We start from the raw sequence: 115,343 nt of genomic DNA, 5'->3' as shown, positions 1-115,343 counted from the left end.
ATGGCCTATTGCAGCCTCACTTCCTAGCAAAAAATGGATTTTGCTTGATGATACCGTATCGGTTGATAATCCTCCAATCACGGACAAACATATCGTATGGAAACAGACCGAACAGAATTTTATGGAAAAGCAATGGGAAGAATGGGTAAAACAGCAGCAGGTTTTAGGCAAATCGATCGAATGGGTGACCATCGGTTCAAAGCCGATTCCTTCGCTTTGGGCACCATCTGAGGAAGCCGAAACGATTTCATTGTCGGATGCAGAAGGCTGGTTCCCTCAATTTCAAAATCAAGTGAGAAGACATGGGCCAAGCTGGATAGCCGTTTATTCGCCTTTGGATGCCAATTCCTTACAGCGTGTGAAAAACCTGAAGGTGCCTGTTGTTGATATGACAGCTGTTTCCATAGAGCTGCAATGGGGTAACATTCTAACCTCAATTTTGCAAACGATAGAAAGCAAGGCTTGGGTGAATGGAAGTTTGGCTTACACTTCACAAGAGATTCAAATTGTTAAGCCATAGGGATGAATAATAAAGATTTCTTTATTTAATAGGAAGGATTTTCTCGAAAATTGTAGAATATTTTTGTAACATGCTCCAAAAATTTGAGTTGATGCATGATTGCCATCGATATGAGGTGCCTACAATGGAAACGAAGCAGTGGTATATGGAATACAGAATACATAAAAATCGTCCTGGCTTATTAGGTGACGTAGCTTCTCTTATGGGGATGCTGGATATTAATATTGTGACGATTAACGGAGTGGAAGATCGAACACGCGGCATGCTGCTGCAAACTAATGATAATGAAAAAATTGACTTAATGGGTAAAATGTTGCGTAAAGTGGATAATATAACTATAACAGCGCTTAGAGAGCCTAAATTGGTTGATATATTAGCTGTCCGTCACGGCAGATACATCGAAAGGGATTCGGATGATCGTAAAACATTCCGATTTACCCGTGATGAGTTAGGTCTTTTGGTGGATTTTCTCGGTGAAATTTTCAAACGTGATGGTAATCAGGTCGTTGGGCTCAGAGGCATGCCGCGTGTTGGAAAAACGGAATCGATTATTGCCGGTAGCGTGTGCTCCAATAAACGTTGGAACTTTGTATCCTCTACGCTATTGCGTCAAACGGTTCGCAGTCAATTATCTGAGGAAGAAATGAATCCAAACAATATTTTTATTATTGATGGTATCGTATCAACCATTCGTTCCAACGAGAAGCATCACTCGCTTTTGCAGCAAATTATGAGTATGCCTTCCACGAAGGTCATTGAGCATCCGGATATTTTTGTGCGGGATTCAGAGTACACGTATGAGCACTTTAATTACATTGTAGAGCTGCGCAATACACCTGACGAAGAAATCAATTACGATGCTATCACGAACAGTATCAATGATTATTAATAGTCAATCTCTATGAACATCACGAAAGGGGTGAGAACATGTCTGATCTTGGTCAATTGTTGCGAAAAGCACGGATCGAAAAAAAAATATCCTTGGAAGATTTGCAGGAAAGCACAAAAATTCGCAAGCGTTATTTGGAAGCGATCGAAGATGGAAACTATAAAATTTTACCAGGAAATTTTTATGTTAGAGCATTTATTAAGAGCTATGCTGAAGCGGTGGGGCTGGAGCCTAATGAAGTGCTGAGCTTATATCAAAATGTGATTCCCGCGGCAGAGCCGGATCATATTGAACCTACTCGCTCCAAAAGAACGACACGGAATACCGAAAGAATCGGCAAATACGTTTCCAGTGTAATGATGATTGCCTTTTTCGTTCTCATCCTGGGGATTATCTATTATTATCTGAATAAGAATTATATTAGTAAGCCTCATGAAGTCAATCCTGTGAGTGAACCAAATCGGGTTACAGATAAAGTGGATCCAAATGCCAACAGCGGCAGTGTAACTTCACCTGTATACGACACAAAAGCGCCAATGACGCCAACTCCCCCGCCTGTTGTTGTACCTAAAACAGAGGTAAAGCTGGTAAAAAGCCAGGGGGGTACCGATTACTATACGGTTTCCAATACGGATAAGCTGATGATTAAAATGAAAATTGTAGGCGATGCTTGCTGGATTCAAATTGATTCATTAGGACAAACAACCGAAACGCTTGAGCAAGGCACCTACACCAAGGGTAAGGAGCAAAGCTGGGAGCTTGCAAACTCGGCTTTTATGATATTTGGTCGATCCAATGCGGTTGAACTGAATGTGAATGGAACCCTTATTGTATTAGGTGACACTCCTAATGCCAAGCGGGTTCAAATCGATATACAAAAAGTGTAAGTTATAAATGATAAAGGAAGTGCGACCATGGCTGACGAAAGTTTTTTTGATATTGCCTCCAAAATGGATATGCAGGAATTGAGCAATGCAATTAATCAAGCGGAGAAAGAAATTATGACCCGATTTGATTTTAAGAATAGTAAAAGCAGTATTGCTGTTGAAAAAGATGAGTTAGTTATCGTGTCCGATGATGAGTTCAAGCTGCAAAATGTGATGGACATTTTGCATTCCAAGATGGCAAAACGGGGAATATCGTTGAAAAATCTTGAATACGACAAAATTCAACCAGCATCATCCCAGACAGTCCGGCAAAAAGTGAAGCTCAAGTCGGGTATTGATCAGGATAATGCCAAAAAAATCAATATCATGATTCGGGACTCCAAGCTTAAGGTGAAAAGCCAAATTCAGGGGGATCAAATCCGGGTTTCAGGAAAAAGTAAAGACGATTTACAGCAGGTTATCCAGCTTCTTCGCAAAGCGGATTTGCCTCTGGATTTACAATTTTTAAATTTTCGTTAATATGCATTTTTGACACTATTCATTCTGTTCGTTTATACTTGACCCACAGGCTGGATTCACTATTGGAGGATATAGATATGACAGAGAAAGTAAAAGTAGTTACGCTGGGCTGCGAGAAAAACCTCGTTGACTCGGAAATCATGTCAGGATTGGTTTTTGGACGTGGCTACGAATTGGTATCGGATAAGGAAGAAGCAACTGTAATTATAGTTAATACGTGTGGCTTTATTGATGCAGCCAAGGAAGAGTCCGTAAATACGATATTGGATATGGCTGACTTGAAGCAGACTGCTAATTTGAAGGCACTCATTGTTTCCGGATGCTTGACACAACGCTACAAAAAAGAGCTCATGGAAGAAATGCCTGAAATTGATGGCATCGTTGGCACAGGAGATTTTGATAAAATTAATGAGATTATTGAAGAAGCTCTTGCTGGGAAGAAGCCGGTCTTAGTCGGAAACCCGGTTTTTAACTACGATAAGCCGCTCCCACGACGTGTGACTACTCCGCGTTACACTGCTTATGTGAAAATTGCCGAGGGCTGTGATAATGCCTGTACATTCTGCAGTATTCCGATTATGCGCGGTAAGTTCCGCAGTAGAAGCATGGAATCGATCATTGCTGAAATTGAGCAATTAGCTTCGCAAGGCGTTCGGGAAATCAGTCTGATTGCACAGGATTCCACTAATTATGGAACTGATTTGTATGATGGCTTTAAGCTGCCTGCTTTGTTAAATAAGGTTACGGAAGTGGCCGGTATTGAATGGGTCAGACTGCATTATGCATATCCAGGATTCTTTACCGACGAGTTGATCGATACAATCGCTACAAACCCGAAAGTGTGCAAATATGTCGATATGCCATTGCAGCACAGTGAGGATATTATTTTGAAGCGAATGAGAAGACCGGGCAGACAGCAGGATGCCAGAGCGTTAATTGAAAAAATTCGTACACGCATTCCTAATGTTTCGCTTCGTACATCGCTTATTGTAGGATTCCCGGGCGAGACTGAACAGGATTTTGAAAATTTAAAGAATTTTGTTACGGAAGTTGAGTTTGACCGTTTGGGTGTGTTTGCTTATTCACAAGAACAGGATACACCAGCGGCCCGTCTGCCGGATCAGGTAAATGATGATGTGAAGGAATATCGGGCTAACACCATTATGGAAATACAGCGTGGCATTTCTAATATCCGAAATGGTAACCGGGTGGGCCAAACTGTTGATGTGTTGATTGAAAAGTATGATGGCAGAAATGATGTTTACATTGGCCGTTCCCAGTATGATGCTCCTGAGATTGATGGTGAAGTGTTTGTAAAAGGGACACAGCTTAAGATTGGAGAGTTAGCCAAGGTTCACATTACTCACTCTTTTGAGTTTGATTTGTCCGGGGAGGTTGTGGCATGAACCTGGCCAATCGGATCACTTTGGCGAGGATCTTTTTAGTACCTATCATTATGTTTTTTTTGCTTGTAAATTTAAAGTTTCCCCAAATTGAAATTGATCAGTTCAGCATCACTTACAACCAAATTATTGCTGCGCTTATTTTTATCATTGCGGCTTGGACAGATGGTCTGGACGGATATATTGCCAGAAAGCGTAAGCTGGTCACGAATCTGGGGAAATTGCTTGACCCCTTGGCTGATAAGCTGCTTGTATCTGCTGTGCTCGTATCTCTGGTAGAGATGAATAAGGTCGGCGCATGGATCGTGATTGTGATTATTAGTCGGGAGTTTGCTGTTACAGGATTACGACAGATCGCCTTGCTTGAGGGTCATGTCATTGCGGCTAGTAAATGGGGTAAATGGAAAACAGCAGCCCAAATTACTGCAATTATTGCACTGCTGATTAATAATTTTCCATTTGCTTTTATTGATCTGCGCTTTGATTTATTTGCAAGCTGGGTCGCAGCTATCATAACCTTGTATTCGGGTTTGGATTATTTCATCAAAAATAAACATGTTATTAACTTTAACGAATAAACAGTAGGAGCTTCCTATTGTTTTTTTGTTCCATTCTGGGAGGTAGTTTGGATGAAAGCGGAGATTATAGCTGTCGGCACCGAGTTATTATTAGGGCAAATTGTGAACACCAATGCTCAGTTTTTGGCCCAAGGCTGTGCTGATTTAGGTGTAAGTGTATATTATCAAACCGTTGTCGGTGATAATGAAAGCCGTTTGGCGGACGCTCTGCAAATTGCCAAAAGCCGTGCCGATTTAATCATATGTACAGGTGGACTTGGACCGACTCAGGATGACCTGACCAAAGATGCGCTTGCCGCCTTTCTTGGACAGAAACTTGTCCTTCACCAGCCTTCGATGGATTACATCGAACGTGTGTTTGGGGCGAGAGGTATTCATATGGTCGAAAGCAATCGAAGGCAGGCGCTTATGCTGGAGCACAGTGATCCTTTAACTAATGATGCAGGAATGGCCGTAGGCATCGCTTTAACCCAGGATGGCACTCATTACATACTGTTACCCGGTCCCCCGAAAGAAATGAAGCCGATGTTTACTCATTACGCTGCGCCTTGGATTGCGTCAAGGATGAACGGGGTTAATCCCTTGTTCTCAAGAATGCTGAAATTTGCGGGAATTGGCGAATCTTCGCTTGAGCATGAACTATTGGATCTCATTCATGCGCAAACAGATCCTACGATAGCTCCTTATGCTAAGGAGTCTGAAGTCACGATACGAATTACAACACGTGCCTCCTCACAGGAGGAAGCGGATATGAAGCTGCAGCCGCTTGAACTGGAAATCAGACGCAGACTTGGAGACTACATATATGCCTCTATAGACGTTCCTATCGAACAGGAGGTCATTCGTATCATGAACGAGCGCAAATTGCTCCTAACGGCTGCTGAGAGCTGCACAGGAGGGCTCTTGAGCAATCTACTGACATCAATCCCTGGCAGTTCAGCCGTTTTTCGGGGAGGCATTGTATGTTATTCGAATATGTTAAAAAATAAGCTTCTGGATGTGCCTATGAGCATACTGGAAGGAGCGGGAGCTCCAGGTGCTGTAAGCGCGGAAACAGCCGGCATATTGGCAGAACAGATGCGGCTTCAGGCTGACGCTGACTATGCAGTTGCCATTACGGGTGTCGCAGGACCGGATGAATCCGAAGGAAAGCCGGTTGGTCTTGTGTACCTGGCTATTGCTTGCAAAGAAGGGCAGCCGGTTGTGGAGCGGCTGCAGTTGTCAGGAAATCGGGATCACATCAAGCTGCGTGCTGCCAAGGCGGCATTGTACCAATTGTGGAAACGGCTGCGGGTTTGATAGAGTGAAATTGATATATTTAGAGCTTGAAAGCGTTCCGCCAATGTAATATAATAGACGGAGCGGAAGAACCGTAACAATGGATCACATTTTGTTACGGTTTTTCTTTGGACCATAAACAGAATGTATGTTCGTAAAAATGCTTGGCAACATCAACAAAATAGGTTATTATAAACTTATCCAATATGGAAAAGGAAGTGAGTGTTTTGTCAGATCGGCGCGCAGCATTGGACAATGCCCTTCGTCAAATTGAAAAACAATTTGGTAAAGGATCGGTTATGAAATTGGGTGAATCGACCCATATGAAGATTGATGTTATTCCCAGCGGATCTTTGGCCCTTGATATTGCCCTCGGCATTGGGGGATTTCCACGTGGTAGAATTATAGAGGTTTTTGGCCCGGAATCATCGGGTAAAACAACAGTAGCGCTTCATGCGATTGCTGAGGTGCAGCGAGTAGGTGGAACAGCTGCTTTTATAGATGCTGAGCATGCACTCGATCCTTCCTATGCAAGTAAACTCGGAATCAATATAGACGAGCTGCTGCTTTCCCAACCGGACACGGGTGAGCAGGCATTGGAAATTGCTGAAGCGTTGGTACGAAGCGGAGCTGTAGATATTATCGTTATTGACTCGGTAGCTGCATTGGTTCCTAAAGCGGAAATTGAAGGCGACATGGGAGATTCTCACGTAGGTTTGCAAGCTCGTTTGATGTCACAGGCCTTGCGTAAGTTATCTGGTGCCATCAACAAATCGAACACGATTGCTATTTTCATTAATCAGCTTCGTGAGAAAATCGGTGTTATGTTCGGTAATCCAGAGACAACTCCGGGCGGAAGAGCATTGAAGTTTTATTCCTCTGTACGTCTGGATGTACGCCGCGTAGAGAGCATCAAGCAGGGCAATGACATGGTAGGTAACCGTACAAGAATTAAAGTAGTCAAAAATAAAGTAGCGCCTCCATTCAAGCAGGCAGATATTGATATTATGTACGGCGAAGGCATTTCCAAAGAAGGAAGTATTATCGATATCGGTGCTGAAATGGATATTATTCAGAAGAGTGGCGCTTGGTACTCCTTCAACGGTGACCGATTGGGTCAAGGTCGTGAGAACTCCAAACAATTCTTAAAGGATAATCCGCAAATAGCTGATATTCTTGAGAAAAAGATTCGTGAAAACTGCAACTTAACTGCTACTGTTGATGCAGACTTGCTCAGTAACGACGAGGAAGATGAAGAGTTCGAAGAAGTTGAATAAAGCAGGTTGAAGGGCACCTTATGAAGGTGCCCTTCCCTTGCATTCGGAGTGATGAATCATGGATGAAGAACGGAATGAGAATGATTTGATGAAAGAACTGCCTCTAGAAGAAGGAATAATAACCAAAATAGAGCGGCAAAAAAGAGCTAAGGATCGGTACAATTTATATATCGAAGAGCAGTATGTGTTTTCTGTGCATGAGGATGTGCTGATTAAATACAGTTTGACCAAAGGTACCGCAATTAATAAAGATGAAATGAAAAAGATTGTAGAAGCTCAAGACAAACAGCAGGCTTATCTGGATGCGATTCGTTTATTATCGTTTAGGCTGCGCTCTGAATATGAACTCAAAGCTCGTTTGCTGCAAAAAGGCTATGAGCTTCCCACAATTGAAAACACGCTTGATCGTCTTCGACGGGAGCAATATATAGATGATTCCTTGTTTGCTGAACAGCTGACACAACAGCGCATTCAATCTGCCAAAAAGGGTCGTAATTGGATTAAACAGGAGCTTCAGCAGAAGGGTCTCAAATCTGAACACATTACAAGTGCGATCGAGCAGATTGACGAACAAATAGAGTATCGAAATGCTTATGATCTGATTAATAAAAAATATGGTTCCAGTTTAAAGCCGGACTCGGATGTGCAAAATATTAAAAGAAAAGCTTATGCACTGCTGCAAAGAAGAGGCTACAATTCAAGAGTAACCACTCGTGTCGTACGTGAATTAACGGATGCTGCGAATCGTGGAATAGATAGTGAGGATTGGGAAATTCATTTTGAAGAATGAAAATCAATTTGCGATACGAATAATTAATCATGTAAATTAAATTCATTGAAAAACGGTTGTGAGTTGTGTTTAATAACAAAATTTTAGCAGGAATTTAATAATTTCTACAAAGTGAAGTAATTCATAAGTCATACACCTTGACAAGCTTCTTCGACAAAAGATAAAATGAGCATGTATAATTTTGTACAATCAACCTCTCTGTTATGCCTAAACAGAAGGTTGGCAAAGTAAAATCGCCAATTTTTACTTTTCTTACTGCTTGTTAAACGGATTAAAAACCATACGACCCCCAAGCTTACCCCTTGGAGAAACAACGAGGAGGTGAACTGGATGAACATACATCCAGCCATCTGGATCTTAATCATTCTCGTTGTTGGTGCTATTTGCTTAGGGATTGGTTATTTTATCCGCAAGTCCATTGCAGAAGCGAAAATTTCAAGTGCTGAGCAAGCCGCTGAGCTAATCAAGGATGGCGCTAAAAAAGAGGCGGAGGCACTAAGGAAAGAAGCGGTTGTGGAGGCCAAGGATGAGATTCACAAGCTCCGAACCGAAGCTGAAAAAGACATTCGTGATCGTCGAAATGAATCACAACGACAAGAGAGACGATTGTTGCAAAAAGAGGAATCGCTGGATAAAAAATTAGAATCTCTTGAGAAAAAAGAAGAGCAAGTCGCCAACAAAGAGAAACGGATTGAAGAAACCCAAACACACATTGACGAGATTTATAAGAACCAGGTTAACGAGTTGGAACGTATATCCGCTTTGACCACGGAAGATGCCAAGCAAATTATTTTGACGAATGTGGAACAGGAAGTACGTCATGAAACAGCTCAATTGATTAAAGAGATTGAACAGCAAGCCAAAGAAGAAGGCGACAAGAAAGCCCGCGAAATCATCACGCTAGCCATCCAAAGATGTGCTGCTGATCATGTAGCGGAAACGACAGTATCGGTAGTAACATTGCCGAATGAGGAAATGAAAGGACGAATTATCGGACGCGAGGGTAGAAATATTCGTGCGCTTGAGACACTGACAGGGATTGACCTTATTATTGATGATACCCCTGAAGCTGTTATTTTGTCCGGTTTTGATCCGATTCGTCGTGAAATTGCCCGAACTGCCCTAGAAAAACTGGTTGCGGATGGACGTATCCATCCTGCCCGTATTGAAGAAATGGTTGAGAAGTCCCGCAAGGAAGTGGACGAACGGATTCGTGAATACGGAGAACAGGCAACTTTTGAAACCGGCGTTCATGGATTGCATCCGGATCTGATCAAGATATTGGGTAGATTGAGATTTAGAACCAGCTATGGACAAAATGTATTGAAGCATTCCATGGAAGTTGCTTATTTAACAGGATTGATGGCTGGAGAACTCGGGGTAGACGTGACATTGGCGAAACGTGCCGGTCTCCTGCATGATATCGGTAAAGCCTTGGATCATGAAGTTGAAGGATCTCACGTTGAAATTGGCGTAGAGATCGGTAAGAAATATAAAGAGCATCCGGTCGTCATCAACAGTATAGCTTCCCATCATGGTGACTGTGAAGCCACTTCGGTAATAGCTATGCTGGTAGGTGCAGCAGACGCTTTGTCCGCCGCTCGTCCGGGAGCGCGCCGCGAAACACTGGAAACGTACATCCGGCGTCTTGAAAAGCTGGAGGAAATTTCAGAGTCTTTCGAAGGTGTTGAGAAATCGTACGCGATTCAAGCGGGGCGTGAAGTTCGTGTGATGGTACAACCTGAGAAGGTAGACGATACAGAAGCTTTCCGTTTGGCTCGTGACATTACAAAGAAAATCGAGAGTGAACTGGATTATCCAGGACACATCAAGGTTACAGTTATTCGCGAAACGCGTGCTGTTGAATATGCTAAATAATGAATTTCATACTTGATCAGAAAAGTGGCTGAATAAGCCACTTTTCTTTTGACTTGCAGAGCATTTACAAGAGCTAGTGAAGAAGAGGAGCTTTATCAAATGAGAATTTTATTTATCGGGGATATTGTTGGGTCTGTGGGTCGTAAAGCTTTGAAAGCTTGCCTGCCAGGCCTCAAAACAAAGCTGAATCCGACATTCATTATCGCCAATGGTGAAAATGCTGCTGCGGGCAGAGGCATCACTTTACCGATTACGAAGGAATTGTTTGAAATGGGGGTCCATGGTATTACTATGGGAAACCATACCTGGGATCAAAAAGAAATTTTTGATTTTATAGATAATGAGGAACGTATGGTCCGGCCTGCTAATTTTCCCAAGGGCACACCGGGGAGAGGCTTTACAACGATCAAAGCGAAAGGTCAGGAACTGGTGATCGTCAATTTGCAGGGACGTACATTTTTGCCGCCTTTGGATTGTCCTTTTGAAAAGGCTGATGAAATTATCGAAGCCGTGAAAAAACGGAATAAACATATTCTCGTTGACTTCCATGCGGAGGCTACCTCGGAGAAGCTGGCAATGGGCTGGCATTTGGATGGCAAGGTCTCAGCCGTTGTTGGAACGCATACCCATGTACAAACACATGACGAGCGATTGTTGCCGTTGGGGACAGCCTACGTGACGGATGTAGGCATGACAGGTCCGAGAGACGGGATATTGGGAATGGAGAAGGTAGCGGTACTGCAAAAGTTCAAAACACAGCTGCCAGTTAGATTTGTAGTGGATGAGGGTAAATGGCATTTTCATGCCGTTTGCATCGATTTGGACCCAACGACAGGGCTGGCAAAAAAAATACAGCTAATTCGTAAGGACGAAGATCAAATTCTGTTTGAATAGTCTAAGAGGTTTGTACTTGGAAGTGACTCATGCTGTAAAGGGATCATCTTTGAGAAGATGGAATTAACGTGAAATGGCGCGAATAGGATAAATGGAAGCCATTCATCATTCTCGAGGAGGTACTTTCCATGGATGTATTAAAAGTTTCAGCAAAATCCAATCCAAATTCCGTAGCAGGCGCATTAGCAGGGGTGCTGCGTGAGCGCGGCGCTGCCGAACTGCAAGCTATAGGTGCCGGTGCTTTAAATCAAGCAGTCAAAGCCGTGGCGATTGCTCGTGGATTTGTCGCTCCCAGCGGGGTTGACCTGATTTGCATTCCCGCCTTTACCGATATTGTCATTGATGGAGAGGACCGTACGGCCATCAAATTAATTGTCGAGCCCAGATAGCTAACTTATTCATGATAAAACGAGGAAGTGACCTGTTTACGTCTGTAAACAGGTTTTTTAAAGAGATAAGTGTTTTCAGCGTAGCTGAACCATTCTTATCTCACAAAAAACTACCTCTTAGGCAAGGATGTATCTTCATCGAGTAGGCTCCGATCAGGAGCTTTTTTTATGCCAAAAAATGAATGGATTTGGGGGAGAAGCAATTGAAGATTATTGATGGACATTGCGATGTGTTGTGGAAGATGTACGAGAATCCGCGGATCGATTTTTATCATCCAGATGCAGCTGAGCTTGACGTTACGTATCCCAAAATGGTGAAATCCAATATTAAAATCCAATTTTTCGCGATTTATTTGGCAGAATCAATCAGACAGCCAGTTTTTGAACATTATCTCAAATACATAAATATTTTTTATCAGAAGGTGTTAAAGCATGGCTTGTTAACAATTATTAAAAATCAAGCTGATTTGACTCGAGTCATGAGCGGGAATGTGAGAGGTGCTATTCTGACCTTAGAAGGCGCGGATGCTATCCAAGATAACCCTTTATATACCCAAACACTGTACCACCTTGGGGTTCGGATGATCGGAATTACGTGGAATTATGCGAATTGGGCAGCAGATGGAATTTTAGAGCCCAGAAAGGGCGGATTTTCAAAAAAAGGAAAATTATTTGTTAAAGAATGCAATGATTTGGGCATCCTATTAGATGTATCCCATCTATCTGTGCGCTCTTTCTGGGATCTTGCCGAAGTTTCCACTAAACCTTTCGTAGCTTCACATTCCAACGCCAAAGCGGTCTGTGATCACCCAAGAAATCTGGACGACGATCAATTGCTGGCCATAATCCGTCAATCGGGACGTATCGGTATGACCTTTGTTCCCTGGTTTGTGGGAGACAAGCGAAATGCCACTATTGGGGGGCTGATGAAGCATATTGAGCATATTTGCGAGCTGGGTGGGGAAGCGCATATTACGCTTGGTTCAGATTTTGACGGCATAGATCAATGGATACCAGGACTTGAGCATGCAGGACAATTCGATCAGTTGGCACAGCATTTGAGCAAGTACTATAAAGATACAACGATTGAAGGCTTTCTTAACGGAAATTGGCATCGATACCTGCAGCAAAACCTTCCGATTTATTAACCGTTTACATCTTTATTAGATATAGTTAGTCATTAAATTAATCTCAAATTGATATGTGTTTCATCTAAAATAGCTATCTTTATATTTTCTTTTTATACTTGCTTTTTAGCTCTTATCAGCATAGAATTTGAGTGATGACTGAAAGAAATTTTTTATCTGTTTGTGAATATTGTTTGAAGCAAATGAGCTATTAGGAACAACGTTTAGTGACATTTAAAGGAGTGGGCAGCGGTGATTAGCCAATTATCTTGGAAAATCGGAGGACAACAAGGGGAAGGTGTGGAAAGTACCGACAAAATTTTCTCGACGGCATTAAATCGTCTTGGATATTATTTGTACGGGTACCGTCATTTCTCCTCAAGAATTAAGGGAGGACATACCAATAACAAGATCAGAATCAGTACAAAGCCTATTCGTGCTATTTCTGATGACTTGGATATCCTTGTTGCATTTGACCAAGAAACAATCGATCTAAATGCTTTTGAGCTTCGTGATAATGGAGTTATTGTTGCGGATGCCAAATTTAATCCTGTTGTACCTGAAGGTGTAAAAGCGCGTTTGTTCCCAGTACCGATTACGGCTATTGCAGAGGATCTCGGAACATCTCTATTTAAGAACATGGCTGCTTCCGGAGCATCCTGGGCGCTGCTTGGTTTGCCTTTGGAAGTGTTTAATAAAGCGGTAGAAGAAGAATTTGGACGTAAAGGCGCGGCTGTCGTTGAGAAAAACATCGAAGCGGTTCGTAAAGCGGCTGAATTTATTTTGGAACAAAATGGCGGTCCGATGCTTGAATTCCAATTGGAACCGGCTGACGGCAAGCAAAAGCTGTTCATGATTGGTAATGATGCCATTGGTTTGGGTGCGCTTACGGGCGGCTGTCGTTTCATGCCTGCTTACCCAATTACGCCAGCATCAGAAATAATGGAATACTTAATTAAAACGCTTCCAAAATTCGGCGGTACGGTTATCCAAACGGAGGACGAAATCGCAGCTGTAACCATGGCAATCGGCGGCAATTATGCGGGCGTGCGTACGATGACAGCTTCAGCGGGGCCAGGACTATCCTTGATGATGGAAGCGATCGGACTTGCCGGTATGACGGAAACTCCGGTTGTTATCGTAGATACACAGCGTGGTGGTCCAAGTACGGGTCTCCCTACCAAGCAGGAGCAATCCGATTTATATGCAATGATTTATGGAACACATGGTGAAATTCCGAAGATTGTTCTTTCACCATCGTCTATTGAAGAGTGCTTCTACGACACGATCGAAGCTTTCAATCTTGCTGAAATTTATCAGTGTCCCGTTATTTTACTAACGGATCTTCAGCTTTCATTAGGTAAACAATCCTGTGAGCTGTTGGACTTCAATCGAGTGAAGATTGATCGCGGAAGATTAATGGCAGGTGAGCTGCCTCCAACGGAAGATAATAAGCTGTTCAAACGTTACGAGTATGCTGAAAACGGAATTTCGCCTCGTGTTGTGCCAGGTCAGAAATACGGAATTCACCATGTAACTGGCGTAGAGCATGACCAAGAAGGACGTCCGTCCGAGAGCACAGAGAACCGTAAAAATATGATGGACAAACGTATGGACAAACTCAAGTATGTGAAGGTTACCAACCCGATCCTTGTGGATGCTCCACATGAAGAACCAGAAGTATTGATTATTGGTATGGGCTCTACCGGAGGTACTATTGATGAGGCCAGAGCACGCTTGACTGAGAAAGGTATTGCTACAAATCATGTAACGGTTCGTTTGATGCATCCGTTCCCTGCTGAAGAGCTAAGACCTTACATGGAAAAAGCCAAAACAGTCGTTGTTCTTGAAAATAACGCTACTGGACAATTGGCTTCTTTGATCAAGTTAAACGTAGGCTATGCCGACAAAATCAAAAACTTGCTAAAATACAACGGTAATCCATTCTTACCGGCAGAAATCACAACATTTTGTCAGGAGTTGAACCTAGTATGGCAACGTTAAAAGACTTTCGTAACAATATCAAACCGAACTGGTGTCCAGGTTGTGGAGATTTCTCCATTCAAGCCGCGATTCAAAGAGCCGCTGCCAATGTAGGTTTGGAGCCGGAAGATCTGGCTGTCGTTTCGGGTATCGGCTGTTCCGGTCGGATTTCCGGTTATATTAACGCATATGGTTTCCATGGTGTACACGGACGCTCGCTTCCTATCGCACAAGGTGTAAAGATGGCCAACCGAGAATTGACGGTATTGGCAGCAGGCGGAGATGGCGACGGTTTTGCAATCGGTATGGGACATACTGTCCATGCCATTCGTCGTAACATCGATATCACTTATATCGTTATGGATAACCAAATTTATGGATTGACCAAGGGTCAAACCTCGCCGCGAAGCGCAGAAGGCTTCAAAACAAAGAGTACGCCAGCAGGCTCCATTGAATCCGCTCTTTCACCGTTGGAAGTAGCATTAGCAGCAGGTGCCACGTTTATTGCTCAATCCTTCTCAAGCAACCTGAAGCAGCTGACTTCTTTGATTGAGCAAGGTATGCAGCATAAAGGATTTTCCTTTATCAACGTCTTCAGTCCTTGTGTGACCTTCAACAAGGTGAATACGTATGACTGGTTCAAAGAAAATATCGTGAACCTGGAGGAAACTCCGGACTACGATCCAACCAATCGGGTAATGGCTATGACTAAAATTATGGAAACAGGCAGCATGCTGACAGGCTTGATTTATCAAAACACAGCCAAAACTAGCTATGAAAGTCATGTTCCAGGTTTTAAAGAGCAAGGATTGGCTAATCAAAATATTCAAATCACCGAAGAAGAATTTAACAAATTGGTGTCAGAATTCAAATAATCCGTTAAAGACTTTACAAGCATATGGCGATGCCGTATGCTTTTTTTGTCAATATAAAAAATTGAGGTGGTTTTCACATGAAACAAGTACCGATTGGTGTATCAGCCAGACATATTCATTTATCTGAAAATCATATCGAACGTTTGTTTGGTTCCGGGTATCAATTACAGGTATTAAAGGATCTGTCACAGCCTGGACAGTTCGCAGCTGTTGAGACTGTGGCGGTCGTAGGGCCCAAAGGACGTTTTGACAAAGTGAGAATCTTGGGGCCTGCCCGTAGTAAAACACAGCTGGAGATCTCACGTACAGATGCTTTTACAGTAGGCGTGAATCCTCCAGTTCGGGAATCAGGTCATACAGAGGGAACGCCGGGAATCACTTTGATCGGTCCAGCAGGTGAAGTGACGATTGAAGAGGGTGTCATTGTGGCCGCCAGACATATCCATTTTCATACCGATGATGCAGCCCAATGGGGAATTGTAGACAAGCAGCTGCTGACCGTCAAGATCGATGGAGAGCGCTCACTCATTTTGGAAGGCGTAATAGCCCGTGTTTCGGATCAGTATGCATTGGATATGCACATTGATACGGATGAAGCTAATGCTGCCGGAACCAAGACTGGACATATCGCCTTGATTTTGTCATGAAATAAATTGAGTTCAAGCTTACACTCATGATATAATATGTTGTCAAGGGTTCAATATCTCTTTATTGTCAGGATAGAAGGAAGGTGCTCCATTGCCTAAAGATACAAAATACTATGAAAAGTTTTTTCAACCGCCCTCCCTTACTGACGCCAAGAAGCGGGGAAAAGAAGATATCAAGGTTCATTATGACTTTGCTATCCCCGATGAAATGCAGCAGTTTGGGAAGGACAAGTATTATCTGATTCAAACCTACGGCTGTCAAATGAATGAGCACGATACAGAAACGATCATGGGATTGCTGGAGCAAATGGGCTATACCGCTACTGAAGATCGCCGGCAGGCTGATGTCATCCTGCTGAATACGTGCGCAGTTCGCGAGAACGCCGAGGATAAGGTGTTTGGTGAGCTGGGGCATTTGAAGCATTTGAAGGCTGAGAAGCCATCCCTTGTGCTCGGTGTATCCGGCTGTATGTCGCAGGAGGAAGCCGTTGTCAACCGGATTTTGCAAAAGCATCCGTTTGTTGATTTGATTTTTGGAACGCATAATATTCATCGGCTGCCGGTCCTGCTGAAGGAAGCTTTTTTCAGTAAAGAGATGGTGATCGAGGTATGGTCTAAGGAAGGGGATATTGTAGAGAACCTTCCCAAGAAGCGTGAAGGCATTAAAGCCTCCGTCAATATTATGTATGGGTGTGATAAGTTCTGTACGTACTGTATCGTCCCTTACACACGTGGTAAGGAGCGCAGCCGTCTTCCCCAGGATGTAATTGCAGAGGTGCGGGATTTAGCGCGGCAGGGTTTCCAGGAAATTATGCTGCTGGGTCAAAATGTGAATGCCTACGGCAAGGATTTTGAGGATAGTGACTATCGGTTTGCTGATTTGATGGACGATATTTCCAAGATCGATATTCCACGTGTACGGTTTACGACCTCGCATCCGCGTGATTTTGATGACCATTTGATAGAGGTCCTTGCGAAAAAAGGCAATTTAGTTGAGCAAATTCATCTGCCTGTGCAGTCGGGAAGTAATGAAATTCTAAAACGGATGAGCCGTAAATATACACGTGAGCATTATCAGAATCTGGTAGCCAAGATCAAACAGGCCATTCCTGATGTGGGACTCACCTCTGATTTTATCGTGGGATTCCCAGGCGAGACGGAGGAACAGTTTGAAGAAACGCTTTCTCTGGTTCGTGAGGTTCGTTTTGACGGTGCATACACCTTTATATATTCTCCCCGTGAAGGTACGCCTGCTGCTGGTATGGTTGACGATGTGCCGATGGAAGTTAAGAAAAACCGGTTATATCGATTGAACGATCAGCTTGCCCAATATAGTAAAGATAGCAACGAGTGCTCTGTTGGCGAAGTGCTGGATGTATTGGTTGAGGGTGAGAGCAAAAACAATCCTGACGTTTTGGCAGGACGTACACGCAAAAATAAACTGGTGCATCTAGAAGGCCCCAAAGAACTGATTGGAAAAATTGTACCAGTTAAAATCACAGGCTCCCAAACCTGGTACATGAAAGGCGAGTGGCAGCCAGCTGCTGCAGTTGCGCAATAACCACTTGAAGTATATGGAGCTTAGCTGCGAAGCAGTAGATATGAAATTAAAAATAGATAAATCAACCCCTGTTTTTATAAAAAGAAAGGAGCGTGACCGGCAATGTCTGGACATGACAACCACGACCATGATCAAGAACATCTACATTGTGATGAAATGGCCCATTATACGAATACCGAGCTAATTGTGCGCGAGGATATTCTGGCCAAAGCAAAAGAATTGGCGGAGTTGATTTCCACCTCTAATGAGGTGCAGTTTTTCCAAAAGGCAGAGGTGCAAATTTCCTCCAATGATAACATTCAAGTGCTGATCAGTGCTATCAAGAAGAAACAAAAAGAGATCGTTGCATTTGAATCCTTCAATAATGCCAAGATGGTTGAAAAGATAGAGAAAGAGATCGTCGATCTACAGGATCAATTGGATTCCATTCCTATTGTTAATGAATTCCGCCAATCTCAGGAGGATATTAACTATTTGCTGCAGCTGGTTATGTCGATCATTCGCGATACCGTATCAGATAAGGTTGCAGTAGAAAGTAAATGATAAATTAATGGACCACTTTGCTGACTTCGGTTGGCAGAGTGGTTCTTTTTTAATAGGGTATGAAAAAAAGGAGATAACGAATACTATGCAAATTAAGAATTGAGGAATGATGGAATTAGGAAGGGGCTAGACTCCTTTTCATTATTCACGAATGGTAACCTCTGTGCCTATCGATACCATGGAGGCAAGAGTGAGTACATCCTGATTATGCATGCGCACACATCCATGTGAAACCAGATGGCCGATTGATGCGGGATTGTCGGTACCATGAATGCCATAGTGCGGACGGGAAAGACCCATCCAAAACGCACCAAAGGGTCCACCTGGATTAGGTACCTTGTTTATGATCGTATACACGCCAATCGGAGTTTGAGTTAATACTTTGCCGATGCCTATGGGAAAGCCACGTGTTACTTTATTATTATCAAGCAGGTAAAGCATCCGATCTGATAAATCGATGATGATTCGAACCATACGAGCTCACTCCTATCACATACGTATTGTAATTACAAGTATCTGACATAAACGTCATATGCAGTTTGATCTACTTTGCGTTTACGCATTTTAATTTGCAAAATTCCGTTTTTATACGAAGCTTTGCTTGAACGTGGGACGACAAGGCAAGGTAGCTTAACGCTTTGTTTTTTCAAGAGAGGCTTATCTTCGATGGTGACGCGATCAGCTCTTGCTTTGACAATGGGGTTCGAAGGCTGTGGCAGCTTGAATTTGATGATGACATAATGATGCGTTTCAAATATTTCGGTATTGGTTTTGATTCCGTGAATGGTTTTTATCCCGCGGAGCATACCACTTTTTGGCATCGCTTTTTTCAACATTTGCTGAACGTAGTCGTCTACCCATGAAGTATCTGTTAAAGGAGACATATCAGATGTTTCCGGAAGTGAAGGCAGCTTTGTTCCGAGCAATGCTTCTACTTGTTTCCAACGGGATTGTGGACTTGAATTGCCGCCAAGAGACATTTTCGTCACGCTCCTTTTCTGCCATGATTGCTAGTAGGATATGAAGTAGGCTGGGCGGATGACACAAATAAATGCAGAAAGCTAAATAAAAGGGTGATGTGCCATGTGGGCGGCTACCTGCATACACTAAAGTTAGCATGATGAGTAAAGGAGCTTGCCGATGCCAGCGATCGTTGGAAACTTTAAAGTAGTTAACGTCGGACCTAGTTCGATTGTTCAGATTGGAGATGCCATACAGCTCTCTCCCAGCAGTATCTCCAAAACTTTTGCAGGCTCGGGGTCCTTTAACACAGGGGATTTTGCCAATACCCAAAATGCGGTAAGCAGTACCAATACAAACGATCAGGATGTAAATGATTCCAACAATAAAGAAGTGGGCAATCAGGGGGTCGTATAAAATGAATCTCGTCGTCAATCAGCATATTGTCATTCATCAGCTCCGTGTAGATGCCGTAACCAATTCTTCTGTTCTGCAAATCGGAAGTGCCGGATTGATTAAGTCCTTATCCAATATATATAATACAGGCGGCTTTACGGGGCCTGCTGAGCAATTAGCTACTGCTGGGAATGAAATATCCTTGGTCCCGTTGCCCAGTCCAACTTAATTGAAGTTGAAGCCCCTGATGATCACATATATATGTATCCAGTTATTTAAGATTTCTTGTTGTGGGTCCATAGGCTAACACCCAGACGCTTCTTTTGGCATAGGATATATAAGGAGGTGTTAAGGATGTTAGTTGGGTCCCAATGGCAATTCCAGCAGTGGGCTGCGTATGCCAGACAGCTGCAAGCGCAGATGCAGGTACAGATGGAAAAAATGGAGCGGCTTGAAAAAACCGTAGAAGCTTTGCAAGTGGAGCTTAAAGCCTGCAAAGAACAGAAACGTATTCATATCGATAAAATCGAATATAAATTCGATCAACTCAAAGTGGAGAAGCTCGATGGAACGATGAATATCGGACTTACACCCGGAGCGCTCGAAAACCTTGCTGTCAATGGAGAAAATACGGACAAAAGCGCCACGTTATCTGATACAGGGAATGTAAATGGATTCCAAACCATAAATGGAGATCAGCCGTTCATGCCCCCGCTTGGGATTCGTGAGGAAATTAGTAAGGAGCTGCATCGCTTTATGGAGGAGCAGGTGCCAAAGCAGATTGATCAGCTTCAGCAGCAAAGCGGCAAGCAGTTGGACGAATGGCATAGAAAGATGGTTCAGCAGGATTTAACCAAACAGCTTGAGGGGCGGATGGATTATTATCTGCGGCAGATGAGCCAGGGTGTGACTGTGGATCAGTTGTCCTCGATCAAGGATTCTGTGATGTTCCGCACCCAGCAGGATATCCGGTCTGCACTTCAGCAATATTTTCAAAAAATGCCGAGTAAAGGTGGAGTAGCCAAATGAATTTTCACGTTACGAACAAAGCCTTGTGTGTAGGAGACATTCGCATAATCGGGGTGTCCAGTTCCTCTGTTTTTTTGATTGGGGATACCCAGAATATCATCTGCTCTTCCATTTTTGATACACCACCCGAATCGGTCTCGAGCGGTCCTTTAACTCCATTGCCTCCTGAAGAGGAGAAAAGTGAATGAGTCGCTGGTCAATTGTTCGGGAAATGAAAATAAACAGCATATCACTGGCGTCTATTTTACAGATCGGGGATAATGAGTCTATAAAGTCAAAAGCGAAAGCGATAGCTGTGCAGCGACAAGTAGCGACATTTCTGGAAAACGAGGGGAATTTGGATAACTATCAGCTATTCAGCCGCGTAATTCCAATCCCTGAGGTGTATGAACAGGTGGACATGGAGGTAGAAAATTTATGCGATCACATTCAAGTCAACTGTATTCGCGTGCTGGCGATTTCCTCTTCCTCGGTTATGCAGGTTGGAACGAATTATCAAATAGAAAATGAAAGTAGAGTTAAGCATTTCCGACAATTTGTCACAAAGGAGTGATCGATTGAATACGCTGTTGGCCACGCAATCACACCGTCCTTGGCCATTGCCGAAAGGACCTTGGGTCATGAAGCAAACCTGGCTTGATCTACTGTTTGCCCATTGGCCAATTCCTTATGAACAGCTGCGGCCAATGGTCCCTCAGGAGCTTGAGCTGGAAGTATACGAGGGTTATGCGTGGATTGGTGTAGTTCCTTTTTCAATGAAAGGAATCAGGATGAGGGCAATGCCTGAAATTCCATACACCAATCAATTTGCCGAGCTTAATGTAAGGACATATGTAAAGGTTGGAGACAAGCCAGGTGTCTATTTTTTCAGTTTGGATGCAGCGAGCAAGATAGCCGTCGAAGCGGCAAGGCTATTGTTTTATCTGCCTTATTTCCATGCGGACATGCATGCCGAAAAGAACGGTGAGCAAATTAATTACAAAAGTGATCGTAAGGACAAGCGAGGTGCTCAGGTTGCTTTTGAAGGCAGCTATATGCCTGTATCGGCAGTTTTTAAAAGCACGAAGCAATCATTTGAGTACTGGCTCACAGAGAGGTACTGTTTGTACAGCATGAGTGCAAATCGTACGGTTTATCGCGGGGATATTCATCATCTGCCCTGGGAGCTGCAGCTTGCTGAAGCGGATATTAGGGCCAACACGATGACTATCGGTCAAGGGATTCAATGTGATGTAAGAAAACCCATGCTTCATTATGCCCAAAAATTGGACGTGCTTATATGGCCGCTAACAAAGGTCATATGAAAAAAAATAGGCAAGTTTATTTGCAAAAATATTTATATTAATTTACAATATAAGAATAGCTTATATATGAATTGAGTTATGTTTTCGTTTGAAGGTTGAGTGGGGGCCTGATCACAATTCATTTAGCAAACATGACAGGAGGAAACCAATTATGATTGATCATTCTTCTAAGCAAGGGATCCAACAGCATACCCAATTATCCAAAACAAAGCTGCTCATGAAAATACTTTTTATGACGCTCGGGTCTGCTTTGGTGGCTGTGGGACTGGAAATTTTTCTAGTTCCGAACAAAATCATTGATGGTGGCATTGTCGGTGTTTCAATTATTGCTTCGGCCTTATCAAGCTTGCCGCTCGGGGTTTATCTGGTTTTATTCAATTTACCTTTTCTGTATCTGGGCTATAAGCAAATCGGTAAAACATTCGCATTTTCAACTCTTTTTTCTGTAATTGTCATGTCTATCGGTACTTCACTACTTCATCCGGTGTCACCATTGACGATTGACCCGCTGCTTGCATCGGTATTTGGCGGGATTATCATAGGGGTCGGAGTCGGATTGGTTATTCGTTCAGGAGGGTCCCTGGATGGAACTGAAATTGTTGCTATTCTGGTTAGTAAAAAAAGCCCGTTCTCGGTTGGCGAAATTGTCATGTTCTTTAACTTATTTATACTGGCTAGTGCGGGCTTTGTATTCGGATGGGATCATGCCATGTATTCTTTGATGGCGTATTTTATCGCTTTTAAAATGATGGATATTATTATTGAGGGCTTTGACGAGTCCAAATCGGTGTGGATTATAAGCGAGAGTTATCAAGCTATCGGCGATATCATAACGGCGCGGCTCGGACGTGGTGTCACGTATCTAAATGGCGAGGGCGGCTTCACAGGTGATTCCAAGAGAATTATCTTTTGCGTAATCAACCGTTTGGAGGAAGCGAAGCTGAAATCGATTGTTGAAGAAGTTGATCAGCAAGCGTTTCTGGCGATTGGTAATATTCATGATGTTAAGGGTGGCAGATTCAATAAAAAAGATATTCATTAAAGAAGATTCCCATGGGCTTATGCCTGTGGGTTTTTTTTGTTAAAATAAGCTTAGTATTGTGCAAATAAAGGTGATGATTGTGAATTTATCTATGTGTGATGCAGTTCTATAATAGGTGGCAGAAGGTGAATCACGATAATTATGGATCTAATCATTTGTGGGAGGTTCAACCATGGAAAGTTTACAATTATTAACGGATGCACAGATGCGGCAGTTTGTTACGGAAGGTTATGTATTTTTGAAAGCGGATTTTGCAGATGAATTTCATTTGAAGCTGAGCGAGACATTGGATCAGGTTTACAAAGAGGAAGGGAATCCTGGAAATAATATATTGCCTCGTATTCCGGATTTGGCCAAAGTATTTGATCATCCGGTGATCCGGGGGGCGCTCAGCAGTGTGCTTGGTGAGGATTATATGATGCATCCCCACCGTCATGGACATTTTAACCGCAGTGCAGAAGCGGGTGGTTGGCACAAGGACAGTTACTGGGGACATTATAAAATGCGCAATCACCACCCTTGGTGGGCAATGATCTTCTATTATCCTCAAGAAGTAACGCTGGATATGGGGCCTACCGGAATTATGCCAGGTACACAATGCTATCAAACCCGTACATTTGTAGAGAATGAAACACAAGAAGAACGAAAAGCAACAGGCAGCGCTGGAACCTTTGCCCTGGTGCATTATGATATTTGGCATCGAGCTAATGCTAATATAGCCGGTAAGGACCGTTATATGCTTAAGTTCCAATTTATGCGGAGGCTTGCACCAACCAAAGCCAGTTGGGATCATAATGAAGAGGCTGAAGCTTGGGTGAATCCATCATCCTACACAGCTCCTATTTATGAGCATGAAGTCGTTTGGCGAAATACCTGGAATTGGTTGCTTGGAAAAGAGAACGATGCTGCAAACAATGAAGCTTCACAAGAGCAGCTTGCAGGCTGGATTAGCGAGTTAGAACATGAAGACAAGGCGATTCGTGTACGGGCAGCCGATCAATTAGGCTTGTCGGCTAACGGATCGAATGAGGTAATTACGGGCTTAACTCAAGCTCTGTATGATGACTTCGAGCCAGTGGCTTTGAACGCGGCATATGGATTGGCTCGTCATGGAGAAGCTGGAATCATTCAGTTACTTAAGGCGCTGCAAGATGAATCCATTCACGTATCGCGAGCTGCAGCTTATGGTGTATCGACTGCTGGCAAAGCCGCTGTAAATGGGCTTATAGATATTTTGGATAGTGAGGACATCAAAGCAGTTGGCGGCGCGGCATTTGCGCTTGGCGAGATAGGGGATGCAGCGGCTGTAGCGATACCGAGGCTAATGGATCTGATGCGTTCCGAGAATGAAATCATCCGTCGGAATACGGTTGAGGCCATTGGTCTCATCGGCAGTTCATCAGAGGAATCTGTCAAGGGACTAGAGCTTGGCATTCAGGATGCTGATGATCAAGTGCGATTTATGGCAGGGATGGCTCTGACCAAAATGGGATCAAAGGCACAAAATGCGATACCGGTTATTGCCCATGCTTTGAATGATGAGAACCGATATGTACGCGCGACAGCCGTTGATGCCTTATATAGTATGAATACGGATACCGCAAAGGATATTTTATTGAAATTTCTACGTGACTCCCGCTGGTGTGCGAGCACAACGCCGAATAGTACATTCTAGGACTAAGCACAGAACAGCGGATATTACGGATAGCCCCACTTGCTTCATGGCAGGTAGGGCTATTTTGTGTGAAAAGGTTTGCCATCATCAACTATAATGCATTCACTTGCTATTGTGTCAGTAAGTATGATATATTCTAATACGGTCAAAGGAATATGTAAGCGCAGCGCTTGTCATTAAGCTTGGACTGATGGAACAGTTGCTCCTCGTAATTATTGTGAATAAGCGGTCGTGGTGGAACGGCAGACACGCTATCTTGAGGGGGTAGTGTCCCATGGACGTGCGGGTTCAAATCCCGCCGACCGCATTACTGTAAGGCTTCTTCTATGAAAGACCATTTTCTTTTCGGAACATTAAAATTCTGATAAGGAAGTGGTTTTTTGTTTTTATTATTTAACTTTTATAATGGCTAACCTTGTGCTCTTATCGACGTCATAGTATATTATAATTAGAGTTCTAACTGTGAGGAGTTAATATGAAATGTTGGATAAACTTTCTATAATGTCTCGTATAGGTGTCAATTTCCTAACCTGGCAGCGATATTTACAAAAGCAGCTTGTACCTTATCAAATTACATTAAAGCAGCAGTACGTACTTCGAAACCTAGAAAATAAAACATTTCTAAATCCTTCTCAAATTGCCGAGATACTTTACTGTGACCGTCCTACAGCAACCGTCATTATTAATAATATGGAGCGGCAGCGCTGGATTAGAAAGGGGAAGGACCCCCATAATGGGAAAATGGTCCATATCGGAATTACTGAGGAGGGTCGAAATAAGCTGGCATCCTTGAAGCTAGCTTTACAATCGGAGGATGAGTTTGATCCTCTATCATGTTTTACAGAGGAAGAAAAACAACAGCTGGGCATGCTGCTAAACAAGATGTCCGATCATTTGCAACACATAAAGCATAAATCTGAGTAGTTTTTTTGTATTATAATTAGAATTCTAATTTATTGTAGTAGAGAAAATAGTTCATGGGCAACCGGCAATCGTAACCGAGTTCATGAATATAAAAGGAGAACATATATAATCATCAATACAGAGCCTTAGACTATCCGAACATCTTCTTTCTAAGCTTGCGTCCTCTAGCTAATAAAAAGATCCTATCCGGGTTCGGATAGGATCGATTCTTTGCTGCATGATGACATTAGCGTTCATTTATTATTGAGCAGCAACGATCGGCTCTCTAACGATTTTTACTTCATAGAATGAAATTTTGTTGGAAACGATATATTCCGGAATTTCTCTGCCGTGTGCATGCGACTCCTTGAAGGCGTCACTTTTAGTCCAGGCGTGGAAATCGTCTTTTTTCTCCCAACGTGTAACAACCGTAACCTCGTCGTGTTCTTTCGTATTTTCAGTAAGAAGCACTTCAAGCCCCAAAAATCCGCTCATGTACTCTACTTTTCCTACCTTGTCAAAACGTTCGATTAGCTTGTGGGCGTTACCTTTAGTAATTTGCGATGTGTTAGTAATAATAATCATATTATAGCCTCCTAGGATTGGATAAAGTTTTTAAAGGGATAATGACGGGATAATCGTCTTCGAATCTAACTTTTGCATGCACATTATAAATTTTCTCCAAAAAATGCGACGAGATAATGTCGGTCGGTTTTCCCGTTTCCACGACAACTCCATTTTTCATAGCAATGATGTAGTCGCAATAGTGGGCAGCTTGCTGGAGATCATGAAGCACCATAACGATGGTTATATTGTATTCCCTGTTGATCGTTTGAAGCATTTCCATTACATCCAGCTGGTGGGCAATGTCCAGAAATGTGGTGGGCTCATCCAGTAAAATAATCGTTGTTTTTTGCGCCAATGCCATGGCAATACGTGCTTTTTGCTGCTCACCTCCAGATAAAGTATGGAACATTCGGTCCTCATGCTTTTTGGTGCCGGTCGTTTGCATGGCCCAGTCTACAATCCCGTGATCCTCATCGGTCATGCGGTCAAATAATCGTTTGTACGGGGCTCTGCCGTAAGCGACAAGCTCTTTGACTGTCATTTCGGGAAGTCCGTTTTTCGACTGGGTAAGCATGGCTAGGGTTTGAGCCATTTCGGCAGATTTGTATGTATGTGCAGGTTTGCCGTTTACTGTGACAGTTCCCGAATCCGCATCAAGCAGCCGGGTCATGATTTTCAACAGTGTCGATTTGCCAGATCCGTTTGGTCCAACGATGGCTGTAACGTTTCCTTTCGGAATCGACACACTAATATGCTGCAGCCGAAAGGCGCCAACATTAAGCTGGATTTGTTCTGTTTGGATTGCCGACATTATACGATTCTCCGTTTCTTAAGCAAATATAAAAAGAACGGGGCACCCAAGCAGGCAAGTAAAATACCGACAGGCAGCTCAAGCGGATCAAACCACGAACGGGCAATCGTATCTGATAGCACGACAAGTGCAGCTCCTCCCAGCATGGACAATGGCAGCAAATAACGATAATCCTCTCCAGTAAGCAGGCGGATAGCATGAGGGACCACGAGACCTACAAAGCCGATAAGACCTGCAACACTAACGGCGATACCAGCTAAAAAAGCAGCCAGCAGGATCAGAAGGACTCTATGCAGCTCAATTTTCATACCGAGCAGCTTTGCTGAATCGTCCCCCAACAGCAGCAGGTTTGCTGATTTGATAGTCAGCAGCGACAACAAGAGTCCGATGATCGCATAAGGGGCCATAAATTCAAGATGGTGCCAGCTTCGTCCGCTGAGTCCTCCTGCCAGCCAAGGCAGAACAGCCTGAACGCGATCACTGTAAAAAACCATAATCCCGTTCATCACAGCCCCAATTAGTGCATTAATTGCTACACCCGCCAAAATAATTTTTAGGGGTGAGGCACCTTTATCCCAAGCCAGACCGTAAATGAGCAATGCTGCCACAAACGATCCAAGGAAGGCAAAAGGAGGCAGCAAATAACTGAACTGCGGCAGTACGATCATGGTGATGACAGCTGCCAAGCCACCGCCAGCAGAGACGCCAATTATTCCTGGATCAGCCAATGGATTTCTCATCACGCCCTGCAGTAAAGCACCGGATACGGCCAGACAAGCGCCAGTCAAAATACCGATTATTACACGGGGCAGTCTAAGATTCATAATGATTTTTTCATGAAGCGGTTGCCCGCTGTTTGTAAATACCGCCCAGATGTCCCGAAACGAGATGGGTACTGAGCCATAGGTCAAGCCGTAGAAGGACACGATGACTAGCAATGCGGGAATCAAGATCATGACCAGCTTTCTTCTGGAGCTTCGCTGCTGTTGATTCATCGTTGTCACTTCACGGCCTGCAGCCGTTTGCTCATCAAGTCAAGCGCATCGACGACTTTTGTGCCTGGATTAGTACCAAACAGGTCTACAGGGAGTATTTCGATATGGTTGTTCTTAACGGCTTCAAGACTGCTCCAAGCTGCATTTTGCTGCATTTCTTTCATAAATCCATCCTTTACTTTCTCCGGGCTTCCATGGGTCATGATCACGATCAACTGCGGATTTGATTTCAAAATTTTCTCAGTATTCAACTGTGCATACTGGGGAAAATTGTCGAGCTTGGGATAGTCGGCAGCAATATTCTCGCCACCAGCAGATACAAGGATGTCACCACTCAAAGAATTGTTAAGGGCAGCCATATAGGTTCCGGGTGCTCCATACACCATGAGTACCCTTGGCTTCACCGAACTTTGAGTGCTTTGGAGCTCCTGCAATTTTTGATCAATGGCTTTAGTTAGCTCACTAGCCTTGTCTTCCTTCTGCAACAGCTGACCAAACAGGACAATTTGCTTTTTGATGTCTTCAATTGAATTTGCGCTGGTCAATACCATTTTGGAGCCAAGGCCCTCAACGGCAGGTATATCCTTGGTATTCAACGGATGATTACCCAGAACGACTTCTGGGCTGAGGAAAGCGATCTTTTCCAGATCAATCCCGTGTGTTGAGCCAACCTGTTCTACACCTTTGGCAGCTTCTAGTGTTACAGGAGCTGTTGCGGTTGGGCGTCCTACCAGCTTTCCACCTAGTGCATAGACGATATCCATTTCTCCGTTTGCCAGAGCAACGATATTTTGAGGCACACTGGAGAAGGTTATGCTGCGATCGGCAAAATCCCGAATGGAGATGGAACCCGCATATGCGCCTGCTGCAGATCCAGAACCGGGGTAGGGAGTTGGTGCACAGGCTGTTAGCCCGTTAAGAGCAGCAGCGAGTACAAGCAGCAGCAACGGTTTTCTCATAAAAAAAGCGTCCTCCTATTCAAGATTTATAGCACAGTTTTGTAACATAGGATAACGAGTAGTGTTGCCCGTTTTCTAAGAGAATGATAATCAATCTCATTGATAATGTCAATCAATTTATGTAAATGAGTTCCAAATAAAATTTCTCAATTGTCGATTGACAACGGAGAGCGTATTAAGCTATCATCGAGATTGTATTATTTTGCCTCAGTTATCATATCGTGAATATATGAGTAATCTAGGAGGCTGATGCCATCAATTCAAACCTGATAAACCGAATATTTCGGTTATTTTTTTGAGATTAAATTGATAATGATTATCGGTATCAGTCGTTTGAATCTGCAGCTTAAGGTTTAAATATTTACATTTTTGTTATCGAGAAGGAGAGTAGATTGTGAAAACAAGTTGGCGATTGCAAATCGTATGCTTTACAGTTCTTAGTTTGTTGATGTTGTTTAGTCTGCCTAAAGCTGAGGCTGCACTGGCGGATGGTACATACACATTGAATTACACCGTAACCAAAGCAGAGAATGATTCCGCATCCATGGCAAATGATTACTTCGAGAAGCCAGCAACCGTATACGTGAAAAATGGGCAGGCCGAGATGCAGCTTGTCATCAATCACAGCAAATGGGTGACACAGTTTAAGGTACAGAACAATACAAGCTTTACGGATGCGAAAATCATCAGTAGTGACAGTGTCGAAGACAAGAGAGTAGCTCGTTTTCAAGTAGCTGACTTGTCCAAGCCCATCATTTCGAAAATCCATGTCACCGTCGAATCAATCGATTATGATCATGACTATACAATTCGGTTTTTGGTTGATGAGAAGAGTATCAGAAGTACAACAGAGCAACCTTCTTTCGCCAATGTTGATACTTCCAACAACAAAAGTCCGGCAGTCACTGCACCAAGCACCAGCTCTAACGATGCATCCAAGTCAGTGACAACGACACCGAAGTCACCAGCAGTCCAAGCGTCCGCCAAGGAAGTGTCCAATAAATCAGCAGAAACTGGTGATCCAACAGCCTCTCGTAGTAAAATTGCAAATCCTCAGACTGGAGACACGGCCCCTGTTATTTTGTTGACGGTACTGCTGTTATTGTCAGCTTTATATCTTGGCTACACTGTGAAAACAAGAAAATCCGGCAGGTAAATAAACAAAAAAATATATTGACATTATATTTTAAATATGTATAAAATTGGGTTGTCGATGGACGCTGTACACGTTATCGACGGCTTGAGCCCAAAGAGGTACCTGCTTATAACGCGGTAATCAAGTACCTTAGTCGCAGAAGTTTTTTTTTACATCTTTGTTGATAATGATTATCATTATCCTTAAACTTACTTTTCTGTGGCATCCATAATTGCACTCAGGAAGGGAGGAACAAAGTCAGATTTTCATAGTAAATCAACCGTCGTCGTCACTCCATTCGTTGCAATTTGCATACTAAAACAAATTATCTAAGGGAGTGTTTACTAATGATGAAATCCATGAAAAAATCGGCCTTGTTGATGTTAGCGCTTTTCGTACTAGTGTTTGCTCTAGCGGTTCCTGCTTTCGCAGCTGCTGATAACTATCAATTCGTAGATGGATCCGGAACTCCATCCTCACATGCTAATTCATTCACTTCCGATGCAGTTATTACCGGATCGACTGTTAAGGTTTCCTACGATAGCTCTTTGGTTACAGGCTTGAAAGTAAACAATGGCTCTGGCTTCGTTACAGTTACTCCTGACACATCAGTATCAGGTGTTATTTCGTTCACACTTACTGTTTCTAGTTTCTCAACAAATCTACCTGTGAAGCTTGGAGTTAATGCAGGTCCTCATAGTGGCGATTTGGATTTGTTTATTGAGTGGTTGTAAGACTGATACAGTAGCTAATTAATAGCTGATAACCGTGTAAGGTAACGGGTAAAGAATGGCTTGCATGTTTTTGGGGCCATTCTTTATTCATGAGATTATCTATTTATTTAAGAAGCAAAAATCTTGAACTATTTCAGAAAATGGATTTTTTCGCGTTTATGCCGGTAGGAGCAAGAACCACATAGATTGACTTAAGGAGAGTAATTGAATTGACTAAACTATTTAAGAAAACAATGGCGATGTTGATTGCCTTCGTATTATTGCTATCTACAATACATATAGGACCCGTTTCGGTGGCGAACGCTTCGACAACAGTTGCTGATGGTGAGTACCCGATTTCCTACCGATATGTCAAGAACGGTACGTGGGAAACCTCAGCAGCTAACTATTTTATGATCAAAGACACAGGTAAATTAATTGTTAGTAATGGCAAGGCGAAGCTGGAGCATGAGATTAAGAAGACGGACTATACCACCTTTGCGTTCTTTGGTTCGCGTATTGCAGGTAAGGATAAGGCAGTCATCAAAGAAGATACAGGTAAAGTACCCGTTGTTACCGGTATGGAAGGATATCAACCTGTAACAACCAAGCAGGCCAGTGATGTTAACAATATCATTGTACAGGTCGATGTTGAGGATATCGGGAAAGTACAGGATATTTTAATGCATATCGATGACAAGGAAAATATTTTTAATCTAAACCCCACGTATAACTACTGGTATAACGTGGGATTGGAATTAGATATCAGCAAACTCTCAACAACAACTACCGGAGCCGTTGTTGACAAGGAAAGCTTAAGACGATTGATTGATGAAGCTGAAGCGTTTAAAGCAGCAGCTATTATAGCCGGAACAGCAGAAGGGCAAGGAAACACGGTAGCATCTGATGGGGAATACGAGGATAGTGTTATTAATAGCAACCTTAAGAGTAGGATTGATAATGCTAAAACCGTCAGAGATAAAGCGAATGCTAGCGCTGATGAGGTGATTGCTGGATATAACACGTTAAAAGATCAAATTGGTATTGCAAAAGCACAACAATACCATGCTTCGACACCAACCAATATCATTGTTCTCGATACGCTTGGTGCAACCGCTACCCGTTCAGTTTATTCTAACGAGTTTAAGCAAACAGCGGTTCTGCTGGAACAAAATGTAGCACCCTATTACAAGACCTTGGCTAATATTACCTTTGTAAATCCTGTGGGCGAGGTTAAGATATTACGCACTCAGCCTAATGCAGCAGGATTATTTGGAACAAATAATACAATTGATGATACGAAGTTGGTAAGCAAAAGTACTGATGTGAATAATAAGACTTATCAACTCTATACTAGATATCCTAGTGCCGATGATACAATATGGCAAGGCTTTTCATCGTTCAATTACACGGTTAACAGTGTTACTAAAAATGTCTATATCAGCTACAACGCTGACCAGCTTACAGCTCTTAATGCTAATATCACGGCTGCCAGGCAGCTAGTTAATACCGCAGTGACTGGCACTGCAATGGGACAATATCCAGCAAGCGCCAAAACTAAGCTGCAGCAGGCCATCGGGGTTGCTGAACTTGTCGGGAACAACCTTGCAGCTCAGAGACCACAAATCTTAAAAGCTACATCCGTTCTGCAAACAGCAGTCGATGCGTTCAAAGCCAGCGCTGTGCATACGGTATATTTCTCAGCCGTACATGCAACCAATAACGCTTTTTCGACCATAGAGAGCTATTTTATGAATCCCTCCACCTTGACAACCGAGGAAGACGGCTCAACCTATGTAACGGTAACGATCAAGAACAGTATGACTGTACCGGAATTCAAGATTAAGCAAAACGGTGAATTTGTGGAAACGACCCTTGTAAGCGCGGATGCAGCGACTAATACGAGGAAAGTCAAATTCAAAGCAGATAATTTGTCCACGCTTCTGGACGCCAAGGTGCGTGCGGTAGTGCCGGCACAAAATTATGACCAGACCCACAGTATTCGTTTGAACTTTAATAATGTAGATAATAGTGCATTATCGCAAGCTATAACTGCTGCTTCCGCTTTTAATAAAACAGCAGTAGCAGGTACGGCGCCAGGCCAGTATCCGGCAGTGGCCAAAGCTGCTATTCAGTCAGCCATCGATGCTGCCAGTGCAGAAGCGTCCAACATAACAGGTACACAGGCGCAGACAGCAACGGCGCTGTTGTCATTGCAGCAAGCCTTGACGAAGTTCAAAGCATCGGTGATTCCTACCCCGGCTCAATTGGCGGATGGCGACTATCCAATCAATTATACGATTTATAAAAAAGGTACTAATGAGAACTCCGTCATGTTCGATTATGTAGATAAGATAAGCGGGAAATTAACCGTTGCTGGCGACAAAAGATATGTTTCCTTTACTTTAAAGCAAAGCACTGAGATCACCTCGTTCAAAACCGAGAAGAATGGTGTCTTAACAGAAACGGAAATCGTGAGGTTCGATCCCACGAACAATACTCGGACTATCAAATTTGAAGTGAATAAAGACCTGACCAAGAGAATAAACGGTTGGGTAAAAATTTACTGGCAGGTAAGTCCAACATTCTTGTATGACAATGAGTACGATGTTGAAATCGGGTTCACGGATGTTTCTCCAGCTGGCCCACTCAATACGTTGATTGCCAGCATTCAGACCGCTCATGATGCTGCGATAGAGGGAAGCGCGGTTGGACAATATCCTTTAGGCTCGAAAGCTGCGCTGTTGCTGTCGATTAATCAAGCCAAGCAAGTGGCAGCGAATCCGGCATCCACACAGCAGCAGTTAAATGATGCGAAAACTGCGCTTCAAAGTGCATTTGACAGCTTCCTTGCATCGGTAGTAGCTGCAAACGCCAGCTTGCCGGATGGGGATTACAACATGACCTATAAGATCTACAAACAAGGAACCGATGAGGCTTCGGTTATGTACGATTATGTAGACAAGAATAGCGGCAAGCTGACGATAAAGAACGGTAAAGCGTACGCTTCGTTCCAGTTGAACCAGAGTGCGGAAATTCTCAACTTCCAGACGAAACAAAATGGAAAATTGATCGAAGCTGCAGCGGTAAGCAGTGACGCAACAGCGAATACAAGAGTTGTGCAATTCGAAATGGCTGATTTGACTAAGCGGCTGGACGGCTGGGTGAAAATTTACTGGCAGGTGACTCCATCCTTCCTCTATGACCATGATTACGATGTGGAAATCGGGATCACGAGTATTACCATCGACTTGAAAAAGCCGGTAAACGATGGTCAATACAGCTTTGCATTTTCAGCCGTCTCAGATAATCCCGCAGCGGTGCCAATCAGCAATTTTGTGGAAAATGCGGGCAGTCTGAGGGTACAAAACGGTAAGCAAACGGCAACCTTTATATTAAAAAGTGGAGTAACCGCCAAAAAAATAACGCAGCTCAATGCAGATGGTTCTTTCAAAAAGGAACTAACACCTCAATATGCAGCAAAACAGTCGGGTGTTGTGAAGGTATTGGCTAATGCAACGACGAGCAGCCTTAAGCTGGAAGTAGACGATTTGACTTCGATTTATGCCATCACACTGGCGGCTGCTGATGGAACGGAAACGAACTATAAGCTGCAGTTCAGCAGTGTTTCTCCAGTAGGAGCGATTACACCGGACACGTCGAATCCAGCTAATCCTGGAACTGGCGGTACTGGTGGGAATGGCGGTACAGGTGGAACCGGTGGAGTTGGCGGCATTACCCAGCCGAGCACAATTGCCGACGGGAAATATACGATCAACTATAAGATTTTGAAATATGAAACCGATCAACGTTCGGTAATGCAGGATTACGTCATAACGCCTGGATTGTTGACTGTTCAGAACGGCAGACAATATTTCGCTTTTACACTCAAGCAGAGCAAGGAGATTACCTCGTTTAAAGTGGACAGCGGTGGATCATTGTCTGATGCTACTGTAGTTGGCAGGGATGACGCTAACAATACTCGCGTTGTGCAGTTCGATGTGAAGGACTTGTCATCCAAGCAAAAAGCTTGGGTGAAAATCGACTGGGCGGAAATGAATTACTTTCATGAATATGATATCGATATTGCTTTTGATAAATCGAGCATGACGAAGGTTAGTGCGGATACGGTGCTTGGTGGTGCTGGTGGTTCTGCTGTTGCAACACTCAAAGATGGGGAGTACGATCTTGATTTCTCCGTGCTGCAGTATAAAAGTAACCTGGATTCCAAATATGACAATATGGTTGCTCATCCTGCCAAGCTTATAGTCAAGGGAGACACAAAAAGTATTAAGCTGACGATAGCCAAGGATAAGCTGGTTGATGATTTTAAGGTGGAGGCGGAAAAAGCGGTTTCTAACGCATCCGGTACAGAAACGACCATTCAAAATGTACTTCAATCTGCAACGATTGTAAGTAAAGACGAATCGGCTGACACGCGAATCATCAGCTTTGAACCTAAGGATTTGACTGCGCCTATCCATGCTCAGCTTGCTATCGTTGTGCCTCCATCCGAGGAGGATCTGCAGAAGCATCAGGAAGAACTGGATAAAGCAAAAAACTCGAACGATGACTATATCCCGATGCTGCAGAAGAAGCTGGATAAGATTGATATCCACCTTGTATTCTATATCGATGCACTCGCTGGCAAAACAAGCACACAGCCAGGGAATCAAGCTCCAACGGACTCAGCGGGTGGCAATCCGGCTGTTGGTTCCAGCTTTGGCGATCTTGAAAACCATTGGTCGAAGGCAGCGGTAGAGCGTGCCATTTCCCTTGGTATTGTCAATGGTTATGAGGATGGAAGCTTCCGCCCTAATGGTGAAATCAGCCGTGCGGAGTTTACTGTGATGATTGGCCGTACACTTAAGTTGGAAGGAAGCGGTACGAAGCTTGATTTCGCGGATCTCGATAACGTTCCTACATGGGCAAAGCCTTATCTAGAGCAGGCTGTTGAAGCAGGAATTATTAGCAGCTATGAGGACCGTACATTCCGGGCAGACCGCAAAATCACGCGATCCGAAATTGCAGTCATGGTTGCACGTGCATTAAAGCTTCCTCTTGACACCAACGAAACTTCGACATTTGCCGATGCTCAGAATATTCCAGGATGGGCCTCAGCCTCGGTTGCGGCTGCTGCCAAGAAAGGAATTATTAACGGCAGGGACAACAATATGTTCGCTCCACAGGACAGAGCGACAAGGGCAGAAGCTGTCACGTTAATTTTGGCGCTGATTGACCATGCCGAGTAAATCAAAGTCATACTGAAAAACTGGCAGTAAACAAACGGGGATACCGGAAAACCGGTGTCCTCGTGATTTTTGAACTGTGGGCGAGTTTGCATCCGTTCTATAGCAGGAAAGGGAGAAGGATCGAAATGCATAGAATAATAAGCACTGCGCTAATCGCATTAGTATTGCTTATAACCGCAGGTTGTACACGTGAAACCATGCCAGAGGCTAAGGTTGGGGAAGCCCAATCATCATCTGCATACCGTGTTATTGCAACGACTGTGGCGGCAACAGAAATGATGGATGCACTTGGCGTCGATTTGGTTGGCATACCGAAGAGCTATAAAAACCTGCCCAAACGGTATGAACGCGTTACCCAGATAGGCAATCCAATGAGTCCCAATATGGAAATCGTTAAATCGCTTGATCCTACTGAGGTTCTCTCAGTCACGACACTTGAATATGATTTGGCGCCTGTGTTTAAAAATGCAGGGGTTGGTGCCAATTTTTTGGATTTGACCAGCGTTGATAAAATGAACAATGAAATACTGGCACTCGGGAACAAATATGATCGTAAGACGCAAGCTGAAGCATTGATCGCCAAGTTTAACGATAAGCTTGCTGCTGTCAGGAAACAAACAGAAGGCAAGAAGCAGCCTTCCGTTCTCATATTACTGGGCGTGCCGGGCAGCTACCTTGTTGCTACCGAGCATTCCTATATCGGTGACCTTGTTAGACTAGCGGGTGGCCAAAATATTGTTCAGGGAGAGAAAGTTGAATATCTGGCTTCCAACACCGAATATTTGCAGAAGGCCAATCCTGATGTTATTTTGCGTGCAGCACACGGACTGCCGGAAGAAGTGGTGATTATGTTTGACAAGGAATTTAAGAAAAATGATATTTGGAAGCATTTTGAAGCCGTAAAAACGAACAGAGTGTATGATCTACCTGAGGAATTGTTTGGCACCACCGGAAATTTGGCTGCAGTTCAAGCGCTTGACGTCTTGATGCCAATGCTATACCCGTGAATTCAAATGTATTGATTTTGCCTAAAAAGGAAGTTGGAAATGAACAAAGCATGGTGGAGTATGATTGCTGTCGTCATTTTACTTGTAACGGTGGCCCTTGTATCGGCGACTACCGGAAGTATCAAGGTGGGCAGTTTAGAACTGATACAGGGCTTATTTAGCGGAACAAATAAAAGTGTACAGATTATTAAAGACCTGCGTTTACCGCGAATCATTATCGCAATATTTGTTGGGGCGGCCCTTGCCGTATCCGGTGTGCTGCTGCAAGCAGTCATGCGAAGTCCTCTAGCCGATGCCGGCGTTATTGGTATTTCTTCGGGAGCGGGCGTCATATCGCTGTTATTTGTAACACTGTTCCCTCAGTTTTTTTATTGGCTGCCTTTGGCTGCTTTTATAGGAGGAGCGATCGCTTGTTTTCTTGTATATTCACTTTCCTGGAAATCGGGTTTAACACCGATTCGTATTATTCTGGTCGGCATTGCAGTAAATGCGACTTTTACAGGTCTGGGACAGTCGTTCAATTATAGAGGCAGCTATGCCGTTACTAGCATTAATCAGGCTACCACATCCGTATTTGCGATGAAAACATGGGGAGATGTACAAATTATGGTCATTTATGGGTCGATTGGGCTGGTGTTGTCAATTCTGCTATATTCTTGGTGCAATTTACTTTCGCTGCAGGACAAATCGGCTCAAAACCTTGGACTTAACGTAACGAGAGCAAGATTGCTCATTTCAGTCGTAGCGGTCATACTGGCGGCTGTCGCAACGGCGATCGGCGGTTTAATCGCTTTCGTTGGCTTACTTATTCCGCATATCGCCAGATTGCTGGTAGGCTCTGATCACAAGCTGCTGATTCCATTTTCGGCGTTGGCAGGTGCACTGCTCATCTTATCGGCTGATACTCTTGGGCGTACCTTATTGGCGCCTTCGGAAATTCCAGCATCCATTATTATGACCGTAATCGGTGGACCTTTTTTAATATTTTTACTGAGAAAGAGTGAGCGTACTCATGGACATTAAAGAGGTCACATTTTCTTACGACAAAAAAAACGATCAGTTGAAATCCGTGAGCAGTAGCATTGAAATCGGAAAAATCACAACGATTATCGGGACGAATGGGTGCGGTAAGTCGACACTGCTCGGTATCATGTCTAACAACCATAAGCCCCGCAGCGGGAACGTGATTCTGGACGGTAAGCTTATTAACACATACAAACCAAAGGAACTGGCTAGAAAACTCGCAGTTGTGCATCAACATAATGATGCTCCGTCAGATCTTACCATCGAGAAGCTTGTAGGCTTTGGACGCCTACCCCATAAAAGTATGTTTTCTCCCCATTCGGAGGAGGATACAGAAGCGGTTTTACAGGCATTAACCCGCACGAACCTGTTAGCCAAGCGAAATTTGACCATTGATCAATTATCGGGTGGAGAAAGGCAGCGGGTATGGATAGCAATGTCGCTCGCGCAAAATACGCCATTTTTGTTTCTCGATGAGCCAACGACCTATATGGACATTTATTACCAATTTGAGGTGCTGAATCTGATCAAAAGCCTGAATGTAGACTATGGATTGACGATCGTCATGGTGCTGCATGATATTAATCAAGCAATTCGTTACAGCGACAGTATCATCGTCATGCAGGACGGCCAAATTGTATTAAAGGGTAAACCTTCGGAGGTGATTTCTGTAGAGACGATCAAACAAATCTATGGCGTGGATGTCATCGTTAGGGAGGACAAAGATACCGGGTTGTATATGGTGCCGCTCGGCATTTGAGAAGGTGGCGCTGAGATATGTACAAAACGGTTTTTCGCATGCTGAGAACGGAGAATGTTCATAGAACGCTGACTGTGCTGAGCTTGATCGTGTTTGTTATTTGCCTGATTGCATTGGGACGCATCTTCATCGGTTATTGGGAGCAGGAGAAGTTGGCTTCGCAAGCCAGGCAACTCTATTACCAGCAAAGTGCTGTGAACCACGCTGCATTGGAGGATGATCGGATCGAAGCGGCTGTAAATGAAGTGTCTGCTCCTGGGATACGTACCGCTTTCCAGGGATTGCTGGCTATAAATTCCGACATCGTGGGCTGGTTAAATATAGCAGGGACAACGATTGATGATCCAATCGTCCAGGCACAGGACAACGATTACTATTTGTCCCGCAATTTTAAAAAGGAAGATTCGAGAGCGGGCAGCATTTTTATGGATTTCCGCAATACGGCAGAGATGCCCAACATGAACACCATATTGTATGGACACCGCATGAAAAACGGCTCCATGTTCGGAGCTTTAAAGGCTTATGGTGACCGTGATTTTTTCAATAATCACCGTACATTTCGTTACGATACTTTGTACAAGAGCTATGATATCGAAATTTTTTCCTTCTATTACACGACGACGGATTTTAATTATATTGAAACGGCTTTTTCTGGCGATACCGATTACTTGTCATTTTTGCATAACGTCCAGAATAAATCGATGTTCAAAACGGACATCGTGCTGAACGAACGTGAACCTATTCTTACTTTGTCTACCTGTGATTACACGCTGGATCCCGTGGAGGGTAGGCTTGTCATTCATGGAATTTTGAGAGAACGATACATTTAATAGCTACGAGGAGTGTTGAAATATGAGTCAATCGATAAAAAAGGTTATGTATGGAATGTGCATCGCATCGATGCTGGCAGCGGCGATTCCAGGTGTGAACTTTCCAGATACGGTCACAAACGGTAAAGCTTTTGCTGCTGAAGTTGGCACGGGAGTAAGCGCAAGCACTATTAAAGATGGCAGCTATAAGATTCCATATATAATTAAGAAATTTGGTACGGAGCAGCCGTCGGTGATGCAGGACTACATTATAACTCCGGGTACCTTAACGGCTGCTGGTGGCAAATTGTATATGACGGTGACGCTGAAGCAGGGGAAACAAATCACTGCATTCAAAGTGGAGAACAATGGCGTGCTGAAGGATGCCGAGGTTGTAGGTACGAATGAAGCGAAAAATACACGAGATGTGCGGTTCGAGGTTGTTGATCTGTCGAAAAAGCTGAAGGCCTGGGTTAAAATCGATTGGGCGGAGGTCAATTATTTTCATGAATACGACATTGAGATTTCGATTGATAAAGACAACGCCAAGCTGATCGAAGGAAATTCCGCTTCATCAGGTAAAGTTGATGCACCTGCTGGTACAGCTCCAATTGATCAGAAGCCGATAACTGATACCAACAAACCTAAGGAAGGCGAACAAGCGGGGACAAAATCGGGATCCGATCCTAAACCAACAAGCAGCGAACAACCCACGAACAAGCCAGCATTAAGCGATATAGCCGGACATTGGGCGCAGGTTTCAATTGAACAGGCAGTATCTCTAGGGATTGCAAGCGGTTATGAAGACGGATCTTTTCATCCTGACGGGGAAATCAGTCGCTCTGAGTTTGCTGTATTGCTCGCACGTGCCCTGAAATTGGAAGGGAAAAAGGCGGAGCTCCAATTCTCCGATAATGCTCAGATTCCGGAATGGTCCCGGGCATATCTGGAGCAGGCTCTCGGAGCTGGCATTATCGGCAGCTATGAGGATAATACGTTTCGTCCTAACCGTAATATTGTCCGCTCTGAAATTGCTGTTTTGATCGTTCGTGCGCTGGGGTTAAAGCCAGATTCTAACCAGAAATTGGATTTTGCTGATGAAAGCGATATTCCCAAATGGGCATATGCAGAAGTAGCCACCGCTTTTCAGAAAGGCATCATCAGCGGACGAGGCAACAATCGTTATGCACCTAACGCAGGAGCTACCAGAGCAGAGGCTGTGACACTTTTATTAGCGATCAGCAAGCTTAAATAAGTTAATAATAAATCAACTCCCAAAGCCGATGGCTGCCTCCATGGGTACAGAAAAAAGCCATAATATCTACATATTTGTAGAGAATATGGCTTTTTTCTGTTAAATAGAGCTCATATCCAGAATCGCTGTTTGACTTAATTTTCGTGTTTTACGATTGATGGAAAGCAGTGCACAGAAAATTCAAACAATTTACTATACATTCTTTAATTTCTCTTATTATGAGATGAATCTCTGTAATCCAACTATAAACAAATGTAATAAAGCTGCTGATGCTGGGAAGAATTTCAAATCTAGATTGCATCCTATTGAGTGTTTCTTATATACTAGTGTAAGTTTGAAACGGTTTCTTTTATGAGTTCAGGGGGAATGTACATGATACAGGTTGACGAAAGAAGAAGGAAGCAGCTTGCCTATACGGGTATTACAGAGAATGACCTAACCTTTTTGAAAAGTCAAAAAGAACATTTTCAGGCTATTGTCGAAATTGTCGTAGATAAATTGTATGAACAAGTGAATCAACAACCAGAGCTCGTGAAAATAATTAATGCCAACAGCACGATTGAGCGTCTTAAGCAAACTCAGAGATGGTATTTTTTATCCATGGTCGAAGGGGTTATTGATACAGAATTTATCGAGAAAAGAATACATATTGGTAAAATCCACTCAAGAATTGGATTGACGACCGACTGGTATTTGGGTACTTATATGCTTTATCTGGATATTGCAGTTAATAATTTTAAAGTTGTTGCTCCAGATCAGTGGATGCAAATCATATTATCCCTTTCCAAGATGTTCAACTTTGATTCCCAGCTCGTATTGGAAGCTTATGAAGCAGATGAAAAGCAGAAGATCCAAGAGCTTTCCGACGATAGACAATCAACAATTGTTAAGGTGAATAAAGCAGTCCAAGAGCTTGCAACGATGATCGTGGAGCTGAGCGAAAGCAGCTTGTCCGTATCGAATTCAGCTAATTTAAGTGCGGAGATTCAGGATCATGCATTGAATAAAGTTGAACAGCTTCAGGTCAAGATTGGTGAAATTCATGCGGTTGGCGGCTTGCTTCAAGAGGTTTCGGATCAGACTCATTTGCTCGGGCTTAATGCTGCTATCGAGGCAGCTCATGCCGGCGAACATGGTAAAGGATTTGGCGTGGTGGCCAATGAGATTCGCAAGCTTGCGGCACATTCCAAAGACTCGCTGGATTTGATCAAAGGGACTCTTGAGGATATATCCCATGTTTTGAATGAAGTGATGCAGGATACACAGCAAACCTCAGCTCAAGCGCGCGATCAGGCAGCAGTTTCCGAGGAGTTAAACTCTTTTGTCAATATGATCGAAGCGGTGACGCTCGAACTGGAGAACGGTATTTAATAACTCTACTTAGAGGTTATTGTCTATACAACGAAAAAAGCCAACCTTCACAGGCTGGCTTTTGTTATAATGATAGGACAATCAGCAACACAGCACGGTAATATATTTCGTCAAATGTACCCCCTGAGATATGCATGTATCATCAGCGAGCCCACTTCGATAATAAGTTTTTGTTATAGATGTTATTTATTCTCGTAAGCTATGATCACTATTCAAAGCAGGGAGGGTAAATGTGGATAAACTAACGATGAAATCATTCAATAAGGAACAATTCAATATAAACGCTATCGCACAGCTATTTCCGAATGTCATGACTGAAGTTAGGAGTGACGATGGCGAGCTCACGCGCGTCATTGATTTTGACCTGTTAAAACAGGAGCTGTCAACTCATATCGTCGAAGGTGAAAAAGAACGCTATCAGCTTATATGGCCAGGCAAGAAGGAAGCGATCCGTCAGGCAAATCATCCGATTGATAAGACGCTTCGTCCGGTCCAGGCAGACAGTTTAGGCTGGGAGAATACACAAAATGTGTATATTGAAGGCGACAATTTAGACGTATTGAAGCTCCTTCAGGAATCGTATTTGAACAAAATCAAGTGTATATATATTGATCCCCCTTACAATACAGGGAATGATTTTATATACAGAGATGATTATCGCCAGACTTCCGAGCAGTATGCGAAGGAATCAGGGCAAGTTGATGAAGAGGGGATTCGGCTTTTTCAAAATACAGAATCCAATGGAAGATTCCATAGCGACTGGCTGACAATGATTTTCCCGAGATTGAAGCTGGCAAGAAATTTGTTAAATGAACAAGGTGTTATTTTTATTTCGGTAGATGATCATGAAATAGATAATTTGAAAAAGGTTTGCAATGAAATATTTGGAGAAATGAATTTTATTGAGCAGCTTGTATGGAAACGCCGCGCGACTCCGCCCAATGATCGGATTATTGGCAGAAATCATGAATATATCGTCGTGTATGCCAAAAATGCGAGTCAAGTGCAATTATTCTTGCAGCCTCGTTCGGAGGAACTGAATGCCAGATATCGCAATCCGGACCATGACCCCAGAGGAAGGTGGGTGGCCTCGGACTTAAGTGCAAATGGCAAAGGTGGAAGATTGGTAAAAAGCTGTGTATATCCGATCCTCCATCCGCATACCGGTGAAGGGTTCATGCCTCCTGCTAACAAGTGCTGGCTGTATAATAAAGAAAAGATGGATGAGCTGTTGGCTGATGGAAGAATAGGTTTTAGGGAAAATTCCGGTGCGCCGTATTTGAAAAGATATTTGTCGGAGGTTAGAGATGGTGTCACGCTGCCTACGATTATTGAAAATGGGGGTTTTTCGTTCGATTCGGCCAAAGAAGTGAAGGCTCTTTTTGACAAAGATATGTTCGAATTTCCCAAGCCTACCTCTTTACTAAAAATTTTGTTGAAAACAGGATCTGTGAATGACGATATTGTGCTTGATTTTTTCTCGGGCTCAGCTTCAACAGCGGATGCGGTAATGCAGTTGAATGCGGAGGATGGAGGCAATCGTAAGTATATAATGGTACAGCTTGCTGAACCTTGTGCGGATCGCAGTGAGGCTCGACGCGCCGGCTATGAGACGATATGTGACATTGGAAAAGATCGTATACGGAGAGCTGCCCGTAAAATTAAAGCGGAAACCGAGGCTGAGATAGACTACGGATTTCGTGTATTCCGGGTCGATTTTTCCAATATGAAAGATGCTTATTATGTACCTGAGCAGCTGGAGCAGCAGTTTTTACTTGATCTTGAATCCAATATCAAGGAGGATCGTTCAAGTGAGGATCTGTTGATTCAGGTAATGCTTGAATTGGGATTGGAGCTGTCTTTGCCTATTGAAATCAAGGAGATTGAGGGCAGACCGGTGTATAGGGTTGCAGGAAATTTGCTTGTCTGCTGTTTCGAAGAGCGGATTACACGGAATATGATGAAGGAAATTGCTAGCGAAATGCCACACCAGGCCGTATTCCTGGACTGCTCATTTGCAAATGATGCCGATCGGATTTATGTCGAGGAGCTGTTCCAATCCTTATCCTCAGGCACTGAGATTAAAGTCTTATAGGCAGGTGAGTGCAGCGTGAAGCTTAAGTTTAAACATCAGCAATTCCAAACGGATGCTGTACAGTGTGTGGTAGACTGCTTTGATGGACAGCCTAACGCAGGTGCTCGATTTAGTATGGGCCCGGGAAAAAGGTTTGAATCTCAGCAGATTGTCCTGGAGTCCGATGCCCGCACCACTCCGTATATAGGAACTAAAAATAATTTGATCGAGCTGCCGCCTGCAAAGGTTTTGGCCAATATCAAAAAAGTGCAGATCAATCACGGATTAAAACCCTCAGGCAAGCTTGAGGGTCAGTATAATCTGACGATAGAGATGGAGACGGGTACCGGTAAAACATATACCTACATCAAAACGATGTTTGAGCTTAATAAAAAGTATGGCTGGAGTAAATTCATTATCGTCATTCCTTCGATAGCGATTCGAGAGGGTGTATTCAAATCTTTCCAGCTGACAGAAGATCATTTCATGGCAGAGTATGGCAAAAAGGCCCGTTATTTTATATATAATTCTAGACACCTCCACCAAATCGAAAGCTTTGCGAGTGATACAGGGATCCATGTGATGATTATTAATTCGCAAGCTTTTGCTGAAAAAGGGAAGGACACCAGAAGAATTCATATGGTGCTAGACGAGTTCCAATCCAGGAGACCTATCGACCTCATAGCCTCAACCAATCCGATTCTAATCATCGATGAGCCGCAATCGGTGGAGGGTGAAAAGACGAAGGAGGCGCTAAAGGCATTTATGGCGCTATTTACGTTGAGATATTCAGCAACGCATCGGAAGGATCAGGAGTTTAACAAAATTTATCGTTTGGATGCGCTGGATGCTTACAACAGAAAGCTCGTCAAAAAAATCAACGTGAAAGGCATTTCAGTCAATGGTATGGCGGGAACTGAAGCATATGTGTATTTGGAAGGGTTGGATCTGAGCCAAAAGCTCGCACCTGCTGCCAGGATAGAGTATGAACAGAAAATCAATTCCGGCTTGAAAAGGGTATCTCAGAGGCTGCAGGCGGGCGATGATCTTTATCAACTATCTAATAAGCTTGAAGCATATAAAGGCTACACCATAACCGAAGTTGACGGAATCCGCAACATAATTGGCTTTGCCAACGGAATCGAACTAACCGCAGGTGAAGCTTTGGGAAATATCGATGAGGAGAGTTTTAGAAGAATCCAGATTCGCGAAACGATCAAATCCCATTTGGAAAAAGAACGGGTTTTATTTCATCTTGGAATCAAAGTGCTGTCTTTGTTTTTTATCGATGAGGTTTCCAAATATCGTCAGTATGATCAGGAAGGCCATGAGGTCAGCGGCGCCTATACGCGGATTTTTGAAGAGGAATATACAAAAGCCATGAGTGATGCGATAAAGCATGTGGGCGAGCATGACGAGAAAGCATTTGTCCAATATTTAGAAAGCATTCAAGTGAAGCAAACGCACAAAGGCTATTTTTCGATAGATAAAAAAAATTGCAGGCTCGTGGATTCCAAAGTATCAGCAAGAGAAACCGATTCTGATGATGCCGATGCATATGATCTCATTATGAAGGATAAGGAAAGACTTCTCGGTTTTAAAGACCCGACCCGGTTCATTTTTTCTCATTCGGCTCTCAAGGAAGGCTGGGACAATCCAAATGTATTTCAAATATGTACACTAAAGCATAGCGATTCCATGATTAAAAAGCGCCAGGAGGTAGGCCGAGGCTTAAGGCTTTGCGTTAACCAATATGGAGATCGAATAGATGTTTCAATGCCTGGAATAGATGTTCATGATATCAATGTGTTGACGATTATCGCCAGTGAATCCTACGATTCATTTGCCCGTCAGCTTCAAAGTGAAATTGCCGCAATTCTATCAGCCAGGCCGCAGAAAGTTGAACCTTCGTTTTTCCTCGGCCACCTTTTGAGGAACGATCAGGATGAAACCTTGACTATCAACAAGCAGCTTGCCCATCAACTCTATAAGTCATTTATCAGAAATGATTATATAAATACAGAGAATGAGCTAACACAAGATTATTATGATGCCGCTGCAAGTAATCGGGTCGTATTACCTGAAGAGGTTCATCCTTTTCGACAAGCCATTATGGATTGGGTGGGGACGATTTATTCAGAGCTTTCAGTGGATTGGATTAACAATGATCACACAAACCATATTAAACAATTGACGCTAAGTTCTAACTTCTACTCGCAAAAGAATCAGGAGTTTCAGAATAGAATTCGGCCTAACACATCGTATACGGATGATTTTGATTCGGCAGAGCTTGTTCGGGAATGTGTGCGTGAATTGGATACTAAACTTACTGTTCCTGAGACGTTTTACCGGATTGAGCATGGAGGGGTAGGAACGATTCGTTCCAAGGAGCAACTGCAGTTGGGTGAGGGCTTAGAGATCCACGAAACCCACATTCAGAAGGTTGAGCTCCGTGTGGCGACACAAGTGAAATACGATCTTATCGGTAAGCTAGTTAACGAAACGAGACTGACCCGGAAATCGATTGTGAACATTTTGAGCAGCATCCAGCCTGGCACCTTTCTCGCGTTCAGAAAGAATCCAGAAGCATTTATTATTCGGGCTTCAAGGTTGATCAATGAACAAAAAGCTAGCCAACGTTCAAGGTGAATGCATAATAAAAACTTATAAAGATAAATCAAATATAATGAAACGAACATCTCATTCACCTTCAACAAGGTTTGAGATGTTTTTTTATGTGAAGAACCAACGTGAGCTAATGTAAGCTTTAACCTAAAAAAGAGTGCCCTTATTCAAAAGTTGTGTTACAATTTACAAAGTTCGTAACACGATACATAAAATGAACCTAATGATCAAGGAGTGTTTGAATTGAAAATGAAGACAAGTAAATGGTTAGGGACAGTACTGCTGGCAGGCTGCATAATGGTAACCGGTTGTACGTCCAATACGAAGGAAAAGACGGCCGAATCGACAAGTAATGTTAAAGATCAGCTTATCCTCTCCGTTGGTGCGGAGCCGGAAGGCGGATTCGATCCTACGATTGGCTGGGGGCGATATGGATCTCCATTGTTCCAAAGCACACTGTTTAATAGAAATAGTGAAATGAAGATTGAGAACGATCTGGCTACTGGATATGAAATTAGCACTGACGGTAAAACATGGACCGTGAAGCTGCGTAAGGATACTAAATTTTCTGATGGCAAGCCGTTAACCGCTGATGACGTTCAATTTACTTTTGAAACAGCTGCCAAAAACGGTACAGCCATTGATTTAACGAACATGGAAAGTGTAAAGGCAACAGACGAAGCTACTGTGAACTTTAAGCTTAAAGAACCACAATCGACTTTTATTAGTCTGCTCGTTACTACGGGAATTGTACCGAAGCATGCATACGGCAAGGATTATGCAAGCCATCCTGTAGGCTCAGGTCCTTTCAAGCTGGTTCAATGGGATAAAGGGCAGCAGGTCATTGTTGAGGCGAACCCTGAGTATTACGGGAAGAAACCATTTTTCAAAAAAATTACGTTTTTGTTTTTAAATGAAGATGCTTCGTTTGCGGCTGCAAAGGCAGGGAAGGTGGATGTGTCGTATATCCCGTCGGCTTTCAGCAAGCAAAAGGTAGATGGTATGCGTCTCGAAGCTCTGAAAACCGTAGATAACCGCGGGATTATGTTTCCATATGTAAAATCCGGTCAAAAGACGAAGGAAGATATTCCGGTTGGAAACGATGTAACGGCAGATCTATCCATTCGTAAAGCCATTAATGTCGCCCTGGACAGAAAAGCACTCGTGACAGGGGTACTCGAAGGCTATGGTTCTCCCGCTTATACGGTGAATGATGGTTTACCTTGGTGGAACCCGGAAACCGTATTCGCTGATGCCAATGTGAACGAGGCCAAGAAGCTGTTAGCAGAAGGTGGTTGGAAGGATACCGATGGAGATGGTATTGTCGAAAAGGAGGGCATGAAGGCACAGTTTTCAATGGTCTATCCTTCAGGTGATGTTTCTCGCCAATCGCTTGCTCTTGCAGCCGCTGATATGATCAAGCCTATCGGCATCAAGATCAATGTAGAGGGTAAAAGCTGGGATGACATTGGAAAAATGATGTATTCGAACGCGGTGATGTTCGGCTGGGGCAGTCGTGATCCGCTGGAAATGTATAATTTATACAGCAGTAAATATAAAGGCGCTGATTATTACAATACAGGCTATTACAGCAACCCGACTGTTGACGAATGGATGAATAAAGCGATGCTGGCAAGAACGGAGGAATCCGCTTGGGATAACTGGAAAAAATCGCAGTGGGATGGTAAAACAGGCTCAAGTGCTAAGGGAGATGCATCGTGGGCATGGCTCGTCAACGTTGATCATTTGTACCTGGTAAAGGATAAACTCGATATCGGCAAGCAAAAGATTCACCCGCATGGACATGGTTGGCCTGTGACTGATAACATCGAAGATTGGAGATGGAAGGAATAGAGAAGCAAGGGTGGATTCTGCAGAACAGCACGGCGGCATACTGGGGACGGAAGGCTATTCGGCTGCTATCTCTTTTATTCGCTGTGAGTGTGATCTCGTTTTGGCTTGTCGAGCAATCGCCTATTGATCCCATACAGGCTTATGTGGGTGCGGATGCGATGAAGGTAAGTCCTGAGCAGCGCTTGCTGATCGCTGAATACTGGGGCTTGGATAAACCTCCGTTGGAGCGGTTCCGGCGCTGGGGATCGGCACTGCTGCATGGTGATTTGGGGACGTCGATGATTCACCGTATTCCTGTTGCTGAGGTCATCGGGGAACGGTTTATGAACTCTGTTGCACTCATGGGGGTATCCTGGCTGTTGTCAGGTGTGATCGGATTCGTGGCGGGTACCGTAGCCGCTATGCATAAGGATAAGTGGATAGACAAGCTGATCAAGTGGTACTGTTATACATTGGCGTCTACACCCACTTTTTGGTTAGGTTTGCTGTTATTAATTATTTTTGCCGTTTGGCTGGGATGGTTTCCTGTTGGTTTGGGTGTTCCTGCAGGCGTGTTGGCGGGCGAGGTTACGTTCGCTGACAGGGCACAGCATATGATTTTACCTGCTTTGACCTTAAGTGTGGTTGGCATTTCCAATATCGCACTGCATACGCGTCAGAAGCTAATTGATGTGTTAACGAGCGATTATGTGCTGTTTGCAAGAGCAAGAGGGGAATCGGGCTTTCGGTTATTTTGGAGACATGGACTGCGAAATGTCGCGCTGCCAGCCATTTCCTTGCAGTTTACTTCTTTTAGCGAGTTGTTTGGGGGTGCTGTTCTGGCGGAACAGGTATTTGCTTATCCCGGCTTGGGACAAGCAACCGTTGAAGCAGGCTTGCGTGGCGATGTTCCGCTGCTATTGGGTATGGTGCTGTGCAGCTCTTTGTTCGTATTTACCGGGAATGCGGCAGCGGATTTGATCTATCGGCTAGTAGATCCAAGACTGGCTGCAGGGGGGAGCCGATGAGTCGTTCATGGAGTAATACGTCGTCCCCCTCGCCTATACACTTACGTATGAATCGCAGAAAACGTTCGTTTATTTTCAGTGGACTTGTCTCTTTATTTATTTTGGCTGCCTGGCTTAGCGGCTATCTCATTGATACGACCGTTTTAGATACTCATTTGGAAAATAGAAACCTGTCTCCATCACTCGCTCACCTGTTTGGCACGGACTGGTTGGGAAGAGATATGTTCTCGCGTACGGTAATGGGGCTTGGCATGAGTATCCAGGTAGGCTTTATTGCATCCGCATGCAGCTGTTTAATCGCGGCAGCACTTGGGCTGACGGCTGCTTTGGGACGAACCGCGGATGCGATCGTTTCCTGGCTGATTGATTTGTTTTTGAGCGTACCGCATTTGGTCTCGCTTATTCTGATTGCCTTCGTGTTCGGCGGAGGTATGAAGGGGATTATTATCGGGATTGCCTTCACACATTGGCCAAGCCTTGCGCGTATTATTCGTGCAGAGGTTCTACAGCTGCGGTCGGCCGAGTATGTACTGATCTCACGTAAGCTTGGCAAGTCCCGATTATGGGTAGCGTCCCGTCATATCTTTCCTCATTTGCTGCCGCAGCTGCTCGTTGGGTTATTGCTGCTGTTCCCTCATGCTATTTTGCATGAAGCTGCAGTTACATTTATCGGATTGGGCCTATCGCCGCATCAGCCAGCTATTGGCATCATTTTATCGGAATCCATGCGTTATTTGTCGACGGGCATGTGGTGGCTGGCCTTTTTCCCGGGAATCTGTTTACTGCTGGTTGTACGTTCATTTGATAGGGTAGGGGAGCAATTACGAATGCTTGTCGACCCTCGTCAATCACAGGACTAAGCAGAAATCCGTGAGGGGAAATAAGAATTATGCTTTCGAAAACTTTCAGGAGGTTGTACGTATGGCATTACTTGAGATTGACCAATTAAGCATTTCTTTTACCCGCTATACCAGCATTTTGCGTCAGCGCACGACCGAAGTGATCCATGGACTTCAGCTTTCGATTGGAGAAGGGGAGATCGTTGCGGTTGTCGGTTCCAGCGGTTCTGGCAAAAGCTTGCTCGCTCATGCGATCATGGGTATTCTACCTGGAAATGCGAGTGTGACGGGTACTATGCGCTATAACGGCGAGCGACTGGATGCTGCCAAGCAGGCGGCTTTACGGGGAAAAGAAATCGCATTGGTTCCTCAGTCAGTCAACTATCTCGATCCGCTGATGAGGGTTGGCGCACAGGTGCGTTCATCCGTGCAGGGCCATGAGTCACACGAGTCATTAGAGGCACAAAAAAAAGTATTCGCACGCTACCAATTAGCGGACGATGTGGAACAACTATATCCGTTCCAGCTCTCTGGTGGGATGGCGCGACGGGTGCTGCTTTCCACAGCCGTGTTAAGCGGTGCCCGATTAATCGTCGCAGACGAGCCGACACCAGGGCTTCACCAGGATGTCGCCCAGGAAACGCTGCGCCAGTTGAGAGAGCTTGCAGACGAAGGCTGCGGTATTCTTTTAATTACGCATGATATCGAATCGGCTTTGCAGATAGCGGACAAAGTGGCGGTATTGTACGCTGGAACGATCATGGAGATTGCTCTTGCAGCGGATTTCAGCGGAGGCGGAGAGCATCTTAGACATCCCTATACACAGGCGCTATGGAAGTCACTGCCACAAAATGAATTTAAGCGGATTCACGGTTCACAACCGCTTGCGGGGTCGTTGCCTACAGGCTGCCTGTTTGCTCCCAGGTGTGATTATGCATCGGATGAATGCAAGCGTGAACGTCCGGAAACACGTCATATTCGCGGTGGGTTAGTGAGGTGCATTCATGCTTCTTGAAGGGAAAAATCTCGGGTTTCGATATGGACGCGGACCGTGGGTTGTTAAGGAGGCCAACATTCAAATCAAACAGGGCGAAGTGGTCGGTCTTGTCGGACCTAGCGGTAGTGGCAAAACTACGCTAGCCCGTATGCTTGCCGGTTATGATAAACCGCAGACCGGGAGTATCACCTGTGACGGGAATGCACTTGTGGATAGCGGTGTTCAACCGGTTCAGCTGGTGTTCCAACATCCGGAGAGAGCAGTCAATCCGCGTTGGCGCATGCGTCAGACGATCAACGAAGGCTGGCAGCCTGACCCGGCATTTTTGCAAATGCTCGGCATTGAGGAGGAGTGGCTGGACCGTTGGCCTAATGAGCTTTCCGGTGGGGAATTGCAGCGGTTTTGTGTGGCAAGAGCCTTGGGACCACAGACGCGGTTTTTGATCGCAGATGAGATGACCACGATGCTTGATGCAATCACACAGGCGCAAATCTGGCACACTGTGATGGACATTGTCGATCGTCGCAATCTGGGTATCCTAATGATCAGTCATGAGCCGAGCCTGATTCAGAGGCTTTGCACTCGCGTTGTTCATTGGCATGAAGGAAGATCCGGTGAATAAGCAGAGCTTGTTCACTTATGCACCGGATTCCTTATCTGTATTTGATTCGTCCTATCTAACTTTGATTTGAACTTTGTTGCTGGCAGCCTGACTTTTGGGTGTCAGCTCGTTTCCTAATACTGCGGCAGCCTGTTTAACGGAATGGGTTACACTTTGCAGAGCTTCCCCCATATCATGGGCGGATTCCAACAAGGGCTCTACCGTTTTTATTTTACCTTTGACATCCCGAGAAATTTGGTTGGCCGTGTGAATGAGCTGCTTGGCCTCTCCTGTTAGATCGTGGGCAGCCGTCCTGACCTCAGCCAAGGTCCGGTTGGTTTCGTCTAGTGAAGTCATACCTTTTTGCAAAATACGAATCAGATAGAAGACCAGAGTCACAAAAGCCACACTTGCCGCAACCACGCTAATATCTATAGCCATATCCATGCTCCTCTCTTTGCAGTCCATAGTCCAATTCCTTTTACTCTATCCTATGTCCTGACAATCTTAATTATTCGAAGGTAGGAGTGCTTTCGCATTAGAGAGATTGCGGCTCATGGCAGTACCCTTTTGAGCATAACGAATACATGCCTATTACGATGTGCTGGAGCGAATCCATCCAATTATCTTGCGAGCATTAGACTATGAAAGCCCAGCATGTCCCATTAATAAAAAATTAACATTGATAACATAGTTCGTGTTCTGTAATATAGAGTGATTAGGGCTGTAGGGCTATGAGGAGATGTGAGTGGTGGCAAAAGCAAAGCAAAAAAGACCGACCCGCGATGAGTTCGAGCTCGAGGATCTGGGAAACCAGATTGTGGAGGCCAAGGATAACAAGGAGCAGGTCATGCTGACCGTCTGGGGCGTAGAAGAACCTGTAGTTGGGATTATTGTAGAGTTGGACCCCAGAAAGCGTCAAATACGGGTCGATCTGGAGGATAGCTTCAAATGGATTCCTTTTCTGGATGTTATGAGGTTGGATTACCCCCGATATTGAACCGTAAGCCCAGCTAAAAAAACCTTCCTTCCGTTTCGTACGGTTATGGAAGGTTTTTGCTATTTGAGATGTAATTGATGGAATAGCTTAAAGTGCAGCGCCTTTGCCGCCATCCACATTGACCGATGTTCCCGTTACATAAGATGCGGCATCGGAGACTAGGAATGTGATAACTCTTGCAGCTTCTTCTGTTTCGCCAATACGACCGAGCGGAATTTGATGACTCGGATTATGTGAATATTGCTCCCAAGTCAGCTCAGGGTGCTGTTTTTTCCAGCCCTTTTCAATTTGATCGCTGCGAATCAGCCCGATGCAGACGGTATTCACCCGAATATTGGCGGAGGCCAAATCCTTACTCATTGCTTTGGTTAGAGCCATCCCGGCAGCACGGCTCACTGTAGTCGGTAAAGATGAAGCGGCAGGCGTCTTGGCTGATGAGGTTGAGATGTTGAGAATCGCGCCTTTTCCCGTTTTTCGCATATGGGGAATGGCTGCTTTGGAGCAATGAATGGCACCGAACAATTTTAAATCCAGATCATAAGCCCAGGCTTCTGCATCTACCTCTTCAAAAGGACGCGCTGCAGACGTTCCAGCATTATTCACCAGAATATCCAAGCTGCCAAACCGATCTACGGTTTCTTGAACAGCTTTTTTGCAGTCCTCTTCTGATGTAATGTCCGCTTGAATATAGAACACCTCTGCACCGGTTTTTTCGACAATCTGTTGTGCGGCTGTACGCAAATCGTCCTCATTACGCGCACAAATCGCTATACGCGCTCCCTCAGCGGCTAGAGCCAACGCAGTTCCGAGTCCGATTCCCTTACTGCCTCCTGTAATGAGCGCTACTTTTCCGGTCAAACCTAAATCCATGATCGTTACCTCCGGTACTTACATATTTGAGCAAGTATAATCTCTCATAAAAAGTAGCACGCAAGCTAAATACTTGTCAATGTTGGTTAAATCTATAAAGACATCAGCATTTGTTGATATAGGGATGGGACTGTTTTTTTTGTTGATTGTCATTGATTAAATGCAAATTTATGTGTATAATTCGGAAAGGGAACAAGTGTTCTCGTTAACATGGAAACAGCACAACAGGAGGGAACCGCAATGAGACCTACTTTTTTTGAAGAGCTTAAAGGGATGCAGCGGAATAACGAATTCAGGGAAGTCATTATGATGCAAGCAGCAAAAAAAATGCTGGCTGATAAGAAAAAGAAAAGCAGACTGCAGCGTTTATTACAACGAACTAATAAGGTGAAAACAATCCCTAAATGTTGGGATTAAACAAAACCATAACCCATATATAGAAGCCGGCTTCCCTACTTGATTTAGATGGACTGCTGGCTTTTTTTAAATAGGTTTGTACTTAGAAAGATATGGCTTAGACGTACTTCTCCATTCAGTCATTGATATCATTCCGCACTTACCTATAGGCACCTGCATACCTTAACCTCATAAGGATATTCAATACCTAACAAGAGAAGGGCAGGAGCTTGGCATGACTTTATATATGGATTACAAGTCCCCATCCGTACAATTCAGTTATGACTTAAATAATAATTTGCTGTATAAAAAAGATGCTCGCAATTATATCAATATGTTATCTAATGAGCAGTTGAATACATTAGAGAACACTTCACTGTTAGATATCTTTCTCAGCACCGGCAATGTTATAGAGCCTCACTATCATCAAAATGCAGCGGAGCTTGTTTATTGTATCTCGGGAGCAGCGGTTGTTTCCTTGATCAATCCGTTCACCAATGAGCTTCTTCATTTTCCGATTACACCTGGTCAGGTTGCAAATGTACCACAAGGCTGGTGGCATTATGAGATTGCATCTGTTGATAACACTCATTTGTTAGCTATCTTTGATGCTCCAGTTCCTGAAGTAATTCTGGGTTCTGACCTTCTCAGATTAACGCCACCAAACGTACTCGCACATACCTACTGTCTGAATGAAGCTGCAGTTAAACAAACACTTGCTCCCATCAGTAAATCCTTATTTATTGGCCCCCCAAGTGATTGCAGGCCACATCAGGTTCATGGGAATATGACGGGCACTCCACAATATTATCCAGCCAATCCTTATCAGACGCATCCAAGCGAGGTGCATAACCCAATCGGCTATCAAAGTCCTCGCCAGCAATTTTATAACTCACAGCCCTATCCTAACCAACACTATTAAGATTATTAAGTTTTACAGTAATAAGCAAAAACAAGCGGGAAGCCCATACCTTAATCCTTGAAAACTTTGAGGGGTTAAGGCTATTTGGGCACCTCGGTAGTTGTCAAATGCTGTATGACAAATTGATAGAAAAATATACCAAAAATATGAAATATTTAATATAATAAACAGGATTTCAAATATGTTTCTTGATAAGAGGGGTATGGTATGAAACGTCCACTGGCTACATTTTTATCTGTTTTTATGGTTACAGCTTGTCTAATGATTTTTTTAGGTGCATTAAGCGGTCATGTGGATGCGGCGCTAACGATTTACAAGGATGTACCCTCCGAGCATTATGCTAGTAAAGAGATTGCCATGCTTACGGAAAAAGGAATCATTGAAGGAAACACGCAAGGTTTGTTTCAACCGGATCAGGAAATAACACGAGGTGTCACTGCCGTTTGGCTCAGTAAAGCTTTAAATCTTAGCCAACCGGCCAGCTTGAACGGATTTACGGATGTACCCGCTTCCAGTCCTTATGCGCAAGCAGTCAATGCATTGAAAGAAAAAGATATTGTACAAGGCGATCAAGGCCGCTTTAGTCCAGAAGAGCCTTTAACCCGTGAGCAAATGGCAAGCTTGCTGGCCCGCGCTTTTAAGCTTAAGGATAATAACATGAACATATGGTTCAAGGATGAAAAGGCCATTGGGGATAGCCACTTTGTCGATGTAGTCAGATTGAAACAACACTTTATTACTGAGCAGCTTGAGTACATGCCGAAGAACAAAGTAACCAGAGCACAGCTTGTGCTGTTTCTTAGCAGAGCTATCTCTACGGTCACATTGAAAGACAAAGAATTACCTCTGGATGATTTTCTGCGAGGCTCCGAGCAATCCGGTTTTAAACCATCTCCCGACGGCAATAAGATGGGTTTTCTAAGGACAACTAACAATCAAACACACATCTATGTGCAAAAATCGGGGGATGAAGCATCACCAACCCGAATTACCAACTTGACGAATCGCGATATTATCGGCTTTATGTGGTTTAGCAATGATAAAATTTTATACATAACAGATCTGTATGGGACCGAAGATAATCACATTCATGTAGTAAATTCAGATGGAACGGAAGAAAAGGACTTGACACCGTTTGATCAGGTAAGAGCCGAATATATGGAGTCGTTATCCTACTTAAAAGGTCATGAGAATGATATTTTAATCACAATGAATAAAAGGTCTTCGCAGTATTTTGATGTGTACCGATTGAATGTCAAAACAGGTTCGATAGAGATTGTCGCCGAAAATCCTGGCAATGTGACCAGTTGGCTTACAGACCTGTATGGGGAAGTCAAGCTGGCCATGGCTACAGATGGCATTAACACCAAAATGCTATATAGAGCTTCAGCCTCTAAGCCTTTTGAGCCAATTTTAACAATAAGTTACGGAGATTCATTTATTCCATTCATGTTCTCCTATGATAACAAAAAATTGCTTGCTCTATCTAATATTGGCAGGGATAAGCTTGCCGTGGTCAAATACAACCTGGTTACCAAAGCTATGGGCGAAACGATATATGAAAACCCGAGAGCTGATGTGACCAATATTGTATTTTCCTACAAAAAGGAAGCGGTATTGGCAGTTGAATATGAGACGGATCGAATCTACTATGACTATCTGGACAAGGAATTTGAGAAGCTAAATGAAGCGATTTGGAAAAAGCTAACCAACCAAGCATTCAAGATTATTGGTGACCCATTGCCGGAAACGAAAGTGCTGCTGAGAACCTACAGCGATATATCTCCGGGTGCCTATTATTCTTATGATCGCAAGAAAGATACGCTGGAAAAAATCGCGGAGAGCAAGCCATGGATTAAAGAAAGTCAAATGGCTGAAATGCAGCCAATTTCTTATAAAGCACGCGATGGATTGACTATTAATGGCTATCTGACATTACCCAAAACCGGAAACTCCCAGTTACCCTTTGTTATTCTTCCGCATGGAGGGCCGTTGGCACGTGACTCATGGGGATACGATAGTGAAGTACAGCTGTTAGCAAATCGCGGTTACGGCGTCCTGCAGATGAATTTTCGCGGCTCAACAGGCTACGGTAAAGAATTCAAGTTAGCTGGGGACAAGCAATGGGGCAAGGCTATGCAGGATGATATTACCGACGGAGTAAACTGGTTGACACAGCAAGGTTATGCAGATCCGAAGCGGATCGCGATCTATGGGGCGTCTTACGGAGGTTACGCAGCATTGGCAGGTGTAACTTTTACGCCGGACTTGTATGCAGCAGGGATCGATTACATGGGGCCATCTAGCTTGTTCACATTACTGAATACAATGCCGTCCTATTGGGAACCGGACCGTCAAATAATGTACAAGCGGATCGGTGATCCTCAGTTGGATAAAGCGCTGATGGAGGACAGATCCCCACTGCTGCATGCCGACCAGATTAGAACCCCAATCATGTTTGCTCAGGGTGTCAACGATCCACGGGTAAAAAAAGCTGAGTCGGATCAGATTGTGATGGCGCTGCGCCAGCGTAATATTGATGCGCCTTATATGATCAAAAACGATGAAGGTCACGGTTATCAGAAGTACGAGAATCGTGTTGACTTTTACCAGGCATTATTAAAATTTCTCGATAATCACTTGAATAAGTAAATCAAATAATCGTAGTCTTATTATGGCTTGACATTACGCCTGCCTTCCTGTATAAGTATGTATAATCCAATCTAACAGCAATAATTTCTTATCACAATTGTGAAAAATGATATCCCAATATTAATGAACGAGACAGTAGTTCCAGACAAAGAGTCACAGTGAGCCGGAAAAGGTGAGATCCGGTACGGATGACTGGAATGAAGCGGACTCGGGAAATGGTTCTCCGAACACAGCAAGTAGGAGGATCCGGTAACTGCCGTTATCAGCAGAGTGACTAGCCCTAGTAGAGGTCTAGTACTTAGAGTGGTACCACGGGAAGCGTTAGCTCTCGTCTCTTATTTTAGAGACGGGGGCTTTTTGTATTTTAATCACAATAAAGGAGGAATAAGCTATGATCAACACGGTATTGTGCTCTGAAATTGAACAGCTTGTACTTGAAATGCTGGCTGAACAAGGGATTCAACTCACGTCTGCGCTGAATATCCAAATTGAACATCCAACGCACCCTGAGCATGGCGAATATAGCACAAACATAGCCATGATACTGGCTAAGACCTTACGCAGATCCCCATTGCATATTGCTGCAGAGCTTAAGCAAAGGCTGGAACAACAAGAGAGGATGGACGGTCTTTTTACACAGATCCAAGTGGCAGCACCCGGCTTTTTGAATTTTCATCTGAACTGGGCAGTTTGGGCATCCAGCCAATTCGAGACACCGAAGGGTACCGGGTCGAAAGTACTCATCGAGCACACTTCCATCAATCCCAACAAATCGGCTCATATCGGCCATTTAAGAAACTCTTGTATCGGAGATGCGTTGGCTCGCATGCTCAGATACGTAGGACATGAGGTTGAGGTTCATAATTACATTGATGATCTTGGCAATCAATTAGCGGATACGGTGGTGGGGATTCTAAATACATCTGCCGAGCAATCTCATGCACGCTTTGGGGATTACTGCTGGGATACGTACGCTCGGATCAATCAAGCCTATAAGGTGAATCCTGTGCTGCAGGAAGCGCGCGTTCAAGTGCTACAAGAGCTGGAAGAGGGTCATTCCAATATGGCCTGGATCGGTTCTTTGGTTGCAGAGCGTATCGTTCGCGAACAGCTGGATGAAATGAAGCAGTTTGGCATTGGATATGATGTGCTGGTTTGGGAAAGCAATATCGTGAGAGAAGGCTTTTGGGCATCGACGTTTGAATTACTTCAGCAGACGGATGTATTCCGTAAAGTCACCGATGGGAAGCTGAGCGGCTGTTGGGTACTTAAGCAATCCGAGGAATGGACGGGAGCAGCTGGGGATGCTGATTATCAGGCAGATAAAGTGTTGGTCAGATCGAACGGGATTTTAACGTACACGGCCAAGGATATTGCCTACCATTTGTGGAAATTTGGAATTCTTGAAAAGGATTTTACCTACACCAAATTCGCAGCGCATGTATGGACAACACATCCGAAGGGTGTCAGGAAGAGATTTGGCCGAGCGGATACCGTGATCAACGTCATTGATCAGCGACAGCAATATCCACAAGCAATGGTGAAGCTGGCACTTGAAGTGCTCGGATATACGAAGCAAGCTGAGCAATTAAAGCATGTAAGCTATGGTGTTGTATCGTTAAGTCCGGAAACGGCTGCTTACCTGGGAGTGGATACTTCGGACGGCAAAAGCTCTTATGCGATGTCAGGCCGTCAAGGAATTGGGATCAAAGTAGCCGACCTGCTGGATCAAATGGAGCACATCATTCATTCGAAGCGCAAAAGAAAACAAGGTTTGTCGAGCAGATCGATAGCGGCAGCCGCGATTCGTTATTATTTGTTAAAATACCATCTGCAGACCGAAGTTGTCTTTGATTTGCAGCAGGCTACGGAGGTATCCGGAAACTCGGGAGTCTATCTTTTATATTCTTACGCAAGAGCCAACAGCATTGTGGATAAGGCGGCTCAAGCTCAACTGCTGCCTAACGGATTTCCGTTACAACCCAACGCCTTGAGCTTAACAAAGCTGGAACCGCAGGAGCAGCTTTTATTCAGACAGCTTGCCTACTGGCCCGAAACCCAGCAACAATCGATCGATCAGCTCGCCCCTAATTTGATATGCAGCTATGCTTTTGAGCTGGCATCAACGTTTAACAACTTTTATAGCGCTTGTCCAATAATGAAAGCACCTGAGATGCAGCGTGAGCTTCGCCTATGGCTTACCCAGCGCTTTAAAGATACCTTGCATCAAGCCTTACAAATCCTTGGTTTACCCACACCAAAGCGGATGTGAAATCGTTGTTTATAAGTCCGGTGAAAAAATGGAGTGGCCAAATGATATCCTGGAGAAGCACAAGCACTTGCCTATGAAGTCGTGAATAAACTTTTAATTCTCCTCCAATTTCACGACTTCAACAGCTGAGAGTTTGCATAAGCAAACTGGCTTCGTTAACATAATCCCGGAAGGATATTTGGCCGCGCAGTGTGACTTATTCATCGAACTTTTAAAAAAGCTTGAAAGAAAACAAAATATTGTTTATGATAAATATATCGCATAATATCAACCACTGTACTACATTATAAAACACTTGGTTGAATCGCAAGGAGTAGCCATGCCAATTATTCAATCCCTGGACCGTGCTTTAAACATTCTTGACTTGTTCGATGAGTACACGACTGAGTTGAAGATCACCGAGATCAGCACCCGTATGGACCTACACAAAAGTACGGTGCATTCGCTGCTGAAAACTTTACAGTTACACGGCTATATCGAACAGGATGCGGAATCGGGCAAGTATCGGCTCGGCATGCGATTGCTGGAAAAGGGTCAGCTCTTGCTGCAGCGGCTTGACATTCGATCTATAGCACGCAAGCATCTTGCCGCTTTTACCGATCAAACCGGACAAACAACGCATCTTGTTATTTTGGATGGCAAGGAAGGCGTTTACATTGACAAGGTTGAAGGTCAGAAGGCAGCGATCCGTTATTCACGAATAGGCCGCAGAGTGCCACTCCACAGCAGTGCCGTTGGCAAAGCTTTAACCGCTTTTCGTAAACCAGAAGAGATCGAGTTGTTGTTAAAAAATTACAGCTATATCGTTCAGACATCTTTGACTATCACGAATAAGGAAGCATTTCTTACAGAGCTATCCAAGATCCAAAGACAAGGCTATGCGGTTGACGATCAGGAGAACGAGCCTGGCGTACGCTGTGCAGCTGCTCCGATCTATGATCATAATGGTCAAGTGGCAGCAGCTATGAGCGTATCCACGCTGTTATCTGCCGTAGATGATACCCAATTTTCACAATTGATTGATCTGCTGCTGCAGGAAACAGAGACGATCTCCAAGCTATTGGGTTATCGTCCCTAAAGAAGTTCATAAATGCCTAATTAGGCATTTTATTTCGAATTAAAATCGAGAACGTTGTTTTATAATGTCAAACAAAATCGTTTTTTAGTTAACAAAAACTAATTATTCAAGAGAAGAGGGACTTATCCATGAGAATTATCCGATATACGAATGCACAATCCGTGCCACAGCTTGCAGCCGTGAATGAACAAGGTTCGGTTTACAATCTGGAGCAATCTGATTTTATCTCCTTAGTTAACGAAGCAAAGGAAGCAGGGAAGTCGGTTTTGGAGTTTTTGCAAGCGCTTGTTTCGGGTAAATCCCCTATAACAGAGCAGCTTGAGCAGCTTGAGCTTCTAGTTCCTGTTGTAGCACCTGAGGTATGGGCTGCAGGTGTCACTTATGAACGGAGTCGGGAAGCGCGTAATTATGAAGCAACAGGCGGCAAAATGGACGCATCTACCTTTTATGACAAAGTGTATGATGCCGTGCGTCCGGAGATTTTCTTCAAATCAACGGCTGCACGTACGGTGGGCCCAGAGGATTATGTACAGCTCCGCAGTGATTCTGAGTGGCAAGTACCGGAGCCGGAGCTTGGACTTGTATTAGACAGCGCTGGTACAATATTGGGCTACACCATCGGTAACGACATGAGCTGCAGGGATATCGAGGGTGAGAATCCGTTGTATTTGCCGCAGGCTAAGATGTGGAAGCGTTCTTGCTCGATTGGACCGGCTATACTGCTGGCAGAAGCTGTTGCTGATCCTTACCAGTTCCAGATCACCAGTTCGATTTACCGAAACGGGGAGAAGGTTGTGGAAGGTACAGCAAGCACAGGACAGCTAAAAAGGAAATTAGAGGAGCTTGTATCCTTTCTCGTGAGAGATAACGAGGTTTTTGACGGGACGGTATTATTGACCGGAACTTGCATTGTACCACCCAATGAATTCACACTTGCTAATGGGGATCGTATCGTCATCGAAATTTCCGGCATTGGGACATTGATCAATCCAGTTAAAAGTGCGAACTAATAAATAATAATTTCACAGGATCATTTAGACCAACATATTGAAATCTGAGGAGGAATAACAATGGGAGTATTTACAGGTGAACAAACCTATTTGAATTATATCAATGGTGAATGGAAAGCAGCGGTTTCAGGGAAAACCATTCCGAGCATCAACCCGGCGAACCGCCATGAAGTGGTAGGTTATGTCCAATCCTCGTCAGCAGAGGATTTGAATGAAACTGTAGCTGCAGCGAAAGCCGCGGCTAAAGCATGGAAAAAGCTCTCCGGTGCGGCAAGAGGTGATTATTTATTCAAAGCTGCCAACATATTGGAGCGTCGTTTGGACGAGGTTGCTGAATCCATGACCAGAGAAATGGGTAAAACTTTGCCGGAAGCCAAAGGTGAAACCGCTCGCGGTGTGGCGATTCTGCGATACTATGCTGGAGAAGGCATGCGTAAAATCGGCGATGTGATTCCTTCTACAGACAGCGAAGCCCTCATGTTCACAACCCGTGTTCCTCTTGGTGTCGTTGGCGTCATTTCCCCTTGGAATTTCCCTGTTGCGATTCCGATCTGGAAAATGGCACCTGCTTTGATTTACGGAAATACAGTTGTTCTCAAGCCTGCGACAGAAACAGCAGTTACTGCAGCAAAAGTCGTTGAATGTTTTGCCGAGGCAGGCCTTCCGGCAGGCGTTATCAATTTAATTACAGGCAGTGGCTCCGTCATTGGTCAGGGCTTGGCTGAGCATAAAGATGTCAATGGAATTACGTTTACTGGCTCCAACCAGGTAGGTAAAAGCGTCGGTCAAGCAGCTTTGGCGAGAGGTGCCAAATATCAGCTCGAAATGGGCGGGAAAAATCCGGTCATTATCGCGGACGATGCGAATCTCGATTTGGCAGTAGATGGGACAATTAGCGGCGGTATCAAATCAACTGGACAAAAATGCACAGCGACTTCGCGGGTTATTGTGATGAGTGCGGTCTACGAAGCGTTCAAAGATAAGCTCGTTAACAAGGTTAGAGATTTGAAGGTAGGTCATGGCTTGGAGCAGGGTACCTGGCTAGGACCTTGCGCGAATGAAAACCAGTTGAAAACCGTTGTTTCTTATATCGAAAAAGGTATTGCCGAAGGTGCCGAGCTGCTTGTTGGAGGCGCGCGTCCCGAGCAAGCGGATTTAGCAGATGGATTTTATATACAGCCTACCGTATTTGATAAAGTGACTCCGGATATGGCGATTGCCCGTGAGGAGGTTTTTGGACCGCTTCTCGCATTAATTCAGGTGGACACGATGGAAGAAGCGATTGCACTGGCAAATGACTCTGATTATGGACTCAGTGCTTCGATTTATACACAAAACATTAGCAATATTTTGGCCTTTATTCAGGATATGGATGCAGGCTTGGTAAGAATCAATGCTGAAACAGCGGGAGTTGAGCTGCAAGCACCATTCGGTGGCATGAAGCAATCAAGCTCACACTCGCGTGAGCAGGGTCAAGCGGCTATAGAATTTTTCACTGCTATAAAAACCGTATTCTTAAAATCCTGATCGTTCTGCCATTATGTCTTTCATTATAAAGATGCATACGATAGGTTATCTATACTGCACATAACGTCAGGAAAGAAGGTTTCTACATTGAGTGAGCAGTTAAATCAGATTATGGGCACCGACAATTCGCAAATTTATGAAATTCATACGCATGCCTCCGGTCCTGAGGGCTCGCTGCCTTTAACAAAGGAAATGCTGTTGAATTCACCGAGCGGTGATTTATTCGGGCTTTCGCAAAATGTAGGAATGGGCTGGAAACCGTCTCGTCTTGGCGGCAAGCAGTTTCTGCTGTTGAGCACGCAAGGAGGTATCCGTAAGGATGACGGAACGCCTGTGGCTCTGGGATACCATACTGGTCATTGGGAAATAGGGCTTCTTATGGAAGCAGCAGCCAATGAGATCGCCGACAACGGCGGTCTTCCTTTTGCAGGCTATGTGAGCGATCCTTGCGATGGTCGTTCCCAGGGAACGACTGGAATGTTTGATTCGCTGCCATACCGGAATGATGCGGCTATCGTTTTTCGGCGGTTGGTCCGCTCCTTACCTACCCGCAGGGGTGTAATTGGTGTGGCTACCTGTGATAAAGGGCTGCCAGCCATGATGATGGCGCTTGCCGGAATTCATGATCTGCCATGTATTGTTGTTCCAGGAGGCGTGACGCTTCCTCCAACTAACGGCGAGGATGCAGGCAAGATTCAGACGATAGGCGCCCGCTATGCAAATGGGGAGCTGTCACTTGAGGATGCAGCTGATTTGGGCTGTCGCGCCTGCGCAACTCCAGGGGGTGGCTGTCAGTTTCTCGGTACGGCAGCAACTGCACAGGTCGTAGCCGAAGCGCTAGGCATGACTATTCCGCATGCTGCATTGTCTCCTTCCGGTCAGCCGATATGGAAAGAAATGTCCCGTCAATCGGCGCGCGCCATGATGGCTATGGAAGCTAAGGGCATCAAGATGAAGGATATTTTGACGGAATCGGCTATCCGCAACGCGATGGCAGTTCATGCTGCTTTTGGCGGATCGACAAATCTGCTGCTGCATATTCCGGCAATCGCTCATGCGGCGGGATTACCTGTGCCTACCGTTCAGGATTGGATTCAGATCAATAAATCAGTTCCACGCCTAGTCAGTGTGCTGCCGAACGGACCAGATTATCATCCGACCGTACGTGTGTTTCTGGCTGGCGGTGTGCCAGAGGTTATGCTGCATCTAAGACGTCTTGGCGTATTAGATGTGGATGTGATGACGGTAACAGGAGAAAAGCTGTCAACCATTCTCGATTGGTGGGAAACGAGCGAACGCAGGCAGGTGCTAAAGAAGCTGCTTCTAGAATCCGATGGCATTGATGCGGATGATGTGATCATGACACCAGAGCAATCCAAACGAAGAGGACTTACTTCAACTGTCACCTTTCCGATGGGGAATCTGGCTCCAGAAGGTTCAGTTATTAAATCAACAGCTATTGATGCATCGGTTGTTGGTGCGGATGGTGTCTATCGTCACCGTGGTCAAGCTAAGGTGTATACCTCTGAGCGCGAAGCGATCTTTGCGATTAAAAACGGTGGTATAGCAGCAGGAGATATTATGGTGCTGATTGGCCGTGGTCCTTCTGGAACCGGTATGGAAGAAACGTACCAATTAACGTCAGCTTTGAAACATCTGCCCTTTGGCAAATACGTATCGCTTATTACGGATGCCCGTTTCTCAGGAGTATCCACAGGTGCTTGTATTGGTCATGTCGGACCTGAGGCACTTGCTGGCGGTCCGATTGGCAAGCTGCGTAATGGAGATACGATTGATATCGTAGTGAACCGCGATACCCTCGAAGGCAGCGTTCATTTTATCGGTCACGGTGATGATCTCGTCACGCCAGAAGAAGGGGCTCTGATTCTTCAAGCTCGTGACCCGCATCCAGATCTCGCCCCCGATGCCAAGCTGCCGGACGATACCCGATTATGGGCCGCGCTGCAAGCGGTCAGCGGTGGCACTTGGCGGGGAAGTATTTATGACGTGGAGCGAATTGTGACAGCTTTGGAAGCAGGGAAGAAGTCCCTGGGCTGGTAAGGTGTTAACGCATAGGGCCATTTTGATGTGTGAATAGGTACTTATACAGAATAATCCGGAGATCCGAGCTGGGATCAAGACGATACGAATCGTTCTTGGTCGTGGCTGTGGCAATCTCCGGTTTTTTTATTACTGTAGTTTATATATAAGATGAACTAAAAAAACACACAGCCCGAGCGGAGAAAGTGGACCCTCCTGGAGAAACGAAGTGTTCGCCTTTGCAGACGGATTCTTACCCCTATGGGGCTAAGAATCGAAAGAATCTGGCTGCAACAGCGATTGGAAGAGGGGTCTGCTTTCGCAGCGACTCTTTGCTGTCATGATGTTTAGTTCATCTTATATAGATTCGGCCTGACATAGTATGATAGGATAGATAGGGAAGTAAGGATTTTAGGAGATGAAGCCATGAGTATAGGCAGTATATTTTTGCAAACCTCTATTGATACCTATAAGAGCACGGAGAAATTGGGCCATAAAACGTTGATGCAACTATCCTATGCGGAACTGCACATGCAACCAAGCACGGAATCGAATTCAATAGCCATTATCGTCAAACACCTGAATGGCCATATGCTTTCGCGCTGGACTGATTTTCTTACCACAGACGGGGAGAAGCAGAGCCGAGATCGGGATGCCGAATTTGAGGGAGGTTATGCTTCACGTGAAGCGCTTCTAGAAGCTTGGCATTCAGGCTGGGAGACTATGTTTGAGACATTAAACGAATTGAAGGAAGAAGACTTGCTGCGGACCATAACGATTCGCGGAGAGTCACTTACTGTGATTGAAACCGTAACGAAACAGCTTCAGCATTATGGTTATCATGTAGGACAAATCGTGTATATCGGCAAGCAGATCAAGAATACAGAGTGGCAGCAGCTCAGTAATCCCAAGAAAACATCACGGACATAATGATAATGATCATTCGTTTTTTCCGTATCATCAATAGTAACCGTATGATCAGATAGAGAAGGTAGGTAACCATATTGAAATTTCGACCATGTATCGATTTGCACCAAGGTAAGGTCAAACAAATTGTAGGCGAAACCTTAAGTGCAGCTAACCATGATGTTGTAGAGAACTTTGTTTCCGAGTACGATTCCGCCCACTACGCGGCCATGTTCAAGCAGGATCAGCTGCGTGGCGGGCATGTGATCATGCTCGGCAGCGGTAATGAACAAGCGGCTACTCAAGCACTTCGCACATATCCGGGAGGCTTGCAGATTGGTGGCGGCATCACAGCGGATAACGCAGTTTCCTATCTGGAGCAGGGCGCTTCGCATGTTATTGTGACCTCTTACATTTTCCGAGATGGCGAGCTGGATATGCATAATTTGCGTCGTATAGTAGAAGCTGTAGGCAAGGAACGACTCGTAATTGATTTAAGCTGCAAAGCCAAAGACGGAGTTTGGTATGTGGTAACGAACCAGTGGAAAACGTTCAGCAGCTTTGAAGTCAACCACGCTAATATTCGTGAGCTGGAAAGCTATTGCGATGAATTTCTTGTCCACGCCGTTGATGTGGAAGGTAAACGTACTGGAATTCATGAGAGCCTTGTCCGTCATTTGGCTGATTGGGTGACGATTCCCACAACATATGCAGGTGGAGCACGTTCTATGGAAGATTTGGAACTGTTCGGTTCCATAGTTCATGGGAATATGGATATTACCGTAGGCAGCGCGTTGGACATTTTTGGTGGAAGCTTGCCATACAAGGATGTTGTTGCTTATTGCGGCAAGGCATAGTAAGGAGGCGACGACCATAAGCAGAATCACAGAAATCGATAAGTCCCGTCTGCAGGTGTTTATGGCGTTTCAACAGGATCCACTCGGTCTGCTGGTGAATGTTCTCCATGATGGCGATATGGTTTACTTGGGCAACGGACGCAAACGGCCAGCCTTTATCGTGAACTCTCCGGAATTTGTTCATGAAATTCTTGTCAGCAAGGACGCCTTTTTTGTTAAAGGACGTTCTTCTTCTGTGCTTAGCAGAACGATAGGGGATGGGCTCCTAACCTCCGAGCATGAGCGCCATCAAAAGCAGCGTCAGTATATGCAGCCTGTTTTTTACAAGGAACGGATTCAGTCTTATGCCCAAATCGTACTCAGTGAAGCAGAAGCGTTCGCTAACCGATTGATAGCAGGACAAACCATTTCAATCAGTGATACCATGATGCAGCTTACGTTGACCGTGATAGCCCGGTCGATGTTTGCCACCGATCTGGAGGAACGTAAGTCAGAGCTGGCTGCAGCGGTGAATGATACGATAGAGCGCTCTGCCCGAACTTTATTTTCACCATTTATTATGCCGCTAGGTATGCCGACTCCAGGGAATATGGTGCATCGAAGGGCCATTCGTACACTGGAATCGATGGTCTACGAGGTTATCAACGATGCCAAGATACATCCGGAGCCCTATCAATTAAGCTTGCTTGGACTGCTGATGGATACTCGAGATACGAATGGTGAGGGAATTCCGACAAAAGAAATACGCGATCAAATGATGACCATGCTGCTGGCCGGACATGAGACTACCGCAAATTTGCTTACATGGATCTGGTATGCGCTGGGAGAGAATCCAGAGGTGGAGGCCAAATTCCACAAGGAGCTGGAGAATGTCGAGCTGACCGAGGGTTCAGCAATGGAGACCTATCGAAGGCTCACCTACACCAACCAAATCATTCAAGAGGCACTTCGTCTGTACCCGCCTGCATGGACCATATTAAGGGAAGTCGAGCGTGAGGTGACGATGCTCGGTGAAACCTTTAAGCCACAAAGCTCTTTTCTGATCAGTCCTTATTCCATTCATCGAAATGGGAATACATTCGAGGATCCGCTTTCTTTTCGTCCTGAACGATTTGCTGAAGGAGCAGGTGTTTGGCCGCGATTTGCTTATTTCCCGTTTGGCGGAGGCTCGCGAAGCTGCATCGGATCTAACTTTGCCATGATGGAAGCAACACTGATTCTGGCAGCAGTAGGTAAAAGATTTCGTTTTCGTCGGACAGATTCACGACCGGTTCAGCCAGAGCCACTCGTATCACTTCGTATCAAAGGCGGACTCACCATGAAGCCTTTCAAGCAATAGCAAAGCAAATCAGGCATTTCTAGCCTAACCTTGCTTGCTATTGCTATTTCTTATTTTCCCACGTAAAAAGTGATCTCAGTCCCTTTTTCCACTTTTTCATTCGCCGGAGGATCTTGCCTCATGACTTTACCTGCTGAGGCTTCATTAGCCTCCATAAAAAATGCATAACGTAAATTGTTTGCAAGGAGCAGTGCTTCTGCTTCTTTTAACGGCATATCCTTTAAATTTGGAACTACCACGATATCCTCATCTTTGACCGGCTTTGGAGCTACTGGCGCAGGGGTTGGAGTGGTCAGTTGCGGAGTCGGATTCTGAACGGCTGGTTTTTCGACCACCGTTTGATTAGACGTCTGATCGGGTTTTCTTAGCAAATGCACGGTTAGCATTTCTCCAATCAGAAGAACCAGGATAATGAAACCTGCAAGGATCCATTTCTTTTTATTTCCACTACGCTTGACTACCTCCGTATCCTCAGAATCAACTTTATGCTGGTGCTGATCAGGTTTTGGTCGAATAATGATGGTATCCTGAAATGAATGGCTTTGAATTTGCTGTTGAGTCGATTGAGCCTTGTTCTCCACTTTTTCCACTGAAGCTTGAACCGGAGGGACAGGAGCGATCAGTTTTTTTTCAATAAGGGTGCGTTCAATATCCTCATGATCCGGATATGTTAGCAGAATTTGATCAAGGCCTTTCAGCAGCTGAGTAAAGCTTTTACTGTTCAGCAATGCGAATCGCATCCACCTCACAATGGGATCTTTTTCATCATCAGTCATTTTGCCTAAAGCATCCGTCATCAGCAAACCCATAGCATTCACATCAACGGGAATAATATGAGTTTTTGCGACCAGCTGATACAGCAAACGTCCCAGTCCGGGAGCTTCACTCCTTTGTGAATCCTCATTACTCCAATAGTTAATGATAATAGGCTGATTATCGCCCTGCATCCAGATGTTGTTTGCATGAACCGAAAAGCCCGAGATTCCATCTTTAGCCGCTTCAAGGATGTTTTGGCCCAGTCTGCGAATGAGGATAAGTATTTCGTACACAGTTAGGGAATGAGTCTCAAGCTCCTGTTCCAAAAAATAGCCAAGCTCAGGCTTTAGCACAATCATAATGGAATGCGAATCGAGTTCAATATCCCATACATGCATAAAGCGATCCTCCGGCAGCTGTGATCCATCCTTGATCGATTGCATCACTTCCAGCCGCGGTCCTTCGTTTTCATCAAACTCCGTAATATAGAGCATCACATCACGATTCAGAATAGAATCATGGCCTTTATATAAGATCCCTAAGGATTGTTTTTGTAGTTGTTCTTCTTTGTTATAACGTTTATAGGTATGGGTATCCATCATAGCGCCTCCTGCTATTCACAATATTCGTAAGCAATCTCTATTTTGTGAATGATTTTGTACCTTGAGGTTTATTTAGTAGTAATAATAGTATAACATGCTTGTCGATTACAAACAGGTAGTGATTAAAAATGGCATTTGGGTTCTTAAATAAACAATCGTTTCTGACGTTCGACATCTCTGCTATAATAAGATCAGCTTATACAAGCTTATAAATTTGAGGCTTATACATATGTGAGGTGGCAGAAATGATCAAGCTAGTGGCATTTGATGTGGATGGAACATTGCGGGACCGGGATTACTTGCCCGAATCGACCCGTTTGGCGCTTCAGCGTTTAAAGGAACACGGTATTATCCTTACATTATGTACAGGACGTAGTGAGTATGAAATGGCTTCACTTCGCGAGGAGCTTGGTATTGATTGGGCTATTACTTGCAATGGTACGCATATTGGCTATCGGGGAGAAACCATCTTTGGCACTGCCTTTGCCAAAGATACCGTAAGTGAATGGCTCCAGCAAGCAGATCGTTTGAACCAAACACTGTTGTTGTATGGCTCGGAGAAAATGTTTACAAATCGCCAGGACGATCCTTATTTCCTACAGGCTCAGAAGGAGATCGGCTTCATGGATCCGATTCTGCTGGAATCCACACAGGAAGTGCCTGATGTGTATCAGTGTATTGTATTTTGTAACGAGCAGGATGAGTCATTGTATGTTGGAGAAGAACGTAATACCTATTATATGCACCGCTGGCGTTCATGGGCTCTTGACATTAATCCTGGTGGTATGAATAAAGCGATCGGTTTGCAAAAGCTGCTTGATCATCTGGGTATTTCCACGGAAGAAGCTGCAGCATTTGGCGATGGACTGAACGATTGGGAAATGATTGAGGAAGTTGGCCTTGGAATCGTAATGGGTAATGCGGATGATAGCTTGAAGCAAAAAACAAGCTTCGTTACTCGCTCGCTGCGTGAAGACGGTATCGCTTACGCGGTGGACAAGTGGATTCTACAGCTTTCTTAACCGATAATCGTGAACCTTGCGATAGCTTACATATGCTTGCGGTACATATTTGGAGCCATACCCACGTACTGCTTGAATAAACGAGAGAAATAGAAGACGTCGGTATAACCTAATTGATGAGAGATTTCTTTGATCGATAGCTCTGAATTAATCAGTATGTTTTTGGCTTCGGCAATTTTTAAACGATGAACATATTCATTAAACGGATAACCTGTAAATTCAGATACATTGCGACGCAGTGTGGATACGGATATATGATGCCGCTTCGCTATTTTGTCAGCATCGATCGGCTCGTTTAAAAAATTTGAAATATCGTCCATGATCGGGATCATTTTATGCATCCTGTTGCTTTCCGGTTGTTCGTTAGCGTTCAAGATGAACTCGTACAGCATGGATTCAAGCAGCAGGGATGCCCGATCAATACTCGCCGGAACACCGCTCTCCATCAACAAAAAGATACGCTCAATTTTACTTTGCTGGGCGTCGTCCATACCTACCCGCAGTACCTTGTCCCGCTGAATCCCCCAATGCTCCATCCATTCCTGAATTCGATAGCCTTCAATTGTAAAATAAAACTCATCCCAGTAGCCATTAGGTTCAGGGCCGTAATGAAATTCGGCATCCGGGTAAAACCAGAACAAGCTTCCTTGCTCAACCTGCTGCCGAACTCCGTTGTTCACCTGATAGCTTCCTTTACCACCGGTAATATATACAATCGCCCATCTGCTGAAAGTGGCCTGCTGTCTGTGCATTGTTCTTCCAGGCAGATGTCCGACATTAGTTATCCTCAAAGATTGAACATAAAGCTTACTCGAATCAACTTTGCAGTCTATGGTCCGAAGAGGTTGTGGACTGATCATATAATCCATGAATCGTGTCACTTAATGCATTCACTCCATCTCAGCTCCATGGTATGGTTGTTAGGTATTTATCCTATTGTAACATACATTGGAGGTAGCTGACGCCATGTCTAAATTGAAAATTGCCGTCATCGGTGCCGGATCGATATCCGAGGCCCATTTGACTGCATATTCTGTACATCCAGAAGTAGAATTAAGCGCAATCTGTGATTTGAATGAAACGAGAGCTCAGGAAAAAGCAGAACGTTATGGTGTGAAAACTACGTATACGGATGTTCAGAACCTGCTGAAAAATCCAGATATTGAAGCTGTCAGTATCTGTACTTGGAATCATACGCATGCGGAAATTGCCATCGCAGCTCTGGAAGCAGGAAAGCATGTATTATGTGAAAAGCCTCTTTGCAAAACGGTAGAAGAAGCACTACGTGTGCAAAAGGCAGTTAAGGACTCGGGAAAAGTGCTTCAGGTCGGCTACGTCAGACGTTTCGGTATGAATGTGCAAACTCTGCGCAAATTTGTGGACGCCGGCCAATTGGGCGAGATTTATTATTCCAAAGCCTCTTGCTTACGTCGTCTCGGAAATCCAGGTGGCTGGTTTTCGGATAAAGAGCGCTCTGGTGGCGGACCACTAATTGATCTTGGTGTGCATGTGATAGATTTGTGCTGGTATTTGATGGGGAAGCCGAAGGTCAAATCGGTTAGCGGCAATACATATCGTAAGCTTGGAAACCGCGCCCATATCGAAAATTTATCCTATTACAAGGCAGCGGATTATAACGCTGACCATAATGATGTCGAGGATTTGGCGAATGCATTGATCCGTTTTGAGAACGGAGCTTCATTGATGGTGGATGTCAGCTTCACGCTGCATGCCCGCAAGGATGAGCTTGCTGTTAAATTATATGGCGATAAGGGTGGAGCCGAAATTGAACCCGAGCTGCACATGATGTCCGAACAACAGAATACGATTGTCAATATGACTCCGCAGATCGATCATCCAACCTTTCAATTCCAACCTGGCTTTAATGCAGAGATTGCTCATTTTGTCGATTGCTGCCGCGGTCGAACGGAAACGTTATGTCCAGTAGAGGATGGGGTCGAAATGATTAAAATATTAAGTGCGATTTATCAATCGGCAGCTGAAGGTAAGGAGATTCAGTTTTAATCACCAGAAAATATACATGAAGGAGGTATCTTGAAAATGAAGCTAGCCAATAAAGTTGGTGTGATCGTCGATAGCTTTGGGGTTGGTGTTCGTGAAGGTTTAAAGAAGGCGCAGGAGGTTGGCGCCGATGGCGTGCAAATTTACGCGGTTTCAGGTGAGATGGATCCAGTAGGATTATCGGCACAAGCTCGTCGCGAGCTCAAAAGCTATATTGATTCATTAGGTTTGGAAATCTCGGCGTTATGCGGTGATTTGGGAGGCCATGGCTTTCAGGATGCAGTGGCGAATCTTGGGAAGATTGAACAATCAAAGCGGATTCTCGATCTGGCGCTTGAGCTTGGAACGAATATTGTCACAACCCACATAGGTATTGTTCCGACTGATACGAATGATCGGATTTATGAAGCCATGCAGTCAGCTTGTGAGGAGCTGAGCGGCTATGCGCATAGTATGAACGCTTATTTTGCTATCGAGACTGGTCCTGAGCCTGCGTCCAGATTGAAGACATTTCTGGATTCGTTGACACAAAACGGAGTTTCCGTGAATTTCGATCCGGCTAACATGGTAATGGTGACAGGAGATGATCCCGTTCAGGGAGTATGGCTGCTGAAGGATTATATTGTGCATACGCATGTGAAGGATGGCATAAGAGTTCGCGAAATTGATCCAAAGGAAGTATACGGTTATTTGGGGTATAACAAAATGACGCATGAGCATATCGCCCAACTGGCAGCGTCCGGTCGAGCTTTTGAAGAGGTTCCGCTCGGGGAGGGACATGTCAAGTTTACTGAATATTTTCAAGCGCTGCAGCAAATTGGATATTCAGGGTATTTGACCATAGAACGTGAAGTTGGCGACCAGCCCGAGGTCGATATTCGGAAGGCAGTCACTTATATTCGCAATTATCAATAGACAAATGTGTTGTGTTGTAGAATCGATCAGGTGGTTCATCGAAATGACAGGAGGGAATGGATATATGAAAATCGCATTAAGCGCATGGAGCTGTCATCAGAGCTTTTATGATAAAACGTGGACAAACGCTGATTTCATTGATTTTGCTGCAACTACAGGTGCTGACGGCGTGGAGCTGCTCAGTATGTTCTGGAATCCGGATTCCGATATTGAGCCGGTACGTGAGGCGCTCAGACGAAACAGCTTGAAGCTAGCCTGCTTTGGGGCGAGCAATAATCTGGCCCAACTCGATGAGAAGAAGCGTAAGGAGCAGATTCAGGATATATGCTTGAGTGTGGATATGGCTGTACTGCTGGGAGCGGAGGTCGTAAGGGTATTTTCAGGCGATAAGACTGGAGACATGACCTTCGAGCAAGCCAAGGATTGGATATTGGATGGTTTGAGAGAGGCAGCAGCTTATGCAGGAGTCAAGGGAGTTACTCTTTGCCTAGAAAATCATGGACTATTTGCTGGAAAGGTGGAGCAGGTATCCAAAATCATCACTGAGGTCGGCTCGCCATATTTGCGAAATACGTTTGACACGGGGAATTTCCTGCTAGTAGACGAACAGCCGAATGTAGCTATTAACCAGCTGATTGACTTAGTAACACATGTGCATTTGAAGGATTTCAAGAAAATTACGGATAGTGAGCATAAAGGTAAAACCTATTCTTCGCTCAGTGGACTCGTATATGGCGGTCAGGTTCCCGGAGAGGGTGACGTGGATCTGCCGTTTGTTTTATCGAGCTTGAAACATGCTGATTATTCAGGCTGGTTGTCCGTCGAGTATGAAGGAAATGAGGATCAGAAGCTGGCATCCGCCCGCTCGATCAGCAATTTGGCAAAGCTGTTGGAACAATTGTAAGTACGGAGAAGGACTGTTTATTGGAGAGTTCAGCGAACTTGGTCTCCTTGTGATATAATAATGAGATTATAGTCTGTATACAGATGCAGATTTTCATCTATTGTTAGGGGGACAAAGTTTTGCGCAAGCGTTTTGTGATTGAGGCTGTGATGATTGCCGTGTACGGGGAAATGCTCGTGCCGAGTCAAGCCGTGGAATATCTGGTTCCTTATACAACAATAAGCGAATTGTATGAAATGATAGAAAGCAAGGAGCCCGTCATGCCTTTATCCATTGATGAGGCTCATGTACGATCAAAGATTAGCGAGCTCATAGCGCTGCTTGAGGAGCCTTTCAACAAGAAAAAGCTGGAGCGTGCATTGGCTACACCTTGGGGAAAAAGCCCGCCTTTGCCATTCAACGACAATGTGTCGTTTACCGTGGTAAATGCCTACGATAATACGGAGTACGGTGAAGATTTTGACCCTATTGAGACTGAGCTGATATTGACCTCGTTGCGAGAGAAAGCTCCGATTATGACGGATCAACCGGATTTAGTGGATAGAATTATTGAAGCACGGATTCCAGTTCACATCTTTGATATGGACGATTTTGAATTTGCTGTTGAGGAAGACGAGAATTCCGTATAAACAAGAATTAGACCCATCAACAGGATGGGTCTTTTTTTGATATTTGGGCAACCAAGGCCTACAAAAATATTTTGAAGTGATATTCTCTTGATCAACAAAAGGACTCGTATTGATGCATTTCAAGCCTTTTTTCCTGATTTTTTGCCTCTAAAATCCAGATTAGATATAGGAAAGATAAGGAAATGTACTCTGTGAGCAGCGCCTCATTCCTGCTATATTTATACATAAACCGACAACGGTCGTATAAATGGGGTATGCTAATGGTGTCAAAAACTATCAGGGCGGCTATCATTTGTATTTGTGTCTTCAACATAGGGTGGCAACCATCCGCGAAAGCGCAACCGGTGAAAAACAATGCGGCAATCGTACAAGCCTCGTCTTTGAACATTCGCAGCAGTCCGGATATTAATTCCACAGTGATAGGATCTCTAAAGAGGGACACTTTGGTATCTGTTTCCCAAGAATCGTATGGATGGCTCAAAATTCAAACAGGAAACACGATAGGTTGGGTAGCCGGTCAATACTTAAAAACAAATTCTCAAAATCAGTCGAATACAAGTAATATGGCTTCTTCTAATGTCCTACAGTCAGGTAAAAGCAATACATCTTCTCCTAAACAAACTAAGGTATCCGTGAGCCAGATCAATAACCCAATCCGTTCTAACCCTGGGCTAAAAGGAAAAGTAATTGTCATTGATCCAGGGCATGGTGGGAATGATCACGGGGGAATAGGAAAGATGTATGGCACGAGTGAAAAATCGCTTAACTTACAAACATCCAGTTATTTGGCAGAAAAGCTTCGTTTTTCCGGTGCTGAAGTAATCTTGACCAGAACCGATGATAAAGAGAAGCCAGAACTATCCAAACGGGTTGAAATTAGCATAGCGAAACGTGCAGACGCTTTTGTCAGTATCCATTACAATGCGTCGCCAAAGCTCGTCAGCGGTACTTTAACTTTTTTTTATTCAGAATCTAAGGACATGCCATTGGCGAGAAAAATCGAAGCTCAACTGAGTGGGACTTTTGGATTGAAAAGCAATGGAATTTCTTATGGTGATTTTCACGTACTGCGGGAGAACACCAGACCTTCTGCCTTGATTGAGCTCGGGTTTCTATCGAATCCTAAGGACGAAGCCATTATTCGGACTTCCGATTATCAGTTAAAAGCAGCGGAAGCGATCGTGGATGGATTGAAAGATTATTTTAACGGTTAGTGTCATACTTCATAAAATTAATATTTCAACATTTTTTGGATCTTTATGAATTGTAAATAACTTAAAAGGTTAGATTAGACATTTAATAGCTTCAAAAAGCCATGACTATTTAAAAATCATGGTTTTTTTGTTATACGAAAAGCTATAGACGAAAAATATGATGCAATGGAAGGGGATATCTGTATGATTTCTATCCAAACTATACTTACCATCGTCGCAATGAATATGATCTATGTTTCACTCTTTACGGTCCGTATCATACTCGTCATGAAATCAAGACGAATTCTGGCTTCATTCATAAGTATTTTTGAGGTTTTTGTATACTTAATGGCACTAAATATTGTTTTGAACAGCATTGATGAACCTGTCAATTTGGCAGCTTATTGTATTGGTTGGGGTGCGGGGGTATGGCTGGGTATGCAGATTGAAGAATGGATTGCTTTAGGGTATTCGATGCTGCAGATTGTTGTTGATTATGAATCGGTGAAGCTTCCGGCTACCCTGAGAGAAAAAGGTTTTGGTGTGACCAGTTGGGTTGCTGAAGGAAAAGACGGGCCGCGTATGGTCATGCAGGTTTTAACTAAAAGGAACCAAGAGAAGCGATTGTTACAAGTAGTTGAAGAACTGGCTCCTAAAGCGTTTATTATTTCTCATGAGCCGAGAATGTTCCGCGGCGGATTTTGGACGAAACGCATATAGCCGCTAAATTGGGGCAAACCAATATAAGGAAAGGAGTGTCAGGACGACAAATGATACGATTCGAAAATGTCAGAAAGGCCTATGATGATGGTTACGTTGCCCTCAAGCATGTTGATATTGAATTCAAAGAAAACGAATTAACCGTGTTAATCGGCCCCAGCGGCTGCGGAAAAACGACATTGATGAAGCTCATCAACCGCTTGAACGATCCGAGTGAGGGCAGGGTGCTGATTCGTGGTAGGGACATATCAAAAACGAATGCGGTGGAGCTGCGAAGAAGTATCGGCTATGTCATTCAGAACATCGGATTGTTCCCTCATATGACGATAGCTGACAATGTATCCGTGGTTCCCCGCTTACGGAAATGGGATCGGGATCGGATTAATAAAAGGGTGGATGAGCTTCTCCGACTGGTTAATCTCGACCCCGAAACATACCGGAGTCGTTATCCATCTGAGCTTAGCGGCGGGCAGCAGCAGCGTATTGGAATTATTCGTGCGCTTGCTGCTGAACCAGAGCTTATACTGCTAGACGAGCCTTTCAGTGCTTTAGATCCGATTAGCCGTGAGCAGCTACAGGACGAGCTGGTAAGATTACAGCAGGAACTGAAGCAAACGATTGTTTTTGTTACCCATGATATGGATGAAGCGCTGAAGATTGCCGACACGATTGTCTTAATGAAAGAGGGCGAAGTTGTTCAGATGGGCCGCCCAGAACAAATATTACGGCACCCGTCCAATGATTTCGTAAAAAGCTTTATTGGTGAGAAACGACTACAGGTTGAAACGCCGGATGAGCCGTACACAGTAGAGGAAGCAATGACTGAAAATACGGTGACTGCATATCCGACACGCGGCTTGGCGGAAGCAATCAAATTAATGAAAAAACGGAGGGTCGATTCTCTGATCATTGTGGATCGGAGTTCTAAGCTGCTCGGTTATGCCTCGATTTTCCGGGTGTTGGACCGGTATCGTGAAGAGCACGCAACTTTGGCTGATGTAATGAGACCTTTTCTACATTTTGTAGAAGCAGGCTCACCTCTAACTACCGCCATCACATTGATGAATGAGCAGGAGCTTCCCTATATCCCTGTGACTAAGGGCGAATCGTTTGTCGGCTTGATTACAAAGGGAAGCATTGTCCGTCACCTTGCAGAAGTGTACACGCCTCCCGAAATTGATCCAGAGCTGGAAGGTATAGCGGCTGACGAATCTGAAATAAACGACAATTTACAGGAGGAAAAGGGGGATGAAGAATGAGCTGGGGTTATATCGATTTTGTGGTAAATCGCCAAGGTGATATATTACGTGCGCTGCAGGAGCATTTGGTTATCTCAGCTGTCTCGGTGCTGCTTGGAGCGGTCGTGGCGATTCCCATCGGCATATGGCTTGCCTCAAACCGCATTTCCTGGATAAACGGTGTCGTGTTTGCTATTGCCAATATATTGCAAACGATACCGAGCTTAGCGCTGCTGGCGATTCTTATCCCCATCCTTGGGGTTGGACGGACTCCAGCCATATTCGCTTTGTTTCTATACTCATTGATGCCTATTATACGCAACACGTATACAGGATTCCGGTCTGTTGATCCTAATTTGTTGGAAGCGGCAATCGGTATGGGCTACAGTAAAAGGCAACGTTTGCTGAACATACAGTTACCTTTATCCGTTCCTTATATCATGACAGGCATTCGGGTGACCACGGTTTATGTGATTAGCTGGGCGACCTTAGCTACGCTGATTGGCGCTGGAGGGCTCGGGCAGTTGATTTTTGCCGGCATGGGTACAAATAAGAAGGAGCTTATCCTTACAGGCGCTGTTCTGGCGGTGCTACTTGCGCTTGCAGCCGATTATATCTTAAGTGTTGCGGAGAAATGGGCGACGGCCAAGGCACGGACCCGACCAGTCTCCAATACAGCGTAGTCATGGAGGTATATCTATGAAACGGATAAGTTATGTCCTTCGGCTTATAATGATTACGGTGATGATTATTCCTTCAGGCTGCGGGAAATCAGAAACCATCATCATAGGCACGCAGACTTTCTCGGAGCCAAAGATTTTAGCACAGATGCACAAGCTCATGATTGAGAGCAGAACCGGTTTGAAAGTCGATGTGCTTCCGGATCTGGCATCAAGCACTGTTGTAGCACAAGCCCTGAAGAGCAATGACATCCAAATGGGCATACTGTATACGGGGATCATCTTTGATAACTATTTTCCGATTGAGCCGACCAAAGACAGAGCTGAAGTATTAAAACAGGCTCAACAAGGGTTTGATAAGTATTTTGGCTTTCATTGGTTTGATCCCTACGGTTTTGAAAATACGTATGCGTTCACGGTTTCGACTGAGGTAGCTGATACATATAAGCTGGAAAAGATTTCAGATGTCGCACCCATGGCTGCAAGCATGACACTTGGAGTCGATACCACCTGGTTGGAAAGGGAAAGCGACGGCTACCCTGCCTTCAAAAAGCATTACGGCTTCGCATTCGTCAAAACGCTTCCGATGGAAGTGGCCCTTGTATATAAAGCTGTAGCCAGCAAAAATGTGGATATTGTTCTTGCCTATTCAACGGACTCGCGGATTAAAGAATATCATTTAAAATCGCTGAAGGATGATAAACAATTTTTCCCACCTTATGATGCCTCCCCGGTTATTCGTAAAGAGGTTCTTGCCAAACATCCGGAATTAGAAGAGATTATTGGTCTTCTTAAGGGTAAAATCGACATGCAGACGATGATTGAGCTTAACTATGAGGTTGACGTTAATAAAAGAAACGAAAGAAAGGTAGCCGAAGAGTATTTAAGAAAAACAGGTTTATTACAATAACAAGGAGTAGCGCTCATGGATTTGTTTTTCCGGTATGTAGGCGAGAATTGGTCTTATTTGTTGGAACTCACCTTTCAGCATGTAGTCATGGTACTGACTGGTCTTGCGCTTGCCTTGTTGGCAGGAATTCCACTTGGTATCGTAGCTGCTGGTAACCGCAGACTAGGGAGCATAATTCTCCTCTTGGCGAATATCGTACAAGTATTTCCAAGCTTGGCGCTACTGGTACTGCTAATGATTGTGTTCGGGCTTGGCTTTACAACTGTCGTGATCGGCTTATTCCTGTATTCATTGCTTCCGATTATCCGAAATACCTATGTTGGCTTAACCCAGGTGGATCCGGCTATAGCTGAAGCAGGACGTGGTGTCGGTATGAGTGCTACCCAACTGCTATTTCGTGTTCAGCTGCCGCTAGCACTGCCATTTGTATTTACAGGTATCCGGATATCGGCGGTTATTGCCATTGGAGTAGCGACGATCGCTCCTTTGATCGGAGGAGAGGGACTGGGCAGGGAAATCTATGCTGGTATCAATATGGATAACCCGGCACGTCTGTATGCAGGAGCAGTTCCTGCTGCGCTGCTTGCTCTGTTGGCGGATTCATTACTGGGTTTGCTGCAGAAAGGGTTGAACCGTGGGAAATCAGTTTGATGCTTCATCACAGCTGCAGCTGGCCAATAAGTGACGGAAAGATCCTCATTCACTGTAACGAAAAAAGACGTACTCCAAACTAACCATCGAATTGTGAGATAAACTCGATGGTAGAAGGAGTGCGTCTTTTACATGGTTATCGTAAAGCTGTGAAACAAAATGAATGCTGCAAACGTACATAGAGCTAAAAGATGATATAATTACCATACCTTCCCCTTGAAAACCTAGCGCACCCAAAAGAAAGTGCCAGATCGAGGATAGAGTCTAGCAGGAGATTAAGGATACCTTAATGCAGGCAGCTCCTGAGTTTGAAAGAGTATGTTCATATCGTAATCCAAGAAGCACGCCTTAGCCATAGGCCTTGTCAGTTGTGAACAAGCAATTATATCATGTTCCTGTACGTGAACATTATCGGGAGGTTCGTTATGAACACTAACAGTTTTGATGCTCTGGTAGTAGACAAGCAGGGAGATCAATTCAAGGTTGGATTGCAAAAGATGAAGTTGGAGGAGCTTTCGCAGGGCGAGGTCGTGATTCGTGTTCACTATTCCAGCTTGAATTATAAGGATGGTCTTGCATGTATTCCGAATGGCGGTGTTGTGCGCAGCTATCTGCACATTCCAGGGATTGATCTTGCGGGCACTGTCGTTTCTTCTATGGATTCACGATTTTCGATAGATCAGAAGGTGATCGTTACCGGATTTGGACTGGGCGTATCCCATAGCGGCGGTTTTAGTACAATAGCTCGTGTACCAGCTGATTGGATAGTACCGCTTCCTCCTGCATTGGAGCTGGACGAAGCGATGGTAATTGGGACAGCCGGATTGACAGCCGCGTTATCGATTGAACGCTTGGAGCATAATGGGTTAAACCCGCAGAGTGGTGCTGTATTGGTTACGGGTGCCACAGGTGGTGTCGGCAGCTTCGCAGTCGCTTTACTTGCTGCACGCGGCTATCGGGTAGCGGCGTCAACGGGCAAATCAGAGGAACATGATTACTTGCGTATGTTGGGTGCGCATGAGATCATCAGCCGTGAAGCACTGAACCCGTCATCCCGCAGGCCACTTGAGAAACAGGCATGGGCTGCGGCTGTAGATCCGGTTGGTGGAAGCTCGCTCGCTTATATTCTCGCATCTCTGCAATATGGTGGCTCAGTGGCTGTAAGCGGTTTGACAGGAGGCGGCGATCTGCCAACAACAGTGCATCCTTTTATACTGCGGGGAGCGAATTTACTTGGCATTGATTCCGTTCACTATCCTATTGAACGGCGATACCCATTGTGGGAGCAAATTGCAGATGATTTAAAGTTCAACGGAAATTTGAAGCGAATAGGCAGCAGAAGGATCCGTTTATCAGAAATACCTACATATGTTGAGAACATTTTAGACGGTCGCATTCGCGGCAGGGTTGTCATCGAGATGTAACTAATTATAAGCGAGTTGAATTCTTATGAAGGCTAGATTTTTTTATATAAGCTCGATTCTGATCGTGATTCTGTTGGGAATGGGCTCCAGACAATTTCCAGAGGCATTGCCTGCATTTATTGTCGAGCATGCCGGAGATGTATGCTGGGCAAGTATGATTTACTTTGGATTTCGATTTTTATTTATAGATAAGCCATTGTTATTGGCGGTTACCATTAGTCTTCTATTTTGTTTTGCTATTGAATTTAGCCAGCTGTATCAGGCAGTTTGGATTAATGAGATCAGACATACCTTTGTCGGAGCTTTAATATTGGGCCAAGGTTTCCTGAAGCTGGATTTGCTAAGGTATGCAGTAGGTGTATTGTTAGCCGTGTGGATTGATTATTATGGGTACAGACGGATTATGAGAAGGAGATAGCCTGTGAGCCATCGTGCCACGGCTATTTTTTGTTTGGTCGCATTCTAATGATGACATACTTGATGTCACCAATCGAATGGTATGCTGGATGTGCAGCGAAGAGATTAGGAGCGCTTGACCGCATCTCAGACAAATTCACTGTACTTCTCACGGGTAACGATGCTTAAGGAGGAAACCGCGTTGAGAAGAGTAGATAGGTTGATAGCCATTCTGATCGCACTGCAGCAGCGACATGAAACGGCACAATCGTTAGCAGATAAATTTGAAATCTCAAAAAGAACCATTTTAAGAGATATGCAGGCTTTAGCCGAGATGGGAGTTCCGCTGTATGCAGTGGCAGGGCCTAAGGGCGGTTTTCGTCTTATGGAAGGGTTTCAGCTGCCTCCTCTGCAAATGGACACGCAGGAAGCTTTAACCGTACTTTTTGCGCTAAAAGCAATGATCCGAATGGCGGATACACCCTTTAACCAAGCGCGATTTACCATTATGGACAAGATTCGGGCATTGATACCCGAGACTACCCTCAAGCAGATCGAACCTGTTCTTGAGAAGCTTGAGATGGATGTGCCTGCACGGAGCTTTAAAACACCACATCTAACATCGCTATTGGCTTTGATGTCGGAATCCAAATGGCTGGAAGTTTATTATCGTTCTGCGAACCACCAGCGCTGGCTGCACATTTTACCCAAGCGGATATATGCTGCCAATGGTTTCTGGTATTGTGAGGCGTATTCGTTAACTCATCAGGAGTATCGTTTATTTCGGGTGGATCGTTTTGACAGAATCAGGGAAACAGAAGCTCCCGAGCTACAGCAGCAAGATCAAGATCCCATATCTGAGCGAAATGCTGTCCCTGAAGGCAACAATCCGATAAGAGTTGTGGCCAGGCTTACTTACAAAGGGATGCTGGCCGTAGAGCAGGATGCCCATATCGGCGAGCTGGTGCGATGGATTAGCGATGATGTATGGGAGGTTGATTTCCCTTGTCCGGCATCTGAATGGGAATGGGCGATACGCTTCTTTTTTTCAATAGGTTTGCATGCAGAGGTTATGGAACCTGAGATATTGCGTCAGGAGATTGGTCAGCTTGCCAAACAATTATATCAACAATATGAAATCAAAATTACATAAAGAAGGAGCTGTCAGCGATGCATGTGCCCTCTGAGCTATTCGCTCAAGCTAAATTATTTATATATCAAAACGGACGATTATTGGACCGGCGGCGGTTTGAGTATTTTTTTGAAAATGGTTCCCAAGAAGCTGTAATAGCAGCACTGGCTCCCTACCAGAACCCGGATGGAGGTTTTGGACAAGGGCTTGAACCGGATATACGCAGCCCTTACAGTCAGCCTGTACCAACCGAATCGGCGCTGATCCTTATGGATGAGATCGAATACTTCGATTACTCCATACTGAAAGGTATAATACGATTTTTACAAGCTCATACGATACATTCAGGGGGGGTACCGCTGGCATTTTGCAGTATTAACGATTATCCTCACGCACCTTGGTGGAATACGGATCAGGACAGTCAAGCCAATATGAATCCAACAGGGCGTATTCTGGGACTGCTCTATAAGCAGCGAACATTGACTGATTTTTTGGAAGAGAACTGGTTTCAGAGCGCGGTAGCTTATGTCTGGAATGAAATGGAGAAGGGCTTGCCTGCTGGTTACCATGACGGGGTGCAGTGGATCTCATTCTTGCAGCATACCCCTGAGCGGGAACGGGCAGCTGCTTATTTACTGTCTATTCAAAAATGGCTAACGCAGCCGGACATTATAGAACGGGATCCAAAAGCGGACGGCTACGTTCACAAAGTATTGGATTGGGCGCCATCCCATGAGAGCTATGCAGCACAAATGGTTTCGGATCAAGATATAGAACAGCATATATCCTATTTGGTTAGCCAGCAGCAGCCTGATGGAGGTTGGCCGATAAGCTGGCCTGCTGTAAGTGCAGCTGGAGAATTGGAATGGAGAGGGCATCTGACCGTGGAGCGGCTGCGAACCCTGAGATCATTTGGGTGGCTGTAGACAAAAGTCGTAATGAGGTCTATTAAGCACAAATAAGACGGTTGGGATATCCCAACCGTCTTATTCGTATGATGCTTGAGCTGCAGCCTGTACGGTACCCGACTACAATACTCAAGGATCACAACCCATATGCTTATTTATTTGCCAAAACCAAAGTATTGGTTAGCATTGTTATAGCAAATATTTTCAATCATACTGGACAACAGCTCTATATCATTCGGAGCTTCGCCATCTTCTACCCAGTTTCCGATCATATCGCAAAGAATTCTTCTGAAATATTCATGTCTTGTGTAAGACAGGAAGCTTCTCGAATCCGTCAGCATCCCTACAAAACGGCTCAGCAAGCCCAGATTTGCTAATGCCTTCATTTGCTCAAGCATACCGTCCTTCGTATCAAGGAACCACCATGCAGCTCCCAGCTGCACTTTACCTGGAATACCTCCGCCTTGAAAGCTTCCGATAATAGAACCCAACACATAATGATCTTTAGGATTCAAAGAATACAGAATCGTTCTTGGCAAGGCATCATCGCTATCCAATGCATCAAGCAAGCGAACAATCGGTTGTGCCAGTGAGCTGTCATTGATCGAGTCAAAGCCAGTATCCGGACCCAATTTATTGAACATCCGCACATTGTTGTTGCGGTGTGCATTAATATGGAACTGCATCGCCCATCCAAGCTCAGAGTAAAGCTTGCCTAAAAAGACGAGCGTGTACGTTTTGTACTGTTTTTCTTCTTCCAGACTTACGGCATTACCTTGAAGCGCTTTGGCAAATATCGCCGCCGCTTGCTCCTTGGTCGTTTCCGCATAGGCTACATAATCCAAAGCATGGTCGGAAACGCGTCCGCCGATGGAGTCGAAGAAACGAACACGGGATTCCAGTGCGGATAAGAGCTGATCGTAGTTACCAATCGCTTGCCCAGCAACTTCTGCCAGCTTCTGTACCCAAGGTACGAAAGTAGGTCGGTTAATTTCCAGTCCTTTATCCGGACGGAAGGAAGGGAGGACAGCAACGTCAAAATCGCTCAATTCTTTGATTTTGATATGATACTCCAAGGAATCGGTAGGATCATCAGTAGTGCAGATGACTCTAACATCGGATTTTTTGATCAAATCTCTGGCTCCGAAACCTTCGCCGTTCAATTGAGCATTAACCGTTTCCCAGATCGCAGGCGCATTCTTTTCGTTAATCAGATCGTAGACACCGAAGAAACGCTGAAGCTCCAGGTGTGACCAATGATAAAGCGGGTTGCCGATCGTCATAGGAACAGTTTTGGCCCATTCCAGAAAACGATCGTAATCGCTCGTTCCTTCACCGCCTGTTACCAGGTTTTCCGTCGCTCCATTCGCGCGCATCGCTTTCCACTTGTAATGATCGCCATATAACCAAGCTTCGGTTAAGTTCTTGAATGTTTTGTTCTCATAAATTTCTTGTGGGCTTAAATGACAATGGTAATCGATAATCGGCTGTTTTTTTGCATAATCGTGATACAAGCGAACGGCCGTTTCATTCGTTAGCAAAAAGTTTTCATCTAAAAATTTCTTCATGAGCCTGTACACCGCCTTGTTTATAATATAGGTTTCACCAGAATTCTAAACATACGTATAGAAAGTTAACTATTTACCTAACAATTCCAAATGCTTGCCAATGTGGGAGATTAATGATTGTTCAAAAGCGTCTTCTTGTTCATTCAATGTGCTGAAGAACTCGTCTTTGAACAAGGAGTTTCCTTGTGCATCCTTGGCTTGCAGCAAAATTCCGTAAGTAATATGAATGACTTGACGCGCATTGTTCTCATTCATATACACATCAGCCAAATCAGCATCAGCTACTTGATCCAATGGAACAATTTTGCTTAGATCGGTTGTAACATGGTAATAAACGGTCGCTTCTTCAAAATGATCCAAAGCATATTGGTGCATTTTGCGATACAGGTCCGGCTTCACTTTCGCTACCGTTCTGACAGCTTCGAGCCAATTCGTTCCGGCAGTTTTAATATGGAAGCGTCCTTTAGTATGTTTGCCAATCAGAGGGAATACGCTGAACTTGTCGCTGCCTGAGTGAATACTCAGCTTGTAGCCAAAATCATCAGCAATTCCAGCATGAATGATCAGTTCTTCTTCGAATTTAGCGATATCGCCGATATAGTCGATACCTTTTTGGAATTCACCGATAAAGCGCGGCGCCATGCTGTAAATTGTTAAGCCGCGTGCATACAGTTCCTTGGCAACCAGAAAGTGAGATTCTGGATCTGTAGGTGTCGCAGTTTCATCAATGGAAATTTCAAAATCGATTTCCCGACCGGCATTTTTAATGTAGGTGTTGTAAATATGCTCCATAAAATCAACGGCTGGACCGTAGATCAATACGTTCTTGATCAAGGTTGCTTTGTCAAAAGTAACCGAAGATCCGGCTACTTGAAAGCTTTGATCCAGGTAACGGTTCTCATAATGGTTACGGGTTGCTTCTGGAAGCTGGGCATACTTGTCCGCTTGCTCGTCAGCAGACAAGCCTTCGATAGAGTTATCGATATATTCGGAGCAATCCAGTGTCAGCATCGTAAAGCCAAGACCAAGCGCCAATTCAATATCTGCTTCAACTTTCAAGTGATCGCCATCAGCACCAAAGCCATCTTTGTAGCCTTCTTGGAATACAGCGAAGCATGCCGCATCGACAACTTGTTTGTAATCCCGACCAGTCAGATTCAACTCACGGATACTTTGTTGAGCAAGAATTGGACGAATATCATGGCCTTTAACGGTTTTGATATGTCCTGGGGAAGCGATACCGAGACGGTCACCTAGACCAATTGTTGCAACTTGCGTACCGAATGCGCGCGGAACTGTATAGTCAAAAAATTTGTTCAATACGAGACGGTTCTCATGGGTTAACGGACTGATTTTGGCGCTGCCTTCAACTTCGCCTTGCAGCTCGTCGAATAGAGGACCGGAACCAACGGAAACCAAATATTTGGTGTCTACATTTTTAACTAAAACAATTTTAACGGCACCTGATTCGGAAAATGAATGCGGATACACTTTAAAATTAGTAGGTATTTCGATGCCTTCTACACTGCCTTTTTGCAGAGCTTCGACAATAGGTTGATATGTGCTCATGAATAGAGCCTCCTTCAATAATTGAGTACCTCGATCATAACGCAAAATCAGTTTATAATCTTTACCTATTTTGTCTGTTTTATCTCCTAGTATGCATATCTTGCTATGATCGAACCGTTCTTTCTGTTACAATAGACGAGTTAGCAGCAGGATAGAAAGCGGTGAAGCTAGATGAGCGAAACGGTTTCCCTTACCTATGGGTCAGAGGAAGGCGATTTTTATATGCAGCATATTAAGCGGACAGAGCTATTTGAACGAAATAACCATTTCCATAGCACCTATGAAATCTATTATTTGCTTTCCGGACATCGGACCTATTTCATTAAGGACCGTTCTTACTTGATCGGTCCGGGCGATCTGGTTTTTATTAATAAGTACGACGTTCACAAAACCTCAGATGTCGGAGAACCGGGGCATGAGCGAATTGTGATCAATTTTAGCGATAAATTTATCGATAAGGATCAATCCTTATATCATCCTTCATTATTCAATGTGTTTGAGCAGCCCGCACATGTGCTCAGCTTGAAGCTGCAGGATCAGTTATTTACGCGCACGGTGATGGACAAGCTGGACAAGGAACTTAAGGAGAAAGCGACCGGCTTCGAGACTTACATCAAATTGCTGTTGGTTGAGCTGCTCCTGTTCTCCAGTCGATATGCAGAACGCAATGAAGCAGCACCATTCGAGCATGCAAGCCCCTTGCATCGCAAAATCTCGGAGATCGTTCAGTACATTAATAAGCACTATGCTCAACCGATGACGCTTTCAGGCATGTCGGAGCAATTTTACATGAGTCCGTATTATATGAGCCGTACGTTTAAAGAAATAACCGGCTTCACCTTTATCGAATATGTCAATATGACACGAATTCGTGAGGCACAATTACTGCTGCGTGAATCTGCGCGTAAAATTATTGATATCGCCGATAGTGTCGGCTTTGAGAATATTGCGCATTTTGGCCGAATGTTTAAGAAGCTTACGAAACTGACTCCCCATGAATATCGCAAGCTGCACCGGTAATAATTATGGAAGAGACAGCTGTGGTCATTGGTCGCGTTTTGCTATTTCTTCAGTTACAATAAAAGCAAGCTCTTCATTACCGAACAACGTTAAGACCCCTAGCAAGGTTTCGTCGGGAATATCACCGGCTTCTTCCTTTGGCACGATCAGATCTTGAACTTGCTGCAACAATGGATTTTCTCCTTGCTGTGGGTAAGCGCGTTTGTACAGATCAGCAGGGTCGAGGTCATGATTCACACACCATTGGGCAAAGATGTGAACCATCAACGATTCGTCGCGCTGGTAATTGCGGATGAGCTGCTCTTCCAGTTCTTTTTGACTCATGGATAAGCTCCTTTCTATTTGATATTCTTAATCATTATAACGAAAGTTCAGGTGGTTGCCTAATGATCATGAATGAAAAGATAAAAGCTTCCGAGGTTCAGCTAACCGGAATCGATGGTGAGGACCTGGGAGTGATGCTAACCTCGCAGGCGTTGACGCTCGCCAAGAAGCTAAAAGTAGACCTGATATGCACTTCCATGATGAGCAGTCCGCCGCCTTGTAAGCTGATAGGTGCGGGTAAAGCCAAGGAAGAAGCGCAGCAGCAGCGTAAACGGGAGCAAGCTCCCAAAGTGAAGGAAATCCGTTTAACTCCGCATATTGAAGCGCATGATTATGATACAAAAAAACAACAGGCGGAGCGTATCCTTAAATCTGGTGATGCAGTGCTGCTGGTCGTCCGTATTCAAGGTAAGGAAGGGCCAGTGGCCAAGGCGCTGCTGGAAAGCCTGCTCCAAGATCTAAAGCTAATTGGACGCAAGCAATCAGGCATTCAGATAAGCGGCAAGCAGGCTGCGGTTCAACTGGATCCGATATTAGGATGAAAGGGGCAATCAATAGATGGCACTGACGCATACGTATAGCAAAAGGGAAGAAATTGCCAATGCCGTAACACATGGAGTCGGAAGTGTTCTTAGCTTGATTGGACTTGTAGTATTGATTGTGTTTGCTGCTTCGAAGGGGACAGCCTGGCATGTAACCAGCTTTACGATATATGGCGTAAGCATGCTGCTGTTGTATGTGGCATCGACCATGCTTCACAGTCTTCCGGCAGGCAAAGCCAAGGATGTATTTGAGGTGCTGGATCATTCCTTTATTTATGTATTCATTGCCGGGACATACACGCCGATATTGCTAACCGTCATTCATGGGACTCTTGGCTGGGCACTGTTAATTATGATATGGACCATCGCCGCTGCCGGGGTCGTATTTAAAGCCTTCTTTACGAAAAAGTTCCTGTTTACCTCCACCTTAATTTACATTGCAATGGGATGGATTGTTGTGTTCCTCTGGAATCCGATGTCTGCGGCACTTCCCTCAACAGGTATGACCTTACTTGTTATTGGTGGTCTGTTGTATACGCTCGGTACGATATTTTATGTGTGGAGAAGTTTTCCTTATCATCATGCAGTATGGCATCTGTTTGTGCTCGGGGGATCGATTCTGCATTTCTTTATGATTTTGTTATATATGCTGCCTTAGATTAACAGAATAGGGTACCTGCCCAATTAAAAGAGCCATTTCTCAAACGAGAAATGGCTCTTTTTGCAGGACGTCCGGTATTGATGTTAATGATTCCATTCATATTAATGTTTGATCAACAGAAATCGGTGCTTTTTTGCCTAGCGGTTTGATTTCGATTTTGCGAAAGCTCAGGCCATCTTTTTTCAAAATCTTGAAGTGCAGTACGTCAAATTCCCACTCCATGCCTTCTCTTAAAAGGGGATGCTTGGCATATAACCAGCCTCCGATGGTATCCAACTCGCTTTGATCCAAATCACTGCCGAAAATGTCATTGATATCTCCTATAGGTACTTTGCCATCAACAATAATACGCTGATCTCCCATGCGTTCTATTTCTGGCCGTTCCTCCGAATCGAATTCATCGCGGATTTCTCCGACAATTTCCTCGAGTACATCTTCAATAGTAATCATACCTGCAGTCCCGCCGTATTCGTCGAGAAGCATGACGATGTGAGCATTTTGCTTCTGCATTTCTTTAAGCAAAGATTTGACAGGCATGGATTCAGGAACAGACACAACCGGATTGATCAGATCAAGCAGGTTGATTTGAGGGTTATCGATATATTTCAAGAAAAATTGCTTCGTATTAATCATCCCGATAATATCATCCTTGCTTTCACCGGCGACCGGGAATCGGGTGTATTGCTCTTCTTTAATGATGGTCATATTGTCTTCCAAGGTGTTATTCAAGAATAAGCAGACCATTTCGGTACGGGGGACCATGATTTCTCTAGCTTTCAGCTCATCAAACTCAAAGATCTTGCTCACGTAACCGTATTCGGTTTGATTAATTTCTCCGCTTTCCAGACTTTCGCTCAAAATAATCCGCAGCTCTTCCTCGGAGTGGGCCTCGTCATGCTCATTCGCAGGTCTCATGCCGAACAGTCTGATAAATTGTGTAGCCGAGCCATTCAGCAGCCATATAAACGGATACATAATTTTGTAAAACCCGATCATCGGTGCTGCCAGCATAATACTGATAGCTTCCGCTTTTTGGATGGCTATCGATTTGGGAGCCAGTTCTCCCAGCACGACATGAAAATACGTAACAAGACCAAAGGCTATCAAGAAGGAAAGAGTGGCTTCAACCTGTGAAGGCAAGCCGATGGGTCCAATAAATGGATGTAAAATCAACTCTACGGTAGGTTCACCGAGCCAACCGAGACCGAGTGCGGTAATGGTGATACCAAGCTGGCAGGCGGATAAATACCCATCCAGATTCGTAATGACACGTTTAACGGATACAGCCTTTTTATTTCCTTCGGAAATAAGCTGATCGACTCGGCTCGGGCGGATTTTGAGAAAGGCGAATTCTGCGGCAACAAAGAAAGCTGTTGCTAATAGTAATACTAAAATCATGACCAAATTTAGACCTATCATCATTGTCCCCTCATTAAGCTATTTTGAACATATGGTTCATGTATACGCATTAATCATACCATGGGGATTATCATATCTCAAAATTGAATTACATAAACAAGAGACTGACATCATGAAGGAAGTGTTGATATCCTAATCGTTACGCAAAATTTGACGTTTGGTAAGCTTCAAATTACAATAAATAATAAACCAATTCGTTCAGCAGGAAAGGTGGGGAGGACTATGAACAGCCATGTGAAGCCATATCGGGAACATTCGTTAGTAGCAATGCTAGTTATATTCCCATTCCTTCCCATTACCTTTTATATTCCATTTGAGACACTACAGGCATTTATTGCTTGAGTGTCTTTTATTTTTGTATGGCCTAATCAATAAGCAGTCGCCTAATCAGTATGAAAATTTATTGGAGGTGTAGGGTCAGTGAAATATAAAAGAGTTTTGATTAAGCTTAGCGGTGGTGCGGTAGCCGGGAAGAGTGAGTTTGGTTTTGATCCTGAAAGGCTTGAGCATATAGCCAATGAAATTATGACTGTATTGAGCATGGGGGTCGAAGTTTGCCTCGTGATTGGCGGGGGTAATATATTTCGAGGAAATATGGGTGAAAATTGGGGTATTGAACGGGCTGAGGCTGACAATATCGGCACTTTGGCAACCGTGATTAACAGTCTGATGCTTAGAGGCGTTCTCAAAGCTAAAACCAACTCGGAAGTTAGAGTGATGGCAGCGATTCCGGTAACCTCTGTAGCCGAGCCTTATATCCGGTTGAAAGCCATTCACCATTTGGAAAAGGGTTTTATTGTAATTTTTGCAGGCGGTAATGGACAGCCTTATGTTACGACTGATTATCCCTCTGTACAAAGAGCGATTGAAGTGAGCTGTGAAGCGATACTAGTTGCCAAGCAGGGCGTCGATGGTGTGTACAACCAGGATCCTAAGCTGCATCTGGATGCGCAGAAGTACAAGTCTTTGCATTACAATGACGTGATTACGAATGATTTGCGAGTGATGGATCAATCTGCTTTTATTTTAGCGCGTGATTTTCAATTACCGATTCATGTGTTTAATTTCGATAAACCTGGCTCGATGAGAGAAATTTTTGAGGGAACCAGCACAGGCACTTTTATTAGTGAGAGCTCTGTACTGACCTATTACCAAGATTGAAATTACACATAGGGGGCTTCAGTCATGTATGTCGTCAATTCGCAGGAAATGAGAGCCATTGATCAATATACGATAGAACAAATCGGAATCCCGGCTATGGTGCTGATGGAAAATGCAGGAAGAGCGGTTGCTGATGAAGTATTGCGCTATGCCGGTGAGAGGCATCTACGTATTGCCGTTCTGGTTGGCAAAGGAAACAACGGAGCGGATGGACTTGTCGCCGCGAGGCACTTGCAAGAAGCAGGTCATGAGGTAGGGATCATTTATGCAGTAGATCCAGCAGGATTTGTGAATGAAGCGTCTGTGCAAAGAGATATTGTCCATCATTTGCTGATTCCTTCCACTTGTTATACAGAAATAACTGTTCAGTGGAACTGCTATGATTTGATTATTGATGCACTTTTGGGTACTGGAAGTCGCGGAGCTCCGAAAGAAGGAGTTGCCAGACTTATTCTAGAGGCCAATGATAGCGGACTTCCTATCTATGCTGTCGATATTCCTAGCGGTCTGGATCCAAATACAGGGTATGTGCATGAAGCATGTATTCGTGCCACCTGCACAATAGCGTTAGCCTTCACCAAACGGGGGTTGGAGCAGGAACCGGGAGTGGAGCAAGCGGGGCGAGTGATTGTTCGATCTATCGGTATCCCACGCGCTGCAGCAGAACAATTGAAGGTACGTACCTTCCTTATCGAAGAGCCGCTGCTATCGGATACTTTGGGTCTGAGCAGCTATAGACGCCGTCCTTCCAATTCCAATAAAGGTACCTTCGGACATGTGCTTGTCGCGGCAGGAAGTCGTTCCATGAGTGGTGCAGGCTTACTGTGTGCCAAAGCTGCTCTACGAGCTGGCAGTGGCTTGGTAACCTGGGCGCTGCCGGACAGTCTGCTTGATGGGATGCTGGGACAACTTCCAGAGATTATGATGCGGGGTATTGCTGATGAAGGCCGTGGAGATTGGGGTAAGATTTCAACAAAATCGATCCTCGAGCTGGCAGCAAACAAAGCCGCACTGGTGTTCGGTCCGGGTATTGGACGTTTTGACAATGATACGCATTGGCTGCAGGATATCTGGGAAAAAACGACTTGCCCGCTTGTTTTGGATGCAGATGCTTTAAATATGCTCGGTTCCTCTATCGGAATGGACGCGTTGCCGCGACGTACGGCTTCTGTGATTTTAACACCACATCCCGGTGAAATGGCTCGTCTATGTGGTAAAACGATTGCAGATATTCAAGGAGACCGAATTGAAACAGCCCGATCCTTTGCCTGGAAATTTGGTGTTACTTTAGTGCTTAAAGGTGCCCGTACCGTCATCGCTACTCCAGAAGGAGAGGTTTACATAAATACTACCGGGAACGCAGGAATGGCTACCGGAGGTACGGGTGATGTGCTGGCAGGAATCATAGCCGGACTGCTTGCTCAAGGCTTGTCAGCGACACAATCTGCTGCGCTCGGTGTCTATTTGCATGGTTCAGCCGGAGATAGGGCGGCAAGCAGTAGAGCGTATATCGCTTCTATAATAGCTAGCGATATTATTGAACAATTGTAGGAGATGAAGGTCAGAGAGCACAATTTGATTTGGGGCAGGTCAGCAGGTAACATAAATAGCAGATAAGCTCAAGCAATGTGGCTACTATTCATCGTTTCGTTTATGTTGCCAAGCTGCTCGCACGCAATGGAATTACAGTTGTCGTATCGACGATTAGCCCTTATCATGAAATGAGGCGATATGCTCGCAAGGAACTCCAACATTTCGTGGAGATTTATGTCGATTGTCCGCTTGATGAATGTGAACGCAGAGATCCGAAAGGGCTATATGTGAAGGCTCGTCAGCATTAAATTGAACATTTCACAGAAATTTCAGATGTTTATGAGCAGCCGAAGCAAGCCGATATCATGATCAATACGATAAATCATTCTCGTAAGATGAATGCTGTGATCATACTGAGCTGGCTGCATAGGGACAGGAGCTTAACAGAAAGAGAAAGGAGGGAACTAAAATGAAAATTGCTTTTATTGCAGACATTCATGGCAATTGCCTTGCACTGGATTGTGTATTAGCTGATATTCGCAAGAAAAATATTGAGCGCATTTATGTACTGGGAGATCTCTGTTATCGTGGCCCAGAACCCAAGCGGTCACTGGATTTAATCCGTTCCCTAAATACAGAGGTCATTAAAGGAAATGCAGATGAATGGGTTGTCCGCGGCGTTCGGGAAGGAGAGGTGCCCGCTAAAGCCATAGAGATGATGAATCGGGAACGGGATTGGACCGTATCTCAGCTTGCGGCTGCCGATATCGAATATTTAAACCAATTGCCGTCAGAGCTGAAGGTGACGTTAGAGGGAATTACCATTGCAGCCTTCCATGCGACACCGGATAGTCTATTTGACATCGTTCTTCCAGGTGCGGAAGATACGCTGGTAGAATCCAAGTTAATGCTGGAAGCAAGCTCGCAAATTTATGTCTATGCTCACATCCATAAGCCATATATTCGTTACTTAAATGGTAAAATAATTATCAATACCGGCAGTGTGGGACTGCCCTTTGACAAGCTGACGATGGCCTCCTATGCTACGGTCGAAATCACAGAGGGAGTTGTTCAAACTTCAATTGTACGAGTACCCGTGGATATTGAGCGAGTCGTCCAGCAGTATGAACAGGTTGAATATCCCAATGCAGCCATGATGGCCAATGTAGTCAGAAACGCAAGTATATAATCGGATTGAAGGAGAAGAGAGAGCATATGACGATAGTTTCGAACTTTTTGGAATTTAATAAGCAGTTTGTTGAAGAGAAGCAGTATGAAGCGTATTTGACGGACAAATATCCTGATAAAAAGATAGCGATTTTGACCTGCATGGATACGCGTCTTGTAGAATTACTGCCTAAGGCCCTGAATCTTCGTAATGGCGATGCCAAAATCATCAAAAATGCCGGTGCAATCCTTACGCAGCCCTTTGGAAGTGCAATGCGCAGTATTCTCATTGCTATTTATGAAATGGGAGCCCAGGAAGTCTTAGTCATCGGACATACCAATTGCGGTATGACCAATTTGGATACTGACAAGATGGTCGAAAAATTTCGTGCTGGTGGAATTACCGACGCCGTTCTCTCGACATTGGAAAACTCGGGAATACGCATGGAACGCTTTTTGAGAGGTTTTAGCAGCCCGGAGGAAGGTGTCGCTCATAGCGTCAAAATTATTCGTAATCATCCACTGATTCCAGCTCAAATTCCGGTACACGGTTTTATCATGGATGCCGAAACCGGAGCACTCGAGATGATTATTGACGGATATAAGAACGTTTAAACTATTCTCTGTAAAACTATTGGAATGAAACGTATATAAAGGTATACTTAAATGAAAAATTAATTTAACTAAGGAGTAAGATGATGGCAAAAACACTTATTTTCGGACACAAAAACCCTGATACAGACACGATTTGCTCGGCAATTGCTTATGCGGATTTAAAAACAAATCTTGGTTTTGACGTTGAACCTGTGCGGTTAGGAACGATCAGTGGGGAAACGCAATTCGCGTTGGATCATTTTCAAGTTAAAGAGCCGCGCTTGGTTGAAACCGTAGCAAATGAAGCGGAGACCGTGATTCTAGTCGATCATAATGAGCGTCAGCAAAGTGCCAACGATATTGATAAGGTTCGTGTACTTGAGGTTATCGATCATCACCGTATCGCTAACTTTGAAACGAGTCATCCTTTGTACTATCGTGCCGAGCCTGTAGGCTGCACAGCTACAATATTGAATAAGATGTTTAAAGAACACAACGTGCAAATTCGCAAGGAAATTGCCGGACTTATGGTATCTGCTATTATTTCTGATACATTGCTGTTGAAATCGCCAACTTGCACGGAGCAGGATGTAGCTGCAGCACGTGAGTTGGCGGAAATCGCTGGTATCAATCTAGAAAGCTATGGTTTGGACCTGTTGAAGGCAGGAGCAGATCTGAGCGGCAAAACGATTGCTGAATTGATATCCCTCGATGCCAAGGAATTCCAAATGGGCTCCAGCAAGGTGGAAATTGCACAAGTTAATGCGGTGGATACGAACGATATTCTAGTTCGTCAGCCTGAGCTGGAAGCAGCTCTTAACACAATTATTGCTGATAAGGGCTTGGACTTGTTTGTATTCGTTGTTACTGATATTTTAAACAACGATTCCGTAGCATTGGCATTAGGCGGTTCCACTCTAGCGGTTGAGCAAGCCTACAATGTGAAGTTGATCGATAATAAAGCCGTTCTAAAAGGTGTTGTTTCACGTAAATCGCAAATCGTACCTGTATTGACCGAGGTTTTTAACAATAATTAATCGCCTGATCAAACAGGAAGATACATAACAAAGGCTGCCATGCATAATCGCTGGCAGCCTTTGTTATGTCCATATAGATAACGTTGATATCATAAGCGGGATCCAATGAGAGCAATTAGATATCTTTATATAATTGCAAAGTGTCCCAATCCATCTGTGGCACCAAACCTACTTCCGCAGCGCGCTTGAGTAGTGCGGTAATGGCACCATATCCATCATCACCCAAATTTGCACTGAATTCATTCACATATAAATCAATGTGGGCTTGTGCTACTTCTGGGGCAAGCTCTTGGGAATGGCTTAATATGTAGTCGCGGGATACCTCCGGATGTGCCCAAGCATACGCCACAGAAGCTCGAATCCACTTACTGATGGCAGCCAAATCCAATGATCGATGCGCTATGATCGCCCCAAGCGGGATAGGTAAGCTTGTATCTTCTTCCCACCAGCTGCCTAGATCGACCATCAGGTTCAATCCGTAAGATGGATAAGTGAACCTCGCCTCATGGATGACAAGCCCGGCATCAACCAAGCCATCCCGAACTGCCGGCATTATCTCATGAAAGGGCAGGATCACGATCTCACCCACACCACCAGGTACATGCTTGGCAGCCCAAAGGCGGAACAGCAGGTAGGCTGTGGAACGTTCACTCGGTACTGCAACTTTACGACCTTTCAAAGCTGCAGGATCATTGATTACGTTCACTCCGCCTGCGCTTAAAACGAGCGGGCCGCAGCCTCTGCCTAGTGCTCCACCGCATGGGAGTAAAGCATATTCGGATAATGCCCACGGTAGCGCCGCATAGGAGATTTTCATAACCTCCGGACCTCCACCATGAGCCGCTAGCCCATTCGTTATGTCAATATCTGCGTACATCACATCAAGCTCAGGAGCTCCTGGTATAAGGCCGTGTACCCAAGCGTGGAATATAAAGGTGTCATTGGGACAAGGTGAAAAAGCAATTTTCATTTTAATACCTCCATTAATACACTACTGGCAGATTCTAAGGCTTGTAAAGCATCCTGGATTCGCCAGGCGCTGCGGTCCCGTGGACCAACAGGATTGGAAATTGAGCGGAGCTCAAGAAAAGGAATTCCACCATATTGAGCTGCAATAGCAACACCATAGCCCTCCATGGCTTCGGCAGCCGCTCCTGGAATACGCTTAGCAAGCGCAGATGCGGTTGCAGCTGAACCTGTCACTGTAGTTACCGTAAGAATAGGGCCTGTCCGAACGGTAAGCCCTGCGCCCTGAAGTGCTTCAGCTATCCGGTTCTGCCATTCTCTATCCACTTGTATGTGAGAAGATCCAAATCCAAGCTCATCCAGACTTAGAAATCCGTCTACAGATTCAGCGCCTAGATCTGCGGCGATGATCTCATCAGCCAAGACGAGCGATCCTATCTCTGCTGCACCTATAAAGCCGCCAGCAATACCGGCACTTATGACCAGATCGTATTTTGCAGCAGCTAATAAGGCTGCAGTTCGAGCGGCTGCCGATGCGGCTCCCACACCAGCAATGCCAACATGAAATCTAGAACAATCATGAAGTCCACGCAATACCGCAGCTCTTTCAACTTCAACTGCGGTCATCACAAGTATGTTCATTTTTAAATCACCTCTAATTTTGATAGCTGCTTGAAATCAAGTGCTTGTAATGGCCGTCCAACTATTTTAGTATACTTTATAGAGAGCATTGTGCAAAATGTCGAGACCAGATAGAAGAGGGGATAAGGCAACATGAGCTGGATAGACCAACTAGCCGGGTTAACCTGGGAAGATGTGGAACATTACTTAAATCGTTACGAAGCTTTGGGGCCAGTGCCTGGGATTCTTGCACCCTTCATAGAATCTTTAATTCCGGTTCTGCCGCTAATTGCGATAATCATCGCCAATGTGAATGCTTACGGATTGTGGGAAGGTGCTTTATTGTCATGGATCGGTGTTGTTAGTGGCGCGGTTTGTGTCTTTTTATTTTTTCGCAGGTTTGGAGTTCGATTCCGTAATTTTATTGAACGGAAGTATCCCAAAGCAGGCACATTTATTGCATGGCTGGAGCAGCATGGGTTTACACCGATTTTTGTTTTGGCCTGCTTCCCCTTTACTCCTTCAGCCTTCGTGAATATTGTTGCGGGGATATCAAAGCTGCCGAGGCTTGTATTTCTGATAGCGACAGCCATGGGGAAAGCCGTAATGATTATGATCGTATCTGTGGCAGGACATGACATAGGGAATTTATTCAAGCAGCCTTGGAAAATGGTTGTGATCTTGCTCGTCTTTGCGTTGATTTGGTATACAGGACGCAGGCTAGAGTCGCATTATACAAAATAATTACTATCAATACCGTGATAAAGACGTAGCTTTGCTGCATGAAACGGAGCTGAATGGTCGCATCTGGCTAGAACAATCCTGCAGCAGAGGTTCTTGCTTATCTTTTGAAATTGCGATGGCAGTCTAGCTAATTGTGCACCCATACTATGATTCGGAGGTTATACAATGATTGCAAACAATAAGTTAGCTGGAGTTACTCTTGGTGATGGAACCATCATTCCGAGAATTGGGCAGGGCACATGGTTTATTGGGGATAACCCGTCAAATAAAAGTACGGAAATTCGAGCTTTGCAGTGCGGTGTAGAGCAGGGTATGAATCTGATCGACACAGCTGAAATGTATGGTGATGGAAAGTCAGAGCTGCTTGTAGGGGAAGCTATTAAAGGAATGAGGGATCGTGTATTTGTCGTATCCAAGGTGTATCCACATCATGCAGGCTTGAACCTTATCGTTCAAAGCTGTGACAACAGCTTACGGCGATTGCAAACGGATCGTCTGGATCTTTATCTGCTGCATTGGAGGGGCAGTGTTCCTTTTAGTGAAACGATTGAAGGCATGGAGAAATTGGTTGAAGCCGGCAAAATATTGCGCTGGGGGGTGTCCAACCTGGATACGGCAGATATGAAAGAGCTGACGCGTCTAACCAAGGGTACTCATTGTGTGACCAATCAGGTGCTGTATCATCTGGGCTCAAGGGGGATCGAATATGATCTGCTTCCTTGGCAGGAGGAACACGCCATGCCGATCATGGCCTACTGTCCACTCGCGCAGGCAGGCTCCTTAAGAAACGGTTTGATTGGGCATCCAACGGTTAAAGAGATTGCTGAACGTCATCAGGTTAATCCATTTCAGCTGCTTCTGGCTTGGTGTATTCGAAGCGGCAACGTGATAGCGATACCTAAAGCCTCCTCCGAAGTGCATGTCACACAGAACGCTAAAGCAGCGAGCATCCAACTAACGGAAGAGGACTTAAGGAAGCTGGATACGGCCTTTCCAAAGCCGACGCGGAAAGTTCCGTTAGATATCGTGTAGTCGTTAATTGTATGAAAAAGCTATGATAACAAAAGGAGAGGATTCAATCATGTCCATTCGGCCTTCTATAGATGAGTATGACGCATATTTTGAGAGGTATGTGAGATGGGTACCAGAAGGAGATATCCGTAATATTTTAGCCCAATCTCTTAAGCATACAACTGATGTATTATCAATCCTGACGGAAGATCAGGCAAATTATCAATATGCACCTGGAAAGTGGAAACTTAAAGAAGTGCTGGGCCATATTACGGATAACGAAAGGATCATGAGCTATCGGCTGCTTCGAATTGCAAGAGGGGACCAAACGCCGCTAGCTGCTTATGATCAGGATACCTTGATGAGCGGCGCCACCTTTGACACTTGCCCTTTGTCTGATCTCTTGGAAGATTACACGATGGTACGTCGATCCACGCTCAATTTGCTGCGAGGGCTTTCTGATGAAGCATGGTCCCGTAGAGGCATTGTGAGTGGCAGTGAGTCCTCTGCAAGGGCTTGGGCTTACATCCTTGCCGGTCATGAACTTCATCATATGAGCGTTATCAAGGACAAATATTTAATAAGCCAAGGATAGTCTGGAAGAAAAGAAGGTCTCCTCCTCTAAGCACAAAGAAGCCCTTGGCGTTGTTGGCGCCAAGGGCTTCTCTGTGCTTGCGAGGATTCAACTTGAAAACATGACTTAGTTGCCGCGAACTACTACGTCCGCGTAGGCTTTATTACCATTAGTCAGGTTGGCAATCAAAGTAAAACGATTTACATTTCCGGTAACTAGAACATTTCCAGCCATGTCGACTGTAACGGTACCCACATTTCCATTGCTTGGATTACCGGTAACACCCTCCGTATTGAAAAACGCGTTTAAGGCAAAGTTATAGCTTTGAGCCTCATCCTGCTCGTACTCATTACCATAATTATCAGTAATCTTTAAATCCATCTGTTCATAAGCATTAAACAAACTGGAATAGACTCCATTGGTTACCGTAGCATTCTGAGTAAATGAAGTTTTTCTGGCTTCAATTTTTTCTGCTGTCACAGTATCAGTTTTGACCACCACGGTAATAGAAGCGGTCTTGTTCTCTCCGTTCTGGGTTGAGTAAATCACATTCACAGTAGCTGTTCCAGCTTTGTTACCCAGAATATATCCTTGATGATCTGTTGATACAGCTGCCTTGACTATGGAAGGATTGGAGGATGTAATAGACTGAATAATGCCGGGTACTGCTATTTGTTCACCTGATGAGTTAGTTACATTCATTGTGACTTTTTTAGCAAATTTGCTGGTCAATGGATTCTCGGCATCAGCTTTCGTTGTATAGCCGGATATACCAGTTGCAGCACTTGTAAGTCCGCTGTCAATTACGTTACTTAATTCATATGAACTATTAATCGCATAGTTCAACGTACCTGATGTCGTTGATGAACCGATAGTCAGTGTACCGGATACGGTACGAATGGCCGAAAGGCCGATACCATCCAAAGTTATCGTGTAGGATCCAGGGTTAAGAGTGCTATCAGATGGCAGATTTAACGTGGCAGACTTTTTATCAAGAGACCATGTTACGGTCTTAGAAAGCGTGGCACCATCTTTAGTAAGCGTCCATACCGCAAGGTCCGTGTTGACCGGTCGATCCAGTGTAATGTTGATGGCTCGTTCACCAGACGCCAAGATGGAAAGTATGGCTACATTGGACTCTTGTGCTTGGCCTTGCTCCTGATCTTGCGGCTTTGCCGTCGTGAAGGCTTGCCAAGAACCGTATGCGGCAACAACTAGGTCTGCACGTGAGGCTAATGTGCTTCCGTCTTTACCATTGGGATGTATATTTAATGAAGTGGCTTGGCTGACAGCATCCGTATACCATGGCGACGATGTCGTATTGACGTTTTTACCGAGACCTTTTATAAGAACCGTATCTAACTGTCCAACAGTAACATTTTCACCAGGGGCGAAGGTGCTGTCGGTCATTCCATCGATCAATCCCGCTTTTTTAGCGGCTTCGATGTAAGGAATAGCCCAACCATTGGCGGGATCGCTGGCGCGAACATCAGAAAAACTGGAAGTCTGGATCGATGGATCTACCTTAATGTCGAAGATCAGTGAAGCTACCTTGGCGAATTGAGCTCTGGTCATATTTTGCGTGATACCGAAGCTATCGCTCGATACCCCTTCAAATATTTGTTTAGCAAGAAGAGCATCGATCTTGGACTTCAAAGATGTATCTACATTCGTTAGATCCTTATAATCCGTTGTTGTTTTCAAAGTATCAGCCATTGCTGTAGAACTCACAATAGATAAAGCTAAAGTTACTGCCGCGATTAAAGAAATCTTTTTGTTCATAAGTCTTTATACCTCCAAAATTTGTGTCTATTTTTGTGTCTATTAAGATATAACTATTCAACTATTATAGATTAGTTTTAGTATAGAATACATAATTGCAATTATACCCTTATTTATTAGGATTTCTATAGGATATTTTTGTCTGAAAGTTATAATAAATCACATTTCTTGCTAGAACCAGAAGTATTCGCCCCCAGTAATTTGATTTTTGCTCTTGTCAGTACATATTGTACCATATTCTTTGTGGGGTTGCAGACGTCTTGGGGATTCGAACCTCGTTCGTGACAAAAAAGAGGTCGGTCCACTTCAAAGTGAGCCATTCGGAATATGGGAACCATAAAACGGGAAAAATAGCATACCGAGCAGCACAATGAACATATTCTTGATTTTTTCCGCTTCTTACATCATTCTTGATAAGCCCAAATGCATAAAACAATATGTAGTATTGATATTTATTTAAATTCAAATTACTGATGATTAAAAACCCTCGCTGCAGCTTGGTGTGCGGCGCGAGGGACGAGATCATACATTCCAATTCATATTAAGGCAATCGCTAATAGATCGAATAATACAAGAGTAGTGATAAGAGGATTAAAAAAACCTTTAACTTTTACTTTTTTACTTGAAATCGAGGCAGAGGATCCGTCCAGATATAAATAGTCGGGATCAACATTAACTACTGTTCCTTCAAATATCTCCCCAGATCTCATATAAACACGAACTCGTCGATTAAGACAGTTTCTACAAGCATAAAAGATTTCGTCCATTTCCATCACCGCCCTCTCATTGCTTATTATTTTATGAATTAATGAAACGAACGTGAGGGCTGATAAGTGTCCAATTTTGTGGGAATCAGTTCCGAGGTTATCTGGATCATAGATTTGGGGAAAGGACGGTGTTTAGGGAATGATACTCTACACAACTCCCGGCTAGGTCTAATAAGTGCGGTCGAACCGGTGGTTTAGCGGAAAAACACGAATAAGGAAGAAGAGCTTGAAGCCCTTCCTCCTTATTAAAGACAATAATTATTTTGAGTTGGAGTGCTGCAGGTCATAACTTCCGGATCTTCCGTGCCCACCACCGTGTCCGGCACCGTGTCCACCACCATGCCCACCTCCGTGCCCGCCACCATGCCCATAGTGCCCGCCACCGTGACCATAGTGACCACCAACGTGACCATAATGCCCATAATGACCGCCGTAGCCACCATGATAAGGATGGTAATACGGGTGGTAATATGGATAAGGATATGGGTAGATATAGGATGGATTTTGACCATAAGCGTATAAGTAAGGGTTGTAAGCCATTAAATTTTCACCACTTTCTGTCTTTGATAATTATAGCCTATGCGCTTCTGATGAGGCATGATACTTGCCTGCATGAAAATGGGCACCGTGTAAAGGATAATCATCAAAGGGAGATTACCGTGAAACAAGTTCACGCTTTTACAATTAAGTACGCGTTGAAGAGGTACTGAGATATCACTAATAGGAAGCAGAGTGAAAAAAATGACGAAAATTGTTAGAAATACATGCAGATATTGTCGATAAAATAGTTCTTTTATTCTATAAAAATTAGCGATATTTGTTATATAATTAAATTGCATACGCAACATCGAAAAGGCAAAGCCATTGAAAAATGGGGACGCAAAACTATCAGGGGCTAAAGTCAATAAGACTATGCCAGCCAGTTACCGAAATACTCTTTTCACAATCAAAGGAGGAATGTGTATGATGCTTACTAAAAGTCGACAGCTTCAAAAAGTAAGATTGTTTTTGCTCATTGCGGAGATTGAGGCTTTAAAAAAGTGCATGATCAATGTGTACGAACAATCTGAAAGTTTACACGACCCTATCTTGATCCAACTTAGTGAAATGCTTGATCGAAAATTGAATAAATTTATTAAGTCTCAAAATTAAATGCATAAATTAGGGAAGAGCTGTAGCAATGCAGCTCTTTTTTTGTATCCTTAAATAAATGGAGAGACAGGCCGTGATTAAGAAGAAAACATTTGTCGAGAAAGTCCAATATAAGCTGTCGGATCGATGCAGCGGTTATTTTGGGTTATTTGGAAAGAAATAGCCTTTTTGAACGATAAGAAAGCGCCGCAGGCTTGTGAGAATTCTTTATCTTCGGTCGATCAGGATAGATCATTCCCATAAGAAGACGAATGCAACGAGGAATTGGATAAGCACCATAATCGGAGCATTTTTTTTGCCTAAATATTCAGGAGGTGAAAAATTAAAGTCAGAAGGATTCCAAAATTGAGGAGGCAGAGGACAGCATGGCTACGAAGTTAGAATTTGAACATGATTGGCAATGGGATCAGCTCACAGAGTCACTAGACGGCCTATATAAACCACCTCCTGAATCAAACGGGAGGTGGTCTAACAATTGTTTGAGTAGAGAAATGCTCCGGAAATGATAACCAGCAAAATGAACAGAACAAGAATCGTACCTGTAGTAGTTCCCAAACCATAACCGCCACAACTTCCACCAATTCCAGACACTTCACCAAATTGATGTGGTAATCCGTCTACGTTCCCGAGCGTTAGAGTAAATAAAAAGCCCTCTTTACTACGAGGGCTTTTGGAATATTCAGTTGAAATTTTATTGCGTGATCCACTTTGGCGGAGGAGCTATTTAGATGAATGTGCGGCTTATAATAACTAGCAAAATGAACAGAACAAGGATAACGCCTGTAGTAGTTCCCAAACCAAAACCGCCACAACTTCCACCAACTCCGAGACCCATTGTAACCCCTCCTTCCGTTTCATATGAGGTATAATATGAACGTTAGTAACTGCCGGATTGGACGGATGCTAAAATGGGTGATTGCGGTGTTTTAGGGCCTACCTGCTTGTGGGGTTTCGACGGAATGTACCCGGACCCGACTTTCGACGTGATGTAGGATGAGACGACATATGTCAAATGGATGAATAATCTGCTTCAAAAGTATTTTCTTCCCATCGATAGGACCGTTCATGGAAAAAGATCAATAATTACACCACAAGACTGACGCGCATGACCGACGGCCACCAATACATTCCTGCAGATTAACATAATGATATTTTTTCCGAATCTCACTCAACTAACGATCAGTAAATGGTATACTCTAGAGAAAATTGGTAATTTTCAATTTGTCTAAAGGGGTGTCTATTTGATGCTTAAGAGAAAGATAAATTCTAGCTTTGACAATCTGATGTCTTATGTTGAGCAAATTAGTAAATTGAATGGTGCCTCAGCATGCGCGCTTTTTGCTATTCAAAATGACCATATCGTGGCTGAAATCTACAGTGGTACTCATTCCTTTGACGAGACAACAGTAAAAACTGGGGCGGATTCGCAATTTAACGTTGCCTCTGTTCGTAAAAGTTACCTAGGACTTGCAACTTCGTGGGCGTTCTACCAGGGAAAAATCAATTCTCTTGACGATGATGTATTGAGATATTTACAGGTTAGTGATGGTGAAGAAGCTGCTTTAGAAGGCGTCACTATTAGAAATTTATTAACTTACACTCATGGGTTATCAGAAAAAGATGGTCAAATAACGAGAATCTTTAAACCCGGGATGGATTGGGATTATAACAGTGTGGGCATAAGATTGCTGCAAACAGTGGTCAGTAATGCTTTAGGAAAACCTTATATGAATGTACTGCATGAAAAAATATTCGAACCATTAGGATGGACAGAAACTGCTTATAGAAGTGCTGTTTCAGAACAGCTCGTGCCTGTTATTAGTGGGGACAGCGCTTATGTTCGTGTTCGTTCTAGCTTGGATGGGAGTCAAGGGAATTTATTTGTTTCGGCAAGGGAACTAGCTTATTGGGGATATCTTCATTTGAAATTAGGTAACATCAACGGAAAATCCATTGTTCCTGAAACGGTTATTAAGAACGCCGTTACCGTGCAATCGCCAATTGAATTACCAAAGGGGCTTCCTCGAAACGGCTGCCTGTGGTTCGTTAAGGATGGCGAATCATTGCAATGCTCGATGGGTAGGATTGTACCACAACATTCATATGAAATAGTGGGGTCATATGGTCCTTTGGTTTTAGTTGTTCCAGAATTAAATTTAGTAGTGGTACGTATGTCAAATCAAGAAAAAGGAAATTACGCAGACAACGAGCGCGACCACAACGATTTTTTACAAGAGTTTAGCAATTTAGCTGTTTTTTCGGCGAGAAATCATATAACAGTGTAGACAAGACGGTTGTAAAATGATTGCCTAATATAAACAATGAAAAGAGGTGTCGTGTTGAAAAAATTTATATTAGGATTAAGTTTTGGTTTAGCTATAGCCTGTTCATCAGTTGCATTCGCTTCGGGTTCTATCCAAGCATTGTTATTTCCAGTAAGCTTTGAAATGAATGGAAGTAATATTGGATTAAACAATGATTACAAGGTCCTGAATGTAGATGGGCATGCGTATGTACCCATTCGTTTTATAGCTGAAAATTTGGGGGCAACCATCGACTATGATACAGAATCACAAAAGATTTTTGTCAAAAATAGAAATCTAGACATAACAGATCCAGATTACAAAGGTATATTGGTTGGTAATTTAATATTAACAAAAGTGGGTATTAACACAAAAGTTACTGGTCAATTGAAAATGGAAGGTGTAGGAAACACGAAGAATATGATTGGAGCAAGTTTATCTTTTTATAATGATAAAAGTGAAAAAATTGGCGATATTGCCATAAACGGAAATGAGTTTGGAGTCGATGCCCAAACATTTGTATCAGAGGGTTCAGGTGATTTTAGAGCATACTCAGCGGTCAACCTTCATATCGGTGTTGTAAACAATCAAATTGTTAGTGAAGCACCAAGCATCGTTTATGAAAACAATAAACACAATTTCACTCTTAAGCTCCCCAAAACTTGGGAGGGGAATTATGAGGTAGTGAATATCGTCAATGAAGATTCGGGGACAGACAACTATCATTTTATTGACAAGACAAATAAAGATGGGTACGGGGGAGTTATTTTTACAATCTCCATATGGACAAAGGAGGAATGGATAAAAAACGGTCCAACAGCTATCGAGATTGGTCAAATTTATAAAATAGGAGAAGATGGGGATAACGTGTTCACACTAAGTCCTCCAGGAGATGTTGAATATGATCCACACGATGAAAAGTTAAAGGCACAATATTCTTCCATGTCGAATCAAATAAACAAAATCAAAACCTCATTTAAGCTTAAAAATTAATAGCCATATTTCTTTGGTGTTTAGTCAAAAAACAAAAACGGTTTGCCTCTTTTTCGAGGCTTGCCGTTTTTGTTTTGTTGGCTGATATTCGGTGTGGTCAATCATTAAAACATGCTCCAATCAAATGCGGTTGAGAGGGTTTCTAGTAGATGAACTCCAGCGGTACTGTTGCCTTTGGCGTTCAAGGCAGGGCCAACAACACCAATGCCGTACTGGCCAGGCACTAACGCAAGAATGCCACCGGACACACCACTTTTCGCTGGTAATCCTGAGCGGATTGCAAAAGCACCGGACTCGTTGTACATCCCACATGTAAGCATGAACGTTTTGGCAATTTGCACGTAACGGCGGGGAATCAGCATCCGTCCAGTTGTCGGATCGGTACCGTCGAAGGCTAATACGAGTGCCATTCTGGCCAGATGGGAGCAGGAAACTTCAATGGAGCAATGCTTGAAGTAAACCTCCAGCACCTCTTCAACATCAATCTCATCTCCAAGAACACGGTTAGCTTTAAGGAAGTAGGCAAGGGAACGATTGCGATGTGCCGTATTCGTTTCTGAACGATAAACAGCTTCATTAAAGGTCAGTGTTGGGTCTCCGGTCAATTCATGGAAAAAAGACAGGATGCGGTTCGTTTTCTCGGCAGGAGTAATTCCTGCAATCAGAGAGGACACCGTAATAGCTCCTGCGTTAATTAAAGGATTAAAAGGAATGCCTGGGTCAACCAGTTCCAGCTTCAGCATCGAATTGAAATTGTCGCCAGTAGGCTCCATACCGACTTTGGAGAACACGCCATTTTCTCCTTGGTCCATTAATGCCAGCAGCAGTGTAAAAACTTTGGAAATGCTCTGCAGGGTGAACCGCATTTCGTAGTCCCCGGCCGTGATGATTCGTGTTTTATCATCAAAAATAGTGAAGCCAAGTGCTTCACGTGGGGCATTAGCCAACTCGGGTATATAGGTAGCTACGTTCCCTGAGCAGGTCTGTTTGCGGCTTTCTTCGAGCCATATCGGTACCTGTTTCTCTAATTGTTCCCAAACGGAAGTCATGCTCAGTTCCTCCTTAAATTCTGTTCATATCCTTTTCGACAAAAACTGGCGTCATCCTTTCATTAAAACAAAAAAAGAGGAAATATAAAATAGCTGGAGGGAACCAAGGTGTTTCGTTGCCGCTAGCTATTCCAAGGTTTTGGTAAAACGACACCGGAGCAGGGCTATATTTCTATTGATCCATTATATGGTAATATGATTTTATCACTGGAGGTGGTTACTATTGAACAGATTACGATTAGAAATGTTGAAATTACTGATGTAGCCGGACTGTCTGACTTGTTCGTTGATTTTATTGATAAAGAGTCAAATTTGACAGCAATGAAACAACAGATTGAAATAATACTTAATAACCCTAATTATTACGTTGCAGTAGCCTGTAAAGGACAAAAAGTTATTGGTACATCAATGGGGATTATTTGTTACGACTTGGTGGGGGATTGTAATCCCTTTATGCTGATAGAAAATGTAGTCGTTTTACCTCAATATCAATTTCAAGGAGTAGGCAGATTGCTGATGCAAGCACTTGAAAATTTTGGTCAAAAGAACCAATGTAATTATGTCATTCTTGTATCCGAAAGCAAACGTGAGCCTTCACATCAATTTTACGAAGCAATGGGTTATTCAACCGACCAGAGAGGGTTCAAAAAACGTTTGATGAAGAAAATATAGCTGCAGAATTAAAAGGGTAACGTTTGTTCTACAAACACCTAAATTTAAAAATGTAGGTACTGTCCTTACAGTATTTCGCGACAGTTGCTCCTTGTTTTTATTAAGACCTGTTTTTATTTAAGCTACGTTCCACAGAATAAGAAGAAGTGTTTCTTTGAACACCTTATTTAATAATTATGTTGCTGAAGAAGGGAGATTAATTCTTGGACCTTACAGCGAAGAGAAATTGTCTCGAGAAGTGGAAGGTCTATTGTCGTCATGGGGCTACATCCCTTCGAGATTTATTGAAAGGTCACATAACAAAAGTAAAGATCTCGTAAGAAGAATTCTCTACTTCAATAAATTAATCTAAGCCAATGTAGTACTTCACTATTGATAACGAATAGTACATTACTTCCTAAAGTCGGCAATGCTGTCAGCCTTTTTGGTACGCAAAAGGGCAGCTACGTAACAAAGTGCTAATATAATTACATGTCAACATTACAAAAAACCATTTTAAAATATGTTATGAAACTGTAAATTATAGTAATAGATTACACGTATAATTTGGAGGTGCACTAATGCAAAAAATCTCTGAAGAAGAGGCACGTTCTCTTGGTATTGAAACTAAATATGACCTTATGGATAATGGGGAAAGTAGATTCAGATTAAATTGCTCTGCAGACGGAAGCTCGTACTGTCGAACAGTAGCCTCAGAGAGTGGAGCTTGGCAAAATAGTCATTATCATAAGTCGGTATCAGAGTTTTATGTTGTTCAATCAGGATGGATTGTGTACGCAGAGAAAAAGGAGGGTGAATTCAAGCTGCGTTTATTAAGGGAAGGAGAAAGCACCACATTCGGTCCATTAGTTCATCATAACATCTATTTGTCTTCAAAATCAGTGATACATACTATAAAATATGGCGAGCCCGTAATGAATGACTGGTTCCCCTCCCCAGAGTTAGACAAGCTGACCAAACATTTGTATCCAAGTGAACTTTTTTCATTGTAAAACGATGTAGGCGTTGAATTGACGGAGAACGATAGTTGAGGAGTTTGCTATATAGCAGAATAACTCAACACACGAGAGGGTTTTATTGGTAAATGTAGAATTCTTTTTTAATTACTTATAGTTAAGAAGGAACAAGAAAGGGGCTGAACATGTTTAAAGTCAATAGGAAGAATATGAATATAGTTCTTATAGGTATGTCTGGTGCCGGTAAAAGCACTTTAGGTGTGTTGCTTGCAAAAGCTTTAGGAATGGATTACGTGGATACAGATATTGTTATACAACAACATGAAGGTAGGTTGTTACAAGATATAATTGATAATGATGGTATCGAAGAGTTTATGGAAGTCGAAGAAAAAGTTGTGTCTGAATTGCAGCTAAAAAATTGCGTTATATCTACAGGTGGAAGTGTTATATATTCAGAAAAAGCTATGAATGTGCTTAAACAGAGTGGACAGATTATTTATTTGCATGTACCCTTTGAAGAAATTAAAAAGAGACTAATAAATATAACAACCAGAGGCATTGTAATAAAGAAAGGGAATAGTCTTAAGGACGTTTATGAGGAAAGATTTCCTCTATACATTAAGTATAGTGACATAACTCTTGATTGCTCAAATAAGGATATAGAACATTGTGTTAGTGAAATGATAGAGAAAATACAAGAAAGTCCTTGCGATCAGATCTCTTCAAGTTAATACAACTTTATGATTTGCTCTACACATAAAAATATTGACTCAGTACGCCGTTGTCCTAAATGTCTCTGATATTTATGCCGAAGTTGTCTTGAGGTAGGGTATTGTAAAGATTGGGTTTTTCGATCGGACTATTTCAGACAGTAAGTTCTAAGAAAAACCTATCAACCATGAAAGATCCTTGACATTCACTTTACGTCATAGTTTATCCTTCAAATTATCAATGATATTAGGAGGATTTTCTAATGAAAACATTAATTAAGAATGTCATCATACTTACGATGGTGGATGAGGATGAACCCATTACTGGCGATATTCTCGTTGAAGGAAACAAGATCAAAAACATCGGAACCCAAATTACGGATGAGGTAGACCAAGTTATTGAGGGTCAAGGAATGATTGCGATGCCTGGCTTGATTAATGCACATCAGCATACCCCTATGAGCTTGTTAAAAGGTTTTTCAGATGATCTAAAATTAATGGATTGGCTAGAGAAAAAAATGCTGCCTGCTGAGGCAAAAATGACTCCTGAAGATATATACTGGGGTGCGAAGCTATCGATGGCAGAAATGATCAAATCAGGAACAACAGCCTTTGCCGACATGTATATCCAAATGAACGAAATTGCTTCAGCCGTACAAGAAGTTGGTATGCGTGCTTCATTAACGAGAGGATTGGTTTTTCTTGAGGACGATGGAGGTAAAAGGATAACAGAAGCACTGGAACTGGTTGAACGTTGGAATGGAAAAGCTGATGGTAGAATTTCAACAATGTTGGGCCCCCACGCACCGTATACTTGTCCTCCAAAAGCATTAAGGAAAATTATTAATATGGCTGAAGAGCTTAAGCTTCCAATACATATTCATTTAGCCGAAACCAAGGAGGAAGTAATAAAAATTCAAGAACAATATAATCAGACGCCTACGGAGTATTTGTACAATGAAGGTCTCTTTGAAAGATCCCATGTGCTCTTAGCACATAGTGTGCATTTGAACCGACGCGATATTAGACTATTGAAAGGGATGCGTGGTGGAGTATCACATAACCCAGTAAGTAACTTAAAGTTAGGTTGTGGAATAACACCTGTTTTTGAAATGATTAATCAGGGCATCACGGTTGGTCTGGGGACGGACGGAGCAGGAAGTGCCACAACTATCGATATGTTTGAGGAGATCAAGGCAGCTACTTGGTTGCAGAAATTAGATTATGGCAGCCCGACAGTGCTTCCTGCCAGACAAATTTTACGTATGGCGACAAAAGGAAGTGCTAAGTTGTTAAACATAGATAATGAAGTAGGAACACTAGAAATTGGGAAGAAAGCGGATATAATACTCGTAGATATGAACAAACCGCATTTGCAGCCTATCCATAATGTGGAATCGCTTCTTGCATATGGTGTCAATGGGTCCGATGTTGATACAACGATAGTTGATGGTAAAGTGCTTATGAAAAACCGTAAATTAATAACGATTGATGAAGATGAACTGTTAAAACAAGTTGTTGATCGCGCGAAACGGATCGTTGAGGGAATTTAAGAATATAAATAACCTCCAGAGAAAAGATGAAGTGACTGGCGGACGTACGGGAATTATTGATCCCACCACAGGTCTATATTCGTTCTGGACGAATTTCATAACTGAGACCTACGTCCAAAGGATGTGGGTTTATATTTTTATAACGAGCAAGTATGCATTTATTGATCTCCCATGGCGGTACGGCGATATTAATTATTTCAACCGGTAACGATAGTGTACCTGGTAGCGATGGCCTAATGGTTCGAACATTATTACATTCCCGACAGATTAACATAATGATATGTTTTCGCGTTTCGCTCAACTACCGGGAAGTATAACAACAAATGTGGTAAAAAGAGGGGAAAGGCTATTTGCGAAGAATAGGCTTATTATCAGGTATTTAAACTTATCACTTAGGAGGAAAGTGGAGTGCTAGAATTTATTACTGAGCTGCCAGCTAATACAATTATTGGCGGAGTGCACTGTGTTCCTGTCTTAGATAATGGAAACTTGGTAATGGTCTGGGATAGGGAAGAAAAAGTATTAACAACTATCGGAGGACGATTAGCAAAAGACGAATCGATTTTTGATGGTCTCAACAGAGAAGTTATGGAAGAAGCAGGTTTAGTATTGTCAGAAGAAAAAACTCTTTTTGCAAGTTGGTATTGGAAGGAGTTCGACGCGTATAGGCTATATTATTTAGCCAAGGTGAAGGAATTTGTGGAAATTCCGAGCGGTTTTGAGACAACAGGATATGTGATTATGAATTTTAGAACAGCAATCGACATTATAAAGAAAATAGAAGGAAGAGAGGAACGTATAGAAGTAATCAGGAGAGCAGGAATATTGTCGGGGCAACTTATTGAAAACGAACAGTGAAAAACATAGCATTAATGCTACAAGTCTATTCGCTGAACTAACATGGGGAAACGAGAGTGTAACATACGGGAAGCGTAATAAAATACTATAATGGAATTATGTAGTAATTAAAGGTGGGCTGATAGGAGGTTAAAAGTGGTAAGAGTTATGCTTATTTTAATATTATTGATGATGAGTGGATGTCAGCAAACTGTAATTACTGAAGAGAAGGCAATATCTACAGTAAAAGAAGCTCATGAAAAAAATAGTCTGTGTGGTGAAATAACAATTACTTCAGTTCATCATAGAAATGGAGAGTATGAGGTTAACTGGGAGAGAAAAAGTAATTTTGAGAGTGGTACTGAATTCGTAGAAGACAAGAAAGGAAAGATCACTCACGGATCTCATCAAATAAGTTAGACGCGAATGAATTCCATATTATCACGACTGGTTTATCAAGGATGTACAGCCGAACGTATCCATGAGCCTGAGCAATTCTTTTTTGGAGAATACCCTTTCATCAATGGAAGCTGCCTTTCACGCGGGATGATAATGAATTTTCAAAGCGGATTGGATACTACAGATGATGTAAAACGTCTTGCTGCACATTACAGCGGGGAAGTTTGGACGAATCGAATCGATAAAATCGCGCCGTTATATCAATGTGAGTAGAAATATTAAAGCATTCTAATGATCTTTTTGTAGTACCTTTATGATAAAATGGGAAAAAGGTAAACTATGGGACACGATACTTGAGGAGCTTGAATATGAACTGCACCCCAATTGTTAGACACAGTCTAACAATTGGAGGTGTAGTTTTTTTGGCTAAATACTCAACTGAAGAGAAATTAGAAGCTGTCCTGGCTTATCTAGAAGGTAAAGCGTCATATAAGACAATTGCTGAAGAACGTAATATGAGCACTGCGCCACTAAAAAGATGGGTATTACGTTATCAAAAACATGGAGAGGAAGGAATTACATCAACGTATACAAATCACGAGATTCAATTTAAAATAGATGTACTCAATTACATGAACGAATTTGGGGCATCCATCAATGAGACCGCTGCTCGGTTTAATTTGTCTT

General features: G+C 43.9%; 112 protein-coding genes, 1 tRNA gene, 1 pseudogene, 1 riboswitch and 1 other annotated feature (1 of these 116 running past the window's edge). Of the genes and pseudogenes, 94 read left to right on the top strand and 20 right to left on the bottom strand.

Annotated features, from left to right (window positions below; genetic code table 11):
• The 18 genes from BM210_RS15170 to BM210_RS15085 form a co-directional block, all read left to right on the top strand.
• Window positions 1–520, top strand: partial view of a hypothetical protein gene (locus tag BM210_RS15170; RefSeq protein ID WP_143101053.1) — the 3' portion only. 320 nt of this gene lie to the left of the window's left edge; 520 of the gene's 840 nt are visible here — the last part of the coding sequence; its start codon lies off the left edge, out of view; its stop codon occupies window positions 518–520.
• Window positions 521–644: 124 nt separating this feature from the next.
• Entirely contained in the window at window positions 645–1,409 is a 765-nt protein-coding gene (locus BM210_RS15165; RefSeq protein WP_091169679.1) for a DUF3388 domain-containing protein, read from the top strand.
• Between the two features lie 38 nt (window positions 1,410–1,447).
• Window positions 1,448–2,296: a helix-turn-helix domain-containing protein gene (locus tag BM210_RS15160; protein WP_091169677.1), complete on the top strand. Its 849-nt coding sequence runs from the start codon at window positions 1,448–1,450 to the stop codon at window positions 2,294–2,296.
• Window positions 2,297–2,323: 27 nt separating this feature from the next.
• Window positions 2,324–2,815: a YajQ family cyclic di-GMP-binding protein gene (locus tag BM210_RS15155; RefSeq protein WP_091169675.1), complete on the top strand. Its 492-nt coding sequence runs from the start codon at window positions 2,324–2,326 to the stop codon at window positions 2,813–2,815.
• A gap of 77 nt (window positions 2,816–2,892) precedes the next feature.
• Window positions 2,893–4,221 carry a 30S ribosomal protein S12 methylthiotransferase RimO gene (gene rimO, locus BM210_RS15150; protein ID WP_091169673.1) on the top strand — a complete coding sequence of 443 codons (1,329 nt, stop codon included), beginning with the start codon at window positions 2,893–2,895 and terminating at the stop codon, window positions 4,219–4,221.
• Window positions 4,218–4,796 (top strand): CDP-diacylglycerol--glycerol-3-phosphate 3-phosphatidyltransferase, encoded by a 579-nt coding sequence (gene pgsA / locus BM210_RS15145; RefSeq protein WP_091169670.1) that lies wholly within the window; start codon window positions 4,218–4,220, stop codon window positions 4,794–4,796. Before rimO ends, pgsA begins: the two co-directional genes overlap by 4 nt.
• Window positions 4,797–4,847: 51 nt before the next feature.
• Window positions 4,848–6,095: a competence/damage-inducible protein A gene (locus BM210_RS15140; RefSeq protein ID WP_091169668.1), complete on the top strand. Its 1,248-nt coding sequence runs from the start codon at window positions 4,848–4,850 to the stop codon at window positions 6,093–6,095.
• Window positions 6,096–6,301: 206 nt separating this feature from the next.
• Window positions 6,302–7,351, top strand: a complete 1,050-nt coding sequence (gene recA, locus BM210_RS15135; protein ID WP_091169665.1) for a recombinase RecA — start codon at window positions 6,302–6,304, stop codon at window positions 7,349–7,351.
• Between the two features lie 58 nt (window positions 7,352–7,409).
• Entirely contained in the window at window positions 7,410–8,141 is a 732-nt protein-coding gene (locus BM210_RS15130; RefSeq protein ID WP_091169662.1) for a RecX family transcriptional regulator, read from the top strand.
• A gap of 330 nt (window positions 8,142–8,471) precedes the next feature.
• Window positions 8,472–10,019, top strand: coding sequence for a ribonuclease Y (gene rny, locus BM210_RS15125; protein WP_371263483.1), 1,548 nt, complete (start codon window positions 8,472–8,474; stop codon window positions 10,017–10,019).
• Between the two features lie 99 nt (window positions 10,020–10,118).
• Window positions 10,119–10,913, top strand: a complete 795-nt coding sequence (locus BM210_RS15120) for a TIGR00282 family metallophosphoesterase (RefSeq protein ID WP_091169660.1) — start codon at window positions 10,119–10,121, stop codon at window positions 10,911–10,913.
• Window positions 10,914–11,041: 128 nt separating this feature from the next.
• Window positions 11,042–11,302, top strand: a complete 261-nt coding sequence (locus tag BM210_RS15115) for a stage V sporulation protein S (protein WP_028597363.1) — start codon at window positions 11,042–11,044, stop codon at window positions 11,300–11,302.
• A gap of 203 nt (window positions 11,303–11,505) precedes the next feature.
• Window positions 11,506–12,450: a dipeptidase gene (locus tag BM210_RS15110; RefSeq protein WP_256223634.1), complete on the top strand. Its 945-nt coding sequence runs from the start codon at window positions 11,506–11,508 to the stop codon at window positions 12,448–12,450.
• A 231-nt stretch (window positions 12,451–12,681) separates the two neighbouring features.
• Window positions 12,682–14,433: a 2-oxoacid:acceptor oxidoreductase subunit alpha gene (locus tag BM210_RS15105; RefSeq protein ID WP_091169654.1), complete on the top strand. Its 1,752-nt coding sequence runs from the start codon at window positions 12,682–12,684 to the stop codon at window positions 14,431–14,433.
• Entirely contained in the window at window positions 14,421–15,287 is an 867-nt protein-coding gene (locus tag BM210_RS15100; RefSeq protein WP_091169653.1) for a 2-oxoacid:ferredoxin oxidoreductase subunit beta, read from the top strand. Before BM210_RS15105 ends, BM210_RS15100 begins: the two co-directional genes overlap by 13 nt.
• A 77-nt stretch (window positions 15,288–15,364) precedes the next feature.
• Window positions 15,365–15,934 (top strand): phosphate propanoyltransferase, encoded by a 570-nt coding sequence (gene pduL / locus BM210_RS15095; protein ID WP_091169650.1) that lies wholly within the window; start codon window positions 15,365–15,367, stop codon window positions 15,932–15,934.
• Between the two features lie 91 nt (window positions 15,935–16,025).
• Window positions 16,026–17,495: a tRNA (N6-isopentenyl adenosine(37)-C2)-methylthiotransferase MiaB gene (miaB, locus tag BM210_RS15090; RefSeq protein ID WP_091169648.1), complete on the top strand. Its 1,470-nt coding sequence runs from the start codon at window positions 16,026–16,028 to the stop codon at window positions 17,493–17,495.
• A 156-nt stretch (window positions 17,496–17,651) separates the two neighbouring features.
• Window positions 17,652–18,038, top strand: a complete 387-nt coding sequence (locus tag BM210_RS15085; protein WP_091170275.1) for a YlbF/YmcA family competence regulator — start codon at window positions 17,652–17,654, stop codon at window positions 18,036–18,038.
• Window positions 18,039–18,179: 141 nt separating this feature from the next.
• On the opposite strand, the gene BM210_RS15080 is transcribed toward BM210_RS15085, so the two are convergent.
• Together BM210_RS15080 and BM210_RS15075 are read right to left on the bottom strand one after the other, a co-directional pair.
• Window positions 18,180–18,512 (bottom strand): L,D-transpeptidase, encoded by a 333-nt coding sequence (locus BM210_RS15080; protein WP_091169645.1) that lies wholly within the window; start codon window positions 18,510–18,512, stop codon window positions 18,180–18,182.
• Window positions 18,513–18,544: 32 nt separating this feature from the next.
• Window positions 18,545–19,027 carry an Hsp20/alpha crystallin family protein gene (locus tag BM210_RS15075; protein ID WP_143101052.1) on the bottom strand — a complete coding sequence of 161 codons (483 nt, stop codon included), beginning with the start codon at window positions 19,025–19,027 and terminating at the stop codon, window positions 18,545–18,547.
• A gap of 151 nt (window positions 19,028–19,178) precedes the next feature.
• On the opposite strand from BM210_RS15075, the gene BM210_RS15070 reads away from it, so the two are divergent.
• The 10 genes from BM210_RS15070 to BM210_RS15025 all read left to right on the top strand — a co-directional run bounded on the left by BM210_RS15070 (window position 19,179) and on the right by BM210_RS15025 (window position 25,368).
• Complete coding sequence (locus BM210_RS15070) at window positions 19,179–19,415, top strand: spore germination protein (protein WP_091169640.1); 237 nt, start codon at window positions 19,179–19,181, stop codon at window positions 19,413–19,415.
• A gap of 1 nt (window position 19,416) precedes the next feature.
• Complete coding sequence (locus tag BM210_RS15065) at window positions 19,417–19,623, top strand: spore germination protein GerPB (RefSeq protein ID WP_076232952.1); 207 nt, start codon at window positions 19,417–19,419, stop codon at window positions 19,621–19,623.
• Window positions 19,624–19,748: 125 nt separating this feature from the next.
• A complete protein-coding gene (gerPC, locus tag BM210_RS15060; RefSeq protein WP_091169638.1) occupies window positions 19,749–20,423 on the top strand; it encodes a spore germination protein GerPC in 675 nt (224 codons plus the stop codon).
• Entirely contained in the window at window positions 20,420–20,611 is a 192-nt protein-coding gene (locus BM210_RS15055) for a spore gernimation protein GerPD (protein WP_091169636.1), read from the top strand. Before gerPC ends, BM210_RS15055 begins: the two co-directional genes overlap by 4 nt.
• Complete coding sequence (locus tag BM210_RS15050; protein WP_091169633.1) at window positions 20,608–20,976, top strand: spore germination protein GerPE; 369 nt, start codon at window positions 20,608–20,610, stop codon at window positions 20,974–20,976. The genes BM210_RS15055 and BM210_RS15050 overlap by 4 nt, the downstream gene beginning before the upstream one ends.
• Window positions 20,977–21,043: 67 nt before the next feature.
• Window positions 21,044–21,727, top strand: a complete 684-nt coding sequence (locus tag BM210_RS15045; RefSeq protein WP_256223677.1) for a YqjF family protein — start codon at window positions 21,044–21,046, stop codon at window positions 21,725–21,727.
• Between the two features lie 217 nt (window positions 21,728–21,944).
• Window positions 21,945–22,769, top strand: coding sequence for a YitT family protein (locus BM210_RS15040; RefSeq protein ID WP_371263486.1), 825 nt, complete (start codon window positions 21,945–21,947; stop codon window positions 22,767–22,769).
• A gap of 172 nt (window positions 22,770–22,941) precedes the next feature.
• Window positions 22,942–24,444, top strand: coding sequence for a HEAT repeat domain-containing protein (locus BM210_RS15035; RefSeq protein WP_091169627.1), 1,503 nt, complete (start codon window positions 22,942–22,944; stop codon window positions 24,442–24,444).
• Between the two features lie 225 nt (window positions 24,445–24,669).
• A tRNA-Leu gene (locus tag BM210_RS15030) sits at window positions 24,670–24,751 on the top strand.
• A 173-nt stretch (window positions 24,752–24,924) separates the two neighbouring features.
• The gene (locus BM210_RS15025) at window positions 24,925–25,368 is read left to right on the top strand and encodes a MarR family winged helix-turn-helix transcriptional regulator (protein WP_091169624.1); all 444 of its coding nucleotides are present in this window, start codon (window positions 24,925–24,927) and stop codon (window positions 25,366–25,368) included.
• 240 nt (window positions 25,369–25,608) lie between these two features.
• Here BM210_RS15025 and isdG read toward each other — a convergent pair whose 3' ends face one another.
• The 4 genes from isdG to BM210_RS15005 are packed head-to-tail and all read right to left on the bottom strand — an operon-like array spanning window position 25,609 to window position 28,679.
• Window positions 25,609–25,932: a heme oxygenase gene (gene isdG, locus BM210_RS15020; RefSeq protein WP_091169621.1), complete on the bottom strand. Its 324-nt coding sequence runs from the start codon at window positions 25,930–25,932 to the stop codon at window positions 25,609–25,611.
• Window position 25,933: 1 nt separating this feature from the next.
• On the bottom strand, window positions 25,934–26,725 hold the full coding sequence (locus tag BM210_RS15015) for an ABC transporter ATP-binding protein (protein WP_091169619.1): 792 nt from the start codon (window positions 26,723–26,725) through the stop codon (window positions 25,934–25,936).
• Window positions 26,725–27,720 (bottom strand): FecCD family ABC transporter permease, encoded by a 996-nt coding sequence (locus tag BM210_RS15010; RefSeq protein WP_091170272.1) that lies wholly within the window; start codon window positions 27,718–27,720, stop codon window positions 26,725–26,727. The genes BM210_RS15015 and BM210_RS15010 overlap by 1 nt, the downstream gene beginning before the upstream one ends.
• A 5-nt stretch (window positions 27,721–27,725) precedes the next feature.
• Window positions 27,726–28,679 carry an ABC transporter substrate-binding protein gene (locus tag BM210_RS15005; protein ID WP_091169616.1) on the bottom strand — a complete coding sequence of 318 codons (954 nt, stop codon included), beginning with the start codon at window positions 28,677–28,679 and terminating at the stop codon, window positions 27,726–27,728.
• A 394-nt stretch (window positions 28,680–29,073) separates the two neighbouring features.
• Between BM210_RS15005 and isdC the strand changes: the two genes are divergently transcribed.
• The 16 genes from isdC (at window position 29,074) to BM210_RS14925 (ending at window position 52,022) form a co-directional block, all read left to right on the top strand.
• A complete protein-coding gene (gene isdC, locus BM210_RS15000) occupies window positions 29,074–29,835 on the top strand; it encodes a heme uptake protein IsdC (protein ID WP_091169613.1) in 762 nt (253 codons plus the stop codon).
• Between the two features lie 326 nt (window positions 29,836–30,161).
• Window positions 30,162–30,548, top strand: a complete 387-nt coding sequence (locus tag BM210_RS14995; RefSeq protein ID WP_091169611.1) for a hypothetical protein — start codon at window positions 30,162–30,164, stop codon at window positions 30,546–30,548.
• Between the two features lie 209 nt (window positions 30,549–30,757).
• The gene (locus BM210_RS14990) at window positions 30,758–35,779 is read left to right on the top strand and encodes an NEAT domain-containing protein (protein ID WP_091169609.1); all 5,022 of its coding nucleotides are present in this window, start codon (window positions 30,758–30,760) and stop codon (window positions 35,777–35,779) included.
• Between the two features lie 125 nt (window positions 35,780–35,904).
• Window positions 35,905–36,786, top strand: a complete 882-nt coding sequence (isdE, locus tag BM210_RS14985) for a heme ABC transporter substrate-binding protein IsdE (protein ID WP_091169607.1) — start codon at window positions 35,905–35,907, stop codon at window positions 36,784–36,786.
• Window positions 36,787–36,825: 39 nt separating this feature from the next.
• Window positions 36,826–37,809 (top strand): FecCD family ABC transporter permease, encoded by a 984-nt coding sequence (locus BM210_RS14980; protein WP_091169604.1) that lies wholly within the window; start codon window positions 36,826–36,828, stop codon window positions 37,807–37,809.
• Window positions 37,799–38,569 carry an ABC transporter ATP-binding protein gene (locus BM210_RS14975; RefSeq protein ID WP_091169602.1) on the top strand — a complete coding sequence of 257 codons (771 nt, stop codon included), beginning with the start codon at window positions 37,799–37,801 and terminating at the stop codon, window positions 38,567–38,569. The genes BM210_RS14980 and BM210_RS14975 overlap by 11 nt, the downstream gene beginning before the upstream one ends.
• A 17-nt stretch (window positions 38,570–38,586) precedes the next feature.
• Window positions 38,587–39,399 (top strand): class B sortase, encoded by an 813-nt coding sequence (gene srtB / locus BM210_RS14970; protein ID WP_256223630.1) that lies wholly within the window; start codon window positions 38,587–38,589, stop codon window positions 39,397–39,399.
• A gap of 22 nt (window positions 39,400–39,421) precedes the next feature.
• On the top strand, window positions 39,422–40,633 hold the full coding sequence (locus BM210_RS14965) for an S-layer homology domain-containing protein (protein ID WP_091169599.1): 1,212 nt from the start codon (window positions 39,422–39,424) through the stop codon (window positions 40,631–40,633).
• Between the two features lie 372 nt (window positions 40,634–41,005).
• Window positions 41,006–42,004, top strand: a complete 999-nt coding sequence (locus BM210_RS14960) for a globin-coupled sensor protein (RefSeq protein WP_091169596.1) — start codon at window positions 41,006–41,008, stop codon at window positions 42,002–42,004.
• Window positions 42,005–42,236: 232 nt separating this feature from the next.
• Window positions 42,237–44,099, top strand: coding sequence for a site-specific DNA-methyltransferase (locus tag BM210_RS14955; RefSeq protein WP_091169593.1), 1,863 nt, complete (start codon window positions 42,237–42,239; stop codon window positions 44,097–44,099).
• A gap of 15 nt (window positions 44,100–44,114) precedes the next feature.
• Window positions 44,115–46,727: a DEAD/DEAH box helicase family protein gene (locus tag BM210_RS14950; RefSeq protein ID WP_091169591.1), complete on the top strand. Its 2,613-nt coding sequence runs from the start codon at window positions 44,115–44,117 to the stop codon at window positions 46,725–46,727.
• Window positions 46,728–46,952: 225 nt separating this feature from the next.
• Window positions 46,953–48,557, top strand: a complete 1,605-nt coding sequence (locus BM210_RS14945) for an ABC transporter substrate-binding protein (protein WP_091170267.1) — start codon at window positions 46,953–46,955, stop codon at window positions 48,555–48,557.
• On the top strand, window positions 48,545–49,564 hold the full coding sequence (locus BM210_RS14940) for an ABC transporter permease (RefSeq protein ID WP_091169588.1): 1,020 nt from the start codon (window positions 48,545–48,547) through the stop codon (window positions 49,562–49,564). The genes BM210_RS14945 and BM210_RS14940 overlap by 13 nt, the downstream gene beginning before the upstream one ends.
• Entirely contained in the window at window positions 49,561–50,424 is an 864-nt protein-coding gene (locus BM210_RS14935) for an ABC transporter permease (RefSeq protein WP_091169586.1), read from the top strand. The genes BM210_RS14940 and BM210_RS14935 overlap by 4 nt, the downstream gene beginning before the upstream one ends.
• Before the next feature lie 61 nt (window positions 50,425–50,485).
• Complete coding sequence (locus tag BM210_RS14930) at window positions 50,486–51,418, top strand: ABC transporter ATP-binding protein (RefSeq protein ID WP_091169583.1); 933 nt, start codon at window positions 50,486–50,488, stop codon at window positions 51,416–51,418.
• A complete protein-coding gene (locus tag BM210_RS14925; RefSeq protein WP_091169580.1) occupies window positions 51,408–52,022 on the top strand; it encodes an ABC transporter ATP-binding protein in 615 nt (204 codons plus the stop codon). The genes BM210_RS14930 and BM210_RS14925 overlap by 11 nt, the downstream gene beginning before the upstream one ends.
• A gap of 51 nt (window positions 52,023–52,073) precedes the next feature.
• Here BM210_RS14925 and BM210_RS14920 read toward each other — a convergent pair whose 3' ends face one another.
• Window positions 52,074–52,442, bottom strand: a complete 369-nt coding sequence (locus BM210_RS14920) for a DUF948 domain-containing protein (protein WP_177237831.1) — start codon at window positions 52,440–52,442, stop codon at window positions 52,074–52,076.
• Between the two features lie 310 nt (window positions 52,443–52,752).
• On the opposite strand from BM210_RS14920, the gene BM210_RS14915 reads away from it, so the two are divergent.
• A complete protein-coding gene (locus BM210_RS14915) occupies window positions 52,753–53,001 on the top strand; it encodes a YolD-like family protein (RefSeq protein ID WP_091169575.1) in 249 nt (82 codons plus the stop codon).
• 87 nt (window positions 53,002–53,088) lie between these two features.
• Here BM210_RS14915 and BM210_RS14910 read toward each other — a convergent pair whose 3' ends face one another.
• Entirely contained in the window at window positions 53,089–53,871 is a 783-nt protein-coding gene (locus tag BM210_RS14910) for an SDR family NAD(P)-dependent oxidoreductase (RefSeq protein WP_091169573.1), read from the bottom strand.
• A 240-nt stretch (window positions 53,872–54,111) separates the two neighbouring features.
• On the opposite strand from BM210_RS14910, the gene BM210_RS34830 reads away from it, so the two are divergent.
• The 11 genes from BM210_RS34830 to BM210_RS14860 all read left to right on the top strand — a co-directional run bounded on the left by BM210_RS34830 (window position 54,112) and on the right by BM210_RS14860 (window position 68,870).
• On the top strand, window positions 54,112–54,288 hold the full coding sequence (locus tag BM210_RS34830) for a hypothetical protein (RefSeq protein ID WP_177237830.1): 177 nt from the start codon (window positions 54,112–54,114) through the stop codon (window positions 54,286–54,288).
• 214 nt (window positions 54,289–54,502) lie between these two features.
• Complete coding sequence (locus BM210_RS14905) at window positions 54,503–55,189, top strand: cupin domain-containing protein (RefSeq protein ID WP_091169570.1); 687 nt, start codon at window positions 54,503–54,505, stop codon at window positions 55,187–55,189.
• Window positions 55,190–55,396: 207 nt separating this feature from the next.
• Window positions 55,397–57,841: a S9 family peptidase gene (locus tag BM210_RS14900; protein WP_091169568.1), complete on the top strand. Its 2,445-nt coding sequence runs from the start codon at window positions 55,397–55,399 to the stop codon at window positions 57,839–57,841.
• Window positions 57,842–57,955: 114 nt separating this feature from the next.
• Window positions 57,956–58,180, top strand: a binding site (T-box leader).
• 52 nt (window positions 58,181–58,232) lie between these two features.
• Window positions 58,233–60,113, top strand: a complete 1,881-nt coding sequence (locus BM210_RS14895; protein ID WP_091169566.1) for an arginine--tRNA ligase — start codon at window positions 58,233–58,235, stop codon at window positions 60,111–60,113.
• A gap of 319 nt (window positions 60,114–60,432) precedes the next feature.
• Window positions 60,433–61,191 carry an IclR family transcriptional regulator gene (locus tag BM210_RS14890; protein ID WP_091169563.1) on the top strand — a complete coding sequence of 253 codons (759 nt, stop codon included), beginning with the start codon at window positions 60,433–60,435 and terminating at the stop codon, window positions 61,189–61,191.
• Window positions 61,192–61,319: 128 nt separating this feature from the next.
• Entirely contained in the window at window positions 61,320–62,201 is an 882-nt protein-coding gene (locus BM210_RS14885; RefSeq protein WP_091169560.1) for a fumarylacetoacetate hydrolase family protein, read from the top strand.
• 60 nt (window positions 62,202–62,261) lie between these two features.
• On the top strand, window positions 62,262–63,728 hold the full coding sequence (gucD, locus tag BM210_RS14880; protein ID WP_091169559.1) for an alpha-ketoglutaric semialdehyde dehydrogenase GucD: 1,467 nt from the start codon (window positions 62,262–62,264) through the stop codon (window positions 63,726–63,728).
• A 111-nt stretch (window positions 63,729–63,839) separates the two neighbouring features.
• On the top strand, window positions 63,840–65,789 hold the full coding sequence (locus BM210_RS14875) for a YjhG/YagF family D-xylonate dehydratase (protein ID WP_091170264.1): 1,950 nt from the start codon (window positions 63,840–63,842) through the stop codon (window positions 65,787–65,789).
• 405 nt (window positions 65,790–66,194) lie between these two features.
• Window positions 66,195–66,698: a DUF1572 family protein gene (locus BM210_RS14870; RefSeq protein WP_091169557.1), complete on the top strand. Its 504-nt coding sequence runs from the start codon at window positions 66,195–66,197 to the stop codon at window positions 66,696–66,698.
• A gap of 74 nt (window positions 66,699–66,772) precedes the next feature.
• Window positions 66,773–67,531, top strand: a complete 759-nt coding sequence (gene hisA, locus BM210_RS14865) for a phosphoribosylformimino-5-aminoimidazole carboxamide ribotide isomerase (RefSeq protein WP_091169555.1) — start codon at window positions 66,773–66,775, stop codon at window positions 67,529–67,531.
• Window positions 67,503–68,870, top strand: a complete 1,368-nt coding sequence (locus tag BM210_RS14860) for a cytochrome P450 (protein ID WP_091169553.1) — start codon at window positions 67,503–67,505, stop codon at window positions 68,868–68,870. The genes hisA and BM210_RS14860 overlap by 29 nt, the downstream gene beginning before the upstream one ends.
• Before the next feature lie 50 nt (window positions 68,871–68,920).
• On the opposite strand, the gene BM210_RS14855 is transcribed toward BM210_RS14860, so the two are convergent.
• On the bottom strand, window positions 68,921–70,228 hold the full coding sequence (locus BM210_RS14855; protein ID WP_091169550.1) for a PASTA domain-containing protein: 1,308 nt from the start codon (window positions 70,226–70,228) through the stop codon (window positions 68,921–68,923).
• 245 nt (window positions 70,229–70,473) lie between these two features.
• Between BM210_RS14855 and BM210_RS14850 the strand changes: the two genes are divergently transcribed.
• Window positions 70,474–71,250: an HAD family hydrolase gene (locus BM210_RS14850; RefSeq protein ID WP_091169548.1), complete on the top strand. Its 777-nt coding sequence runs from the start codon at window positions 70,474–70,476 to the stop codon at window positions 71,248–71,250.
• Window positions 71,251–71,276: 26 nt separating this feature from the next.
• Here the strand turns inward: BM210_RS14850 and BM210_RS14845 are convergent, their stop codons facing one another.
• A complete protein-coding gene (locus BM210_RS14845; RefSeq protein ID WP_256223624.1) occupies window positions 71,277–72,002 on the bottom strand; it encodes an AraC family transcriptional regulator in 726 nt (241 codons plus the stop codon).
• 214 nt (window positions 72,003–72,216) lie between these two features.
• On the opposite strand from BM210_RS14845, the gene BM210_RS14840 reads away from it, so the two are divergent.
• The 14 genes from BM210_RS14840 (at window position 72,217) to BM210_RS14775 (ending at window position 84,990) form a co-directional block, all read left to right on the top strand.
• Complete coding sequence (locus tag BM210_RS14840; protein WP_091169543.1) at window positions 72,217–73,275, top strand: Gfo/Idh/MocA family protein; 1,059 nt, start codon at window positions 72,217–72,219, stop codon at window positions 73,273–73,275.
• 36 nt (window positions 73,276–73,311) lie between these two features.
• Window positions 73,312–74,187: a sugar phosphate isomerase/epimerase family protein gene (locus tag BM210_RS14835; protein WP_177237829.1), complete on the top strand. Its 876-nt coding sequence runs from the start codon at window positions 73,312–73,314 to the stop codon at window positions 74,185–74,187.
• Between the two features lie 64 nt (window positions 74,188–74,251).
• Window positions 74,252–75,091: a sugar phosphate isomerase/epimerase family protein gene (locus BM210_RS14830; protein WP_091169539.1), complete on the top strand. Its 840-nt coding sequence runs from the start codon at window positions 74,252–74,254 to the stop codon at window positions 75,089–75,091.
• Window positions 75,092–75,210: 119 nt separating this feature from the next.
• Window positions 75,211–75,720: an ADP-heptose synthase gene (locus tag BM210_RS14825; protein ID WP_091169536.1), complete on the top strand. Its 510-nt coding sequence runs from the start codon at window positions 75,211–75,213 to the stop codon at window positions 75,718–75,720.
• A gap of 260 nt (window positions 75,721–75,980) precedes the next feature.
• Window positions 75,981–76,934, top strand: a complete 954-nt coding sequence (locus BM210_RS14820) for an N-acetylmuramoyl-L-alanine amidase family protein (RefSeq protein ID WP_091169533.1) — start codon at window positions 75,981–75,983, stop codon at window positions 76,932–76,934.
• A 183-nt stretch (window positions 76,935–77,117) separates the two neighbouring features.
• Window positions 77,118–77,633 (top strand): DUF2179 domain-containing protein, encoded by a 516-nt coding sequence (locus tag BM210_RS14815; protein WP_091169530.1) that lies wholly within the window; start codon window positions 77,118–77,120, stop codon window positions 77,631–77,633.
• 50 nt (window positions 77,634–77,683) lie between these two features.
• Entirely contained in the window at window positions 77,684–78,892 is a 1,209-nt protein-coding gene (locus BM210_RS14810; protein WP_091169528.1) for an ABC transporter ATP-binding protein, read from the top strand.
• Entirely contained in the window at window positions 78,889–79,554 is a 666-nt protein-coding gene (locus tag BM210_RS14805; RefSeq protein WP_091169526.1) for an ABC transporter permease, read from the top strand. The genes BM210_RS14810 and BM210_RS14805 overlap by 4 nt, the downstream gene beginning before the upstream one ends.
• 16 nt (window positions 79,555–79,570) lie before the next feature.
• Entirely contained in the window at window positions 79,571–80,461 is an 891-nt protein-coding gene (locus tag BM210_RS14800; RefSeq protein ID WP_091169523.1) for a glycine betaine ABC transporter substrate-binding protein, read from the top strand.
• Between the two features lie 15 nt (window positions 80,462–80,476).
• Window positions 80,477–81,112 carry an ABC transporter permease gene (locus BM210_RS14795; RefSeq protein WP_091169521.1) on the top strand — a complete coding sequence of 212 codons (636 nt, stop codon included), beginning with the start codon at window positions 80,477–80,479 and terminating at the stop codon, window positions 81,110–81,112.
• A gap of 425 nt (window positions 81,113–81,537) precedes the next feature.
• Window positions 81,538–82,536, top strand: coding sequence for an acrylyl-CoA reductase family protein (locus BM210_RS14790; protein WP_091169519.1), 999 nt, complete (start codon window positions 81,538–81,540; stop codon window positions 82,534–82,536).
• Window positions 82,537–82,561: 25 nt separating this feature from the next.
• Window positions 82,562–82,954, top strand: a complete 393-nt coding sequence (locus BM210_RS14785) for a ribosomal maturation YjgA family protein (protein WP_091169517.1) — start codon at window positions 82,562–82,564, stop codon at window positions 82,952–82,954.
• A 180-nt stretch (window positions 82,955–83,134) separates the two neighbouring features.
• Window positions 83,135–84,085, top strand: a complete 951-nt coding sequence (locus BM210_RS14780) for a helix-turn-helix transcriptional regulator (RefSeq protein ID WP_091169515.1) — start codon at window positions 83,135–83,137, stop codon at window positions 84,083–84,085.
• Between the two features lie 17 nt (window positions 84,086–84,102).
• Window positions 84,103–84,990 (top strand): prenyltransferase/squalene oxidase repeat-containing protein, encoded by an 888-nt coding sequence (locus tag BM210_RS14775; RefSeq protein WP_091169512.1) that lies wholly within the window; start codon window positions 84,103–84,105, stop codon window positions 84,988–84,990.
• Between the two features lie 137 nt (window positions 84,991–85,127).
• Here the strand turns inward: BM210_RS14775 and uxaC are convergent, their stop codons facing one another.
• Window positions 85,128–86,540 carry a glucuronate isomerase gene (gene uxaC, locus BM210_RS14770; protein ID WP_091169509.1) on the bottom strand — a complete coding sequence of 471 codons (1,413 nt, stop codon included), beginning with the start codon at window positions 86,538–86,540 and terminating at the stop codon, window positions 85,128–85,130.
• Between the two features lie 69 nt (window positions 86,541–86,609).
• Complete coding sequence (locus tag BM210_RS14765; RefSeq protein ID WP_091169507.1) at window positions 86,610–88,109, bottom strand: tagaturonate epimerase family protein; 1,500 nt, start codon at window positions 88,107–88,109, stop codon at window positions 86,610–86,612.
• Window positions 88,110–88,280: 171 nt separating this feature from the next.
• Here BM210_RS14765 and BM210_RS14760 point away from each other — a divergent pair, with 171 nt between their 5' ends.
• Entirely contained in the window at window positions 88,281–89,129 is an 849-nt protein-coding gene (locus tag BM210_RS14760; RefSeq protein WP_091169504.1) for an AraC family transcriptional regulator, read from the top strand.
• A gap of 24 nt (window positions 89,130–89,153) precedes the next feature.
• Here BM210_RS14760 and BM210_RS14755 read toward each other — a convergent pair whose 3' ends face one another.
• The gene (locus BM210_RS14755; protein WP_091169502.1) at window positions 89,154–89,453 is read right to left on the bottom strand and encodes a hypothetical protein; all 300 of its coding nucleotides are present in this window, start codon (window positions 89,451–89,453) and stop codon (window positions 89,154–89,156) included.
• A gap of 62 nt (window positions 89,454–89,515) precedes the next feature.
• Between BM210_RS14755 and infC the strand changes: the two genes are divergently transcribed.
• Complete coding sequence (infC, locus tag BM210_RS14750) at window positions 89,516–89,995, top strand: translation initiation factor IF-3 (protein ID WP_091169498.1); 480 nt, start codon at window positions 89,516–89,518, stop codon at window positions 89,993–89,995.
• A gap of 16 nt (window positions 89,996–90,011) precedes the next feature.
• Window positions 90,012–90,653, top strand: coding sequence for a PAQR family membrane homeostasis protein TrhA (locus BM210_RS14745; protein ID WP_091169494.1), 642 nt, complete (start codon window positions 90,012–90,014; stop codon window positions 90,651–90,653).
• 99 nt (window positions 90,654–90,752) lie between these two features.
• Here the strand turns inward: BM210_RS14745 and BM210_RS14740 are convergent, their stop codons facing one another.
• Window positions 90,753–92,075, bottom strand: a complete 1,323-nt coding sequence (locus tag BM210_RS14740) for a hemolysin family protein (RefSeq protein ID WP_091169491.1) — start codon at window positions 92,073–92,075, stop codon at window positions 90,753–90,755.
• A 420-nt stretch (window positions 92,076–92,495) separates the two neighbouring features.
• On the opposite strand from BM210_RS14740, the gene pyrH reads away from it, so the two are divergent.
• The 6 genes from pyrH (at window position 92,496) to BM210_RS14710 (ending at window position 97,567) form a co-directional block, all read left to right on the top strand.
• Complete coding sequence (pyrH, locus tag BM210_RS14735) at window positions 92,496–93,236, top strand: UMP kinase (protein ID WP_091169488.1); 741 nt, start codon at window positions 92,496–92,498, stop codon at window positions 93,234–93,236.
• 24 nt (window positions 93,237–93,260) lie between these two features.
• On the top strand, window positions 93,261–94,787 hold the full coding sequence (locus BM210_RS14730; RefSeq protein ID WP_091169485.1) for an NAD(P)H-hydrate dehydratase: 1,527 nt from the start codon (window positions 93,261–93,263) through the stop codon (window positions 94,785–94,787).
• 77 nt (window positions 94,788–94,864) lie between these two features.
• The gene (locus BM210_RS35700; RefSeq protein ID WP_256223622.1) at window positions 94,865–95,077 is read left to right on the top strand and encodes an adenylyl-sulfate kinase; all 213 of its coding nucleotides are present in this window, start codon (window positions 94,865–94,867) and stop codon (window positions 95,075–95,077) included.
• 161 nt (window positions 95,078–95,238) lie between these two features.
• Window positions 95,239–95,958, top strand: coding sequence for a metallophosphoesterase family protein (locus BM210_RS14720; RefSeq protein WP_091169482.1), 720 nt, complete (start codon window positions 95,239–95,241; stop codon window positions 95,956–95,958).
• A gap of 26 nt (window positions 95,959–95,984) precedes the next feature.
• On the top strand, window positions 95,985–96,551 hold the full coding sequence (locus BM210_RS14715; RefSeq protein ID WP_091169481.1) for a beta-class carbonic anhydrase: 567 nt from the start codon (window positions 95,985–95,987) through the stop codon (window positions 96,549–96,551).
• Window positions 96,552–96,634: 83 nt separating this feature from the next.
• Window positions 96,635–97,567, top strand: coding sequence for a manganese-dependent inorganic pyrophosphatase (locus BM210_RS14710; protein ID WP_091169478.1), 933 nt, complete (start codon window positions 96,635–96,637; stop codon window positions 97,565–97,567).
• A gap of 115 nt (window positions 97,568–97,682) precedes the next feature.
• Here the strand turns inward: BM210_RS14710 and BM210_RS14705 are convergent, their stop codons facing one another.
• Both BM210_RS14705 and BM210_RS14700 read right to left on the bottom strand, forming a co-directional pair.
• Entirely contained in the window at window positions 97,683–98,537 is an 855-nt protein-coding gene (locus BM210_RS14705; RefSeq protein ID WP_091169476.1) for a 1,4-dihydroxy-6-naphtoate synthase, read from the bottom strand.
• Window positions 98,534–99,175, bottom strand: coding sequence for a futalosine hydrolase (locus tag BM210_RS14700; protein ID WP_091169474.1), 642 nt, complete (start codon window positions 99,173–99,175; stop codon window positions 98,534–98,536). The genes BM210_RS14705 and BM210_RS14700 overlap by 4 nt, the downstream gene beginning before the upstream one ends.
• Window positions 99,176–99,307: 132 nt before the next feature.
• Here BM210_RS14700 and BM210_RS14695 point away from each other — a divergent pair, with 132 nt between their 5' ends.
• From BM210_RS14695 to BM210_RS14685, 3 genes are all read left to right on the top strand, one after another.
• Entirely contained in the window at window positions 99,308–99,898 is a 591-nt protein-coding gene (locus BM210_RS14695) for a TVP38/TMEM64 family protein (protein ID WP_091169472.1), read from the top strand.
• A gap of 165 nt (window positions 99,899–100,063) precedes the next feature.
• Window positions 100,064–100,930 (top strand): aldo/keto reductase, encoded by an 867-nt coding sequence (locus BM210_RS14690; RefSeq protein WP_091169471.1) that lies wholly within the window; start codon window positions 100,064–100,066, stop codon window positions 100,928–100,930.
• 49 nt (window positions 100,931–100,979) lie between these two features.
• Window positions 100,980–101,504, top strand: coding sequence for a DinB family protein (locus BM210_RS14685; RefSeq protein WP_091169468.1), 525 nt, complete (start codon window positions 100,980–100,982; stop codon window positions 101,502–101,504).
• A gap of 105 nt (window positions 101,505–101,609) precedes the next feature.
• Here BM210_RS14685 and BM210_RS14680 read toward each other — a convergent pair whose 3' ends face one another.
• Entirely contained in the window at window positions 101,610–103,265 is a 1,656-nt protein-coding gene (locus BM210_RS14680; RefSeq protein WP_091169467.1) for an S-layer homology domain-containing protein, read from the bottom strand.
• Between the two features lie 1,025 nt (window positions 103,266–104,290).
• Window positions 104,291–104,572, bottom strand: coding sequence for a hypothetical protein (locus BM210_RS34315; protein WP_143101051.1), 282 nt, complete (start codon window positions 104,570–104,572; stop codon window positions 104,291–104,293).
• A gap of 304 nt (window positions 104,573–104,876) precedes the next feature.
• Window positions 104,877–104,963: riboswitch (cyclic di-GMP riboswitch) on the top strand.
• 32 nt (window positions 104,964–104,995) lie between these two features.
• Between BM210_RS34315 and BM210_RS14660 the strand changes: the two genes are divergently transcribed.
• The gene (locus BM210_RS14660; protein ID WP_177237828.1) at window positions 104,996–105,184 is read left to right on the top strand and encodes an aspartyl-phosphate phosphatase Spo0E family protein; all 189 of its coding nucleotides are present in this window, start codon (window positions 104,996–104,998) and stop codon (window positions 105,182–105,184) included.
• Window positions 105,185–105,908: 724 nt separating this feature from the next.
• On the opposite strand, the gene BM210_RS35360 is transcribed toward BM210_RS14660, so the two are convergent.
• Window positions 105,909–106,019 (bottom strand): sporulation protein YjcZ, encoded by a 111-nt coding sequence (locus BM210_RS35360; protein WP_218184931.1) that lies wholly within the window; start codon window positions 106,017–106,019, stop codon window positions 105,909–105,911.
• 409 nt (window positions 106,020–106,428) lie between these two features.
• On the opposite strand from BM210_RS35360, the gene BM210_RS14655 reads away from it, so the two are divergent.
• Together BM210_RS14655 and BM210_RS14650 are read left to right on the top strand one after the other, a co-directional pair.
• The gene (locus BM210_RS14655; protein WP_091169463.1) at window positions 106,429–107,469 is read left to right on the top strand and encodes a serine hydrolase domain-containing protein; all 1,041 of its coding nucleotides are present in this window, start codon (window positions 106,429–106,431) and stop codon (window positions 107,467–107,469) included.
• Between the two features lie 54 nt (window positions 107,470–107,523).
• A complete protein-coding gene (locus BM210_RS14650; RefSeq protein WP_177237827.1) occupies window positions 107,524–108,480 on the top strand; it encodes a stalk domain-containing protein in 957 nt (318 codons plus the stop codon).
• Between the two features lie 104 nt (window positions 108,481–108,584).
• Here the strand turns inward: BM210_RS14650 and glsA are convergent, their stop codons facing one another.
• The gene (glsA, locus tag BM210_RS14645; RefSeq protein WP_091169457.1) at window positions 108,585–109,529 is read right to left on the bottom strand and encodes a glutaminase A; all 945 of its coding nucleotides are present in this window, start codon (window positions 109,527–109,529) and stop codon (window positions 108,585–108,587) included.
• Between the two features lie 195 nt (window positions 109,530–109,724).
• On the opposite strand from glsA, the gene BM210_RS14640 reads away from it, so the two are divergent.
• The 8 genes and pseudogenes from BM210_RS14640 to BM210_RS14605 form a co-directional block, all read left to right on the top strand.
• Window positions 109,725–110,201, top strand: coding sequence for a GNAT family N-acetyltransferase (locus BM210_RS14640; protein WP_091169455.1), 477 nt, complete (start codon window positions 109,725–109,727; stop codon window positions 110,199–110,201).
• Between the two features lie 560 nt (window positions 110,202–110,761).
• Window positions 110,762–111,193: a hypothetical protein gene (locus tag BM210_RS14635; RefSeq protein WP_091169453.1), complete on the top strand. Its 432-nt coding sequence runs from the start codon at window positions 110,762–110,764 to the stop codon at window positions 111,191–111,193.
• Window positions 111,194–111,342: 149 nt separating this feature from the next.
• Entirely contained in the window at window positions 111,343–111,888 is a 546-nt protein-coding gene (locus BM210_RS14630; RefSeq protein WP_256223618.1) for a shikimate kinase, read from the top strand.
• 242 nt (window positions 111,889–112,130) lie between these two features.
• On the top strand, window positions 112,131–113,420 hold the full coding sequence (locus tag BM210_RS14625; RefSeq protein WP_091169451.1) for an amidohydrolase: 1,290 nt from the start codon (window positions 112,131–112,133) through the stop codon (window positions 113,418–113,420).
• A gap of 408 nt (window positions 113,421–113,828) precedes the next feature.
• Window positions 113,829–114,278 (top strand): NUDIX hydrolase, encoded by a 450-nt coding sequence (locus BM210_RS14620; RefSeq protein WP_091169448.1) that lies wholly within the window; start codon window positions 113,829–113,831, stop codon window positions 114,276–114,278.
• Between the two features lie 135 nt (window positions 114,279–114,413).
• Window positions 114,414–114,677: a hypothetical protein gene (locus BM210_RS14615; protein ID WP_091169445.1), complete on the top strand. Its 264-nt coding sequence runs from the start codon at window positions 114,414–114,416 to the stop codon at window positions 114,675–114,677.
• A gap of 42 nt (window positions 114,678–114,719) precedes the next feature.
• Window positions 114,720–114,804: pseudogene (locus BM210_RS36270) on the top strand (glycerophosphodiester phosphodiesterase); the annotation flags it as partial.
• 274 nt (window positions 114,805–115,078) lie between these two features.
• Window positions 115,079–115,343: helix-turn-helix domain-containing protein (locus BM210_RS14605; protein ID WP_177237826.1), on the top strand; the 265-nt coding region annotated here is incomplete at its 3' end.

It is taken from the genome of Paenibacillus sp. 1_12, from assembly GCF_900114475.1.
Lineage (GTDB): Bacteria > Bacillota > Bacilli > Paenibacillales > NBRC-103111 > Paenibacillus_S.
This window is presented reverse-complemented; position numbering and strand designations above follow the sequence as displayed.

Bases quoted from the DNA above. Each gene is read 5' to 3' on its own strand.
- BM210_RS15165 (WP_091169679.1), top strand. From the start codon at position 645: ATGGAAACGAAGCAGTGGTATATGGAATACAGAATACATAAAAATCGT.
- BM210_RS15160 (WP_091169677.1), top strand. From the start codon at position 1,448: ATGTCTGATCTTGGTCAATTGTTGCGAAAAGCACGGATCGAAAAAAAA.
- BM210_RS15155 (WP_091169675.1), top strand. From the start codon at position 2,324: ATGGCTGACGAAAGTTTTTTTGATATTGCCTCCAAAATGGATATGCAG.
- rimO (WP_091169673.1), top strand. From the start codon at position 2,893: ATGACAGAGAAAGTAAAAGTAGTTACGCTGGGCTGCGAGAAAAACCTC.
- pgsA (WP_091169670.1), top strand. From the start codon at position 4,218: ATGAACCTGGCCAATCGGATCACTTTGGCGAGGATCTTTTTAGTACCT.
- BM210_RS15140 (WP_091169668.1), top strand. From the start codon at position 4,848: ATGAAAGCGGAGATTATAGCTGTCGGCACCGAGTTATTATTAGGGCAA.
- BM210_RS15130 (WP_091169662.1), top strand. From the start codon at position 7,410: ATGGATGAAGAACGGAATGAGAATGATTTGATGAAAGAACTGCCTCTA.
- rny (WP_371263483.1), top strand. From the start codon at position 8,472: ATGAACATACATCCAGCCATCTGGATCTTAATCATTCTCGTTGTTGGT.
- BM210_RS15120 (WP_091169660.1), top strand. From the start codon at position 10,119: ATGAGAATTTTATTTATCGGGGATATTGTTGGGTCTGTGGGTCGTAAA.
- BM210_RS15115 (WP_028597363.1), top strand. From the start codon at position 11,042: ATGGATGTATTAAAAGTTTCAGCAAAATCCAATCCAAATTCCGTAGCA.
- BM210_RS15100 (WP_091169653.1), top strand. From the start codon at position 14,421: ATGGCAACGTTAAAAGACTTTCGTAACAATATCAAACCGAACTGGTGT.
- pduL (WP_091169650.1), top strand. From the start codon at position 15,365: ATGAAACAAGTACCGATTGGTGTATCAGCCAGACATATTCATTTATCT.
- BM210_RS15085 (WP_091170275.1), top strand. From the start codon at position 17,652: ATGGCCCATTATACGAATACCGAGCTAATTGTGCGCGAGGATATTCTG.
- BM210_RS15080 (WP_091169645.1), bottom strand. From the start codon at position 18,512: ATGGTTCGAATCATCATCGATTTATCAGATCGGATGCTTTACCTGCTT.
- BM210_RS15070 (WP_091169640.1), top strand. From the start codon at position 19,179: ATGCCAGCGATCGTTGGAAACTTTAAAGTAGTTAACGTCGGACCTAGT.
- BM210_RS15065 (WP_076232952.1), top strand. From the start codon at position 19,417: ATGAATCTCGTCGTCAATCAGCATATTGTCATTCATCAGCTCCGTGTA.
- gerPC (WP_091169638.1), top strand. From the start codon at position 19,749: ATGTTAGTTGGGTCCCAATGGCAATTCCAGCAGTGGGCTGCGTATGCC.
- BM210_RS15055 (WP_091169636.1), top strand. From the start codon at position 20,420: ATGAATTTTCACGTTACGAACAAAGCCTTGTGTGTAGGAGACATTCGC.
- BM210_RS15050 (WP_091169633.1), top strand. From the start codon at position 20,608: ATGAGTCGCTGGTCAATTGTTCGGGAAATGAAAATAAACAGCATATCA.
- BM210_RS15045 (WP_256223677.1), top strand. From the start codon at position 21,044: ATGAAGCAAACCTGGCTTGATCTACTGTTTGCCCATTGGCCAATTCCT.
- BM210_RS15040 (WP_371263486.1), top strand. From the start codon at position 21,945: ATGAAAATACTTTTTATGACGCTCGGGTCTGCTTTGGTGGCTGTGGGA.
- BM210_RS15035 (WP_091169627.1), top strand. From the start codon at position 22,942: ATGGAAAGTTTACAATTATTAACGGATGCACAGATGCGGCAGTTTGTT.
- BM210_RS15025 (WP_091169624.1), top strand. From the start codon at position 24,925: ATGTTGGATAAACTTTCTATAATGTCTCGTATAGGTGTCAATTTCCTA.
- isdG (WP_091169621.1), bottom strand. From the start codon at position 25,932: ATGATTATTATTACTAACACATCGCAAATTACTAAAGGTAACGCCCAC.
- BM210_RS15015 (WP_091169619.1), bottom strand. From the start codon at position 26,725: ATGTCGGCAATCCAAACAGAACAAATCCAGCTTAATGTTGGCGCCTTT.
- BM210_RS15010 (WP_091170272.1), bottom strand. From the start codon at position 27,720: ATGAATCAACAGCAGCGAAGCTCCAGAAGAAAGCTGGTCATGATCTTG.
- BM210_RS15005 (WP_091169616.1), bottom strand. From the start codon at position 28,679: ATGAGAAAACCGTTGCTGCTGCTTGTACTCGCTGCTGCTCTTAACGGG.
- BM210_RS14995 (WP_091169611.1), top strand. From the start codon at position 30,162: ATGATGAAATCCATGAAAAAATCGGCCTTGTTGATGTTAGCGCTTTTC.
- isdE (WP_091169607.1), top strand. From the start codon at position 35,905: ATGCATAGAATAATAAGCACTGCGCTAATCGCATTAGTATTGCTTATA.
- BM210_RS14980 (WP_091169604.1), top strand. From the start codon at position 36,826: ATGAACAAAGCATGGTGGAGTATGATTGCTGTCGTCATTTTACTTGTA.
- BM210_RS14975 (WP_091169602.1), top strand. From the start codon at position 37,799: ATGGACATTAAAGAGGTCACATTTTCTTACGACAAAAAAAACGATCAG.
- srtB (WP_256223630.1), top strand. From the start codon at position 38,587: ATGTACAAAACGGTTTTTCGCATGCTGAGAACGGAGAATGTTCATAGA.
- BM210_RS14965 (WP_091169599.1), top strand. From the start codon at position 39,422: ATGAGTCAATCGATAAAAAAGGTTATGTATGGAATGTGCATCGCATCG.
- BM210_RS14960 (WP_091169596.1), top strand. From the start codon at position 41,006: ATGATACAGGTTGACGAAAGAAGAAGGAAGCAGCTTGCCTATACGGGT.
- BM210_RS14945 (WP_091170267.1), top strand. From the start codon at position 46,953: ATGAAGACAAGTAAATGGTTAGGGACAGTACTGCTGGCAGGCTGCATA.
- BM210_RS14940 (WP_091169588.1), top strand. From the start codon at position 48,545: ATGGAAGGAATAGAGAAGCAAGGGTGGATTCTGCAGAACAGCACGGCG.
- BM210_RS14935 (WP_091169586.1), top strand. From the start codon at position 49,561: ATGAGTCGTTCATGGAGTAATACGTCGTCCCCCTCGCCTATACACTTA.
- BM210_RS14930 (WP_091169583.1), top strand. From the start codon at position 50,486: ATGGCATTACTTGAGATTGACCAATTAAGCATTTCTTTTACCCGCTAT.
- BM210_RS14925 (WP_091169580.1), top strand. From the start codon at position 51,408: ATGCTTCTTGAAGGGAAAAATCTCGGGTTTCGATATGGACGCGGACCG.
- BM210_RS14920 (WP_177237831.1), bottom strand. From the start codon at position 52,442: ATGGCTATAGATATTAGCGTGGTTGCGGCAAGTGTGGCTTTTGTGACT.
- BM210_RS14910 (WP_091169573.1), bottom strand. From the start codon at position 53,871: ATGGATTTAGGTTTGACCGGAAAAGTAGCGCTCATTACAGGAGGCAGT.
- BM210_RS34830 (WP_177237830.1), top strand. From the start codon at position 54,112: ATGAGACCTACTTTTTTTGAAGAGCTTAAAGGGATGCAGCGGAATAAC.
- BM210_RS14905 (WP_091169570.1), top strand. From the start codon at position 54,503: ATGACTTTATATATGGATTACAAGTCCCCATCCGTACAATTCAGTTAT.
- BM210_RS14900 (WP_091169568.1), top strand. From the start codon at position 55,397: ATGAAACGTCCACTGGCTACATTTTTATCTGTTTTTATGGTTACAGCT.
- BM210_RS14895 (WP_091169566.1), top strand. From the start codon at position 58,233: ATGATCAACACGGTATTGTGCTCTGAAATTGAACAGCTTGTACTTGAA.
- BM210_RS14890 (WP_091169563.1), top strand. From the start codon at position 60,433: ATGCCAATTATTCAATCCCTGGACCGTGCTTTAAACATTCTTGACTTG.
- BM210_RS14885 (WP_091169560.1), top strand. From the start codon at position 61,320: ATGAGAATTATCCGATATACGAATGCACAATCCGTGCCACAGCTTGCA.
- gucD (WP_091169559.1), top strand. From the start codon at position 62,262: ATGGGAGTATTTACAGGTGAACAAACCTATTTGAATTATATCAATGGT.
- BM210_RS14875 (WP_091170264.1), top strand. From the start codon at position 63,840: ATGGGCACCGACAATTCGCAAATTTATGAAATTCATACGCATGCCTCC.
- BM210_RS14870 (WP_091169557.1), top strand. From the start codon at position 66,195: ATGAGTATAGGCAGTATATTTTTGCAAACCTCTATTGATACCTATAAG.
- BM210_RS14860 (WP_091169553.1), top strand. From the start codon at position 67,503: ATGTTGTTGCTTATTGCGGCAAGGCATAGTAAGGAGGCGACGACCATA.
- BM210_RS14855 (WP_091169550.1), bottom strand. From the start codon at position 70,228: ATGATGGATACCCATACCTATAAACGTTATAACAAAGAAGAACAACTA.
- BM210_RS14850 (WP_091169548.1), top strand. From the start codon at position 70,474: ATGATCAAGCTAGTGGCATTTGATGTGGATGGAACATTGCGGGACCGG.
- BM210_RS14845 (WP_256223624.1), bottom strand. From the start codon at position 72,002: ATGCACAGACAGCAGGCCACTTTCAGCAGATGGGCGATTGTATATATT.
- BM210_RS14840 (WP_091169543.1), top strand. From the start codon at position 72,217: ATGTCTAAATTGAAAATTGCCGTCATCGGTGCCGGATCGATATCCGAG.
- BM210_RS14835 (WP_177237829.1), top strand. From the start codon at position 73,312: ATGAAGCTAGCCAATAAAGTTGGTGTGATCGTCGATAGCTTTGGGGTT.
- BM210_RS14830 (WP_091169539.1), top strand. From the start codon at position 74,252: ATGAAAATCGCATTAAGCGCATGGAGCTGTCATCAGAGCTTTTATGAT.
- BM210_RS14820 (WP_091169533.1), top strand. From the start codon at position 75,981: ATGGTGTCAAAAACTATCAGGGCGGCTATCATTTGTATTTGTGTCTTC.
- BM210_RS14815 (WP_091169530.1), top strand. From the start codon at position 77,118: ATGATTTCTATCCAAACTATACTTACCATCGTCGCAATGAATATGATC.
- BM210_RS14810 (WP_091169528.1), top strand. From the start codon at position 77,684: ATGATACGATTCGAAAATGTCAGAAAGGCCTATGATGATGGTTACGTT.
- BM210_RS14805 (WP_091169526.1), top strand. From the start codon at position 78,889: ATGAGCTGGGGTTATATCGATTTTGTGGTAAATCGCCAAGGTGATATA.
- BM210_RS14800 (WP_091169523.1), top strand. From the start codon at position 79,571: ATGAAACGGATAAGTTATGTCCTTCGGCTTATAATGATTACGGTGATG.
- BM210_RS14795 (WP_091169521.1), top strand. From the start codon at position 80,477: ATGGATTTGTTTTTCCGGTATGTAGGCGAGAATTGGTCTTATTTGTTG.
- BM210_RS14790 (WP_091169519.1), top strand. From the start codon at position 81,538: ATGAACACTAACAGTTTTGATGCTCTGGTAGTAGACAAGCAGGGAGAT.
- BM210_RS14785 (WP_091169517.1), top strand. From the start codon at position 82,562: ATGAAGGCTAGATTTTTTTATATAAGCTCGATTCTGATCGTGATTCTG.
- BM210_RS14775 (WP_091169512.1), top strand. From the start codon at position 84,103: ATGCATGTGCCCTCTGAGCTATTCGCTCAAGCTAAATTATTTATATAT.
- uxaC (WP_091169509.1), bottom strand. From the start codon at position 86,540: ATGAAGAAATTTTTAGATGAAAACTTTTTGCTAACGAATGAAACGGCC.
- BM210_RS14765 (WP_091169507.1), bottom strand. From the start codon at position 88,109: ATGAGCACATATCAACCTATTGTCGAAGCTCTGCAAAAAGGCAGTGTA.
- BM210_RS14760 (WP_091169504.1), top strand. From the start codon at position 88,281: ATGAGCGAAACGGTTTCCCTTACCTATGGGTCAGAGGAAGGCGATTTT.
- BM210_RS14755 (WP_091169502.1), bottom strand. From the start codon at position 89,453: ATGAGTCAAAAAGAACTGGAAGAGCAGCTCATCCGCAATTACCAGCGC.
- infC (WP_091169498.1), top strand. From the start codon at position 89,516: ATGATCATGAATGAAAAGATAAAAGCTTCCGAGGTTCAGCTAACCGGA.
- BM210_RS14745 (WP_091169494.1), top strand. From the start codon at position 90,012: ATGGCACTGACGCATACGTATAGCAAAAGGGAAGAAATTGCCAATGCC.
- BM210_RS14740 (WP_091169491.1), bottom strand. From the start codon at position 92,075: ATGATAGGTCTAAATTTGGTCATGATTTTAGTATTACTATTAGCAACA.
- BM210_RS14730 (WP_091169485.1), top strand. From the start codon at position 93,261: ATGTATGTCGTCAATTCGCAGGAAATGAGAGCCATTGATCAATATACG.
- BM210_RS14720 (WP_091169482.1), top strand. From the start codon at position 95,239: ATGAAAATTGCTTTTATTGCAGACATTCATGGCAATTGCCTTGCACTG.
- BM210_RS14715 (WP_091169481.1), top strand. From the start codon at position 95,985: ATGACGATAGTTTCGAACTTTTTGGAATTTAATAAGCAGTTTGTTGAA.
- BM210_RS14710 (WP_091169478.1), top strand. From the start codon at position 96,635: ATGGCAAAAACACTTATTTTCGGACACAAAAACCCTGATACAGACACG.
- BM210_RS14705 (WP_091169476.1), bottom strand. From the start codon at position 98,537: ATGAAAATTGCTTTTTCACCTTGTCCCAATGACACCTTTATATTCCAC.
- BM210_RS14700 (WP_091169474.1), bottom strand. From the start codon at position 99,175: ATGAACATACTTGTGATGACCGCAGTTGAAGTTGAAAGAGCTGCGGTA.
- BM210_RS14695 (WP_091169472.1), top strand. From the start codon at position 99,308: ATGAGCTGGATAGACCAACTAGCCGGGTTAACCTGGGAAGATGTGGAA.
- BM210_RS14690 (WP_091169471.1), top strand. From the start codon at position 100,064: ATGATTGCAAACAATAAGTTAGCTGGAGTTACTCTTGGTGATGGAACC.
- BM210_RS14685 (WP_091169468.1), top strand. From the start codon at position 100,980: ATGTCCATTCGGCCTTCTATAGATGAGTATGACGCATATTTTGAGAGG.
- BM210_RS14680 (WP_091169467.1), bottom strand. From the start codon at position 103,265: ATGAACAAAAAGATTTCTTTAATCGCGGCAGTAACTTTAGCTTTATCT.
- BM210_RS34315 (WP_143101051.1), bottom strand. From the start codon at position 104,572: ATGGCTTACAACCCTTACTTATACGCTTATGGTCAAAATCCATCCTAT.
- BM210_RS14660 (WP_177237828.1), top strand. From the start codon at position 104,996: ATGATGCTTACTAAAAGTCGACAGCTTCAAAAAGTAAGATTGTTTTTG.
- BM210_RS35360 (WP_218184931.1), bottom strand. From the start codon at position 106,019: ATGGGTCTCGGAGTTGGTGGAAGTTGTGGCGGTTTTGGTTTGGGAACT.
- BM210_RS14655 (WP_091169463.1), top strand. From the start codon at position 106,429: ATGCTTAAGAGAAAGATAAATTCTAGCTTTGACAATCTGATGTCTTAT.
- glsA (WP_091169457.1), bottom strand. From the start codon at position 109,529: ATGACTTCCGTTTGGGAACAATTAGAGAAACAGGTACCGATATGGCTC.
- BM210_RS14640 (WP_091169455.1), top strand. From the start codon at position 109,725: ATGATTTTATCACTGGAGGTGGTTACTATTGAACAGATTACGATTAGA.
- BM210_RS14635 (WP_091169453.1), top strand. From the start codon at position 110,762: ATGCAAAAAATCTCTGAAGAAGAGGCACGTTCTCTTGGTATTGAAACT.
- BM210_RS14630 (WP_256223618.1), top strand. From the start codon at position 111,343: ATGTTTAAAGTCAATAGGAAGAATATGAATATAGTTCTTATAGGTATG.
- BM210_RS14625 (WP_091169451.1), top strand. From the start codon at position 112,131: ATGAAAACATTAATTAAGAATGTCATCATACTTACGATGGTGGATGAG.